This window comes from Paenarthrobacter sp. C1 (assembly GCF_049315185.1).
GTDB lineage: Bacteria > Actinomycetota > Actinomycetes > Actinomycetales > Micrococcaceae > Arthrobacter > Arthrobacter nicotinovorans.
In genome coordinates this window covers 2,575,973-2,688,580 of the sequence record NZ_CP186052.1, presented here as the reverse complement: position 1 = coordinate 2,688,580, position 112,608 = coordinate 2,575,973, and the positions used below count along the sequence as shown (strand labels likewise).

Below are 112,608 nucleotides of genomic sequence, written 5' to 3'. Positions count from 1 at the left end.
GTCCGGCAGCGCGTTCTCCGGGTCGGCCTTCGAGGCCCCCACATGAACGTGGACACCATCGACCGGGTGCAGCTCGAGCCGGTTCAGCGTCAGGGCCGCCGCCTCGCTCCTGCGCAGGGCCCCTGCGAACCCGAGCCACACCGCCAGGGCGTCCCTGGTGGCTGACACGCCTGCCGGATATGTGTCGTGCTCCATCACCGCGATGATCCGGACCACGTCGTCCAGAAGCAGAGGGCGCTTGCGCCGGGGCCTGGTGGCCCGCAGCTTGGCCAGCCCGCGCACGAGATCCACCACGCCGCGGTGGGCCGTGGGATCCAGAAGCCCGCCGCGGAGGTGCCTCTCGCCGATACCGGCCAGGCGCTGGCGGATCGTCGCGACGGAGAACCGGGGGAGCCCGTCGTCATCGAGCTGCGTGGACATCCAGGCGACGTACCAGCGCACGGTCTCCGGATGCGCAGGCAGCGCCTCCAGCCCGTGGCCGGTACAGAAGTCATCAAAGGCACGCCACGCCGTGGCATAGGCGCGCCGGGTGGCAGCAGACAGCGTGTGTCCTTCCAAAGACCGCGAAATTTCTTCGAGCTCGCGCAGCTCGTCGTCCACCTCCGGTTCAGGTGGGACGGTGGGAGCGCTGAGCGCTGCGAGCCTCACCTGTACTGCCATGACTCCAGTCTCGACTCACTGGCCGGAGAATCCAAGTCGCAATGGTCTGTCAGTGGCGATTCCCCATACCCGCGATCGACGGGGCGGCTTCGAACCGGGTCTCTGGTAAGTGCGCTTATCGGGGCATGGAGAAGGACTGCCTTCGCGTGACGCGGTGAGGGGAAATCAGCAGCGGCCAGGTCCCGGATAAGATCACGAGGGGCAGTGTGTCCCGCCCTGCCATGTAAGGAGTAGCAACGTGCGTGAACCATGGTCTTACGCAGACGGTAATTCAGTCGGAGTCGAGGACAGGCGCATGAGTACCAAGCGCCCAGCGACCATTGACGGTATTGCATGCGCACAAGGAATTCGTACGTGGCGAAGCTAAATCTGAAAGCCATCGAAGAGCGCGTCGCACCACTCGCCGGCCGTGAGACGTACGACCGCGAGTTCATCTTCGATCTCCTGCTCGCCTACGGAAAGCCTCAGAGCAGCGTCACTCGCCTGCGCAACGGCGATCTGAACGTCGCAGCTGACCAAGGGGGTGAGGTCGCGCAGAAGAAGGTTGTCTACTTCAAGGAGACATCTGGCGACACGCTGGAAGTGCTGGAAGAACTGAAGACGTCCCCGGACGTCGTGCGCTACAGCACGCGCTTCGTGATCGTCACCGACTACGTCGAGCTCGTCGCCACGGACACCCAGACCGGCGAGACGATCGGATTCCCGATCAGGGACATCGATCAGCACTTCACCTTCTTCCTGCCCTGGGCCGGAATGGAGAAGGCGCAGTACGTCGCCGAAACGCATGCAGACGTCAAGGCTGCCGAGCGCATGGGCAAGCTGTTTGATGAACTGCTCCGCGCGAACCCTGATCTTCTTAAGCAACCACGTGGACGCCACGCGCTTAACCTGTTCTTCACTCGTCTGCTGTTCTGCTACTTCGCCGAGGACACCGGGATCTTTGCCGAGAACCAGTTCACCAACGCCGTAGGGTCTCACACGCTGGACGACGGCTCGGACACCGCGGACTTCCTCACAGACCTGTTCACGGCGCTCGACACCGCAGAGGCGTCCGGCAGGCCCAAACACCTCGCGGCGTTCCCCTACGTCAACGGCCGGCTGTTCACGATGTCTGAGCACCACGTGGTGCCCATGTTCACCAAACAGGCGCGAGAAGAGCTCATCAATGCCGGCAAGCTCATCTGGCGCGAGATCAACCCGGACATCTTCGGCTCGATGTTCCAGGCGATCGTCACACCGGGCAAACGCAGCGACCTCGGTCAGCACTACACCTCGGTTCCGAACATCCTCAAGACGATCGAGCCGCTCTTTCTGAACGCGTTGAAAGACGATCTCGACGAGAGCTTCGACTCCGTCAAGAAGCTTGAAGCGCTGCTCGACCGGATCAGCGCCATCAAAGTCTTCGATCCCGCGTGTGGCTCCGGCAACTTCCTGATCATCGCCTATAAAGAGCTGCGAAAGCTCGAGCACGCTGTCCTCGAACGCCTTGCCGAGCTGGACGACAAGCACCAAGTGCTATTCGCCGAGTCCAGAATCAACATCGAGAACTTCTACGGGATCGAGATCGACGACTTCGCGGTTGAGGTCGCCATTCTTTCCCTGTGGATCGCCAAGCACCAGATGAACACGGAGTTCAAGGAGAAGTTCAACGTCTCGATCCCGCTGATCCCACTCAAGGAAACCGGCCAGATCAAGCAGGGCAATGCGACGCGCGTCGACTGGAACGCGATCTGCCCGAACGACGACGGTGAGATCTACCTGATCGGCAACCCACCATATGTTGGCTCAAGTATGCAATCGCCTGAACAAAAGGCAGATTTTTCATACGTTTTTGGAAGTCGACCATTCTCGAAAAACCTTGACTACATATCTCTCTGGTTCATGAAAGGCTCCGACTACATCAACAAAACTCGTGCTCAACTTGCATTCGTCACAACGAACTCAGTCGCGCAGGGCGAACACGTCAGCCTTTTATTTCCTACGATCTTCAATATGGGGATTGAGATAGGCTTCGCATACACCTCGTTCAAATGGGAGAACAATGCCAAACGGAACGCCGGTGTGACCGTCGCAGTGATCAGCTTGCGAAACGAGACATCAGCTCAGAAGTACATATTTGCAGACGATCTCCAGATCTCAGCCAAAAACATCAACGGCTACCTAGCTGACGCGCCAAGCGTCATCGTCGGACGTCGAACGAAGCCGATTTCAGGATCTCTTCCGCCGATGGTGTTTGGGTCGAAACCAACCGACGGCGGCCACCTCATCTTGAACCAGGCAGACCGTGGCAGGTTGCTCTCGATGGCCCCCGAAGCTGCAACTTTTGTTAAGAAGTACATAGGCGCTTCGGAATTCATCAACGGTGACGAGCGTTACTGCCTCTGGATCCGCGACGATGAAGTCCAAGAAGCGCATAACATTCAATATATTCACGAACGTATGGCACTCGTGCAAAAGGCACGGGAGGCAGAGAAGGCTAGCAGTATCTCCAAGAAGTTTGCAGCACAGCCGCACCGTTTTCTTCAACGCGCATACAAGCTCACCGATTCTATTGTCGTGCCGAGTGTTTCATCCGTGCGTCGAGCGTATGTTCCCATAGGCTACCTAGACAAAGACACAGTCGTTTCAAATCTTGCGTTCGCAGTTTACGACGCTGAACCATGGCTGTTTTCACTCTTGACATCGGCAATGCACATGTCGTGGACCCGGGCTGTCGGGGGCCGCATGAAGACTGACTATCGGTATTCAAACACCATCGTCTATAACAACTTCCCCATACCGCCACTGTCAGATGCGACAACGGAGAAACTCACCGCCGCTGCACTCCGGGTGCTCGACGTGAGGGAGTACCACTGTGAGCAGACTCTCGCGGAGCTCTACGACCCTGACAAAATGCCGGGTGACCTGCGACAAGCTCACGCCGAGGTGGACTCGCTGGTCGATTCGATCTACTCCAAGCGCGGATACGAGACCGATGAGCAAAGACTGTCTGACCTCTTTGCTATGTATGAGGAGATGACAAACGCCGAGGCCGCAAGGGCCCCAGTGAAGAAGACCCGGAGGACCGCGAAGTGAACGCGATCAAGAAGCCCATAAACATCGTTGACGTCACCTATGCACAAACGAAAGCTTCGGTGAACACGGACGTGCTGGGTATGCGCGACATGCAGCAGCGGGTCTTCGCGAAGCGTGACGCACAACACCTCCTCGTCAAGGCCCCGCCAGCGTCCGGGAAATCCCGTGCGCTGATGTTCGTTGCCCTCGACAAGCTGTACAACCAGGGACGTAAGAAGGTCATCGTGGCCGTCCCGGAGCGCTCAATTGGCGCGTCCTTCGCCTCGACGGAACTGTCCAAATTCGGCTTCTTCGCAGACTGGGAGATCAAGCCGGAGCACAACCTCTGTGATGCCGGCTCTTCAGCGGGCAAGGTCGACGCGTTCATCAGCTTCCTCGAAGGGCCCGATGCAACGCTCGTGTGCACCCACGCGACACTCCGCTTCGCGTTCGAGAGGCTGGCACCGGAGTCGTTCAACGGCACGGTTCTCGCGATCGACGAGTTCCACCACGTCTCTGCGGACATCGAGTCGAGCCGCCTCGGCGCGCTCCTGCGCGACGTGATGAACGGGAGTGACGTCCACATCGTCGCGATGACGGGCTCCTACTTCCGCGGGGACTCCGTCCCGGTGCTCTCGCCGGAGGACGAGGCCAAGTTCACGCCGGTCACCTTCAACTACTACGACCAGCTCAACGGATACGAGCACCTGCACTCGCTCGGCATCGGCCACCACTTCTACCAGGGCCGCTACACCGACGCGATCGGCGAAGTGCTCGACCTCGACAAGAAAACCATCGTGCACATCCCGAATGTCAACTCGGGTGAATCTACGAAGGACAAGCTCGAAGAGATCGGTCGCATTATCGATGTCATCGGGCACGTCGAGGAGACCGACCCTGACACCGGCATCATCAGCGTGCGCCGGCAGGACACTGGAATCATTGTCCGCGTCGCGGACCTCGTCGACGACACTGACCAAAAGAAACGCGGCGACACCCTCCACTACCTGGCTCATACAGCCTCCAAAAACCGCGACGCGGTCGACATCATCATTGCGCTGGGCATGGCCAAAGAAGGCTTTGACTGGCCGTTTGCCGAGCACGCCCTCACCGTCGGGTACCGGGCCTCTCTGACCGAGGTCATCCAGATCATCGGCCGGGTCACCCGCGACAGCCCAGGCAAATCCCACGCCCAGTTCACGAACCTCATCGCCGAGCCCGACGCCTCACAGGGCGAAGTGAAGGTCTCGGTCAACAACATGCTCAAGGCCATCACAGCATCGCTCCTCATGGAGCAGGTCCTCGCGCAGAACTTCACCTTCAAGACGAAGAAGTTCGACGGCGACGATTCCGCGGTGCCGGGGCAGCTGAAGATCAAGGGCTTCAAGGAGCCATCGAGCGCGCGCGTGAAGCAGATCGTGGAGACTGATCTGAACGACCTGAAGGCGACGATCCTCCAGGACGACACCTTCGCGCGGGCCGCCGCCGGCTCAGTGGACGCGGAGACGACCAACAAGGTGCTGATTCCGAAAATCATCCGCGAGAAGTACCCGGACCTCACAGAGGCGCAGGTGGAAGAGGTGCGGCAACAGGTCGTCGTGGACTCGGTGATCAAGAACGGCGAAGTGCGCACTGTAGGGGACAAGCGGTTCATCAAGATGGCGGAGAAGTTCGTCAACATCGACGAGCTAAACATCAACCTCATCGATTCGGTTAACCCGTTCCAGCGAGCGTTCGAGGTCATCTCGAGGTCGGTGACGACTTCGGTGCTGCGGATCATCCAGGACCAGATCACTGCCACCCGAGTCGAGTTCACCGAGGAAGAGGCGCTGGCCCTCGTTCCCCGGATCAAGAACTGGATTAAGGTCAACGATCGGAAACCGGACCCGAGGGCCGAGGACCCGACTGAGAAGCGGTATGCAGACGCACTGCTGTGGCTCCAGCGGGCCAAGCAGAAGCTTGAAGCACAGAAGCGCGCGACTGAGATGGTGGAGAGCGAATGAGCGATTACGACGACGTCCTCGAAGCAGCACCGTCCTCCCTGCAGGACCTCATCGACAACGACCTCGACGGGCTCCTCGACGCGCCCGAGAAACCCAAGAAGATCACCTCGTCCGACCGGCTCGAGCGGGCGTTTCTGGAAATTGTGGAGTTCCGCCGGACGCACGGGCGTCTGCCTAGCTCGGCGACCCGAGAGGTCGCCGAGCGGAAGCTTGGGGCCCGGCTCGAAGGTATCCTCGCCAACGACGAGAAGATCGCAGCGCTCAAACACCTCGACACGGAGTTCGAGCTGCTGGCAATAGAGGCAGCTCCTGAGTCGCTGGACGATCTTTTTGAGAGTGATGACCTGGACGATCTGCTCGGCGACGACTCCGGCATCCTCGACGTGTCGGATCTGCCCGTGATCAAGCGTCCCGAGGCTCCGGACTCGGTTGCCCAGCGGGTGAAGTCCGAGGACTTCGACCTGTTCGAGCCGCTGTTCAAAACGAAGCACGCCGAGCTGGCCCAGGGCACGTACAAGCTGATGCCCTTCACTGGCATGGATCTCATCCGCGAGGGTGTGTTCTTCGTGCTGAGCGGCGTCATGTGTTTTGTTGCAGAGGTCGGCGAGGACGTCGACCTGATCGTTGGTGGTAGGCCGAGGCAGAAGCAGCGCCTGCGCGTCGTCTTCGAGAACGGCACGGAGTCGGCGATGTACAGGCAGAGCCTCATGACCCGTATGTACGAGGCGCAGGGCCAGGTCCTGGCGCGGACCGGCCACGATGCGGACGAGGTCCTCGACGCGGACGTGGAGAGTGGTCATATCTACGTGCTGCAGTCGCTCAGCGACGACCCCCAGATCGCGGGAATGAAGGACCTTCACAAGATCGGTTTCTCCACCACCAAGGTCGAAACCCGCATCAAGAACGCGGCGCATTCGCCAACCTACCTGATGGCACCCGTGAAGGTGCTGGCGGACTACCAGCTCTTCAACGTGCGTGCATCGTGGCTGGAGCATCTCTTGCACCGAGTGTTTGCCGAGGTGCGTCTGGATCTGACGCAGGTCGACCGGAAGGGACGCGATTACGACCCCTCGGAGTGGTTCGTGGTGCCGCTGGAGATCATTAACAAGGCCGTTGCGATGATTATGTCCGGCGAGATCACCGACTATGTCTACGACGCCCAGCTCAAGGAACTCGTCGAACGACAAAAGGGAATGACCAATGGCGGTTGAGATGGGCTTGTGGCGGGCAGAGGGCGGCCAACTCAGCCGGATCGTGCCGGTATCAATCGGCTTGGAATCCCAGTTGGAGGGCTACATCGAGTCTGACCCGTCAGTGCTTGGCGAGCCGCTTCTCGTCATTGGCCGGCAGGTTCCGACGGCACATGGGGGATTCGTAGATCTGCTCGCGCTGGACGAAACGGCGTCGCTGCACGTAATCGAACTCAAACGCGACAAAACTCCACGCGATGTTGCCGCTCAAACCCTCGATTATGGCTCGTGGGCAGCAACCCTTGGCCGAAGCGATATCGACAATATCTTCGCCACCTACCGTCCAGGCCTTGCTCTTGAAGAAGCGTTTGCCGATCGTTTCGGCGACACTCTTCCGGAAGAGGTCAACACTGCACAAGAATTTACAATCGTTGCCGCCAGCGTTGACAACGCTACCGAGCGCATCGTGCGGTTCCTCAATGAAGACTTCGATGTTCCGATCAACGTCGTCTTCTTCAGACATTTTCAGGACAACGGATCTTCGTACCTTGCCCGCAGCTGGCTGGTCGATCAGAGCGAACAAGCCAAGTCGTCCATTTCCGCGATCTCGCGGAAGAATAAGACACGTGAGCCTTGGAACGGGTCTGACTGGTACGTCTCATTTGGTGAAGAGCCAACAGGCCGGCAATGGGTCGACGGCATGAAGTACGGTTTCGTCTCGGGCGGCGGCGGCAAGAGATACTCTCAGACGCTCAAGAATCTGCCGATTGGTGCCAGAGTCTTCGCCTACATTCCCAAGATTGGGTATGTAGGAGTTGGTACCGTCGCCGGCGAAGCCCAGCGATACGACCAAAGCACGCTTCTCGTGAACGGGGCCGATCGACAGCTGCATGAACTCGACCTCTCCGGGAATTATCGCCACGAGGGCGATGAGAACGACGACAATGCTGAATGGGTTGTTCCGGTCGAATGGATACGGGCCGTTCCACAAGCGCAGGCCGTGCGGAAAACGGGTCTTTTCGCCAACCAGAATACGGCTACAAGGCTGCGAAACCAGTTCACGATCGAGCACGTGACCGCTGCTTTCGGGCTTGATGGCTGAGCATCGGCGGATGGCCCATCGAGAGTTATGCGGACAAGAGCGGTCGCGAGTAGCAGGCCTAACCCTCGCCTGAGGCGACGCTCGTGTCGAACCAAGCCACGATGGGAGAATCGTGAGGATGACGACGGCGCTTCCCGATCTCTGGACCGACTGGTGCTCCGTCACGGGCGTGCCCACCCATAAGATCGACGAGGTATCGCTCTCGTGTTTCTCGCAGCAGGCGCAGCCGTCCCAGGCTGTGCTCGCGGCTCTGCGCCGGCGGCTGGCTCCCATAGATCCCGTCGCCCCGGCCTGGCCGCGCGGGCACCGGGACGACCCTGATTCCCTGCAGCGGTTGATCCGGCGCGCAACGGCGATCATCCAGCACCCGGACACCCACTGGGTTTTCCGGCTGCGGCTGCGGCGGATGCTGTTCGCGGCGGTGCTGCTGGCACGTCGCACCCACGGAGGCCTCGGACTGGACAGGTCAGCTGCGCTGGGACTGCGGCCGGACGGAATGCACCGGGTGCGCGGGCAGATCGGTGTCGCCCCGGAACCGGATGCCTGTCCGGCATGCGCCACCTGGTCGTGGCTCGATGTGATCGGCACCAACAGCGGGTGGTCGCACGGCTCCGTCCGCGCCCTGGGGAACCGCCGCGACGAAGACGGCCCCGCGCACCGGCACCTGCGGCCGGACCCCAATCCGGACTGGCACCTCTGCGTCGGCATGCTGCCAGCCGTGGACCGCTGGGGATGGATCGATGCCTACCGCTCCATGCACCCATCCTCGCTGTCGGCGGTCATCAGTGCCGCAGCCCTGCTGCTCGACAGTCCGGAGCCCGCACCTGCGCCGGTGCCTGCTGCAGCTGCGATGCCGGCCAGCCCCAGGCGGCAGATGTCGCGCGAGGAGGAAGAGCAGATCCTCAAGCGCGCCGATGAACTGACCGCGCGCGTCGAGGCGATCCTTCGCGAGTTCGACACCGGCCGATAAAGTCGTGTGTATGGGATTCAACTGGGAGCAGGTCCTCGGGACCAATGGTGCAGGCCTCTCCGATACCTACGACCAGAGCGCCTCGGACGAGTTGTACCAGGACCACCCGAGCGCGGCTCCGCCAGCAGGTCCGGAAGACCCGGGCGATGAGGTCGTCCGCCTGCCGTTCGACGAGAGCTGAGCGCAGACCGACGTGAGGCATGACTGGCTCCCGGACCGCCACCTCGGCGTTGCCGCCACACTGGCACATGCAGAGGAGCTGATCGGACAGGTTTCCGCACTGCTGTTCGCCTACCAGACGCAGCCCGAGGGCATCTTCGGGCTGGTCGAAGTGCCCACGACCGCCGCGTTCAGCTGCACAGTCGTTGGGCGCGTGGCTCCGATCCCACGGAAAGTGCCGCTCCTCGTAGCCGACGCGCTCGTGACGCTTCGGGCTGCGCTCGAACACACCCTTTTCGCAGAGGCCGAGTTCCTGGACGGTGCGCCCCTCGACGCGAAGGCGGCCAAACTGGTCGAAGTGCCTGCCTCGGACACCTGGGAGAAATTTGAGGACTGGAAGAAAAAGCGGGCCCGCAATGGGCCTCCGTCGCTGCGAGGGCGGGGAGAGCTCGCCCGACGGCTGGAGGCCCTGCAGCCGTTCCACCGTCGGATGGAGCCGCAGTCCCATCCTCTTGCCCGGCTTGTGCTGCACACCAATCATGCGAAGCACAGGATGCCGGCGATCACCGCGGTCCGCCTGGCTGCCATGTACGAGGACGACCGGATGCCCCGTTCAATCCGTGATCTTGCGCCTCGGCCCGAGGAACCGCTGCGTGTCGGCGAGGTCATCGCCCAGACACCCATCGGCACGAAGGTCCCCGTCACCCTGTTCCCGACAGTCGGGATCAATCGGCCGGGTACTGACCGGTGGCCGGTGCTAATCGAGGAGCTGGAGGAGATCGCCCACTGGGTACGCACGCAAGCCGTTCCGCGCCTGATCACAGGGACCGAGCCACCCGAGCCTGGGCTTCCGACGCGCTACGAGATCTCCGTCGGACATGAGGACGAGCGCCAGGCGATGTCGGCGGGGTCGACGACATCGGCCGGGGAACGCCACAAAAAGGCCTTGGTTGCAGCATCGGCGCGTGGCGATCTAGCCGAGATGATCAGCATGATAGATGGCTCCCCGAGCGAACCGCAGATCGCCAGGTGGCTGGCTCAGCTGAACGATGAGGAGGTGCTCGAACAGATGTCGCGGCTGCGGGTGGCATTCGACTACGACCCCGAGGTCGAGCGGCACAATCTCGAAGTCCTGAAGGGCTGTCGAGATGCGGCGCTCAGGTTCGGGGACAGCGACGGGCCCCACAAGAAGTAAGCTGGGTCCCCTCGACGGGATGCCCGTTTTGGGACATAACCGCAGGTCAGGGCGCATGCACGCTTAAGTGTGCACTCCTCCGGGAGCCGGAAAGACCATGTTGGCCGAGAGGTTGCCTGGTCTACTTCCGGATTTGGCGGAGACAGCAGCAATGGAAGTGACGGCCATCCATTCCTTGGCAGCCGTCCAGGCATCCGCCGTGCGGCTCATTCACAGGCCGCCTTTTGAGAATCCCCACCACAGCGCCACTGCCGCGGCGATCATCGGCGGCGGCTCGGGACTTCCCCGGCCGGGCGCGGCATCGCGGGCGCATCGGGGAGTGCTGTTCCTGGACGAGGCTCCCGAGTACGAGCGACGGGTCCTGGATGCCCTTCGCCAGCCCCTTGAGAGCGGTGAGCTTGTCATCCACCGGTCTGCCGGCACGGCGGCGTACCCCGCGCGCTTTCAACTCATTCTGGCGGCGAATCCCTGTCCCTGTGGCAAAGCAACCGGCAAAGGCCTGGACTGCACGTGCACGGCGATGATGCGGCGTCGCTACATCGGCAGAATGTCCGGCCCGTTGCTGGACCGCGTTGACATTCAACTGAACGTGGAACGGGTGTCCTTGGCGGATTTCGGCCATGCCGGGCAGGAGGAGGACACACGGACCGTAGCGGAACGGGTGCTGGCGGCCAGGGAGCGGCAGTTGCTGCGCCTGAAGAACACCGGGCTCGAAACCAACTCCCAAGTACCGGGAAGGATCCTGCGAGGACAGCTGCGGTTGCCTCCGGGAACCACGAGGATCCTGGACACCGCACTCGAGCGGGGAGTGCTGACCGCTCGCGGCTACGATCGCGTCCTTCGCCTCGCGTGGACACTCGCTGACTTGGACCGCAGCGAGCGACCGGATGCTGACCATATTGGGCAAGCGCTCGGCCTGAGGCAGGCCGCGGCGGCGACATGAGCGAACGACACGAACGCAATGAACGGAAAACGGCAGGAGTGGCAGGAATGAGCGTGCACGACAAAGAACGGGTAGCCCGGGCCGCGTTGGCCCGGCTGATGGAGCCGCAGGACTCAGTGGGACTGGCCCTGGTGCAGGTGGTCGGCGCTGTGGATGCGTTGAGGGTTGCCACGGGGGAGCTCGGGACCGGTCCTGGTATGGAGCAGGAGATTTCTGCGGTCCTCCGCGACGGGGGCGGACCCGCAACGTGGGCAGGTATGCAGGATAGCCTCAGGCGCTGGGCTCCGCGTGTTGCTGACCTGGCCCCTGACCGGGACCTGGAGACCATGCGGCGGTTGGGTGGCCGGTTGATTGTTCCCGGAGATGATTTGTGGCCGGCACAACTTTCGGATCTGGGCCTTCAGGAACCGCTGTGCCTGTGGTGGAGGGGGCACGAACAGGAGTTGCCGTCGGCAGGTCGGGCCATTGCACTTGTGGGTTCAAGGGACAGTACAAGCTACGGCGCGTCCGTCACGGGCGACTTCGCCTTCGGGCTTGCCCAGCGGGGCTTCAGTGTGGTCTCAGGCGGCGCCTACGGCATCGACGCGCACGCGCACCGCGGAGCACTCAATGGAGGCGTAGCCGGGCTGCCTACCATCGCCGTGATGGCAGGGGGAGTAGACCGCTTTTATCCCTCCGGCAACGAGGATCTCCTTCGGGCGGTGGCCGCGCAGGGAGCGGTGATCTCCGAAGTTCCTCCGGGGTCCGCGCCCACGCGTTACAGATTCCTGCAAAGAAACCGCCTCATTGCAGCCTTGTCCTCGGTCACTGTTGTGGTGGAGGCGCGTTGGCGCTCCGGCGCCCTGAATACCGCCCATCACGCCGAGTCGATAGGCCGGGTCGTGGCTGCGGTTCCAGGATCCGTTCACAGCGCCAATTCCGCCGGTTGCCACCGCCTGCTCAGGGACGGGGGAGCCGTTTGCGTCACGGATGTCGGTGAGGTCGCTGAGCTTGCGGGGGCCATCGGTGCATCCGGCGCCCAGGACGAGGGGAACCAGCAATACCAGGAACGCGGCGCAAACCAGGAATCCAGCGCCGCGGTGCACGATGGATTGTCCCTGGAGGATTTGATTCTCCTGGACGCATTGCCCCTTCGATCCACCAGCTCGGTGGAGAAGCTCACGGTGGTGGCAGGTTTGAGTCCGGAGTCCGTTCGCGCTGGACTCGGCCGGCTGGGGCTGTTGGGACTGGCAGTCTCGGACCGGGGCGCCTGGAAGCGTGGAAAGAATGCCTGACCCTCCCGCGAAAAGCATGTTGGTGCGGGCGCTGGGGGACGACTGCTGGCACAGTTGGAAAGATGGACGGACAATCACTACCTACAGCGCTGGCCGGCGCCGTCGAGGGCTTCCGGCGCTACTTGGAGGGGGAACGGGCGCGGTCCACCCATACCGTTCGTGCCTATATCGCGGACGTCGAGAGCCTGCTGGGTTTTGCTGTCCGGGAGGGGGTTGAAGAACTCCCGCAATTGGAGCTCGGATCGCTTCGGCGTTGGCTCGGCGCGCAGAGCGAAGCGGGGATGTCCCGGGCCACCTTGGCCAGACGCGCAGCAACTGCCCGGGCTTTCACCGGCTGGGCACTCCGGGAAGAACTGATCCCAACAGACCCGGCAATACGTCTGCAAGCTCCCAAACGCAGCAAGTCACTTCCCGGGGTCCTTCAGCAACAGCAGGTCACCCGCATGGTGGAGGACCTGAACATCGCTGCGGAGGATGGCGGCCCGATGGCTATCCGCAACCGGGCAATGGTTGAGCTTCTCTATGCCACAGGAGTCCGGGTCGGCGAGCTTGCCGGGCTGGACATCGATGACCTGGATCCGGACCGAAGGACCCTGCGCGTGTTGGGCAAGGGAAACAAAGAACGCACGGTGCCGTTCGGGGTCCCGGCTGCCGTGGCTGTGGACGACTGGCTCAGGCGTGGCCGCCCGGCCGTCGTGACCGCAGGCAGCGGCCCCGCCTTGTTTCTGGGTGTCAGGGGCAACCGCGTGGATCCGCGACAGATCCGCGCCGTGGTGAGCGATCTGCTGCATGCCTTGGGCGATACCTCAGCCACCGGACCACATGCGCTAAGGCACAGTGCGGCTACGCATCTGCTGGACGGCGGGGCAGACCTTCGCGCAGTCCAGGAGATCCTCGGTCACAGCAGCCTCGCCACTACCCAGATCTACACCCACGTTTCCGTTGACCGGCTCCGCAATAGCTATCAACAGGCGCACCCACGGGCTTGATCATGACCCTTACAACCCCCGCACTGGCGGAAACCGGCAGCGTACGGCAAAATGAAAGCACCATGGGGAAACCTTCAATGCAGGCTTGAGGGTTACTTCTGTGCCAAGATCGTCAAAAGGACCTACACAACTGAATAGCCTGTCAGGGCCATCATGAAATTCATGACATCCGGCAGCACAGGCAGACCATCCAAGCAGAGGTCGTTGGGGAAGACGTACCTACAGCTATGGAGGATGGAATGTCTGTTGCAACAACCCGCGGTGTCCTGTTCGTGCACTCGGCCCCTACGGCGCTTTGCCCGCACGTCGAGTGGGCCATTGGATCGGTCGTGGATAAGCGGACCGATCTTGAGTGGACCCCTCAACCCGCCGCGCCCGGAATGTTCAGGGCCGAGCTTTCGTGGACGGGCGCCCCTGGAACCGGTGCCCAGTTGGCGTCGGCCCTGAGGGGCTGGGCCCACTTGCGCTACGAAGTCACCGAAGAACCAAGCCAGGGGGTGGATGGCGCCCGTTGGTCCCATACCCCTGAACTCGGTATTTTCCACGCCGTCACGGACGTGCACGGAAACATCATGGTGACCGAGGACCGCATCCGCTATGCCTATGAGTCCGGCGCCGGGGATCCCTCAGCGGTCTACCACGAGCTGTCATTGGCCCTTGGCGAGGCGTGGGACGAAGAACTCGAGCCGTTCCGCCACGCCGCAGAAGGTGCTCCGGTGCGCTGGCTGCACCAGGTCGGCTGACAGCGACCCACGACAAATACCCCATAGCAATGAAGAGGGCCCCACCAACTGGTGGGGCCCTCTTCATGTCGCACGTTGCGGCAGCTGCAGATCCTGCTTAGACGTTGCGTACCGCGATGACTGCGTTGTGTCCGCCGAAACCGAAGGAGTTGCTCAGCGCGACGATATCGCCGGCGGGCAGGTCCCTGACGGAAGTTACGACGTCGAGCGGGATCTCCGGATCCTGGTTCTCGAGGTTGATGGTGACCGGTGCCTTGCGCTCGTAGACGGCCAGGACCGTCAGAACGGCTTCAACGGCGCCTGAAGCACCCAGGAGGTGTCCCATCTGGGACTTGGTGGCGGAGACCGCTACGTTGTCCACGTGGGTCCCCAGGGCGGCACGGAGGGCCGTGTACTCGGGCTTGTCACCAACGGGGGTGGACGTAGCGTGTGCGTTGACGTGCACCACGTCCTCAGCCTGGATCCGGCCGTCGAACATGGCAGCCTTCAGCGCCCTGGTGGCACCCAGGCCTTCGGGGTCCGGTGCTGTGATGTGGTAGGCATCCGCGGTCACCGACGTGCCGGCAAGCTCGGCGTAGATGCGCGCACCACGGGCGATCGCGTGCTCCTCGGCTTCAAGGACAAGGGCACCGGCGCCTTCACCCATGACAAAGCCGTCGCGGTCGATGTCGTACGGGCGGGATGCGCGTTCCGGCTCATCGTTGCGGCGGGAGAGGGCCTGCATCGAGGAGAACGCTGCCAGGGGCATCGGGTGGATTGCTGCTTCCGCGCCACCACACACCACAACGTCAGCCTTGCCGGACCGGATAAGGTCCAGTCCCAGGTGAAGTGCTTCGGTGCCGGACGCACAGGCAGAAACCGGCGTATGCGCTCCGGCACGTGCGCCGAGGTCGAGGCTGACCGCGGCAGCAACGCCATTGGGCATGAGCATGGGAACCGTCATGGGCAGGACCCTGCGGGGGCCTTTGTCCCTGAGGGTGTCCCACGCATCCAGGAGGGTCCAGACGCCGCCAATGCCGGTGGCGAAGGCCACAGCCAGCCGGTCGTGGTCGATGTCCTCAATCCCGGAGTCGGCCCAGGCCTCGCGGGCGGCGATGACGCCAAACTGCGTGGACGGGTCCATGCGCTTGGCCTCAACGCGGCTCAGTACCTCAAGTGCCGGGGTGGAGCACCGGGCAGCAAAGTGGACGGGGAGGTCGTACTTGGCCACCCACTCGTCGTCGAGCGTGTGGGCGCCGGAGACGCCTTTCAGCGCGTTCTGCCACATTGTGGGTACGTCGCCGCCGATGGGAGTGGTGGCCCCCAGACCGGTTATGACTACTTTGCGTGCCATGCGATCACTCTCTGTCGGATCAGCCATCCCGCCTGCAGGGTTCACAGGGGTAGGCAGGAAAATCTTTGGGCGTTATTGCGGCTGTGCCGGGCGCAGGGACTAGCGCCCTGGCCCGGCACAGCTGGTGTCAGGACTAGGCCTGTGCGTTGGCGATGAAGCTGACGGCGTCGCCGACGGTCTTGAGGTTCTTGACCTCTTCGTCGGGGATGCGGACGCCGAACTTCTCTTCAGCGTTGACAACGATGGTCATCATCGAGATGGAGTCGATGTCCAGGTCCTCGGTGAAGGACTTGTCGAGCTCTACGGCTTCGGTGGCGAGGCCCGTCTCTTCGTTGACGATTTCAGCCAGGCCGGCCAGGATCTCTTCGTTGCTAGCCATTGTTGGCTCCTTTTCTTGTTGTACCGGCTGCTGCCGGAAAGGGGGCAAACCGCGGTTACGGTTTGGGTTTTCAAGTCATATTCAGTTGGCTGGAGGCCACCGGGGCCGGTCCAGGTCTATGGCAGGACGACAACCTGGGCGCCGAAGACCAAGCCCGCGCCGAAGCCGATCTGCAGGGCAAGGCCGCCGCTCAGGCCAGGGTTCTCCTGGAGCAAGCGATGGGTTGCGAGAGGGATGGAAGCCGCAGACGTGTTTCCGGCCTGCGCAATATCGCGGCCGATCACAACAGACTCGGGAAGCTTCAGCTTCTTCACCATCTCGTCGATGATGCGCATGTTCGCCTGGTGGGGAACGAACGCAGCGAGGTCACTGGCTTCGATACCGGCAGCATCCAACGCCTGCTGGGCCACCTTGGCCATCTCCCAGACCGCCCAACGGAAGACGGTCTGGCCGTCCTGGCGCAGGGTCGGCCAAACATCCTGTGTTGCGGAAAGGATGGCGGGGTCGTCAATTTCGTCGGAATGCCTGGCGGATTCGCCAAGCTTCTTGACGTCTTCCAGCGAGTGGGTCATGCCGATTGCATCCCACTTGCTGCCGTCGGAGCCCCACACGGACGGGCCGATGCCCGGCGTGTCAGACGGACCCACCACGACTGCGCCGGCTCCATCGCCCAAGAGGAAGGAGATGGTGCGCTCGTGGTTGTCGATGACGTCCGAGAGCTTCTCAGCACCGACTACCAGGACGTACTCGGCCGCGCCGGAGCGGACCAGCGCATCAGCCTGGGCCACGCCGTAGCAGTACCCTGCGCAGGCGGCGGAGATGTCAAAGGCGGGTGCCGGCGTCGCGCCGAGGCGTTCGGTGAGTGCAGCGGCGGCGGATGGCGTCGCGTAGGGGTGCGTGACGGTGGAGACGATCACGGCACCCAGCTGGGACGGTTCGATGCCGGCCTGCTGGATGGCCTCCCTCGCCGCGCCTTCGGCCATGTCGATGACGCTCACATCGGCGGCTGCGCGGTGGCGGGTGATGATGCCGGTCCGCTGGCGGATCCATTCATCCGAGGAATCGATCCACTGGCAGACGTCCTCATTGGTGACGATGACGTCCGGGCGGTAGGCCCCGATGCCGAGAATGCGGGCATTCTCGTTGACGGTGGCTTTCTTCAGTACCGGCGTGCTCATGCCTGTCCCTCCAGTTCAGCAAAGAGTGCGAGTGCCGCAGACAGGTCATCCGGGGTTTTGACTGCAACAGTCTTCACGCCGGGCATGCCGCGTTTTGCCAGACCCGCAAGGGTTCCGGCGGGAGCAAGTTCGATGACGCCGGTGACGCCGCGCGCCACCAATGTCTCCATGCACAGGTCCCAACGGACGGGCCGGGAAACCTGGGCGATCAAGCTATCGACGGCGGCAGGGCCGTCGGTGACTTCCTGGCCGTCGTAGTTGGACAACAGCGGGACTGTCGGTTTTTGGGGCGACAGTGACGGCTTCAGCGCTTCCAGTGCGCTGACTGCAGGGGCCATATGCGAAGTGTGGAATGCGCCCGCAACCTTGAGCGGAATGACACGTGCCTTTGCCGGCGGGTTCTCTGCAAGGGCCTTGAGCTGTTCGAAGGTACCCGCGGCGACGGTCTGGCCGGCACCGTTGACGTTGGCCGGCGTTGCGCCGGCAGCTTCGATGGCTGCCAGGACCTCAGCTGGGTCGCCGCCAACCACGGCGCTCATTCCGGTGGGGGTGACGGCAGCCGCTGCTGCCATGCTGTTTGCACGCTCGCGTACGAAGGTCATGGCCTCGGACTCGGTGAGGACGCCGGCAAGGGCGGAGGCGGTGATCTCGCCGACGGAGTGGCCGGCGAGGATAACGGGAAGGGTGCTCAGCTCAACGTCGAACAGGGACTTCGCGGCCACAAGGCCGGCAGCAACAATGAGGGGCTGCGCAACCGCAGTGTCCTTGATGGTCTCTTCGTCCGAGGTGGTGCCGTGGGCCTTGAGGTCAATGCCTGCGATCTCGCTCAGGGCGGCCAGTTGGCCTTCGACGGAGGGGAGTTCCAGCCAGGGGGCCAAAAATCCGGGGGTCTGGGAGCCCTGTCCAGGGCAGACGATTGCAAGCACGTATCCAGCTTTCCAAATTGCCACGTGATCTACTGGTGTTTTGGTACACCAAGCTCACTGGGTCAGTTTGTAGGAAGTCTACAACGGTTCAGCTCTGCGAACGTGACGCATGACGTTCCGGAACGGCTTTCGGCGGAGCCGAAAGGCGGCCCACCACCAGGGCGGTTTGCAGAACAAACGCCTCCCGCGGAAGGAGGGGATCCCAGCCTGTCACGTCGCAGACACGCTTCAAACGGTAGCGCACCGTATTGGCATGGACGAACAGTTCCCGGGCCGTAGCCTCCAGTGAATGACCCAGTTCAAGGTAGGTGCCCAAGGTCTCCACGAGGCCGTTTGAGGCGGCCAGGAGCGGCCTGTAGATGTTCTTGATCAACGATCGCCTGGCTGCGTCATCGCCCGAGGCCACGCGCTCCGGTAGCAGATCGTCTGCTGCGACGGGGCGGGGCGCCGAGGGCCACGCACGGGCGGCCGTGAGGCCGGCGAAGGCGGCCTGGGCGGAACTGCTCGCTTCCAGCAAAGATCCGGCCTCCGGACCGTAAACCACGGCACCGGGGGCAAAGAGTTCACTGAGTTTGAGGTAAGCGGTGTCCCGGTCCTGGACGCCACCAAGGATCAGGATGAGCCGGTCGCCCTGGATTCCCACCAGCGCATCCTCGGCAAATCGCCCGGCAGTACGGCGCAGTTCGCTGACGTAGCTTGCACTGGGTTCCGACGGAGAGTTGCCCACCATCACGGTGAAGCGTTCCTGTGCTTTCCAGCCCAGCGCCGCGATCCGTGACCGCAAGGCATCTGTATTTTCCCCACGGAGGATGGCATCCACAATCAGCGCTTCCAGCCTGGTGTCCCACGACCCGCGGGACTCGGCGGCACGTGCGTAAACATCGGCAGCGGCAAATGCGACCTCGCGCGAATAGCGCAGGACGGCTTCGCGCAACGACGGCTGGTCGGACTCCGGGGCGATCACCGGTACCTGGTCCTCCACCACTTCCACCACGATGCGGATCAGCTGCAGGGCCTTTTGGAGGCTGATTGAGCGGGTGAGCTCGGTGGGGGCATTGCCGAAGACGTCCGTGAGGATCCAGGACGGTGAACTGGGGCGCTCATACCAGGTCACGAACGCCGCGATGCCGTTTTGTGCCACCAGGCCGAGCGCCGATCGTTCATCGGAGCTCAGGCGGCTGTACCAGGGGAGCGATTTCTCCAGTTGGCGCATGGTGCTGGTGGACAGTTGCCCTACGTTCGCGCGGAGCTGCCGGAGAGTTTCCGCCTTTTCCGGCGACAATGCCGGGGTTGCTGCCTTGCGCTTTGACGTTGTTTTGGTGGGCTCTGCCATGGAATGAGCATACGGCCCAGCCCGGTGAACCTCCATTTGTGCGAAGGCTACAACTAGCCTTGTTGCCCGTCACGTCCCGTCGAGCGCCTGCGTACAGCTTTAAACGCCCGACGGCGGCCCCCACCTTTTGGTGAGGACCGCCGTCGCGGATGGTGCTGGTGACGCGTGACGTCCCGGAAGAAGCCTAGGCGTCGCCGCCTGCTCCGCCGGTGGTGCCGGCGTTGACATCCAGGAGCCGGTACTTCTCGATCGCCTTTTCCAGTGCGCCTTCTTCAACCTCGCCCTTGGCGGCGAGGAGTTGGAGGGTTTTGGCGACGATGGAGTGGGTGTCGTTTTTGAAGTAGCGGCGTGCGGCTTGGCGGGTGTCGGAGAAGCCGAAGCCGTCTGCTCCGAGGGAGGCGAAGTCGTTGGGGATGAATTGTCGGATTTGGTCGGGGACGGCTTTCATGTAGTCGGAGACTGCGATGACTGGTCCGGTGTGGCCGTGGAGTTGTTCGGTGATGAAGGGTGTGCGGGTGGGTTGGCCGGGGTTGAGGAAGGCGTGTTCTTCGGCGTCGAGTCCGTCGCGTCGGAGTTCGTTCCAGGAGGTCACGGACCAGACGGTCGCGGCGACGCCCCAGTCGTCGTTGAGGATTTTTTGGGCTTCGAGGGCCCAGGGGACGGACACGCCGGAGGCGAGGATGTTCGCGGTGGGGCGGTTTCCGTTTCCGGTGGTGCTCTCGGGGGCGTCGGCGAGTTGGTAGATGCCTTTGAGGAGCCCGTTGGTGTCGAGGTTTTCGGGTTCGGCGGGTTGGGTGATGGGCTCGTTGTAGACGGTGAGGTAGTACATGACGTTTTTATCGTCACTGGCCTCGCCGTACATTTGTTCGAGGCCGTGGCGGATGATGTGGCCGATTTCGTAGCCGTAGGCGGGGTCGTAGGTGCGGACGGCGGGGTTGGTGGAGGCCAGGATGGGGGAGTGCCCGTCGGCGTGTTGGAGTCCTTCGCCGGTGAGGGTGGTTCGTCCTGCGGTCGCGCCGATGATGAAGCCGCGGGTCATTTGGTCCGCGGCGGCCCAGAAGGAATCTCCGGTGCGTTGGAAGCCGAACATGGAGTAGAACACGTAGATCGGGACCAGGGGTTCGCCGTGGGTGGCGTAGGCGGTGCCGGCGGCGGTGAATGCTGCGACGGCGCCGGCTTCGTTGATGCCGGGGTGGATCAGTTGGCCTGCGGGTGATTCTTTGTAGGCCAGGACGAGGTCGCGGTCCACGGAGAGGTAGTTCTGGCCTTTGGGGTTGTAGATTTTCGCGGTCGGGAAGAACGCGTCCATGCCGAAGGTGCGGGATTCGTCCGGGACCACGGGCACGAACCGGGCGCCGAAGTTTTTGTCGCGCATGAGGTCTTTGAGGAGCCGGACGAAGGCCATGGTGGTCGCGGCTTGTTGTTTGCCGGATCCGCGTTTGGCGACGTCGTAGGATTTGGCTTCGGGCAGGGTGACCGGGGTGTGGGTGCGGCGCCGTTCGGGCACGAACCCGCCGAGTTCGGCGCGGCGGTCCATGAGGTATTTGATTTCCGGGGCGTCCATGCCGGGGTGGTAGTACGGGGGCCGGTAAAGGTCGGCGTCGAGCTGGTCATCGCTGATCGGGATGCGCAGGTGGTCACGGAAGGCTTTGAGGTCTTCCATGGTGAGCTTCTTCATTTGGTGGGTCGCGTTGCGGCCCTCGAAGTGCGGGCCCAGGCCGTAGCCCTTGACCGTTTTGGCCAGGATCACGGTGGGTTTGCCCTTGAACTCGGTCGCTGCCTTGTACGCGGCGTAGACCTTGCGGTAGTCGTGACCGCCGCGTTTGAGGCCCCAGATCTGCTCATCGTCCAGGTCCGCGACCATGTCCTTGGTCTGCGGGGACTTACCGAAGAAGTGCTCACGGACGAACCCGCCGGACTCGGCCTTGTAGGTCTGGTAGTCACCATCGGGGGTTTCGTTCATGATTTTCACCAACGCCCCGTCCTTGTCCGCTTCCAGCAGGGAGTCCCATTCCCGGCCCCAGACGACCTTGATCACGTTCCAGCCCGCACCGCGGAAGAACGCTTCGAGTTCCTGCATGATCTTGCCGTTGCCACGCACCGGCCCGTCCAGGCGCTGAAGGTTGCAGTTGATCACGAAGTTCAGGTTGTCCAGGTTCTCGTTCGCTGCCAGCTGCAGCAGACCACGGGACTCGGGCTCGTCCATTTCCCCGTCACCAAGGAACGCCCAGACCTGCTGGTCCGAGGTGTCCTTGATCCCACGGTTCTGCAGGTACCGGTTGGACTGGGCCTGGTAAATCGCGTTCATCGGGCCGATACCCATCGACACGGTCGGGAATTCCCAGAAATCAGGCATCAACCGCGGGTGCGGGTACGAGGACAACGCGTGCCCGGCCTTGGACTTCTCCTGACGGAACCCGTCCAGGTCTTCTTCGCTCAACCGGCCTTCCATGAACGCCCTGGCGTACATCCCCGGAGACGCGTGACCCTGGAAAAACACCTGGTCCCCGCCACTGGGGTGGTCCTTGCCGCGGAAGAAATGGTTGAAGCCCACCTCATACAACGTCGCAGCACCGGCATAAGTGGAAATATGCCCACCCACACCAATATCGGAGCGCTGCGCACGATGGACCATCACCGCAGCGTTCCACCGCATATACGCCCGGTACCGGCGCTCGAACTCCTCGTTCCCCGGGAACGGCGCTTCCTGATCCACCGGGATCGTGTTCACATAATCAGTGGTCGTCACCATCGGCACACCCACCGACCGGGCACCAGCACGCTGCAACAACGAACGCATAATGTACTGAGCCCGCTCGGTACCCTGCTCAGCGATCAACGCATCAAGGGACTCAATCCACTCCGCGGTCTCTTCCGGATCACGATCAGGCAGCTGGGCAGTCAACCCGCTGAGGATGTGTGAGGTCTCTTCTCCTGCAGCCACGTCCAACCTTCCTTTAGGCGCATGCATCGGCGCCTCAGGTCTGGCAGGGTGACTGCCCGTCGTGAACGCGTCGTGTGCGACATCTCGGTTTCAACAGCCCGGTCGGATGCGCCGGGCAGGTCTTGTGAGCGCTTGGCTGCCCAGTAGAATTCTGCGGGGCGATCGCCCTGCAGCCAGAGCGCTCATGGCCACTCTAGCTTTCGCGGCGCTGCTATGCGTAGCCGCAGCCCCCGCAGGGCGTTGTATGTCACATCTGAACGGCTTCCGTGACGTAAAGCACGCATGTGCCACGGGCCCGAAACACCCCAGGTGGTGCGGAATGTGCCCCGGTGCAGGGAGAATGGCTTGAAGCAGGCGCCCAAAGGGTGTTGGCTGTTAGTAATGGAAGTCACTTCAAAAGGAGGAAACGTGAGCGAGGCCGACGCCGCCACATCGGTAAATGTGGCGGAACGAATGGGTTTCAAAGATGGGGATCTGATTCAGGAGCGCGGCTACGACGATGACGTCGACTTCGACTTGCGTGATGATATTGAAGATGTCACCGGCTCGGAATTGCTCGATGAAGACGATCATGACGTCGTTGATGCGGTCATCTTCTGGTGGCGCGACGGCGACGGTGACCTCGTTGACGGGCTCATGGATTCGCTCACTACGCTGAAGGAAGGCGGAGTTGTCTGGGTACTGACGCCCAAGTCAGGAAGGGATAACTACGTGTCTCCGGCCGATATCCAGGACGCAGCCCCTACTTCGGGACTTCACCTGACTACCTCCGCCGGGGTATCCAAAGACTGGAGCGCCACACGGCTGGTGCCCAAGAAGAACAAATGACGGAAGTCCAGCAGGCACCTGCTGCGGTCCAGGGCCCCCGTACAGGTGAGCCTGCACCTGATTTCGAACTTCTGAACCAATACGGTGAGCCTGTCCGGTTGTCGGACTATCGCGGCCGAAACGTCGTCGTTGTCTTTTTCCCTTTTGCCTTCTCAGGCATCTGCACCGGCGAGTTGTGTGAGATCCGCGACAACATTGCGCAGTTCAACGGCGCTGATGCAACAGTGCTGGCAATTTCCGTCGACAGCAAATTCGCTCAACGGGCCTACGCCGAACATGAGGGCTTCGAGTTCGATCTCCTGGCGGACTTCTGGCCGCATGGAGCTGTTGCCCGGGATTACGGAGTCTTCGATGAAGCCAGCGGAATGGCCCTGCGGGGAACCTTCATCATCGATGCGGCGGGCGTTATCCGTTACGTCGTGGTCAATCCGCGGGGCCAGGCGAGGGACTTCAACGAGTACCGGAGGGCCCTATCGGCCTTGGTGGAACAACAGCCATGAGCAACCGGGGGCCAGGCGTGGGGATGACGGGGTTCGCCAGCATGGCACCTGCGGCCGCAGTGCAGCTTGAACCCTCGGAGCTGGAAGCCTTGGATCCTGCGGTGCGCGTCCTGCAGGGCCAGCGCCTGGCTGTCCTCACGGGAGCCGGATTGAGTACCGACTCCGGGATACCGGATTACCGGGGACCGGGTTCTGCGCCACGAAACCCCATGACTTACCAGGAGTTTATTGGGAGCGAGGCGAACAGGAGGCGTTACTGGGCCCGCAACCACATCGGCTGGTCCCACCTCCGGCATGCCGACCCCAATGCCGGCCATGCCGCCGTCGCGCTGATGGAACGGCGAGGCCTCCTGACGGGGCTCATCACCCAGAACGTGGACAGGCTCCACGAGGATGCCGGAAGCGTCAACGTGGTGGATCTGCACGGGCGCTTCGACCAGGTGATCTGTCTTTCCCACGGACACACCTTCAGCAGGCAGCTGATCGCGGCCATCCTGGAAGAGATCAACCCAGGCTTCGTTGAAGCTGCCGTGGAGTCCGGCCTGGTGGAGATGGCGCCGGACGCCGATGCCACGGTGGAAGACCCCGAACTCATCACGTCGTTTGTCATGGCAGTGTGCCCGATCTGCGGCGGAATCCTGAAGCCTGATTTCGTGTACTTCGGGGAGAACGGCCCCAAGGACCGCGTAGCCCGTGCCTACGGCATGGTTGATGACGCGGAAGCTCTGTTGGTTGCAGGCTCGTCGCTGACGGTGCAGAGTGGCCTGAGGTTCGTCCGCCATGCGTCAAAAGCTGGCAAGCCTGTGGTCATCATCAACAGGGGGATCACCCGCGGGGACGAACTTGCTTCAGTGAAACTTGAGCTGGGCGTCAGCGGTGCATTGGACTACCTTGCGCGGGCTTTGCCTGATCTTCCGGCCGTTCCAGACTCGATTGGTGTTTCCGGCAGTTGATCATGTAGAGTCATTGTTCGTTGGTTGAAGCGCTGAGGAAGTCAGAGGCTGCTGAAACCGCAATATGGGTCTTTAGCTCAGCTGGTAGAGCGCCACGTTTACACCGTGGATGTCATCGGTTCGATCCCGGTAGGACCCACCAGGAAGCCCCGTCACTCACGGCCGCAAGGTTCGAGAGGGCGGGGCTTTTTCGTGCTCAATTCACGTTGTTGTTTCACGCCCGGAGCCTTTGTCCCCTCGGCGCCTTTATCCTCCCTGCGCCTTTGTCCCCTCGGTGCCGTCACTTGGAGTCTGGTGATCTGCCGTCAGTGCCTCCTTCCGCCGGTAGCGACCTCTCATTGTCGTAGCCTCCTCCTACGGTTAACTCCATGGAGCACGTTTACATCCGCACAACCGCCCAAGGCGAGCCGGCCGTCGTCGTGAGAGGAGGCCGGGAGTGGAAGATCGCAGTGGAGCCCGTCCGATGGTTCGAAAGGGTTGCCTGGTGGGAGGTATCGAAGCGGATGCCGCGCGGAACCGGCCGCGTGGATGTTGAGGTCCTGCAGGTCCAGGTGCGCTTGGGGAACAACGCCCGTTCCGCTCTCGCCACGTGGCAACTGGTGCGCGATGGATCAGGAGGGGGCTGGTGCCTTCGGGGTGAGGACGCCGCGGCAGCATAGGGAGCCTGTGCCGGCAATCAGCAGCAGACAGGAAATGGATGAGCTCTCCACCGCGACTATTGGGGGATGCCGCGGTGGAGAGCTCGAAAATGAATATACAGCCAACTTTTGGGTTTGGAAAGCCGGACAGGTCAGCGACACCTGGTTGCCACTATGATGGGTATTGTTCAGCAGATTGAACACTGAGTTGCAATGACGAAGGAGAATCATGGCCGATTCCCGCACCACCCGCTCCGAAGGGTTGGGCGCTTCGTCGCCGGCCCCCGCCGTCACGCGCGCCGCCGCCGTCCTGGAAGCCCTTGCTGATTCCCCTTCCGGCCGCTTGACCCTCAGCGATTTGTCCCGTGAGCTGGGCATACCGAAGTCATCAACATCGAACCTGCTGCTGGCGCTCGAGGAAGCGCGCCTCATCACCAGGCAGGGCGCAGATTTTGCGCTCGGGCGGAAGCTGGTGGAACTCGGAGCTGCGTACCTCAGCCGCCTCGACGAAGTGCAGGAGTTCTACAAGTACTGCGAGCAGGCTCCAACGCTCTCCGGCGAAACGGTCCGCATTGCGATGCTCGACGGCGACCACGTCATCTACCTGGCGCGTTACGAAGGGCATCCCGCCGTGCGGTTGACGTCCAATATCGGTGACAAGATGCCGGTCTCGCTGTGCAGTGTGGGCAAGGCGTTGCTGGCACAGCTGCATGACCACGACATCGAGGCCATGTTCCCGGACGGTATGGAATTGCCCACCATGACTGCCAACTCACTCCGGACGGCCGAGGAACTCAAGGCCCAGGTCACCACGATCCGCCAACAAGGCTTTGCTTTCGAGGATGAGGAGTCCACGGTAGGTGTCGTTTGCCTGGCCGTTCCTGTACCCACCCACGGCGCGCATGGGCCCAGCCTTGGTCTCTCCGTGACCGCATTGAAGGCCACATATTCGGAAGAGCAGGGAGCTCTCATGGTGAAAGAGCTCAAGGAGTTGGCGCGTTCGCTGGGCAACCCCATGGGCTGATTTTCATAAATCTGATTTTACCTTGGCATTGCGTTCAGCAAGCTGTACTCTGTTCATCATAGTGATCTTGGCGGTGATGCCATCACTATCTCACTGGGCCAACGGGGGCCCGGGGTGATTTTGAGGGAGTGCTTGTGACAACTCGTACTAAGACAAACTTCGCGGCGGAAGCTGACGAGGCCGTCGTTGAACCGGAGCAGCTCCGGCGGGCGACGCTGGCCAGTTCCGTGGGCTCCGCCCTGGAATACTACGATTTCTACATCTACGGCCTCGCTTCGGCGCTGATCTTCGGGCCACTGTTCTTCTCGCCGCTCGGTCCGGACGGGGCATTGATCGCCTCCTTTGCCACGTATGGTGTCGGATTTGCTGCCCGTCCCTTCGGCGGCTTGATCTTCGGCTACATCGGTGACCGGTTCGGCCGCAAGATGGTCCTGATCCTGACGATTGCCTTGATGGGCACGGCAAGCTTCGCCATTGGCCTCCTGCCGACTTTTGAGCAGGCCGGGATGCTGGGTGCGGTGCTGCTCGTGACCCTGCGTATCATTCAGGGGCTCGGTGCCGGCGCCGAGCAGGCCGGCGCAACCACGCTGATTTCCGAAGTCGCGCCGCGTCGTCGTCGTGGTTTCTTCGCTTCCCTGCCGTTCGTCGGCATTCAGCTCGGTACCCTGCTTGGCGCCGGCACGTTCGCTCTGATCACCATGGCGGACAAGTCGGTCCTGCAGGGCTGGTTGTGGCGGGTACCGTTCCTCGCCAGCTTCATCCTGATCGTGATTGCCATCTTCATCCGGCTCAAGCTCAAGGAAACTCCTGCCTTCCAGGAACTCGAAAAGCACAAGAACGTAGTCAAGAACCCTATTGGCGCTTTGTGGAAGCACTCCAAGAAGAATGTGTTGATCGGCATTGGCCTCCGCATGGGCGAAAACGGGAACTCGTCAATCTACTCTGCCCTGCTTGTCTCGTTCATGAGCATGCCCGCGGGAGTCTTCGCGGGCAACAACTCCATCGGTCCTGTCGGTCTGTTGATCGCCGCTGGATTCGCAGCAGTCATGGTGGTGACCTTCGGTGCGTTGTCCGACAGGTACGGTCGTGTTCCGGTTTACCGCTACGGCGCGTTGTTCCAGGCGATCATTGCCGTACCCGCCTTCTACCTGGTCACACTGGGCAATGTCACCTTGGTATGGGTAGTTATGGCCGTGGGAATCGCCATCGGCGTCCAGTCGATGCTTGGTCCGCAGTGCCCCCTGCTGCCTGAACTGTTCGGATCGCAGTACCGGTTCACCGGTGTGGCCATGAGCCGTGAAATTTCAGCCGTCCTCGCCGGTGGCCTTGCGCCGCTGCTCGGAGCGCTGATGCTGGCCGCCACCAACCACTCCTGGCTGGTACTCGCCATCTACTCCTTGGTCCTCGCGCTCATCTCCTTCGTGACCACCTTCTTCACCCCCGAGACGGCAGGCCGCGACCTCGTCAGCACGGAAGACGCCAAGTAGTCGCCGGAACCGCTGCTACAACACGCCTCAGGACGGCGTCCCTCCACCGGAGGGGCGCCGTCCTGTTTTCTTTGCGGCGTCCAACCCCGGAGTGCTGGAAATTCGCGGACCGCGGTGCAGAATTGGTGCAGCGATAGAGGAGCGTGTCCATGACGGCAACCAAGGGCGTGGCATCGCCGGAAAGCCCCGGCCAAATCCGGGGCTCCAGAGGCACCAGATTTCGGCCCGAGATCCAGGGGCTCCGTTCACTGGCCGTGCTCATGGTGGTGTCGTATCACATCTGGTTTGGCAGGGTTTCGGGAGGCGTGGACGTCTTCCTGCTGATTTCGGCTTTCCTGATGACCCTCCAGTTCGTCAGTCGGTATGAGGAGTCCCGGCCGGTGTCGCTGGTCCGGCACTGGCTGCACCTGTTCTGGCGGCTGCTTCCCGCCGTCGTCGTAGTGCTGACGGGTACATTGGCAGCAACGTTCGTTATCGTCCCCCGGACAAGGTGGACTGAGATCGTCAACCAGGCCTGGGCTTCCCTGTTCTACGTACAGAACTGGCTGCTGCAAAAGCAGGTGGTCAATTACTACGCCGCTGACCACAGCCTGGCGAGCCCCATGCAACACTTCTGGTCGTTGTCCATCCAGGGGCAGGTCTTCATCCTCTGGCCGGCGATCTTCGTCACTACCGCGTTGGTGTGCCGGAGGTTCGGCTTGCGATACCGGTCAATGTTGCTGGGAATCTTCGGGCTGATCTTCGTCGCGTCGCTGAGCTACTCGATCTACTTCACCAACGCCCACCAGGAACTGGCCTACTTCGACACTCTTGCCCGGCTGTGGGAGTTTGCGCTGGGTACCCTGGTTGCGCTGCTGCTTCCCTTCCTGCGCCCAGGGCGTGGCCTGGGTACCGTACTGGGTTGGGTGGGAGTTGCTGCGATGCTCAGTTGCGGTGTGCTCCTCCAGGTCCGCTCGGCGTTCCCGGGCTTCGTGGCGCTGTGGCCCACCCTCGCGGCTGTGGCTGTCATCGTGGCAGGACAGACGGGAAGCCGTTTCGGGGTGGACCGTATTCTTTCCTCCAGGTTGCTGGTGGGGCTCGGGTCTACCTCATATGCCCTGTACCTGTGGCACTGGCCGCTGTTGGTCATCACCCTTGTGTGGATCGGCGAAGACCACGCGGACGCACTGACGGGCGCGGCGATCGTGGGTGTTTCGTTGCTGCTGGCCTACCTCACCACCAGATTCGTGGAGCAGCCGCTGCGGTCATGGCGCTGGCCGGAGGCAAAGCGTCGCCGTCTGGCCGTAGCGGTATTGGTTTGCCTTGCTGTGGGAGCGACGCCGATGACGGTGTTCGGGTTCCAGCAGCAGCAAGAGAAGAACGCCATTGCCGGCCAGGACATGGATGACAACCCGGGTGCAAGGGCGTTGCTGCCAGGCTATGTCAACCGGGTGGGCAAGGACGCCAGGACGCTCCCGACGCCTGAGCAGCTTCCGGCGGACTGGGGCAAGCTTGACGGCCCCTGTACCGGGGAGCTGCGTCCCCAGGACCCGGTCCTGTTCGCGGAGTGCCAGCAGAACGACGTCGGCGCGGATGCCGCCAAGACCATCTTCGTTGTGGGGCAGTCACATTCCCTGCAGTGGCTCGGCGCCATCGGCCCCATGGCGAAAGAGCGCAACTGGCGGGTGCAGGCCATTACGTTTGGAGCCTGTCCATTCATGACTCAGACGGACGAGGTTGGCGACGAATGCAATGCCTTCAACCGGAATGTCCGCGAACACATTCGGCGTTACCGCCCGGATGCTGTTTTCCTTGTCGGGACCGCGGCTGTCCCGGATTCTCCGGATGAGGACCTTACGTGGGGACTTGATGAACTGGTGGGGGAGATCACCGATCAAGGTGTGGAGGTCATCGCCATGCGGGACAACCCACGGTTCTCCTTCAGCCCCAGCGAATGCGCCATGGCTTCGGGCGTCGACGATCCCCGTTGCCGTCCCGCCCTGTCCTCTGTGCTGGCCGCCGACAATCCGCTGGATCAGCTGGAAGGAACCTTCACCGGCCTGTCCATCCTGGATATGACCGACCTGATCTGTGATGGTGCCAGCTGTCCGGGGATCATTGGCAACGTCTACGTGTACCTGGACGACAACCACCTCTCGAGCACATACACCAGGAGCATGGCCGATGCATTGTCCGAGAGGTGGCTCAGCGCCACAGGTTGGTAGTCCGGTTTAGTAGAAGTGGACCGGGTCCACCAGGTGGGGGAGTTCGCCACCGTCCAGGAAAATGCGCAGGTTGTTGCGGAATCGTTCGGCGATGAGCCTGTTTTCCGCCGCGCTCAATGCCGAGGTGTGCGGCGACACCAGGACCTTGGGGTGGTTCCACAAAGGGCTGTCCTGAGGCAAGGGCTCCACTGCAAACACGTCCAGGCATGCGTATCCAACCTGTCCGTTGTCCAGTGCCGCGAGCAAGGCGTCCTCGTCCACTACCGTGCCGCGCCCCACGTTGACGAAAACTGTTCCTGGCCTCATGGCAGAGAAGATGTCCTTGTTGAACAGCTTTTCCGTGTACGGCGTGCCGGGCAGCGTGTTGACCACGGCGTCGGCGTCGGCGAGGAGGCCGGCCAAGCCGTCGTTGTTGGTGACTTCGTCGATTCCCTCAATGGCTTCGACGTTGCGTTTGGTTCCGCTGACCCTCATGCCCAGGGCGCGCGCGATGCGGGCCGTTTCCATGCCGATTTCACCGAGGCCCGCGATGACAACCTTGGAACCGTTGGCCAGCTTGGTGGGCGTCCGCAGTTCCGGCCAGAACCTGGCGGCCTGGTCCTGTGCCATCTCGGCGCTGCGCTTGAAGCCGTTGAGGATACCGAATGCCGAGAATTCCGCCAGCGGCAGGGCGTGGACGCCGGCAGAGGTGGTGACATGGAACTTCCGGAGCGTTTCGGTGTCCAGGCCTGAGGCCTTGACCGCTCCACCGGCGCCGGCTGCCATGGCGTGGATCCACTGCAGGTGCGGGTTGCTTTTTGCGATGCGCGCAAGGCCGGCGGGACTTTCGTTGGGGAAGCCATAGAGGACCTGGGCGCGGTTCAGCATGGCCCAATAGCGTTCTTCCTGTTCCGGCGACCTTTTGAACGCGGGGTCGCCCGCGTGGTCTGCCGGGAACCGTTCCGGAGGAAGCAGCTCCGGTTCGTAGAGAACTGTTACGGAGGGATCTACAGCGCGGATCTGCTCTACGTGCTCAGCTTCGAGCGGTACAGCGATGGCGATGGTAAGTTCATCAGTCGTCATGGTGTTCATCATACTGAATGGCGGCTAGGATATTGAACAGAATTTACGTAAATGACCACGACGAAGTGAGGTGTTACCTGCCATGACCACCAACCGCGTGGGTTTTGTCGGGCTGGGTCTGATGGGCGCGCCGATGGCCTCCAACCTGGCCGGCGCCGGATGGAACGTCACCGCCTGGAACCGCTCCGACGCCGCGTTCGAAGCTCTCCCCGGCATCAACCGGGCCGCCAGCGTGGCCGCGTTGCGTGACGAGGACGCCATCATCTTCATGCTTCCCGACCTTCCGTTCATCGAAGAAGCGGCAGCGGAGCTGCTCGAATCCTGGGGGAGTTCGGCGCCGCGCCCGGGGACCGCCGTCGTCGTCATGAGCAGTGTCTCCCCAACGGGTGTCCAGCGGTTCGGCGAACTGGTGCACCAAGCAAGCGGCGGCAACGCCGCCGTAGTGGACGCGCCGGTGAGCGGCGGAACTGCCGGTGCACAAAGCGGAACCCTTGCCATCATGGTGGGGGCCGATGAAGGAACCTTCGAGCAGCTTGGGCCGCTTTTCCAGGCCATGGGCACCACCGTGCGTCGGATGGGACCCCTGGGGTCGGGGTCGCTCGCCAAGGCATGCAACCAACTGATTGTCGGAACCACGACGGCGGCCCTCGCCGAAGCTGCGGAACTCGCCGAACGCTCCGGGATGGATGTAGGGGCTCTTTTCGAGGTGCTGTCCGGAGGACTGGCGGGAAGCCGGGTGCTGGACAACGTCGGTCCGCGCTTGGCAGCCAAGGACTACACACCAACTGGACCGGCAAAATTCATGCACAAAGACCTCGGGTTCGTGATCGCCAGCGCTGCGGCAGCCGGCTCCGCCACGCCGATCGCTTCGGCGGCACATGACCTGTACGCCGAACTTAAACGCCAAGGGCTCGGCGACCAGGACCTCGCCGTCGTCCGGCAGGCCATCGCAAACCTGGGCCGGACGCCTGTCCCCATCACGTCCAACAGCAACTGAACCGTCGCAACTGAAGAAGGAATGACGAACAAACCATGAGTGCACTTTTCGATCTGACCGGGCGGGTTGCCTTGGTCACTGGTTCAAGCCGGGGGATAGGCAACGCCCTTGCCCGCGGCCTCGCCGATGCCGGCGCCACGGTTGTGCTGAACGGCATCAACACTGAACGGCTTGAGGCATCACACCGGGCGATGGCCGCAGAGTATCCGGATGGGAGAGTCCACAGCCGGGCTTTCGACGTGACGGACGCCGACTCTGCCGCTGAAGGGGTCGCCTGGGTGGAGCAAAACGTTGGGCCTCTGGACATCCTGGTGAACAACGCCGGCATCCAGCACCGGGTGCCCATGCTGGACCTTGATGTCAAGGACTGGGACCGGGTCATCACCACGGACCTCACCAGCGCTTTCCTTGTGGGCCGGGAAGCCGCCCGGCACATGATCCCCAGGGGCCACGGCAAGATCATCAACATCTGTTCTGTCCAGACGGACCTGGCCCGTCCCACCATCGCGCCGTATGTTGCCGCGAAAGGCGGCTTGCGCAACCTCACCCGGGCCATGACCGCCGAGTGGGCCGCATCCGGCTTGCAGATCAACGGAATCGCCCCAGGCTACATCCACACCGAAATGACGCAGAACCTGGTCGATGACGCCGACTTCAACTCCTGGATCCTGGGCCGCACCCCGGCCAACAGGTGGGGAACCACTGCGGACCTTGCCGGCCCCACGGTATGGCTCGCATCGCAGGCATCGAACTTCGTGAACGGCCAGACGATTTTCGTCGACGGCGGAATGACGGTGGTGGTCTGATGAGCATCATCCTCCCTGCATCCGGTCCGGCAGTTGTAGCCCATGGCAAAGGCGATCTTCGCATCGAGGACATCCCCCTGCCAGCACCGCAACCCAACGAGTCCATCGTGGAGATTGCCTACGGCGGGATCTGTGGTTCGGACCTCCATTACTGGCTGCACGGCGCCGCGGGCGAGTCCATTCTCAAAGAACCGATGGTCCTCGGCCACGAGATCGTTGGTGTTGTCCTCCAGCAGGCAGCCGATGGTACGGGTCCTGCAGCGGGCACGCCTGTGGCTGTCCACCCTGCCACCCCGGCACCTGGCGACGTCCGGTACCCCGAGGACCGGCCAAATCTCTCGCCGGGGTGCACCTACCTTGGAAGCGCGGCACGCTATCCGCACACCGACGGCGCCTTCAGCCGCTACGCCAATCTGCCCGCCAGGAAGCTCCGTCCATTGCCGGAAAATCTGGACCTTCGCACGGCGGCGCTTGTGGAACCGGCCAGCGTCGCTTGGCACGCGGTCTCCCGCGCCGGCGACGTTCGGGGAAAAACGGCACTCGTGATCGGCAGCGGTCCGATCGGAGCCCTGGCGGTGGCCGTGCTGAAGCGCGCCGGCGCTGCCCGGATTGTCGCCGTCGACATGCATGACAAGCCGTTGGAGATCGCCCGGTCTGTCGGTGCCGACGCCGTCCTCAAGGGTGATGACGCGGACGCCATCGCGGCGGTGGACGCCGACGTCGTCATTGAATCCTCAGGGAGCCACTACGGATTGGCCTCGGCCATCAAGGGTGCCACCCGTGGCGGCAAGGTGGTGATGGTGGGTCTTTTGCCGTCGGGACCCCAACCGGTATTCATTTCCCTCGCCATAACCCGCGAGCTGGAGCTCCTGGGCTCATTCCGCTTCAACGACGAGATCGACGACGTCATCGCGGCCCTGGCTGACGGATCCCTGTTTGCCGACCCCGTTGTGACGCACGAATTCGATCTCGCCCACGGCCTGGAGGCTTTCGAAGTGGCGAAGAATTCGGCCGAGTCCGGCAAGGTTTTGCTGAACTTCCGGAACGGCTAATTCCTGGCCACAGGGACGAAGACGCGGGGCTGGTCGTCCCAGCTGGGTGCCAGCTCCGCGATCGTCTGGCGCATGATCCTGGCAGCGGCGTCGCGGGCTACCGCACCGTCGCCGGCGTCGATGGCGTGGGCCACGTCCATGTGCCATTGGAGGGCTTCCTTCTGGGGATGCTCGGGCATGAGGCCGTGGACGGTCCGGCCCGTGAGGGTTTCGGTGACCTGGCCAATGAGGTTGGCGAACATCTCGTTGCCCGATCCGGACAACACCAGGGCGTGGAAGCGGATGTCGAGGTCAAGGAATCTTGCCATGTCCCCGGCGTCTCCCGCTTCCTTCATGGCGAGGGAAATGCCCACCAGTTCCTGCCGCAGGCTCTCGGGTGCGTTGCCGGCGGCGAGTTCGGCGGCTACGGGTTCGACGGCGGAGCGCAGCTCGGCCAACGACCGCAACTGCGCGCCGCGGCCTTCGCCCGCGAGGCGCCACCGGATGACCAGGGGATCGAAGGGATTCCAGCGATGGGCAGGAAGTACACGGATGCCCACCCGCTTGATCGTTTCCACAAGCCCGAGTGATTGGAGGACACGCACGGCTTCACGCACCACGGAACGGGAGACGTTAAGTTCGTCTTCCAAATGCTCAGCCAACATCACGTGTCCCGTGGGAAGGGCGCCACCCACAATCCGGGTCCCCAAATGCTCAACGGCGCGGTGGTGAAGGCTGGTTGACATAGAGGTAAGCATAGTGGCGCGGGGCGACCGGGGATGCCGGTATCCGTGCCGGGAACGCATTCCGTGCCGCCTCAGCAGCCGCCGGGCATCATAGACTGTTTATGACGCGGCAGCTTCCACAACGTGGGCGCCGCTTTCCCGCCCAAGGTTTATATACGTATGGTTTATTACAGCCCCTGGTTTTGAAATCGCTTCCCGCGTGCCCCCATGGCTACGTCGGGACTGTTTGCACACGAACGAATTGGAGTTTTGATGTCAGCACACATCGGTGTCACCGGCCTTGCGGTGATGGGCGCCAACCTGGCCCGCAACCTCGCACGCAACGGCTTCACCGTGGCTCTCCACAACCGCTCCGTGGAAAAGACTGACGCCCTGCTGGAAAAGCACGGCACGGAAGGCGACTTCATCCGCACGGAAACGCTGCAGGAACTCGTCGACTCCCTCGAAAAGCCCCGCCGCGTCCTCATCATGGTCAAGGCAGGCGCGCCCGTCGACAACGTCATCGAGCAGCTGGAACCGCTGCTCGAGGCCGGCGACATCATCATCGACGCAGGCAACTCGCACTACGAGGACACCCGCCGCCGCGAAGCAGCGCTGGCCAAGAAGGACCTTCACTTCGTCGGTGTCGGTGTTTCCGGTGGTGAAGAAGGCGCGCTGAATGGCCCCTCCATCATGCCCGGCGGCTCCCGTGAGTCCTACGACGCGCTCGGCCCGCTCCTGGAAAAGATTTCCGCCAAGGTCGACGGCGAACCCTGCTGTGCTTGGATCGGCACCGATGGCGCCGGCCACTTCGTCAAGATGGTCCACAACGGCATCGAATACGCCGACATGCAGGTCATCGGCGAAGCATTCGACCTTCTCCGCTCCGGTGCAGGTATTGAGCCCGCCGAACAGTCCAAGATCTTCGCTGAGTGGAACAAGGGCGATCTGTCCTCGTTCCTGATCGAAATCTCCGCTGAGGTTCTCGGCCACGTCGATGCCAAGACCGGCAAGCCGTTCGTTGATGTCGTCGTTGACGCTGCAGGCCAGAAGGGCACCGGCCGCTGGACGGTCATCTCCGCCCTTGAACTCGGCTCACCGGTCTCCGGCATTGCAGAGTCCGTGTTTGCCCGCGCGCTGTCCTCCCAGACCGAGCAGCGCAAGCTCGGCCAGGAGCTGCTCGCCGGTGAAGAGGCTTCCGTGGAAATCCCGGAGACGTTCGTCGAGGACGTCCGCCAGGCACTCTACGCCTCCAAGCTCGTGTCCTACGCACAGGGCCTGGACATGCTGACCTCCGCAGCCAAGGAATACGGCTGGGACCTCAAGCTGGACGAGATCGCTTCCCTGTGGCGTGCAGGCTGCATCATCCGTGCAGAGCTGCTCAAGGACATCACTAAGGCCTACGCTGCCGATGAGAAGCCCGCGAACCTGCTGTTTGCACCGGCCTTCACGAAGGCCATCGCAGAGGCACTTCCGGCCTGGCGCCGCGTTGTGGCCACGGCCGTGCAGCTGGGCATTCCGGTACCGGTGTTCTCCTCCTCCCTGGCTTACTACGACGGCCTCCGCCGCAAGCGGGTCGCCGCCGCCCTGATCCAGGGACAGCGCGACCTCTTCGGTGCACACACCTACGGCCGAGTAGACACCGAGGGCACGTTCCACACCCTGTGGGGCGAAGACAAGTCCGAGATCTCGGCTGTCGACACCCACTAATAGCCACGTGGGTCACTAACACCACCGCGCAAAGGCCGGTTCCTTCCTATTACGCTGGAAGGAGCCGGCCTTTGCCGTAACGGAGCTCCCGTTCAGGTGCTGGGCCACCAGCAAAGGACAGACAATGCCAGCCAGCATCGCACTTGTTACAGGCGCCTCCACGGGTATCGGATTCGCGACGGCCCTTGCCCTGGCAGGGGCGGGCTTCACTGTCTACGCAGGTGCGCGTCGCGTCGACATGATGGAGCCCCTGAAGGACCACGGGATAACCGTACTGTCGCTCGACGTGACCTCCGAGGAATCGATGATGTCAGCGGTCGCGCAAGTGGAAGCCGCCCACGGACGCGTGGACGTGCTGGTCAACAACGCAGGCTATGGTTCCTACGGCTCCCTTGAAGAGGTCCCCCTGGCCGAGGGGAGGCGGCAATTCGACGTCAATGTCCTGGGCCTTGCAAGGATGACCCAGCTGGTTCTTCCGCAGATGCGGGCGGCAGGGAAAGGCAGGATCATCAATGTCACATCCATCGGGGGAAAGATCTACGAGCCCCTGGGCGCTTGGTACCACGGCACCAAGTTTGCCGTGGAGGGGATGAGCGACTCGCTGCGCCTGGAACTGAAGCCGCACGGCATCGACGTCGTCATCATCGAACCGTCAGGGACCGACACCGAATGGGGCACCATCGCCGGCGAGGGGCTGCTGGCCACGTCAGGCGATGGCCCGTACGCCGATCAAGCGCATATTGTTGCCGCAGCGCTGGCATCCACCTCGGGTGACGGCCACGTGCTTTCCACTCCGGCAACGGTGGTGGCAAAAGCCATCGTCCGGGCAGCAAAGGCAAAACGCCCCAGGACCCGCTACCCGGTAGGGCGGGGGGCCTGGAGCGTTCTGGCAATGCGAAGGATTCTTCCGGACAGGGCGTTCGACGCCGTGTTCCTGAACTTCTGCAAAGGACTGGCCGGCTAGATGCGGTATTCGATGTAGTACTCGGCCGGATCTACTGCAGGCTTCGTCTCGGACCTGGCGTCCCGGTGCCGCCAGGTCGCCGGAATTCCAGTGATGATCGACTCCGGTGGAGCGTCCTTCACTACTACGGCATTCGCACCAACAGCACTGTCTGCTCCGATGGTGATGGGGCCCAATACTTTCGCGCCGGCACCAATGGTCACCCTGTCACCGATGGTGGGGTGGCGCTTGACCTTGGCCAGGGAGCGGCCGCCGAGCGTGACACCGTGGTAGATCATCACGTCATCGCCGATTTCCGATGTCTCACCGATGACGACGCCCATGCCGTGGTCGATAAAGAACCTGCGGCCAATCGTGGCCCCGGGGTGGATCTCGATGCCCGTCAGGAACCTCGCGAGCTGCGAAATCAGGCGCGCCGGAAAACGGAGCGCCGGGTTTTGCCAGAGCTTGTGGGTCAGGCGGTGCGCCCAGATGGCATGCAATCCGGAGTATGCGAAAAAGTTCTCAAAAGAACCTCGCGCCGCCGGGTCGTGGGACCGGGCGGCGTCGAGGTCTTCCTTAAGTCTTGCGAAGAAGCTCACAAAGACCTTTCTACAGGAAATGAAGGTGTGCAGGCGTTGTGTTAGCCGCGGATGTCATCGAACAGCACGGTGGAGATGTAACGCTCCCCGAAGTCACAGACGACGGCCACGATCAGCTTGCCGGCATTCTCCGGACGCTTTGCGAGTTCGAGCGCGGCCCACACGATGGCACCGGAGGAGATGCCGCCGAGGATGCCTTCGCGGGCACCGAGGTCCCGGGCAACCCGCACGGAGTCCTCAAGGGTGGCGTCAAGGACTTCGTCGTAGACGTTGGTGTCCAGGATTTCGGGCACGAAGTTGGCGCCGATGCCCTGGATCTTGTGGGGACCGGGAGCGCCACCGTTGAGGATGGCCGAATCCTTGGGTTCGACGGCAACAATCTGGACTCCGGGCTTGCGTTCCTTGAGGACCTGGCCCACGCCGGTGATGGTGCCACCGGTTCCTACGCCTGCTACGAAGATGTCAACTTCGCCGTCGGTGTCGTTCCAGACTTCCTCGGCCGTGGTGGCGCGGTGGATCGCCGGGTTGGCCTCGTTGGCGAACTGCTGGGCCCAGATGGAGTTCTCCGTGTTGGCGACGATCTCCTGGGCCTTCTCGACGGCCCCACGCATGCCTTCGGAACCCGGGGTCAGGACGATTTCGGCACCGTAAGCGCGCAGCATGACACGGCGTTCGGTGGACATGGTTTCGGGCATGGTCAGGATGACCTTGTAGCCGCGTGCCGCGCCCACGAGTGCGAGGGCAATGCCCGTGTTGCCTGAGGTACCCTCGACGATCGTTCCGCCCGGCTTCAAGGCACCGGACTTTTCGGCGGCGTCAATGATGGCTACACCAATGCGGTCCTTGACGCTGTTGGCGGGGTTGTAGAACTCAAGCTTGACGGCAACCTGGGCGTCAAGGCCCTCGGTGAGCCGGTTCAATCGAACCAGCGGGGTGCGGCCGACCAGCTGAGTAACGTCGTCGTAGATCCTTGCCATGAAAATTTACGCCTATCTCTGAAGAGGGATTGCTGAGGTCAGCCTAACCAGCCGGATCGAAACCCTGCTAAGCAGTAAGCCATGCAGAGTAATATTTCCTGGCCTTTGCCAGCTTGGGGTTAATGATCACCTGGCAGTATCCCTGGTACGGAAACTTTGCATAGTAATTCTGGTGGACTTCCTCGGCCTCGTAGAAGTCCGGGAGCGGCACCACTTCAGTCACAATCGGGTCGGACCACAAGGCCTGGGCGCGTTCGATGGCTTCCTCGAACAAGACCTTCTCCTCGGTGGTGGTGTAGAACATCGAGGACCGGTACTGGGTCCCGACGTCGTAGCCCTGCCGGTTCAGGGTGGTGGGGTCGTGCAGGGCGAAGAACATGTCCAGGATGACTTCTTCCGGAACAACAGTTTCATCGAATGTCACCGCAACCACCTCCGCGTGACCGGTGGTCCCGGAGCACACTTCGTAGTAATCGGGATTGCGGACGTGGCCGCCGGTGTAGCCGGAGACAACCGAGCTGACCCCGCGGGTTTTCTGGTAAACGGCATCCAGGCACCAGAAGCAGCCGCCGCCAAGTACAAAAGTTTTCATGTTCTCTTCAATGGTTGGGATGGCCTGATGATTCCCGCTTCACCTTACGGGAGAATTACGGCACCGGGCAGCTGCACAAGTGACCGGGACTGCCTGAACCGGCCCGGTAGTGAAGAATAGGGATATGGAAGCAGTGAACACTGGCATTTCTGATGCGGATTCCGTCGAAGATGACGAAACAGAACACGAAGAAACAGTTGGGGCCAGCGGCGAACCTACCCTCGGCCAGGTGTTGTTGGCTGTTGAAGAACTCTGGCCCGAGTCCCTCGCCGAGGATTGGGACGAAGTCGGCCTGGTTGTCGGGCGCCCCACGGTCCCGGTGACCAAAGTCCTCTTTGCCGTGGATCCCACCCTGGCCGTTATCGATGAAGCCATCGAATGGGGTGCCGGGCTCCTTATTACCCACCACCCCCTGTTGCTCAAAGGGGTGAACTCCGTTGCCGCAACGTCGGCCAAGGGCCTCGCTGTCCACCGATTGATTGAAGCGGGCACTGGCCTGCTTACCGTGCACACGAATGGTGACTCAGCCGTTGGCGGAGTGTCGGACGTCCTGGCAGATGCCTTCGGGCTGGAGAACGTGGCGCCCCTGACCCAGGCATCCAACGGATTGCCGGAAGAAGGAATCGGCAGGGTGGGCGATCTTCCGGAGCTTGAAACCCTGGGCGACTTTGCGGCCCGTGTCTTTGAAATGCTGCCCGCCGTGGCGGGCGGGGTCCGGGTTGCCGGCGACAAAGACGGCCTGGTGCGGCGTGTTGCCGTCTGCGGCGGCGCCGGGGACAGTTTGTTCGACGCCGTCCGGGCCAACCATGCCGATGTGTACGTCACAGCGGACATGCGGCATCATCCGGCCTCCGAAGCGCGTGAGGGGGCCACCAACGGGCGGCCGTACCTGATTGACGTATCGCACTTTGCGAGCGAATGGCTGTGGCTTCCAGCCGCCGCAGAAGCGTTGGGCAACGTGCTCGCTGACCAGGGCTACGACGTCGATATCCGCGTCAGCAGTACCAACAGTGACCCTTGGGACTTCATACTGACTCCCGGCGGCGACTAGAGTCTAGGAAAGGGCCGGACCTGATCTCCAGGACCGGCGGCGACAAGCGGAGGTAAGCGTGGCGAAAGCAGCACCGGCAGAACAATTGAAATTGCTTGAACTGCAGGGGCTGGATGCCAAGCTCAAGTCGTTGGCCGGCCGCCGGAAGGTGCTGGAAAACGATCCCCGCATCACTGACCTGACGGACGCCCTCAGTGTGGCCAACGGTGAACTCGGGGCGGCCAAAATCGCTGTCCATGACGCCGAAGCCGAACTGCGCCGCGCGGAAGCCGACGTCGAACAGGTTGCGTCCCGCATCGAGCGCGATGAAACCCGGCTGAACAGCGGAACCGGGTTGTCCAAGGACCTGGTGGCGCTGCAGAACGACATCGCCTCGCTGAACAAGCGCCGTTCGGACCTCGAAGACGTTGAGCTTGAGATCCTGGAGCGCTTGGACACCCTGCGTGAACGCCAGGCTGCCCAGCAAGCCATTGTTGACGACATCCAGGGTTCGTTCGGCAGCATCCGCTCTGAACTGGACGAAGCAATCGCGGAGATCGCGGCCGAGGAGACAGTGGTTCGCGGGCAACGGGCTGTATTCGCCGAGGCGCTGGACCCGGGGATGCTCGCGGTGTACGAGAAGACCATCGCCAAGCGCGGAGTCGGTGCTGCCCGGCTGTTCCACGGAAAGTCCGAAGGCTCAGGGATGATGCTCAGCCCAGGTGACCTTGCCGAGGTCAAAGCCGCAGCGGAGGACGACATCGTTTTCTGCCCGGACTCCGGCGTCATCCTGGTCCGTTCAGCGGAGTGGAACTGACCTGACCCGGGCACGGCCTTAGCTGGACAGAATGATGTTCAGGGCGTGTGGCTTCCGGGCAGTGCCCTCAACCAGTTCGGCGGTCCGGATTTCGCTGGCGGCCTTCAGGAGCTGATCCGGAGTTTCCGGAGCCTTGCCGCGCCTGGTCAGCAGATGCCGTGCCAACTCACCCCTGGTGTGCTTGGCGAAGTGGCTCACCACGGTGCGCTTGCCGTTCGCCTCGTTGAACACATTGACGTTCACCGTCTGTGCGGCCGGGGGAGCCCACGCTGCGGCGTAGGTGCTGGAGCGGCAGTCCACCAGCAGTTCGCCGTCGACCCGCTGGGCGAGGGCGGCGTTCAGCTGCGGCTTCCAATAGGAGGCGAGGCGTCCGACGTCGGGCAGTGCGGTTCCCATCGACAGACGGTAGGCGGGCACGTGGTCACCAAAGCCAATAGCTCCCCACAAAGCGGAAACAACCAGGATGGACTCCGTCGCCTTGCGGCGCTGGGCCGGCGTCATGCTCTTGAAGCCGAGGGCGTCGTACAAGACCCCTGAGTAGACCTGGTGCGCGGGAGCCGCCGGTTCGGCGTGCAGCCGGGTATTACGTTCGACGTCGTCCCGCAGCGAGGCGCCGACGCCCAGTAACGCCAGGGCGTCCTCGTGCGCGCTCACTGTCCCCAGAGCTTCAAGGACCTTGGCCCGGTACGGGTTCAGTTCCGGGAAGCTCAGCGACTCCCATTCGATGGCAGGTCCTTTGAGGGCGGGGGTTTTGCCTTCTGAGGGCGGCAGGAGAATCAGCACCAGTCGATATTACCGGTGACTTGGGCCGTCCTGGACGCCGGTAGACTGTACGGCGGATGGGTTGACCAGGCGGCCGCGCGTCACGAAAGTGGCTCGAGGAACGTCCGGGCTCCACAGAGCAGGGTGGTGGGTAACGCCCACTCGGGGTAACCCGCAGGCCAGTGCCACAGAGAACAGACCGCCTGCGTCCCGGTATTGCACCGGGGCAGCAGGTAAGGGTGAAACGGTGGTGTAAGAGACCACCAGCTCCCTGGGTGACCGGGGAGGCTAGGTAAACCCCACCCGGAGCAAGGCCAGACAGGACACGTTCGAGGGCTGCTCGCCCGAGTGTCCGGGTAGGCTGCTGGAGGGCGTCGGCAACGGCGTTCGTAGATGGATGGCCGCCTCTCTCTTTCCGGTAACGGAAGGGGATGACAGAACCCGGCGTATCGGTCAACCCATCCATTTATGACTCCCTGAATGACGGGCGTGTGAGTGATTTCACGCCTCCGGGACGACCATGCCCCGGCCTTCCCGCCTAGAATGGTTACTGAACGTAGATGTTCTGCCGCCGGGACTGCGTTCGCAGCCGGCGGATTTTCTTTGCTCTCGTTCAAGGCGCTGTGGGTGGACCGAAGCCCGCCGGCGCATGTGCCGCAGGACTACTCCGGGCGGCCGCCGCCATCCGCATACGAGGACGTATGTGGTTGACCCAAGGAAGGTAGTTCTGTGAGCCAGACGTCAGATTCTTGTCTTGATAAGTGGATGGGCCGGGAGGCTCTCGCCGAGGCCATGATTCCGGTGATCGGCCGGTTGTACCGGGAAAACAACGTGGTCACCAGCATCCACGGCCGGAGCTTGATCAACAAGTCCACCATGAACATCCTCAAGGCCCACCGCTTTGCACGCCGGATGAGCAACCACGAGCTCCTGCTCGAGGAGACGGCACCCCTGCTGAACGCCCTTTCCGAGCTGGAGCTCGGCGCAGCAGCCATTGATATTGCACGTTTGACGGAAAAGTACCGGGCAGAAGGCAATGGCGCCTCCCTGGATGAGTACTTGCGCTCCGAGCTCGCCGAGATCGTTGGCAAGCGCGGCGCTGACGACCGCACCAGCACCGACGTCGTTCTTTACGGTTTCGGGCGTATCGGCCGTCTGCTGGCCCGCATCCTGATCGAAAAGGCCGGTGGCGGCCACGGCCTGCGCTTGCGCGCCATCGTGGTCCGCAAGGGCGCCGACAACGACCTCGTGAAGCGCGCGAGCCTGCTGCGTCGCGACTCCGTTCACGGTTCCTTCGAAGGCACCATCCGCGTGGATGAGGAAGCCAACACCATCACCGCCAACGGCGTCCAGGTCCAGGTCATCTACTCGGACAACCCCGCAACTGTTGATTACACCGAGTACGGAATCAAGGACGCCCTGGTGGTCGACAACACCGGACGCTGGCGCGACGCCGATGGCCTCTCCCAGCACCTGCAGAGCAAGGGCGTTGCCCGCGTCCTGCTGACGGCGCCGGGCAAAGGTGACCTCAAGAACATTGTTCACGGCATCAACCACCGCGACATCAGTGACGACGACAAGATCGTCACCGCCGCATCCTGCACCACGAACGCCATCACTCCGGTGCTGAAGGCCATCAACGACAAGTTCGGCATCATTCACGGCCACGTCGAGACGGTTCACTCGTTCACCAACGACCAGAACCTGATCGACAACTTCCACAAGGGTGACCGCCGCGGACGCTCCGCTGCGCTGAACATGGTGATCACGGAGACCGGTGCCGCCAAGGCAGTGGCCAAGGCCCTTCCCGAACTGCAGGGAAAGCTGACAGGCAACGCCATCCGTGTACCCACCCCGGACGTCTCCATGGCCATCCTGAACCTCAACCTGGAGAAGGGCACCACGCGCGACGAGGTCAACGACTTCCTGCGTGAAATGTCGCTGCATTCCGATCTCCGCAAGCAGATCGATTACATCGATTCTCCCGATGTAGTCTCGACGGACTTCGTCGGCTCCCGTCGGGCCGGCATCGTCGATGGCCTCGCCACGATCTCCAACGACAAGAACCTCGTGCTGTACGTCTGGTACGACAACGAGTTCGGCTACTCCTGCCAGGTTGTCCGTGTGATGGAAGAAATGGCCGGCGTGAACCCGCCGTCGTTCCCGGCCCGGGATGTCATCGCTCCCATTGCCGTACTCGAAACGGCCGGCGCCTAGGTCCGCAGCAGTTAACACGGGTTTCCCGGCCGGGTCACTGGAAACGGCCGGGAAACCTGACCAGAATGGGTCTCATGGAAAACGAATCAACGATGGAACATGAGACCACGCTGGAGCACGCCCTGGACGTCGCCAAGGCCAACCATAAGCAAGCCCAGAAGCTTCTGGACCAAGCTGTTGCGGCCAATGCTGCCGGGGACGTCACCGACGAGCGCGTGGAACAACTGCGGGGCCTGCTGGCTCTTGCCGCCGAGGACCTCCAACGCGTGACGCGCGAGCAATAACCTGCTCTTTCACCCTCTGTGTAGTGTGACTTCTCCTACACATTGTGGATACCGACTCTGACTGTCGGGGCCGTGTCCTACGCTCGTAAGACACTGCCTGCCCCGTTGGATGGAGTCCCTTGAGCATCACCTGGTCCGCCTATAAACGCGCCCGCCGCCGTTCCCGTCAAGCGTGGGCGGTTCTGGCACTGGCTGCCGCTACCATTGTCGCCGGGCTGTCCTGGTTCTTCACCGTGGGCCAGTTTGAAGCAGCTCAACCTCCGCAGTCCGGCCCCAGCGAAGCCCCGGTTTACAACCCCGAATGGATGAAGCCTGTGCGCGGCGCGGCGGCGGTCATGCCCGAAAAGGCCTCCGAGGCCCTGGACCAGTTGCCGGTCAAAGGGCGGGCGCCGAAAACGGACTATGACAGGGCCGCCTTTGGACAAGCGTGGGCCGATGCGGACCGGAACGGTTGCGACACCCGCAACGACATCCTCCGGCGCGACCTGAGTGCAGTCAAGTTCATGGACGGCTCCTCCTGCAAGGTGGCCTCCGGAACGTTGAACGAACCCTACACGGGAAGGCAAATATCCTTCACTAGGGGCCAGGACACCAGCTCCGCCGTGCAAATCGACCATGTGGTGGCGCTGGCCGACGCGTGGCAAAAAGGCGCCCAGCAGCTGACCATCCAGCAGAGGCAGACCCTCGCCAACGACCCGCTGAATTTGATTGCTGCGGATGGTCCGGCAAACGTCAAGAAAGGGGCCGGCGACGCCGCGACGTGGCTGCCGGCCAACAAGAACTTCCGCTGCCACTACGTTGCCCGGCAGATCTCGGTGAAGACGGCCTACCGGTTGTGGGTCACCCAAGCGGAGAAAGACGCCATGAAGAGCGTTCTATCTTCCTGCCCGGATCAGCAGACGATCTACAACGCCAGGTGACCATGCCCGAGTTGCCAAGTGCCGCCGTCGTCGATTCTCTCCAGAACTACGCGCTGAAGTGACGTTTCCCGCGGGAGCTTCTCCAGGTCGTGCATGCCGCGCTGCCGGAAGGTGAAGTACACGGCATCCGTGGCTGCGTCCGTGCAGCGGTCCACGGTAAAGCGGCGGGCAAATGAGGCGATATTGCTCTCTGGCAGCCGCTTTGCCAGATAGGGATCGAGCATCCACGAGTCACAGGTGGCCACTGCCACCGGCTTGTCAGGAAAGTGGCGTGCGAAGAAATCCCGGGCCACTGCGAAACTCTCGTCCACCAAAGCGGGGGAGAGCCCGCCGTCTTCGGGGATATGCACACCCAGCACCCAGCCCGAGGCGTAACCCTCATCAGGCACCAGATGGAACTGCAGCCTGCCGAGCCTGAAAAGATTGCCGGCCATGTGCAGCGTCAGCCAGGACCAGGTGTCGAGCCCGAAACGCCCATGGACCCGGCGGTTGATCCGCATTTGCAGTCCGACGTCTGCCAGGGACGCAGCGGAGACCTCCACGCCGATTCCCAGGCCGGCATGATAGTCGTGGACCGACGGGGCGAAGCGAAGCAGTGCTTCTATCCAGGTCGCTTCCGATACACCCTCTGCCGTGATGCTGTGCAGCGGAAAAGCTCCCAGCCTGCCCTGCAAGGCGTCCAACGCGCGGACGACGTCCGCGGCCGGGGGAGTGGCCAACAGACGGGCGCACTCCGGAGCGTCCTCGGCGCTGATGTCCAGGAGCTTGAACAGCTCGGCGTGCGTGCTGGTGTCCATGCCCTAGTGTCCGAAGGGATCGGGATCGACGCCGGGCATCCAGGTCAGGCCGGGCTTGCCCCAGCCGTTCTTCTTGGCCTGCTTCATCGCTTTCCTGGCATAGCGGTCCACCAGGCGGTTGACGTAGAGCTTGCCGTCCAAGTGATCGTATTCATGTTGAAGAATCCGGGCGAACCAACCGGTCGCTTCAAATTCCACGGGGTTGCCGTCGCCATCAAATCCCTGGACCCGGGTCCAATCAGCACGTTGCAAAGGGTAGTACTCGCCAGGGAAGGACAAGCAGCCTTCAACGTCCTCGTCAGGATCCGGAAGGGCACCGGAAACTTTGGAAAGCGTAAGGACCGGGTTCACTACGACGCCTTGGGGCGGGACGTCGTCGTCGTTCTCGTACTTGTAGACGAAAATGCGTTTGCCAACGCCGATCTGGGGGGCGGCGAGGCCTACACCGTTGGCGGCATCGTTGGTCTCGAACATGTCAGCGATCAGGGTGCGCAGTTCGTCGTCGAAGACTTCGACTTCGCTGGCCCGGCGGTGCAAAACAGGTTCGCCCCAGATAGTGACTGGCAGGACGGTCATGTCAGTTCTTCCTTAGTGATCGCTATGGTCCGGGGCGCACCGGATCGGGTTAAAAGCAAAGGCCGCACCGGGTTACCGGTGCGGCCTTTGTGGAAACCGGCTCTGCAGCCAATCTCGGTGGGGTGAGCTACGGGGGTTGAACCCGCGACCTCCTGGACCACAACCAGGCGCTCTGCCAACTGAGCTAAGCCCACCATGTGCCTTTTCGGGCTAGTCCGTTGGACCGGCTTTCCTCGAAGGCAACGACAAATAGCTTACCTGCTGTTTTGGGGTGCAAAGTCCACTTTTGCCGGTTTTGGCGAAAAAACCTTCAAAAATGGCGCAGATCACACCGGATTGCTGGATCCCAGGGTTTCGGCGCTGGCCATGATGTCCTTGGAAATGCGCTGCGCCGTGGCGGTATCGGGCCCCGGAGCGGCGACGAACACTGCCTCGCGGTAGTAGCGGAGTTCGTCGATGGAGTCCTTGATGTCACCCAACGCGCGGTGCCCACCGTGTTTTGCGGGCGACTGGAAGTAGGCGCGCGGGAACCAACGCCGGGAGAGTTCCTTGATGGTGCTGACATCAATAACGCGGTAGTGGAGGTGCTCAACAATGTTCGGCATGTCCCGGGCCAGGAACATCCGGTCCGTTCCCACGGAGTTTCCACCCAAGGGGGCTTTGCGGGGATCCGGGACCCACTTCTCGATGTACTCCAGAACCTGGGCTTCGGCCTCAGCCATGGTCTTTCCGTGCGGGAGCTCATCAAGGAGCTTGGAGCGGGTATGCATGTCCCGCACAAAGTCATTCATTTGTTCCAGTGCGGCATCATCCGGCTTGATCACGACGTCCACGCCGTCGCCAAGGATGTTGAGCTCGGAATCCGTCACCAGGGCGGCAACCTCGATCAGGGCGTCGTTCTTGAGGTCCAGGCCGGTCATTTCGCAGTCGATCCAGACGATGCGTTCATTAGTAATAGGCACGCGCCTAGCCTATCCTTCAGCCGGTTCCAAGTGCTCCGATGGTACGATTTTTGAGCGCAGCAGTGTCGTTTCTTCCTGCTGTGGAAGCCCCGAAGACGCAGAATTTTTGTCCCGAATTTACCGGGCGAACGATTGGATGACGACTACATGACGGTGCCCGTACCCGCCGCCCAGAAGGCAGGGACAGCAGCGCCGACGGCGGATGCTGCAGCCAACGAGGTAGATAACGCACGTTCGCCGCTGATTGCCGGCTTCATCGGCTCGATGTTCATGGTGTTCGGTTCCTTGGGCGTTGGTTGGCTGGCTCCGGTATCCGAACTCAGGCGGCTGCCGCTTTTTATTTGGATGCGTACCGAAGGCGCGGGCGTCGCTCTCTCCATCGTTCTGCTCGCCATTGGTGGAATGCTGCTGGTCCGGGCCTGGCTGCGTCTGGGCCAACGGGTCCGGGTGTGGGGGATGGAAGCGCGCAAGGCCACGCTCCAGGCCGTTGGGGCGTGGGGACTGCCCATGATGTTCACGGTTCCGCTTTTCAGCAGGGACGTGTACGCATACATCGGCCAGGGGCGTCTGATGGTGGAAGGCATGAATCCGTACAAGAACGGGATCTCGGCCCTCCCTAATTATTTCCAACTGGGTGCCGACAAGATGTGGACGGAAGCGCCGGTCCCTTATGGGCAGCTGTTCTTGTGGATCGAACAGTTCGTGGTGTGGGTGACCAATGTCCAGCCCGAAGCCAGCATCATGCTTTTCCGGATGGTGGCTTTGGTGGGCATCGTGCTCTGCATCATCTACGTACCCAAGCTGGCTGAACTCCACGGTGTTAATCCGCATCGGGCACTGTGGCTGACAGCGGCGAATCCGCTCTTCCTGACCAACTTCATTGCCAGCGTCCACAACGACGCCCTGATGATCGGTCTCGCGCTGGCAGGTCTCTACTACTGCGCTACGCGTCGTGTGATTCTTGGCATCGTGCTGGTCACGCTCTCGATTTCGGTCAAACCGATAACCATTGTATTCCTGCCGTTTATTGGACTCTTGTGGGCCGGCAAGGGCGCCTCCTGGCCGCGGAAATTCCTGTACTGGTTCCTGACGGCCGGCATCAGCTTCGGGCTGCTGTACGCCCTGAGCCTGGTCAACGGTTTCGGATTCGGCTGGATCAACGGTCTTTCCGCTCCTGGCAGCATCTGGATCTGGTACGCCCCAGTGGGGCTGATCGGCTTGGTTGTGGCCTCGATTTTCAATGTCTTCGGCCTGGACGGTTGGGGCATGGCGAAATGGGTTTACGACGCCGGCAAGGTCCTGATGGTTGGAGCCGTCGCCTGGCAGATCTTCCGCGGCGACTACGACCGCTTGATGCGTCGACTCACGCTGGCGTTTGCGGCCATCGTTATCCTGGCACCCATGATCCAGTCCTGGTACGTGGTGTGGTTGATACCGCTCTTTGCAGTTACGGGTATCCGCAACGACTGGCAGGTCAAGGCCGTCTACTTTATCGTGTCGTTCTTCATGGTCTACGCCATCTCCGACCAATTGGACGTCTTCCCCTACCTGCAAAGCGAAGACCTGGGCCTGGCGCTCACGCTGGCCAGGAATGCGGCGGCCATCATTGCGCTCCTCTTTGCCGTCTACCTGATCTTTGTTGACCCGAAGACCAAGAGCCTGTTCCGCAAGCGCGACGAGCCGGGGCTGCGCCCCATCATTTGAGCAGCCGAGTGGCCTCCCGGGCGGACAAGGGGCTCAGGGCTTGCGCGTTCTCCTGGACGAATCCACGGACCCAGTCCGCGTCGGTCTTGCTGAACTCCCGTAGTGCCCAGCCGATGGCCTTGCGAACGAAGAATTCTTTGTCCGCCAGGTTTGCCGTAACGGCTTCAGCCAGCAGGACCCGGTCAGTAGCTGATTTCGCACCGAGCTGGGAAGTGATGGCTGCTCTGCGGATCCACATGTCTCCGTCTTCGGCCCACCGAAGCAGCACCGGGGTCATGGTGTCCCGATGGGCCAACAGCAGGGCGCAGATCCGGTGCGATACGCCATCAACGAGGTCCCACCAGGCGCCCGTCCGGATGATTTCTTCGTACACGGGCAGCATGAGCAGATCTTCCTTGACCATCCGCAAGCCGGTGAGGTCAATGGCCGCGTAGCGCTCCTCACGTGCCTCTGCCTCCCGCCACAGTGTCAGGGCGGCACTGCGCAATTCTTCCGGTGACGTCGGTGGGAATGCCTTGGCAGCCGCTTTTACGATTCTGCGCACCCCAGGCACTGTGACGCCGTATGAGGGCATTTCTGACTTCATGTACGCCTGTGCGCCACGTGCGCGCTCCGGGTCGGCCTCGGAACGCAGCTTTAAGCGAATGGACTCAACGAGTTCAGTAGTGGACATGCCCCAACTTTAGGGTCGTTGGCGGCGGCAAGGGCGAACCTTTGGTACCAACCCCGCAGGTCCAGTACAACCAGTACCACCACGACCGGTACCGGCACAGTCGGGGGCCGCCCTTGTCCGGAGCACTTGGCCGGCATCCGCCTGGACGGCCGGATGCCGGGCGGACATTTCAAGCGCCGGCACCCACCAGTTCGCCGGTTGTTGTGTTGACCAACAGGGAACTGTCGCCACCTGTACTGTGAAGCCCTGCGGGTACAGTTTCTTCCTCCGGGGGAGACTGCTCCTCGTCTTCGCCCTCCCAGTCGCTGCGATTCGCGGGATTGCCGGAGTCATCCACGGAGGGGCCCGAATCTACAGGTGCCGAGGCTCCGTTCATCCGGGTGAAGTTGGCAGAGCCCCACATGAGGTCGTGGCCAACAGATTCGGCATCGATCTCGGCCACATGGTAGACGCGGCCCTCGTGCTCCCATTGCCGTAGCCGCAGCTTGCCGACGACCAAGACCCGCTGGCCTTTCTTGATGCTGCAGCCCACGTGGCCGGCAAGGTAACGGAACGACTGCACTGTGTACCAGTTGGTGTTGCCGTCCACCCAGGTGTTGCTCGCGCGGTCGTATCGGCGCTCAGTGGTTCCGAGGCGGAACGACGCAGTAGCGGTACCACGGGTAGTCGTGGAACTTTTCACGTCCGAGGCCACAAAGCCCCTGACGGTGATCATGTCATTCATTGGTGGTCCTTCACGATGTAGGGAAGTGCCTGTCCGGCATCTATAGCCTTGTCCAGCGACGTTCCGGATGGGAGTGCGGTCCTGCGCTATGTGAATAACTTCGGGCCCAGGCCCGTTGTTGAGGAATGGAGGCAGCCAGCGTGGAGATGGCGGGTGACCCAGCGATCGCATGTAAACTCTTTGTGGCGCGAGCGGCCCGGGTGGTCATCGAGCCAGTGCGCCCCAGTAGCTCAGGGGATAGAGCAGCGGCCTTCTAATCCGCCGGTCGGGGGTTCGATTCCCTCCTGGGGCACCATTCACCCTCCTTGGATACTTCCAGGGAGGGTGTTTTTCCAGGGAGGGTGTTTTTTCAGGGGGTGGACTCCAGGAACTCCTTGAGGTTTCCCAGCACCAGTTGCCAGGTGGCGGTGGAAGACGCCACTTCTTCTTCGCTTGAGTTGTTCCCCTGGGTGATGGTCACGGTGGTTCCATCCGGTGTTCCCGCCAGGAGGTACTCAACGGTGTGGTGGTTTTCCGGTATATCGGCAAGTCCGGGGGCGGGACTGAAGTGCGTAGTCTTGAGCCTGACAGGAGGGTCGAAGACCAGGATGGTTCCTTTGTCTTCGTAGGTCTTGCCGTTGTACTCGCCTTCGTAGGTAATCGGCTCGCCCACGCGCCAGGACGTAGTGACGTTGGTCCCCAGGAAGTACTGCCTGATGAGGGCCGGATCAGTCAGGGTGTCCCACACCTTTTCAAGCGGCGCGTCGATCGTGGCCGACGCAACGGCCTCTGAAGCTTGTCCGCTCATAATGTGCACTCCATTTCCGCGTCCCGCCGTCGGGAACCCTTCCGGTGCACACGGTACGCCCGTCGAAGTCGTCTGTGAATGGCACAATGACTAGGTGATAAGCAGGGGAAGCACTTCGAAGTATCGCGGGCCGGCGCCGGCGTCCACCACCAAGGTCCGTCTGGCGGGGTGGTCAATGCTGGTCGCCGCTCTTGTCCTGGTTACAGGCTGCACGGCCACACCCGGGCCTCCAACCACCCCGGTGGGGTCCACCGCTCCGGGCGCCAGCAGTGGCGCAAGCTCGCCCGTCAGCCCTGGAGCCAGCGCGTCCGCCAGCGCCGCGGAGGGCCCTTCCAACACTGCGGATCCAGCTGTGGCTGCAACGACATCAACCGTCGAGTCCACGCTTAAGAACCTTGTGGCCGGCAATCCCAAACCGGACAGGGAGGCGCTGCGTGCCGCATTGGTATCTGCAGGAATTCCCCAGGAGAATATCGAGGTATCAGTCAGCCGCACACCCACCGGCCTTGACGTTGACGCCATGGAAGCGGCCACCCTGGCCGGGAAATCCTGCGTTATGGGGCAGATACGCGATGGCGGCGTTGTGGTCACGGTGTTGCCCGTGCTCTCAACCGGAAAATGCTTCGTAGGAGACGCCCGCTAGCCCGGCCTCAGGCAGCGAATGTGAGTTATGTACGCCTACCCATTAGATTTAAGGGCATGGCGGAATTCATTTACACGATGACCAAGGCTCGCAAGGCCGTTGGCGACAAACTTATTCTGGACGACGTCAGCATGTCGTTCTACCCTGGCGCGAAGATCGGCGTCGTGGGCCCGAACGGTGCTGGCAAGTCCACCATCCTGAAGATCATGGCCGGTTTGGACACCCCTTCCAACGGCGAGGCCCGCCTGAGCCCCGGTTACACCGTGGGCATCCTCCTGCAGGAACCGCCGCTGAACGAGGAGAAGACCGTCCTGGGCAACGTCCAGGAAGGCGTTGGCGAGATCTACGGCAAGATCCAGCGCTTCAACGAAATCTCGGAAGAGATGGCCAACCCGGACGCGGACTACGACACGCTGCTTGATGAAATGGGCAAGCTCCAGGAAGCCATTGACGCTGCTGACGCCTGGGATATCGATTCCCAGCTTGAGCAGGCCATGGACGCCTTGCGTTGCCCGCCTGCAGACGCCGACGTCACCGTCCTTTCCGGTGGTGAGCGCCGCCGCGTAGCACTGTGCAAGCTCCTGTTGCAGAAGCCGGACCTCCTGCTCCTTGACGAGCCCACCAACCACCTAGACGCCGAGAGTGTGCTGTGGTTGGAGCAGCACCTTTCCCAGTACCCCGGCGCAGTACTTGCCGTCACCCACGACCGGTACTTCCTTGACCACGTGGCTGAATGGATCGCGGAAGTGGACCGTGGCCACCTTTACCCCTACGAGGGCAACTACTCCACCTACCTGGAGAAGAAAAAGGCCCGCCTCGAGGTCCAGGGCAAGAAGGACGCGAAGCTCTCCAAGCGTCTTAGCGAAGAACTTGAGTGGGTGCGCTCCAACGCCAAGGGCCGCCAGACCAAGTCCAAGGCCCGTCTTGCACGTTACGAGGAAATGGCCGCAGAAGCGGAGCGGACCCGCAAGCTGGACTTCGAAGAGATCCAAATTCCGCCGGGACCGCGCCTGGGCTCTTTGGTCATCGAGGCCAAGGACCTGAAGAAGGGCTTCGACGACCGTGTCCTGATCGAAGACCTCTCCTTCTCCCTTCCGCGCAACGGCATCGTCGGCGTGATCGGTCCCAACGGTGTGGGCAAGTCCACGCTCTTCAAGACGATCGTCGGCATGGAACCCCTGGACGGCGGTGAGCTCAAGATCGGCGAGTCCGTGAAGATCTCCTACGTTGACCAGTCCCGTGGCGGCATCGATCCCAACAAGTCACTGTGGGAAGTAGTCTCCGAAGGCCACGACTTCATCCAAGTCGGCCAGGTGGAAATGCCCTCACGCGCCTACGTTTCGGCGTTTGGTTTCAAGGGCCCGGACCAGCAGAAGAAGGCCGGTGTCCTCTCCGGTGGTGAGCGCAACCGCCTCAATCTGGCACTGACGCTCAAGCAGGGTGGCAACCTCCTGCTCCTTGACGAACCCACTAACGACCTCGACGTCGAAACCCTCAGCAGCCTGGAAAACGCGCTTCTCGAATTCCCGGGCTGCGCCGTGGTGGTCTCGCACGACCGCTGGTTCCTGGACAGGGTGGCAACGCACATCCTCGCCTACGAAGGTGACGATGAGAACCCGTCCAAGTGGTACTGGTTCGAGGGCAACTTCGACTCTTACGAGGAGAACAAGGTGGAGCGCCTGGGCCCGGATGCCGCCAAGCCGCACCGCGTGACGCACCGCCGCCTGACCCGCGACTAACCACCGCCGCTGGCAGTACAGAGCAGCTGGCAGTACAGAACACAGGAAGGCCGGTCCCACGGGACCGGCCTTCCTGCGTGTGATTCCGAACTGCGTGAGCGTCTGAACGCTATGGAATCCGCACCATACCCTCCTGCGCCACGGTGGCAACATGCACGCCGTCGCGGTTGAAGATCCTGCCCGTGGCCAAACCCCGGGCACCCTGGGCGCTGGGGGACTCCTGCACGTAAAGCATCCATTCGTCCACCTTGACCGGCCGGTGCCACCACATGGCGTGGTCCAGGCTGGCTACGCTCATGCCCGGCGTCATCCAGGACAGACCGTGTTTGCGGAGGATGGGCTCCAACAGTGTGTAGTCGCTGGCGTAGGCCAGGGCTGCGATGTGCAGTTTGGGGTCGTCAGGGAGCGGACCCATGGTCTTCATCCACACCGCATTGGTGGCCACATGCTCGCTTGGCGGGGATACGTAAAGCGCGGGGTCGATGTGGCGGACGTCGAAGGGCCGCTCGGAGGACATGTGCCGGGCCAGCGGGTGGTCGAAGTGGGACAAGAGCTCGGCTGTGCTTGGGAGGGTTTCCGGATCCGGGATGCCTTCGGGCATGGTTGCCTGATGGTCGAGGCCGTTGTCCTCCACCTGGAACGAGGCGATCATCGAAAGGATCGGGACGCCGTCCTGGTAGGCGTGCACGCGGCGGGCGGAGAAGGAACGGCCATCACGCAGCCGTTCAACGCCGAAGGTGATGGGCTTGTTGGCATCCCCGGGACGCAGGAAGTAGCCGTGCATGGAGTGCGCCACCCTGTCCGGCTCCACGGTGCGCATGCCGGCCATCATCGACTGCGCCAGCACCTGGCCCCCAAAAACACGGTGCCGGGGCTGCTTTTGGGACGGACCAAGGAAGATGTCCTCATTGGTCCGGGCTCCGTCGAAGTCACCGAGGTCCAGCAGGCCGATAAGCACTTCCATGGGGTCTTCTGCGGGTGCTGCCACCTGGAGGCCAGTGTTCGTCTCAGTCATGGTTCGACTTTAGACGCCACCCCGACCCCTCTCAACCGGGGACATGCCGGTAGAGTCGATCATGTGACAGACGTCTTGACCCAGTCCTTCCGCTTCGCCGATCCCCGCGACCTCGCCGATTTGCGGACCTTCGCCACCCGGGCAAAAAGCATCGACGACGGCGCTATCCGCCTCCAGGCGGCAGGCAACGTCCTCGCTGCCTATGTATGCGTCTTGCGGCCGCGCATCCTGGGTGAATCCACGCCGACGATCCTTGGCTTGAGGACAATGGCGCTGGCTGAACCGGCTCACGCGGATGTCACCGTAACGCTCGCGTCCGTCATGGACCGTTTGGCCCGCTCCGGTGCCGATGATGTGGAACTTCCCATCCCGCCGTCGACCGTTTCGGAGTCATGGGCCGGAGTTGGTGCGCCACGCAGCGGCTGGGAGGCGCTGGGGACATTGTCCGACGCCGACCTCAAGTCAGCCGCGGAAGCAGGCATCGCGGAGGTGGCCGGCGTCATTCCGACCGCGGCAGGTGCTGCGGTGGTCAATACTGCAAGGGCTGCTGTCTGGGGCCGTGAGCTTCCCGACGGCGGGGGCCTGCCTGCCGGGTCCGCGTTTGCGGCCTTCGCCCTTGGATTCCTGGGCGATGGTGCGCAGCAGGTCTTCATGAATGGTCGGTGGTACCGGCTCAGCGGACCCCGCGGCCATGTGCTGGTACGCACAGGCGCGGGGCTCGGCCTCGGTTTTCCGGGCTAGTTCCGGGGAACTGCCGAAGGGCTGTTGACCATGGTCAGTGCGGCCCGTTCCATGTAGTCCCACAGGGTTCCCTCATGAAGGGGCGACAGGTCCAGAGCGTCCACGGCCGTCCGCATGTGGAACAGCCAACGGTCCTTGGCTTCGGGAGTCACTTGGAAGGGCATGTGGCGCATGCGAAGACGCGGGTGGCCGCGCTCCTCGCCGTACGTGGTGGGCCCACCCCAGTACTGTTCGAGAAACATCAGGAAGCGGCGCTTCGCCGGCCCAAGATCCTCTTCCGGGTACATGGGGCGCAGGAGCGGATCAGTGGCCACACCGTCGTAGAACACGTCGATGAGCTTCACGAACGTTTCATGGCCGCCGACGGCGGCATAGAAACTGTCCGTGTACGCAGGCTGGCTGAAAGGGTCGTTTTGCATCAGCTGGCGTCGGGGACCCGCCTGCGCCGGCTGGGGCTCCCCGCCTGCAGTGTTACTCATTGGACTTCTCCTCGGCTTTGGTGACGCGCGATGCGCCAGCTGTGACGGGCGCTGCTGAGGCGCCTGATTCGTCGCTGTTGTCGGGTGACTCCAGCGGCACGTAGTCCCCTTGGGAACGGTTTCCGACCCTCAGGATCTCACCGTTCCGCAGGTACCAGATGGCTCCGTCTTCCGCGCGGACGCGGGTGATCCTCAGTCCAACCGACTCAACGGTACCAACCACTTCGCTGGTGACGATCACGTCGCCGATCCCGTACTGGTCCTCGATGGTGATGAAGATGCCGGCGAGGAAGTCGCGGATGAGCTGTTGGGCGCCGAAGCCGATGGCGACACCCAGGATCCCCACGCTGGTCAGCAGGGGCGCGACGTCCACATTCATGAACTTGAGGACGTAGATGATGACGATCACCACCACCACGACGCTTACCAGGCTGGTGAGCAGCGAGCCGATGGTTTCGGCGCGCTGGGAACGCCGCTCATGGTCCAGGGCGCGGATGGCGGGCTGGACCCATTTGAAATGCGGCTTCTTGAAGAAGGAACTGCCGGCAGATACGCGCCGCGTGATGCGCAGGATGATGAAGCGCGCCACGATCCACACCAGCAGGCCGATGCCTACGGTAATGAGGATCGAAACGAGGTCGATCTTTTCGGGTTCGATGTTGATGGCTTCCGCAAGGGGGATAAAGGTCAAAGTGGAATAACTCCTTGTGGTCGGCCCGTGTTCGCCGGGCGCGGAACACTCTGTCCACGTTTAACCCTAGCGCCGTAGCGTGACGGTATGCGCATCCTGGTCCTGGGCGGCACCGCCTTCCTGTCAGCAGAAATCGCCCGGCAGGCAGTTGCCGCCGGTCATGACGTCACCTGTTTTGCCCGGGGTACTTCATCCAACCCGCCCGACGGCGCCACGTGGGTGCGAGGGGAGCGCACCTTGGGTGCCGCGGCCTATGCGGAGGTGGCAGACAGCTGGGACGCGGTGGTGGACGTTTCCAGGGTCCGGTCCAGGCACGCGAGGCCTTGGAGGTGCTGGGACCTGTCGCGGAACACTGGACGTTCGTCTCCAGCTGTTCGGTGTATGCGGACCACTCAGTACCTGGCGCGGATGAAAGCGCGGCCCTGCTGGAGCCGCTGCCAGAGGGGCATACGGCCGGCCCGGAAAGCTATGGCGAGTCCAAATCAGCCATCGAGCACCTGACACTGGGCCTGGTGGGGGAGAAGGCGCACATCGTACGGTCCGGACTCATCGGCGGCCCAGGGGACGGTACGGACAGATATGGCTACTGGCCGGCCAGGTTCGCTGCGGACAGTGACACGGTGTTGGTTCCGGACATTCCCACCGCCGCAACCCAGATCATTGACGTCCGGGATCTAGCAACCTGGATCCTGCGTTCGGCCGAAGGCGGGCTGACGGGAACGTACAACGCCTTGGGCGATGTTGTTCGCTTCGGTGACTACATCACCGAATCCCAACGGATTGCCGGGGCCGAAGAGAGTGATGTTATCCGTCCCTCCGAGCACTGGCTCGTTGAGCAGGGCGTGGACTACTGGGCGGGACCGGACTCACTGCCCTTGTGGCTTCCCCCGGGGCACGATGGCTTCCAAGCCCGCTCCAACCGTGCGGCACGGGATGCGGGAATGACCTTGCGCCCATGGCAGGAAACCCTGGCTGCCACGCTTGACGACGAGCGGATGCGGGGACTGGACAGAGAGCGAAAAGCAGGCCTTGGCCGCGGGACCGAACAAAGGCTCGTGGCGCTCTGGCGGGAGCTGCAGCGTTAGGCCGCGGCCGCCGTCGTGATCGGTTCATGGAGGACCGGGAAGTTGACGCTTCGCGCAATGAAGCAGACCTGGTTGGCCTCATGGTGAAGCTGCGGCATCAAAGCAGCGTGCGCGGCGTCCACGATGGTGACATGGGGCCGGAGCGTCACATTCTCGAATTGCCCGCTGCCGTCACGGTTGAGTTTCATGAGCCCTTCGGCGTTGTCCTCATAGCCGGTAACCACCACTCCGTGCTTGACGGCCACGTGCAGGAAGGACAGCATGTGGCACTGCGAGAGCGCAGCAAGCAGCAGTTGCTCCGGGTTGTAGCGCGTCCGGTCGCCATGGAACGTGGGATCGGCCGACCCCTTGAGTGTGGGAAGTCCGCTGATCTCGACGTCGTGGTCCCGTGAATATGCGCGGTAGCCCGCTGTGCCCTCTCCGAGGTTCCCGGTCCAGCGGACAGTCAGCGCGTAGTGGTGTTCGTTCAGGCCCATGCGGACAGTCTAGTCAGGCACAACCGACTGTCCGCATGGACCCCGCGGGCTGGTCCTAGACGTCGGCCGCCCTGGCGCGAAGGGCGCGGGCCACTCCGTCACGGTTTTCCAGCATCATGCGGCGCAGGGCTGCGTTTTCTTCGGGAAGTCCGGCCAGGAACGCGTCGGTGCGGTCCACCGTAGCCTGCGTGGTGAGCTGGGCCGGGTAAAGCCCCACCACGATCTGCTGGGCCAGTGCGTGGGTGCGTTCCTTGACGATCCCGGGCACGGCCTGGAAGTACTTCTCCGCGTAGGGTTCCAGCAGGGAAGTGTCCGGGACGCGCATGAAGCCCGCCACCGCTGACGACTGAAGTGCGTTGGACAGTTCTCCCTTGACCACGATCGACTCCCAGGCCGCTGCCTTGGCTTCCGGGGTGGGAATGGCCGCCTTGGCCTGCGCGGCAGCGTTCTGGCCGTTGGAGGTGTTGTCGCGGGCGAGTTCTTCGTCGATGCGTTCCTGGCCTTGGCGTCCGCCAGCCACCAGCGCGGTCAGGAGCTCCCAGCGCATGTCCTGGTCCACGGTGAGCCCTTCCAAGGTTTCGATCCCGTCCAGGAGGGCTTGGAGACGGTCCAGTTGTGCCTCGCTGCGTGCCAACTGGGCGTAGGACTTGGCGAATTGCAGCTGGGCGTCGGAGCCGGCTTCCACGCTCGAAGCAAGTTCCCAGAGCCTGTCCGCTGCTGCGATGGTGGTCGCGGCTTTATGTTCTGCGGCGACGTAGTAGGTCAGGGTGGTGGCGAGCTGGCGGAGCTGGACCAGGATGACCGAAGAGTCGGTCTCGTGGGCAATATTGGCCAGGATCAGGTCCACATAGCCGCGGGCCGGGGTCTCACCGTCGCGGGCTGCATCCCAGGCTGAGCCCCACACCAGGGTGCGGGGCAGGCTGGCTGCGAAGTCCTTCAGGTGTTCCTTGGCTGTGGCGAGGGAGTGCTGGTCCAGGCGCACCTTTGCATAGGCGAGATCGTCGTCGTTGAGCAGGATCAGGTCCGGGCGAGCTTTGCCCACCAGTGCGGGCACGTCGGTCCTGGGGCCGTCGACGTCGAGTTCTTCGCGATGGGTGCGTTCCAGCTTCCCTTCGCCGGAGAGCGTGTAGAAGCCGACGGCGAGGCGGTGCGGACGCAGGGTAGGTTGCTCATCGATGGCGGTCTGCTGGATTGAGAAGGCAGTGATGGTGCCTTCAGCGTCGACGGTTACCTCGGGTGCGAGGGTGTTCACGCCTGCCGTTTCGAGCCAGAGCTTGCCCCATTGGTCGAGGTCACGGCCCGAAGCGGCTTCCAGTTCGACCATGAGGTCTGCGAGCTCGGTGTTTTTCCAGGCGTGCTTGGCGAAGTAGGTCCGGACACCGGCCATGAACTGTTCCGGGCCTACCCAGGCCACCAGCTGGCGAAGTACAGATGCGCCCTTGGCGTAGGTGATGCCGTCAAAGTTGACCTCGACGTCTTCGAGGTTGTTGATCTCGGCGAAGATCGGGTGCGTGGTGGGCAGCTGGTCCTGCTTGTAGGCCCAGGACTTCTCCACCGAAGCGAACGTGGTCCAGGCCCGGTCGAATTCGGTGTTCTCCACGGCAGCTAGGTGCGACATGTATTCGGCGAAGGACTCGTTGAGCCAGAGGTCGTTCCACCAGCGCATGGTCACCAGGTCACCGAACCACATGTGGGCCAGTTCGTGCAGGACCGTAATGGCGCGCCGTTCGATCTGCGCGCCGGTGACCTTCCCGCGGAAGACGTAGCCTTCGAGGATGGTGACGGCACCGGCGTTTTCCATGGCGCCGGCGTTGAATTCCGGCACAAACAACTGATCGTACTTCTCGAACGGGTAGGGGCAGCCGAACTGGGCCTCGAAGAACTCGAAACCCTGGCGGGTCAGTTCAAAGATGTTGTCGGCATCGAGGTACTGCATCAGGGATTTGCGGGCGAACACTCCCAGGGGAACGACCCGGCCGTCGGAGCTGGTGACCTCTGAACGGACCGACTGGTAAGGCCCTGCGATCAAGGCAGTGACGTAGGAGGAGAGCCGGGGAGTCGGCGCGAATTTCCATACGGAGCGCGCGCTGCCATCTTCCGCGGCAGGAGCCTCAACGGGAACAGGAGTGGGGGAGTTGGAAACAACGTCCCAGTGCGACGGCGCCGTGACCGTGAACGTGAAAGCCGCTTTCAGATCGGGCTGCTCAAAGACGGCGAACATGCGCCGGGAATCCGGAACCTCGAACTGCGTGTAGAGGTACGCTTCCCCATCCACGGGATCCACGAAGCGGTGGAGGCCCTCGCCGGTGTTCATGTAGGGCGCATCTGCCACAATCGTCAGTTCATTCTCAGCAGCAAGCCCCGGCAGCTGGATGCGGACGCCGTCGGAGACCTCCGCTGGGTCCAGGTCAGTGCCGTTCAACGTCACGCTGTGGACGGTGTGCGTGATGGCATCGATGAACGTCGAGGATCCCGCCTCGGCAGAAAACCTGACCACGGTGGTGGAGCCGAAAACCTCCGGGCCGCGGGCCAGGTCCAAGGTGACGTCGTAGGAGTCGACAGTGAGCAGTTCGGCGCGGTTCGCGGCTTCATCGCGCGTGAGGTTCAGGCCTGGCAAAGTAGTGCCTCCGGAGATCGGGATGACCGGCCGGTCCGCCGGCCGCTGGTATGAAGTTATTCTTTCACTCCCACGACGGAAGGCAAGGAGTGGACACCACAGTGTCGCTCCCACGGAGTAGCGTTGGAATATGGGATCGATCCGGGAAAACCTCGACGTCCGCGCCTTAAGGTTCGCGGTGGCCTTTCCTCTGCTGCTTGCCATCGGCTTCGTGGTGTGCGCCCAAATGCTCCGCAATGATCTCCCCAACCCCGTGGCGGTCATGTGGAGTGCCGACGGCGGCACGTCCTTCGCGCCGTTCGGCGCCTATGTGGCAGTCGGCGCGGCGCTCATCACCTTGTGCGGTTGGGCAGTGTTCCTGCAGGCTGTCCCGATTTCCCGGCCCGTGATCATGCGGCGCGTCATGATGGGTATCGGCCTGATGGTCAGCCTGTTCATCACCACAGTCCTGGCGGCCGGCCTGGTGGGCCAAAGCGGGGCTGCCGACGCCCGCGAGTCCCATGTCGACCCGATCGTGCTGGCTATGGGCAGCGGAGCCGCGTTGGCCCTTGGAGTCGTCATGATGTTCGCTTTCAAACCGGACCCCCGGTGGACGCGGGAAGACGACGTGGCCCTCCAGAAAGAGCTGCGCCTCCTGGCGGATCCGGAGCTGGCCCACGACAGCCTCAGGATGTGGGTCCACGCCCGAAGTTCGGTGTTCGTCATGATCATCGTTTCGGCAGTGTTCCCTGCTGCTTTGATTGCGGTCGCAGTGCCATGGCTCGGCGCCCTCGTGGCCGCGGCGGCGCTGGTTGGTGCCTGTTTCCTGTTTGCCAGGGTGCGGGCGGACAGGGGAGGCCTGCAGGTCTTCGCAGGAGGCATCGTACGGGTCCTGACCGTTCCCGCCGTCGAGATCGCTGCGGCTGCTGCCGCGGAGGTCAAAGCCGCCGACTACGGCGGCTGGGGCTGGCGGCATCATGACGACGCCACCGCCATGCTGGTGGGAAGCGGCCCGGCCGTGGTGGTAAAGAAACTTAACGGTGGCCGCGTCGCTTTAAGCGCAGGTACGCGTGCCTCAGCCGACAAACTTGCCGGAATTCTCAACAGGGCTGCCCGTCGGGCCCACGATGACGGGCAGGCCCAACAACCGCGGTAGCGGTAACCTAGGTAGCGCATCCCTCAACGCCGCGCCCCGGCATGTGCTGTGCCGCTGCCCAGTGCCGAACCGGCGCGCCAGATAAGAATGGACTTCCCGTGACAACACCCCGCGTCCACATCGCTACGGACCACGCTGGAATGGAACTGAGCGCCCACTTGGTCAACCACCTCACTGCGAAGGGCTACGAAGTAGTGGATCACGGGCCCAAGGAATACGACGCACTGGATGACTACCCGTCGTTCTGCATCAACGCCGCCCTTGCGGTCGTCGCTGACCAGGAGGCCGGGGTTCACGCGCTTGGCATTGTCCTGGGTGGTTCGGGAAATGGTGAGCAGATTGCCGCCAACAAAGTGAAGGGTGTCCGCGCAGCCTTGGCCTGGAACCTCTCCACCGCAAAACTGGCCCGGGAACACAACGACGCCAACGTCGTGGCCGTCGGCGGCCGCCAGCACACTGTGGAAGAAGCCACGGAGCTTATTGAAGCCTTCCTGCAGGAACCGTTCAGCAACGACGAGCGCCATGTCCGCCGCATCGGCAAGATCGCCGTGTACGAAACCACCGGCGAAATCGTCCAGTAGTGCCGGAAGGACATTCGGTCCATCGGCTGGCCCGCCAATTCCAGGATGTTTTTGGCGGGCAGCGCCTGGAAGTCTCCAGTCCCCAAGGACGTTTCGTGGCCGGCGCAAGCCTGTTGACGGGACACACCTTGGAGGAAGCTACGGCCCACGGGAAGCAGTTCTTCCTCCGCTTCGATCACGGCCTGTTCCTCCACGTGCACCTGGGCCTGTACGGAGCCTGGAGTTTTGGCGGAGACAGCACATTCACTGGTTCCTCAAGCATTGGAGCTCCGCGCCGCATCGGGGAGCGGGAGAGCGGTTCAGGCGCGGACGGTGGTGACTACGCCGGTCCGCCGGAGCCCGTGGGTGCCGTCCGCGTCAGGCTTGTCTCAAAACACGGCTGGGCTGATCTTCGTGGTGCCACCACATGCGCGGCGATCACTGCTGCCGAGGCGGAAGCCGTGCTGGACCGCCTGGGGCCCGACCCCCTCCAAAACCGGCCCGGGGACCGCGAGGAGTTCATCGCGCGCCTGCGCCGGCGCAAGACCGCTGTAGCACTGCTGCTGATGGACCAGTCCGTGTTGGCCGGGGTCGGGAACATCTACCGCGCCGAAGTGCTGTTCCGGCAGGCGGTGGACCCATGGACGCCCGGAACAGGTATTGACGTCGAGACCGCAGGCCGGCTGTGGGACGACACAGTGGCAACCATGTCCGATGGCGTCCGCGATGGCCGGATTGTTACGACACCCCCGTCACTCTGGAGCGGCGGCGGCGTCTTGGCGCCCGACGCCGATGCCCACTTCGTCTATAAGCGCGAGGGAATGCCCTGCCGCGCTTGCGGGACGCTGGTGGGTGTGACGGAAATCGGTGCCCGCAAACTCTATTGGTGCCCCGGCTGCCAGGTCTAGGTTTCTGCCGGATCTGAACAGAAAAAAGCGCCCCCGATCCGTGGATCGGGGGCGCTTTGCCTGGAGGGGACGACGGGAATCGAACCCGCGTAATCAGTTTGGAAGACTGAGGCTTTACCATTAAGCTACGTCCCCAGGAGGAATATCCTGCTTGAGGACAACTTCCCGGCGGCTATTGAAGCCGGGTACAACTAAACCTAATTCCGGCGGCGGTGTCAAATGTGCATTCCCGGCCCGCTTGCCCGTAGACTGTCCTGTGCGTTCGGGGTGTAGCTCAGCTTGGCTAGAGCGCCTGCTTTGGGAGCAGGAAGTCGCAGGTTCAAATCCTGTCACCCCGACTCTGTGTTTTGTGTCCGATTCCGGGACACGACAGAACCCCATACCCACAAAATCAGGAGTACTTAGACTGTGAAGAGCGCTGTCGAGAACCTCACCGCAACGCGGGTCAAGCTCAACGTTGAGGTTCCCTTTGAGGAACTGAAGCCGAGCATCGATGCCGCGTACAAGACCGTTGCTTCGCAGATCCAGGTTCCCGGATTCCGCAAGGGCAAAGTTCCCTCCAAGCTCATCGACCAGCGTGTCGGCCGAGGCTACGTCCTGGAGACGGCCATCAACGATGGCCTCAACGGCTGGTACCAGGCTGCAGTCCAGGAAACCGGCGTCCGCCCGCTGAGCCGTCCTGAGGTTGAAATCACCGAGGTTCCGGATCCGTCCGCAACCGACGGCGAGCTCAAGTTCCAGGTGGAGATCGATGTCCGCCCCGAGATCGAACTGCCGGACTACGCCGGCATCAAGGTTGAGGTTGCTGCTGCTGAGTCCTCCGACGCCGACGTTGACAAGTCCCTCGACGAACTGCGCGGCCGCTTCGGCACGCTGAAGACCGTTGAGCGCCCTGCCAAGAACGACGACTTCCTCACCATCGACATCACCGCCACCATTGACGGCGAAGAGATCGATTCCGCTGCCGGGCTGTCCTACCAGGTAGGCGCCGGCACCATGCTCGAAGGCCTGGACGAAGCCGTTACCGGTCTGTCCGCCGACGAAGAAGCCATCTTCGACACCACGCTCGTTGGCGGCGACCACGCCGGCGAAGCTGCCCAGGTGAAGGTTGTTGTCAAGGCCGTCAAGGAGCGCGAGCTTCCCGAGGCCGACGACGACTTTGCCCAGCTCGCTTCCGAGTTCGACACCCTTGCAGAGCTCCGCGAGGACCTCGCCAAGCAGGCAGCCGACTCCAAGGTTGTGGAGCAGGGCGTCGAGGCCCGCGACAAGGTCCTGGACAAGCTCGTTGAGCTCGTTGAGGTTCCGGTTCCGGACTCTGTCGTCGAAGAGCAGATCGAGGCCCACTTCAACCCGGAGAACGCCCACGGCGAAGGTGACCACGACACCGAGGAGCACCGCGCCGAGGTCAAGGCCAACACCGAGCGCGCCTTCCAGAACGAAATCATCCTCGACGCCATTGCCGACAAGGAAGAAGTTGAAGTCAGCCAGAACGAGCTGATCGACTACATCGTCACCACGGCAAGCCAGTACGGCATGGACCCCAACCAGTTCGCCCAGATCATTGATCAGAGCGGCCAGGTCCCCATGATGGTTTCCGAGGTTCGCCGCCGCAAGGCCCTGGCCGTTGTACTGGGCCAGGCCGAGGTAGTCGACACCGAGGGCAACAAGGTTGACCTGACGGACTTCGTCCGCCCCGCCGGAGAAGCCGCAGCCGAAGAAGCTGCAGCTGTTGAAGCTTCGGAAGAAGCAGACGCTCCTGCCAGCGACGACCCCGCAGCAGTGAAGTTCTAATTCACGACGCAGGCCGACCCCGGATCAGTTGATCCGGGGTCGGTTTTCTTTAAGGCCGAACAGTGGCGCAGAAAGCAAACGTGCGCCGTCAGCGAACAGCGCGATTCCGGCGAACAAATCACCCCGGAAAACGGTTAGTGTCCAAGTAGTGAAGTTCAGTGAGGTCACTGGCACCAGCGAGAGGTAAGTACTTATGTCACAGCAATCAGAGGCTCCCCGGATGGCAACTGTCGATCCCGCAGCCCAGGACAACTACATCTACAACCGCCTGCTGAAAGAGCGCATTATCTGGCTCGGCTCTGAAGTGCGTGACGAGAACGCCAACGCCATTTGCTCCCAGCTGCTCCTTCTCTCGGCCGAAGACCCGGAGAAGGACATCTACCTGTACATCAACTCGCCGGGTGGTTCCGTGACGGCCGGTATGGCCATCTACGACACCATGCAGTTCATTCCGAACGATGTTGTCACCGTGGCCACCGGCCTGGCAGCTTCCATGGGCCAGTTCCTCCTTTCCTCCGGAACCAAGGGCAAGCGTTACGCAACCCCCAACGCCCGCATCCTGATGCACCAGCCTTCCGGCGGCATCGGCGGAACGGCCTCGGACATCAAGATCCAGGCGGAACTGATCCTGCACATGAAGAAGGTCATGGCGGAGCTTACGGCGGAGCAGACCGGACAGACCGTGGAGACCATCCTCAAGGACAACGACCGCGACAAGTGGTTTACGGCCGCCGAGGCATTGGAATACGGCTTCTTCGACAAGATCTCGGCGCACGCCGGTTCTGTGGCCGGTGGCGGCGGTACGGCCAACCAGTCGAACTCCGAAAACTAATCCGGCACCAAAGAATCACTGAAACCCCAGGAGTAAGAACATGAACTACAACTTCGGATGGTCTGCCGGTAACCTCCCGTCCAGCCGCTACGTCCTGCCCCAGTTCGAAGAGCGCACGCCCTACGGCTTCAAGCGCCAGGATCCGTACACCAAGCTGTTCGAGGACCGCATCATCTTCCTCGGCGTGCAGGTTGACGACGCATCTGCCGACGACATCATGGCCCAGCTGCTGGTCCTTGAGTCGACGGATCCGGACCGCGATATCACCTTGTACATCAACTCGCCGGGCGGCTCCTTCACGGCCATGACGGCCATCTACGACACCATGCAATACATCCGTCCGGAGATCCAGACGGTCTGCCTGGGCCAGGCAGCCAGCGCCGCCGCGGTCCTGCTCGCGGCCGGAACTCCCGGCAAGCGTCTTGCTCTGCCGAACGCCCGGGTCCTGATCCACCAGCCTGCCCTCTCCGGCGGCCAGGGCGGCCAGGCCTCGGACCTCGAGATCCAGGCTGCGGAGGTCATGCGCATGAGGACCTGGCTTGAAGACACGCTGGCCCACCACTCGGGCCGCACCTCCGAGCAGGTCAATAACGACATCGAGCGTGACAAGATCCTGACGGCGGCCGAAGCCATGAACTACGGCCTGATCGACCAGGTTCTTGACTCCAGGAAGATCAAGCCGCAGGCAATCGCCCGGTAGCACACGGAATACGACGCCGGTGCGGTTCGCGAAATATGGACCGCACCGGCGTTCTGTTTCCACGCAAGCAGCCCATTGTGACCTAGAGTGGATGGTGTCACGGTGGTGCCAACCGCGGCTTGGCCGCACACTTGAGTACGGCGCGGAGCCGCATCACCCGCATGCAACGAAGGGATTCCCACATGGCTCGGATTGGTGAGAGCACGGATCTGCTGAAGTGTTCTTTCTGCGGAAAGAGCCAGAAGCAGGTGCGGAAGCTGATTGCCGGGCCCGGTGTGTACATCTGCGACGAATGCATCGAGCTGTGCAACGAAATCATCGAAGAGGAACTGGCCGAGGTCTCCGATCTCGGAAGCTTCGAGTTGCCCAAGCCCCGCGAAATCTTTGATTTCCTGCAGGAATATGTCATCGGCCAGGAACCCGCCAAACGGTCGCTCGCGGTAGCGGTATACAACCACTACAAGCGCATCCAGGCCGGGCATGCACCCAAGACCGGCAGCTTGGGCGAAGGGCCCCATCACGAGGATGTGGAGATCGCCAAATCCAACATTCTGCTGATCGGCCCCACCGGCTGCGGTAAAACCTATTTGGCCCAAACCCTGGCCCGCCGGCTGAACGTCCCGTTCGCTGTCGCAGACGCCACGGCCTTGACCGAAGCAGGCTACGTCGGCGAGGACGTTGAAAACATCCTGCTCAAGCTCATCCAGGCCGCCGACTACGACGTCAAGAAGGCCGAGCAGGGCATTATTTACATCGACGAGATCGACAAGATCTCGCGAAAGAGCGAGAACCCTTCGATCACCCGGGATGTGTCCGGTGAGGGTGTGCAGCAGGCCCTCCTGAAAATCCTGGAAGGCACTGTGGCCTCTGTACCTCCCCAGGGTGGCCGAAAACACCCGCATCAGGAGTTCATCCAGATCGACACAACCAATGTTCTCTTCATTGTGGCGGGCGCCTTTGCCGGCCTGGAGGACATTATCGGCTCCCGGTCCGGCCGGAAGGGCATTGGCTTCGGTGCACCACTGAACGAAGCCAGGGACAATGTGGACACCTACGGGGAAGTCATGCCCGAGGACTTGCTGAAGTTTGGACTTATTCCGGAATTCATTGGCCGGTTGCCTGTCATCACCACCGTGTCGAGCCTTGATCGTCCGGCGCTGATCCAGATCCTTTCCACGCCCAAAAACGCGCTCGTGAAGCAATACCAGAAAATGTTCCAGCTGGACGGCGTGGAGTTGCAGTTCGACCAGGACGCCCTGGATGCCATAGCGGACCAGGCACTCGAACGGGGCACCGGCGCCCGTGGTTTGCGGGCCATCATGGAAGAAGTGCTTCTCCCGGTCATGTTCGATCTTCCCAGCCGGGACGACATCGCGACGGTGGTCATCACAGCGGATGCCGTATCCAAGAAAGCCCAGCCCACCATGATCGCCCATGACGTGGTGGCAAAGCGGCGGAATAAGTCTGCCTAAACTGCCGTTGGCAAAAAGGAGCGGCTTGGTTGCGAGCCGCCTTGAAAAAGCCACGTTTCCACTCTTCCGAGGAGTTCCCCTGTGTCCGAACAGCTTGTGTCTGAAGTGACCGCGTCCGACAACACCGTCAACAAGGCAGATTTCTGGTTCGACCCGGTCTGCCCGTTCGCGTGGATTACGTCGCGCTGGATCGGGGAAGTCGAACAGGTGCGCGGTATCGAGACCGAATGGCACGTAATGAGCCTTTCCGTCCTGAACGAAGGCCGCGATCTACCTGCCGACTACAGGGCCATGATGGACGACAGCTGGGGACCGGTCCGCGTGATCATTGCTGCGCAGGAGCTTCATGGCAGCAGCTACGTCAAGCCCCTCTACGACGCCATGGGGGAGCAGATCCACCATGAGGGCAATAAGGACCGCGCATCCGTGATCCAGAAAGCCCTGGCCGACACCGGGCTTCCCGCGGACCTGGCACGTTTTGCCACTTCCGATGAATACGATTCCAAGCTGCGGGCCAGCCACGAGTCCGGAATCTCGTTGGTAGGGCAGGACGTCGGAACCCCCGTGGTCGCTGTCAACGGCACTGCGTTCTTCGGCCCCGTACTCACCCGCATTCCGCGTGGCGAGGAAGCCGGGAAGATCTGGGATGCAACCGTGACCCTGGCCGGCTACCCGCACTTCTTCGAGTTGAAGCGCAGCCGCACCGAAAGCCCTGAATTCAACTAACCGCTTGTTGCCCTCCAGAGGACACGGCCGGGCTACTTGAGGAATCGTGAGGTCCGGCGGTCGGCCAGGATCTTGCCGTTGGTCTGGCAGTGGGGGCAGTATTGGAGGGAGGTGTCCGCGAAGGACACCTCCCTTACTGTTTCTCCGCACACAGGACACGGCAGGCCCGTCCGGGCGTGTACGCGGAAGTTGCTGCGCTTGGTGTCCTTGAGTTCGCTGGATGGCTTCCCGGCTGCCGCGTTGACGGCGCCGACCAGGACCTCCTGCAGTGACTGATACAGCCGCGCCACGGTCTCTTGGTCCAGCGACTTTGCTATGGCGAAAGGGGAGATCCTGGCGGCGTGGAGGATCTCGTCACTGTAGGCGTTGCCGATTCCGGCTATGACACTTTGGCTGCGCAACAGGCCTTTGATCTGCTGTGGACTGGACTTCAGAATCGCGGCGAATGCAGCCTCATCGAAGTCCGGGCTCAGCGGCTCGGGACCGAGTGTTGCGATGCCTGGAACTTCCTGTGGGTCCCTGACCACATAGATGGCCAGGCTTTTCTTCGTCCCGGCTTCGGTGAGGTCCATTCCGATGTGGGCGTCGTCGCTGGCGCGGTGGAACAGCAACCTTGCCGAAATGTTGCTCTTGCCCATCCGTAACCCTGCCGAAGACGGGTGCTCCGTGTAGCGGACCCAGCCCGCCTTGGCCAGGTGGAACACGAAAAACAGTCCGTCCAGGTCAACGCAAACGAACTTTCCGATCCGTTGCACCCCCTGGACTGTCCTGCCTTCGAGGGCGGTGTAGGGCGGGTCGGCGGTCTTGAGTGCCGAGAAGGAGTTGATGCGGACCTCAGTCAGCGTGGCTCCGTGGAGTTGGGCGTCCAGGTACATGCACAGGCCGTGCACTTCGGGCAGTTCCGGCATGGACATTACTTTGCCACAGGTGGTTCCGGATCGGCAGGATAACTACAGGATTGTAGTTATCCCGGAGCCCTTGCGTGTTGTCTTTTGCGGTACAACAATGGTTCTTACCCACTTCGAAAGAAGAGGGACACGGAAACCAAAGATTCAGTGATATGCAACCAACGCAGCCTTTGGCACAGTTGGAAGCAAGCTACCAGTGACGAGGTAGGAAGACCTGAAATTCCAAGGATTCCGCCAGACTGTCAAGTCGTCACCAGACAGCCGAAAAGTCGAAGCCCCACCAACGGCAAAACGCTGATGGGGCTTCCCCTTTGCCCGGATACTGCCGGGCTCACCTTGGCCTTAAGAGGCTGGAGTCTCCTCGGCAGGTGCCAGGACAACGTCGCTGACTGTCAGTTCACCTTCGCCGGACTGCAGCGTGATTTCCTGCGCGTTAGCGGCCGCCTTCAAGTCGCCCAGACCCGCCTTCAGCTGCGAGACCAGAATCTCCGAAGCTGTAATGGATGCTGAGAGAACCTCGGTGCGCTGCTTGACCTTGGCCTCGGACTTTGCCTTGCGGATGCCGCTCAAAGCGATTCCGACCGTGCCCAGCATGGTGGTGTCGCCGTCGGTGATTTCCAGGGCGGCGGGCCATTCGGCGCGGTGGACCGACCCTGTCCGCCACCAACCCCACACTTCTTCAGTGGCGAAGGGCAGGAAGGGGGCGAAGAGACGAAGCAGGGAGTCCAGGGCCGTTGCCAGCGCGGCCAGTACGGAAGCCTGCTCGGACTCGCCGGCCGCCCCGTAGGCGCGGTCCTTGATCAGTTCGACGTAGTCGTCCGTGAACTGCCAGAAGAACGATTCCGTGATCTGGAGCGCCCGGGCGTAGTCGTAGTTGTCGAACGCCTTGGTGGACTGCGCGACGACGTCGGACAGCTGCGCCAGCAGCGCACGGTCCAGGGGGTTCGTCAGCACCGCGAGGTCGGTGGTCACCACGGAGTTCTCGGTGGCCCCGAGGTTCAGCACGAACTTGGAGGCGTTCAGCAGCTTGATGGCCAGACGGCGACCGATCTTCATCTGGGCAATCTCGTATGCCGTGTCGGCGCCGAGCTTTGCCGAAGCGGCCCAGTAACGCACAGCATCCGAACCGTACTCGTTCAGCACGTCCGTGGGGACAACGACGTTGCCCTTGGACTTGGACATCTTCTTCCGGTCCGGATCCAGGATCCAGCCGGAGATCGCTGCGTGCTTCCACGGTGCGCTCTTCTGCAGGGCGTCAGCACGCACTGCTGAGGAGAACAGCCAGGTACGGATGATGTCGTGGCCCTGGGGGCGCAGGTCGAAGGGGTAGACCTTGGAGAACAGTTCCTCGTCACGGCTCCAGCCGCCCACGATCTGCGGTGTCAGCGATGACGTTGCCCAGGTGTCCAGGACGTCCGCATCGCCGGTAAAGCCGTTGGCCTGGTCGCGCTGCGACTCGTCGAAACCGGGTGCGGCGTCGGCTGCCGGATCCACGGGGAGCATCTCGTCCGAGGGCAGGATCGGGTGGTCGTAGTCCGGGTTGCCTTGCGCGTCCAGCGGGTACCAGACGGGGATGGGCACACCGAAGAAGCGCTGGCGCGATACGAGCCAGTCGCCGTTCAGGCCGGCGATCCAGTTTTCGTAGCGGGAGCGCATGAAGGACGGGTGGAAGTTGATTTCCTGGCCGCGTGCGATCAGGCGCTCACGGCGTTCCTCGTCGCGGCCACCGTTGCGGATGTACCACTGGCGGGAGGTGACAACTTCGAGTGGCTTGTCGCCCTTTTCGAAGAAGTTCACCGGGTGGGTGATCTTCTTCGGTTCGCCATCGAGCAGGGCTGCTGCCTTGAGCAGTTCCACTACGGCTTCCTTGGCGGAGAAGGCCGTCTTGCCCGCGATCGCGGCATACGCTTCCTTGCCGGCGTCGGTAGTGATCCATTCCGGGGTGTCGGCGATGATGCGGCCGTCGCGGCCCATGATGGCGCGTGTGGGCAGCTGGAGTTCGCGCCACCAGGTGACGTCGGTCAGGTCACCGAACGTACACACCATGGCGATGCCGGAACCCTTGTCCGCCTTGGCGAGCGGGTGGGCCTTGACCTCGAGTTCCACGTCGAAGAGCGGGGACTTCACGGTCTTGCCGAAGAGCGGCTGGTACCGCTCGTCGTCGGGGTTGGCCACCAACGCGGCGCAGGCAGCCAGCAGTTCCGGACGGGTGGTCTCGATGAAGATCTTTTCGCCGTCTTCGGTGAAGAACGGGTAGCGGTAGTAGGCGCCGGCGACTTCGCGGTCCTCGAGCTCGGCCTGCGCCACAGCGGTACGGAAGGTCACGTCCCACAGGGTGGGTGCCTCGGCCATGTAGGCGTCGCCCGCAGCTAGGTTGGCCAGGAAGGCGCGCTGGGACACGGCACGGGAGGTGTCGTCAATGGTGCGGTAGGTCAGGTCCCAGTCCACGGACAAGCCGAGGGTCTGGAACAGGTTCTCGAAGACCTTCTCGTCCTCAACGGCGAGTTCCTCGCACAGTTCGATGAAGTTCTGGCGCGAAACGACGTCGAAATCGCGCTGGTTCTTGGCCGGCTGAGCCGGGGGAGTGTAGTCCGCCTTGTAAGGGATGGCGGGATCGCAGCGCACACCGTAGTAGTTCTGGACGCGGCGCTCGGTCGGCAGCCCGTTGTCATCCCAGCCCATGGGGTAGAAGACGTTCTTGCCCGTCATCCGCATGTAACGGGCCTGGACGTCGGTCTGGGTGAAGGAGAACATGTGGCCCACGTGGAGCGAGCCTGAAGCCGTCGGCGGGGGAGTGTCGATCGAGTAGACCTGCTCCCGGGTGGTGTCCGGATTGAACTTGTAGGTTCCCTCTTCAAGCCAGCGCTGCGTCAAGGCAGCCTCAAGGCCTTCAAGGGCCGGCTTGTCGGGAACGTTAATGGGGGCGGTGGCGGGCGTGTCTGTACCCTGCGTTGATTCAGCCATGGACCAATTGTTTCATGGCCTGGCGTTACAACCCGCCGCCCCGGAACCTTGCACCCCCGATAGGGTAGTGCCATGACTTTGGCAGCGCACAATATCCCCGCAGGACAGAACAAGACGGCCGTGGTAACCGGAGCCAGCACCGGCATCGGCGAGGCCACCGTGAGGGCCCTGGCCGCCACGGGATGGAAGGTCTTCGCCGTAGCGCGCAGGGCTGACCGGCTTGGTGCCCTGGGTGCCGAAACCGGCGCCGTGCCGTTCCCGGCAGACATCACCGACGACGACGACGTCGCCGCCTTGCTTGCGGCTGTCACGAAAGCCGGGGGTGCTGACACGCTCATCAATATCGCCGGCGGTGCGAGGGGCTCTGACACCATTGCGAATGCCGATACCGAAGACTGGGAGTGGATGTACCAGGTGAACGTCCTGGGCACCATGAAAATCACCCGCGCCTTCCTGCCGATGCTGCGCGGAAACGGCCAAGGGACGGTCCTCAATCTCACCTCGACGGCCGGGCTGTCCGCCTATGAAGGCGGCGGAGGGTACAACGCGGCGAAGTTCGCCCAGCACGCCATGACCAATGCGCTCCGCCTTGAAGAGGTGGGCAATAACGTCCGTGTCATCGAAGTGGCTCCCGGCCTGGTGTACACAGAGGAATTCGCACTGAACAGGCTTGGAGACAAAGAGGCGGCAGCCAAGGTCTACGCCGGCGTGGAGAAGCCCCTGACAGCCGACGACGTTGCGGACGTCGTCAAATACGCAGTCTCACTGCCGCACCACATCAACCTGGACCAAATCGTGGTTCGTCCGGTGGCCCAGGCAGCCAACCACAAACTGGTCCGCAAGCAGGACTAGCCCGCAGGGACCTCCAACGTGGCGAGCACAGCTGCGTGGTCCGAACCGGGAACTTTGCGAACCAGGTAGCCGCTGCTGCCGATCCGTGGTGATGTGACCACATGGTCCAACACCGTTCCCGGGAGCTGCGGCCCTTCCATAGGCCAGGTGGGGGATAACCGCCCCGCCGCTGCCGTTCCCACGTCCACCAGCTTCGCTCCGTCCCTTCCGGAATCCAGCATCGCCCGGAACTCCGGGTGGTCGTAGGAGGAATTGAAGTCGCCCATCAGCAGATGGTTTCCTGGAGTCGAGGCCTGACGGCCGATCTTCCCAAGATCGCTCCGCCATTGTTCGATCCTTTCGTCCACCGGGGGCAGCGCATGGACGTTAGTGAGGTTCAAAGCCGACCTGGCACCGGAGGCCTGGTCCGACACGAGGACCCTCGTGACGGCCATGCGGAACGGGGTATCCGGCAGGAGACCATCGGGTTCAAGCGGGAACACGGAGTAGACGGCGCCGCCCGACGCGTCGTCGCTGGGCTCGCTGACACGGTGTTGAAGGATCGCCTCCAAGCCTTCCGCGCGGAGGCGGTCCTCCAAACCCTGGGTATGTTCCTGCAACGCCAGGATCTGGATGCCGTTCTCACGGACCAACTGCACAATGGTCGGTGCATCGGCCTCGCCATACTCGGTGTTCAGGCTCATGACCTTCACCGGAACTGTGACCGTTCCCGCGGGCAGTTCCATGGGCTTCCCGGCGTCCAGCGGAAAAAGCCAGAACAGCTGGACCGCCAGCAGGGCCGTCGTCGTGATGATGACCCAAATCCGCCGCCCCACCACAGCGAAGAGCAGCGCCACGGCAGCCGGGATGACAAGCCATGGAGTGAAAGACAACAGCTGGACCACCGGCAGGGGCCACTCGGCAGGAATCGCGCGGAACAGTGAGATGCCTGCCGTTGGTACCGCGAAGAGAAGTGCGAATACGGTCCATGCAAGGGAAGGCCGACGATGTGCTTTGCTGGCAGCCGGGACGGCAGGAGCGGGGTTCGACATGGACCCGAGTCTATGCAGCCCTCCCGCCCGGGACCGTCCTCCCCAGGGATGACTCTGCGAGTGGAGCAGGAGCCCCGGCTGCCGCTAGACTGTATGGACCAGCATTGACCCGGCCATCACCGGTGAGCTTCCGGAAGAAAAGCACCGAATGCCCTCAACGGCAAACAGTGCCCAGTAGAACCGGGCGGGTAAGCCCGTCACAGCAGTAATGAGAGGCCGGAACATCACGTTCCGGTAAGTGAGGTGGTACCGCGGTACCTGCGCAGCCGACAGGCAGCACAGAAGCCGTCCTCGCATCCTGACAGTCAACCAGCTATCACAGGATATGAGATGACCCACTACCCCAAGGCCTCAGCGTCTTCGTCCGGCACGCATGGCGTGTCCGCTTCCGTGAAGTTCCCGGAAATCGAAGAGCGCATCCTCAAATACTGGGATGAAGACGGCACCTTCCAAGCCAGCATCGACCAACGGGATGCGGGCAAGGACGGCAGCAACGAGTTCGTCTTCTACGACGGCCCTCCCTTCGCCAACGGACTGCCGCACTACGGCCACCTGCTGACCGGCTACGCCAAGGACCTCGTCGGCCGCTACCAGACCCAGCGCGGCAAGCGCGTGGAGCGCCGCTTCGGTTGGGACACGCACGGCCTGCCGGCTGAACTCGAAGCCATGAAGCAACTGGGAATGACCGACAAAACCCAGATCGAAGCCATGGGCATCGACAAGTTCAACGACGCCTGCCGTGCCTCCGTCATGAAGTACGCCAACGAGTGGAAGGCCTACGTAACCCGCCAGGCCCGCTGGGTGGACTTCGAAAACGACTACAAGACGCTCAACGTCGAGTACATGGAGTCGGTCCTCTGGGCCTTCAAGCAGCTGCATGAAAAAGGCCTGACCTACAACGGCTACCGCGTGCTCCCGTACTGCTGGAAGGACGAGACGCCGCTGTCCAACCACGAACTCCGCATGGACGACGACGTCTACAAGAACCGCCAGGACCAGACCGTCACAGTCACCTTCCCCATCAAGGCCGGCGCCTCCGAACTCTCCAAGGAGCTCGAAGGCGTCCAGGCGCTCGCCTGGACCACCACACCCTGGACGCTGCCCACCAACCTGGCGCTCGCCGTAGGGCCGGAGATCTCCTACGCCGTCCTGCCAGCTGGACCCAACGGCGTGAAGGCCGCTTCCGCGGAAGCTCCGGTGACGGGCAGCTTCCTGCTGGCAGCAGACCTTCTGGGTTCGTACGCCAAGGACCTGGGATACGACGACGCCGCTGCCGCGACTGCCGCGGTGGTGTCCACCCACAGCGGTGCCGAGCTGGAAGGCCTCGAGTACCAGCCTCTGTGGAACGACTTTGCCGATGCTGAGAAGTATGGGACGCAGAACGCCTGGCGTTTCCTGGTAGCCGATTACGTGACCACCACCGACGGCACGGGCATCGTCCACCAGGCTCCTGCCTACGGTGAAGATGACCAGAAGGTCTGTGAAGAGGCCGGCATCCCGGTGGTCCTGTCCGTGGACGAGGGGGCCAAGTTCCTGCCGCTGTTCGCCCATGGCGAGCTGGCATCCATCGTCGGCCTGCAGGTCTTCGATGCCAACAAGCCCATCACGCAGGTTCTGCGCGCCGACGGCCGCCTTGTCCGCCAAGCCAGTTACGAACACAGCTACCCGCACTGCTGGCGCTGCCGTAACCCGCTGATCTACCGCGCGGTCTCCTCCTGGTACGTCGAGGTCACCAAGTTCAAGGACCGCATGTCCGAGCTGAACCAGGAGATCAACTGGATCCCGGGCAACGTCAAGGACGGCCAGTTCGGTAAGTGGCTGGACAACGCCCGCGACTGGTCCATCAGCCGCAACCGTTACTGGGGCTCACCCATCCCGGTGTGGCAGTCGGACGACCCCGAGTACCCGCGCACCGACGTTTACGGTTCGCTGGCCGACCTCGAAGCCGATTTCGGCCGCCTGCCTGTCAACAACGAAGGACAGGTGGACCTGCACAGGCCCTTCATCGATGAACTGACCCGTCCCAACCCGGACGATCCCACGGGCAAGTCCACCATGCGCCGCGTCGAAGACGTGTTGGATGTCTGGTTCGACTCCGGTTCCATGCCGTACGGGCAGGTGCACTATCCGTTCCAAAACCAGGAATGGTTCGACACCCACAACCCCGCCGACTTCATCGTGGAGTACATCGGCCAGACGCGTGGCTGGTTCTACATGCTCCACATCCTGTCCACGGCCCTGTTCGACCGCCCGGCGTTCCGCAATGTCATCAGCCACGGCATCGTCCTGGGCTCCGACGGACAGAAGATGTCCAAGAGCCTGCGCAATTACCCGGACGTCTCCGAAGTCCTGGACCGCGACGGTTCTGACGCCATGCGCTGGTTCCTCATGTCCAGCCCCATCCTCCGTGGCGGGAACCTGATCGTCACCGAACAGGGCATCCGCGACGGCGTCCGCCAGGTCATCCTGCCGCTGTGGAATGTGTACAGCTTCTTCACGCTGTACACCAATGCCGCCAACGGAGGGGAGGGATACGAGGCCAAGCTGCGCTATGACGGTTACGCCGACACCCTTGACCAGTACCTGATGGCGAACACGGGTGACCTGGTCCGCAAGGTCACCGCCAGCCTGGACAGCTACGACATCTCCGGTGCCTGCGACGAGCTGCGCAGCTACCTGGACATGCTCACCAACTGGTATGTCAGGCGCAGCCGCCAGCGCTTCTTTGACGAGAACGTCGACGCCTTCGATGCGTTGTACACCGCCCTCGAAGCCGTGTGCCGCGTGTCGGCATCGTTACTGCCGCTGGTGACCGAAGAGATCTGGCGCGGCCTGACCGGTGGCCGTTCCGTGCACCTGGCCGACTGGCCTGAGGCTTCGCTGTTCCCGTCCAACCCCGGCCTGGTCGAGTCCATGGACCGCGTGCAGCAGATCTGCTCGACCGGTTCCAGCCTCCGCAAGGCAGCGAACCTGCGTGTCCGCCTGCCCTTGCAGGAGCTGACTGTCGTGGCACCCGGCGCGGACGCGCTGGAAGGATTTGCCGCCGTCGTCGCTGATGAACTGAACCTGCGGTCGGTGCGGCTGCTGGATGCCGCCACGGCTTCGCCCGAGGAGTTCGGCATCGAGCAGAAGCTCGTGGTCAACGCCCGGGCCGCCGGCCCGCGGCTCGGCAAGAATGTCCAGCAGGCCATCAAGGGTTCCAAATCGGGGGATTGGTCGGTCAACGACGGCGTCGTTGTGGCCGGTGGCTTGGAACTTGAGCCGCAGGAATACACGCTGGAAACCGTGGTTTCGGAATCGGCCGACGGCGGTTCAGCATCGGTTGCAGTGCTGCCGGGCGGCGGATTCGTGGTCCTGAACACCGAAGTGACTCCCGAGCTGGCCGCCGAAGGACTGGCCCGCGACATGGTCCGCGCCATCCAGCAGGCCCGCAAGGATGCCGGATTCAACGTCAGTGACCGCATCCGGACCACTGTGTCAGCTGCCCAGGATGTCGTGGACGCGCTGGAAGCCAACGCTGAATTGGTGAAGACCGAAACACTCACCCTGGAACTGGAGGTTCTTCCGGCCAGCGTCGATGAACCGCAGGTTACCGTTGCAAAGGCAGGGGCCTGAACCATGACTGACGAATTTTCCGTTGAGAGCGTCTACGCCGAACTCCTTGGCAGGGCGCCGGAAAACAAGATGGAACCGCGCCTTGCGCCGCTTTTCCGTGCCATGGACGTGCTGGGGGAGCCGAACAAGGCTTTCCCGATCATCCACATCACGGGCACCAACGGCAAGACTTCCACTGCCCGCATGATCGAAGCCGGTTTGCGCGCCCACGGACTCAGCACGGGCCGCTACACCAGCCCGCACCTGTCAAAGGTCACTGAGCGCATCAGTATTGATGGCGAGCCGGTACCGGACGCGACGTTCGTACGCATCTGGGATGAGATCCGCCCGTACCTGGAAATCGTTGACAACGAGCTCGTTGCGGAGAACCAGCCGCGCCTGACGTACTTCGAATGCCTGACCATTCTTGGCTTCGCGGTGTTCGCGGACCAGCCGGTGGATGTCGCAGTGATTGAAGTCGGCCTGGGAGGCATCACCGATGCCACCAACGTCGGAGACGGCCAGGTCTCGGTCATCACGCCGATCTCGCTGGACCACACGGACCTCCTGGGCGACACTACCGAGGACATTGCCTACGAGAAGGCCGGAATCATCAAAGCCGGGGGCTTCCTGGTAAGTGCGGCCCAGCCGGTGGACGCGGCCCAGGTCCTGCTGGAAAAGGCCCGTGAAGTGGACGTGCCTTTCCGCTTCGAGGGCGTCGAGTTCGGCGTCGAGTCCCGCAGTGTGGCCGTGGGTGGCCAGGTCCTGACCATCCAGGGACTCGCCGGGCGCTACGAGGATCTTCTGCTGCCGTTGCACGGTGCCCACCAGGCCGAGAACGCCGCTGTGGCCGTGGCCGCCCTTGAGGCATTCTTCGGCGGGGGAGAGAAGGAACTGGACGCCGAGGTGCTGAAGGAAGCATTCGGCACCGTGACATCTCCCGGCCGGTTGGAAGTCGTGAGGACCGCACCCACGGTAGTGGTTGACGCAGCCCACAACCCGGACGGCATTCGTGTCACGGCAGAAGCAATCCAGGAGGCATTCACCTTCAGCAAACTGGTGGTGGTGGTTGGGGTCCTGCGCGAGAAGGACGCGGAGGAAATCCTGAAGACCCTCAAGGAATCCCTCGGCGGACTCGCCGAGGAGTTCTGTTTCACGCAGTCCAACTCGGCGCGCGCCGTCCCGGCAGCGGAACTGGCTGAACTCGCCATCGATCTTGGCTTTGGCGAGGACAACGTGCATATCGCCGAGAAGCTCGACGACGCCATTGAGTGGGCTGTCGAACGTGCCGAATCCAACGATGACCTGGCGGGCGGTGTCCTGGTGACGGGTTCCATCACGGTGGTGGCCGAGGCTCGGATCCTGCTGGGAAAGGCGAGTGCCTAGCATGGCGAAAATGACCAAAGCGCAGCGCGAATGGCGTCCCGGCATGCCGAAGAAGCGCCGGTCCACCAAAGTGATGTTTGCGTCCACGGTGTTGCTGCTCGAAGCCTTCGTGGCTTTCTTCGGCACCTTGGCTGTGTTCGGCCTGAAGCGCGGCGAAGTCGATCCGGGCATCATCCTGGGCGTCGGAATTGCCCTGAGCGTGGTGCTGGTCCTTGCCTGTGCCGTGCTGTCCAGGCCGTGGGGCATCGGACTGGGATGGGTGCTGCAGGTAGTGCTGATCCTGACGGGATTGGCCGAGCCCATGATGTTCATTGTCGGCATCCTCTTTGCCATCTGCTGGTGGTACGGGATCCGTGCCGGCATGAGGATCGACCGTGAGGTGGCCCAGCGCGACCGTGAACAGGCGGAATGGGACGCTGCCCACGGTGAAGAAGCCGGCCCGCAAACACCGTAAACTGGCTGGGAAAACCACCGAACGTAAGTCACTGAACACATCACATTGGAGCAACTGTGAGCATTGAACGGACCCTCGTCCTGGTCAAGCCCGACGGCGTCGCCCGCAACCTGGGCGGGAGCATCCTCGCCCGCATTGAGGCCAAGGGCTACACCCTGGCCGAACTGAAGAAGGTCAACGCCACCCGTGAGCTGCTGGAGCAGCACTACGAGGAACACGTGGGCAAGCCCTTCTACGAGCCGCTGGTTGAGTTCATGCTGAGCGGACCGGTCATCGCTGCCGTCTTCGAGGGCCACCGCGTCATCGAAGGCTTCCGCTCACTGGCCGGAACGACGGATCCGACGACGGCGGCTCCGGGCACCATCCGTGGCGACTTCGGCCGCGACTGGGGCCTGGCGGTCCAGCAGAACCTCGTCCACGGCTCCGACTCCGTTGAATCGGCTGAGCGAGAGATCAAGATCTGGTTCGCCGGCTAACCACGCCGCACCGACCTGACAGCTAAGGCCAATGTTCGAGTCGAACATTGGCCTTAGCTGTCACCCCGCGGAGGGGTTTAGTAGCCGGACGTCCCAGCGAAAACGTGGATGAAGGCGAAGAAGATCGTGGCGATGACCGCGACATACAGCAGGGCCACAATGATCCACCCGGAATCGCCCAGCAACTTGGTCAAGCCCGGCGGTGCCTTGATGACGCCGTGGGAGATGTTCCGGATGGTCACCCAGACAAAGAGGGGGATCATGACGGCCCACACCACCATGCAGAACGGGCACAGTACATTGATGACGTACAGGGCCTGGGACCACAGCCAGACAACGAACACGAAACCGAGGGTCACGCCCGCCTGCAGTCCAAGCCAGTAGCCGCGCGAGAACCTGGCGCCGGCGAGAAGGCCCATGGCCGTGGTGATGATGACGGCAAAGGCCACAATGCCGATGAACATGTTGGGGAATCCGAACACGGAGCTCTGTGGTGTTTGCATCACGGCGCCGCAGGAAATCCACGGGTTCACATCGCAGACCGTTACATGGTTGGGGTCCTTGAGGACTTCCAGTTTCTCCAGGACCAACGCCCCGGACGCCAGCCAACCGATGACGCCGGTGACCAGGAGGAGCCAGGCGAAGGGCTTGTCGCGGACAGTCCTCGGCAACTTCTCCTGTTGAGCGGACGACTCTCCCGCAGCGGTGGAGGTATTGATGGCCAGGTTTTCCCTGGCGGTGCTCGGCATCGCGGATCGGATCCTTTTCGACGTTGTGCCCCGGCGGGCCGGGAAGGGTTCTTGGGAGGATTCTAACGCCGCTGGCTGTGGGCGGCGCCCAGATTGTGCCGATCCGGACGACACAGCGTCCTAACGGGCGATGTCGCGCGGGTGTGAGAGAATGAACATGGCTGGAAGCCGACCCACATTCGGATTCCGGTCCGGTGACTTGTTCCCAAGACCGCCAGTATGAGCTGGGCATGCCCGGATCACGTCGATCCTCGGTAGGCCCGCCATAACAATGGACGGCACCTGGTTGTGGCAGCAGAACAACGGGTTTCAGAACTAAGCCGCCGGCCTTCCAGGGCTGCCGCACCCCAATGATGGTGCGAACCGGAAGGCATACTACCGACTTCTGTCAACGCCTGCGGGTTTTGACAATATTTGCCCCTCTGGGCGCCGGATGTGGCGGTGTCGCTGGGGCAGGAGTGTTGCCACATATGGATAATGACCAGGTTGTAGCCGTTAATGATGAGGCAGCTCCCGCGGAAACTGCGGAAGCGCCCAAGAAAACCACCCGGACCCGGCGCAAGGCTGCGCCCAAGGCAGTTGCTGAGGTAGAGGCAACCGAGGCCCCTGCCACTGGGACGCCCGCAGTTGCGGAAACTCCCGAGGCTGACGCCAAGCCCGTACGCCGCACCCGGTCCCGCAAAAAGGTTGAGCCAACCGAGCCCTTGCCCGGCCTCGGCGATGAAACCGCCGCAGGCCAGGAGCCTGCTGCCGAAACCCAGCCCGAAGCCGTCCCTGAAGCTGCCCCCGAAAAGCCGGTCCGCCGTCGTCGTGCTGCCAAGCCCAAGGTGGAGGCAGAAGAGACGCCCGCAGCTGCTGAAGTTGTTGAAGAAACCACGACGCCGGAGGCCGGCACCCAGCCGGAAGAACCTGCCGCTGAGGAAGAGGCTCCGGCCGAGGAAGCTGCTCCTGCCGCTGCCACCTCGCTGTTCATGGAGCCGGTTTCCATCACGTCGATGATCTTCCAGGCCCCTGACCTCACCACTGTCCCGCGCGTTGCGGCCGTGGAAGAGACGGACGACGAGCCGGAAGACGACGCTGAAGCAGCCGCAGACGGTGAGCTGGACGAGGGTGGCAGTCGTCGCCGTCGCCGGAGCCGTGGCCGCCGCGGGCGCCGTGGCACTGAACGCGACGAGAACGACACCGAAGACAGCAATGACTCCGGCGACGAAGAAGCTCCCGCAGCTGAAGCCCTCGAGGAAGGCGTCACGTCGCGTCGCCGTCGTCGTCGGCGTCGTGGAGACCAGGACCTTGAACTGACGGGCGGCTCGGATGACGACCCGCCCAACACGGTAACCCGCGTTCGCGCCCCCCGGCCCATCACGGAAACGGCTCCTTCCAACCGGGTCGCCAGCGTCAAGGGCTCCACCCGGCTCGAGGCCAAGAAGCAGCGTCGCCGCGAGTCCCGCGAGACCGGACGTCGCCGCCAGGTGATTACCGAAGCCGAGTTCCTGGCACGCCGCGAATCCGTGGACCGGCAAATGATCGTCCGCCAGCGCGACGACAGAATCCAGATCGCAGTCCTTGAAGATGGCGTCCTGGCCGAGCACTTCGTGTCCAAGACGCAGCAGGACTCCCTGATCGGCAACGTCTATCTCGGCAAGGTCCAGAACGTCCTGCCATCCATGGAAGCTGCATTCGTTGATATCGGACGCGGCCGCAATGCGGTGTTGTACGCCGGTGAAGTCAACTGGGATGCAGTGAACCTGGAGGGCCAGCCGCGCCGGATCGAGAATGCGCTGAAGTCCGGCGACTCCGTCCTGGTCCAGGTGACCAAGGATCCGGTGGGTCACAAGGGTGCCCGCCTCACAAGCCAGATCTCACTTCCGGGCCGCTACCTTGTGTACGTGCCGGGTGGATCCATGACCGGCATCTCGCGCAAGCTGCCCGACGTCGAACGCAACCGCCTCAAGCGGATCCTGAAGGACCGCCTGCCGGAAAACGCCGGAGTTATCGTCCGTACGGCCGCTGAAGGTGCCTCGGAAGAAGAACTGACCCACGACATCAACCGTCTGCGCGCGCAGTGGGAAGGTATCGAAGGGCAAGCTTCCTCCACCAAGGTGCTGGCACCGGAACTGCTTTACGGCGAACCGGACCTCACCATCAAGGTTGTCCGTGACGTCTTCAACGAGGACTTCTCCAAGCTGATCGTCTCCGGTGACGACGCCTGGGACACCATCGAGGCTTATGTAACCTATGTTGCCCCCGACCTCGTGGGCCGCCTTGAAAAATGGACCAAGGATCAAGACATCTTCGCTGCCTGGCGCATCGATGAGCAGATCCACAAGGCTCTGGAACGCAAGGTCTTCCTGCCGTCCGGTGGCTCGCTGGTCATTGACCGCACCGAAGCCATGACGGTGGTGGACGTCAACACAGGTAAGTTCACCGGCAGTGGTGGAAACCTGGAAGAGACAGTTACCAAGAACAACCTTGAAGCTGCCGAGGAAGTCGTTCGCCAGCTTCGCCTGCGTGACATCGGCGGCATCATCGTCATCGACTTCATCGACATGGTCCTGGAATCCAACCGCGACCTCGTTCTCCGCCGCATGGTGGAGTGCCTGGGCCGCGACCGTACCAAGCACCAGGTTGCTGAAGTAACGTCACTGGGCCTTGTCCAGATGACCCGCAAGCGCATGGGCACCGGTCTCCTTGAAGTCTTCGGTGAGCAGTGCGAGCACTGCGCAGGCCGCGGTGTCGTGACGCATGACGAGCCCGTGGAGCACCGCCGCGCCAACACCGTGGCAGCCGAGCAGCACCGTCCGCACACCGAGGCACAGCAGTCCACGGCCCGCACCGAGCGCAAGCGTCGCCGCGGCAAGGGCGGCGCCCAGGGAACGGTCGAAGCACCGGCCCAGGTCCATTCGACGCCGTCCGCCCCTGTTGCGGCACCGGCAGCACACCCGGAAGCCCAGGACCCTGCCCGTCAGGCAAAGGCCGAAGCAACCCGGGCTGCACTGGCGACGATTGCAGCGGCCGCGCATGCCGCCCACCTTCACGATGACGAGCTCCACAAGGCAGAGGAGCAAACCCGGGCGGCCGGGGAGCATGGTCCCGACGCCGGTTCAGTCTCCGCTGCCCCGACGGCCCAGGAAGCCGCGGCACACGACGCCGCTGTCCGCGAAGGCCGGGCCACTCCAGTGCTGCGTTTTGGCGGCGAAGAGGTTGCCTTGCCTTTCGTTGAACACCACGATGAGCCGCAGGCAGCCCGGCCGGCCATGAGCCTGGACCGCCTGGCCGAAGCTTTCTCGCACCTTGGCGCGGCACCGTCGCCTGAGGACCAGAAAGCCAAGGAAGCTGTCGAAGCCCCGAAGGCTGCGAACACCCCGACGACTGAAGCTCCGGCTCCGGCCGCCGACGAAGCCCCCTCAGCATCGCGGGGTCGTCGTAGCCGCCGGAACCGCAGTGCAAGCAGGGCCCAAGGCGCGGCCAACGAGACCAGTGTTGAGCACCACGACGTGACCGCTACGGCCGCGAAGGGATCGGCGCACGAGTCCAAGGCGCCTGCGGAGCCGGTCAGGAAAGCGGCCCCGGACGAACCCATCATCCTGGGCGTCGGCGTACCGGCCTCCGAACTCTAACCGTTTGTGACCGCACCAAGGCCCCGCAGTTCCGCTACCAGCGGCAATTGCGGGGCCTTTTGCTGTCTGCCGGTGCGCTAGGCTGGGGGACTGACACGGGGTGCCAGGCGATGGGCCAGGCTGAGATCCAAACCCGTTGAACCTGTCCGGTTAGCACCGGCGAAGGGATGTCCTCATGGCCGCATTGTCATCTTCCGCTGTTTATCCGCTGGCGGAGGACCGCAGACGAACCCCCCGGGTACTTAGCATCGCGGGCTCCGACCCGTCCGGAGGAGCCGGAATCCAGGCTGATTTGAAGAGCATCGCCGCCCACGGTGGATATGGCATGGCTGCCATTACGGCTTTGACGGCCCAGAACACCCTGGGTGTCAGCGGTGTGCACGTACCACCCGTGGAGTTCCTGCGCCAGCAACTGGACGCCGTCAGTACCGATATCGTCATCGACGCGGTGAAGATCGGGATGCTCGGCGACGCGGCTGTTATTGACGAGGTGCGCAGTTGGCTCGAATCGGTGCGCCCCGCCGTCGTGGTTCTTGATCCCGTGATGGTGGCCACCAGCGGTGACCGCCTGCTGACCGAATCCGCAGGGGAGGCCCTTCGTTCCCTGCTTCCATTGGCGGACCTGATCACGCCGAACCTGCCCGAGCTTGCCATTTTGCTGGGGGAAACCGAGGCTGCTGATTGGGCATCGGCATTGGAGCAGGGCAAGCGACTGGCAGCTGAGTGCGGAAACACGGTCTTGGTCAAGGGCGGTCATCTGGCCGGCTCGGAATGCCCCGATGCCTTGATCAACACCAGCGGGCTGTTGCGGCAGGACGTCATCGAAGTGGCAGGTCCAAGGATTGCGACCCGGAACAGCCATGGCACTGGATGCTCGTTGTCGTCCGCCTTGGCTACCGTCCAGGCGCGCACGGGCGACTGGGAGGCCTCACTGCGCGAAGCGAAACCGTGGCTGCTCCAGGCCCTGAGGAGCGCAGGGGAGCTGGAAGTGGGCCGGGGCAACGGGCCTGTGGACCACTTCCACCACCAGCGCGTCCTCCAGCCTGGCGGATTTGCTGCCACTTTGTGGAAGGAAGCCATCCCGGAGCTTGAAAAAATCCACGGCCTCAACTTCATCCAGGAACTGCAGTCGGGGCATTTGCCGGAGCCGGCGTTCAGCTACTACCTTGCGCAGGACGCCATCTATCTCAATGGCTATTCCAGGGTCCTTGCCCGTGCAGGTGCGTTGGCGCCCACCGAGGAAGAACAGCTGTTCTGGGCCAAGAGCTCACGGCAGTGCCTGGAAGTTGAATCGGAACTGCACAGGAACTGGTTGAGCTCCCGTGAGGCTTCGGGCGTCACTGGACCGGTCACCAAAGCCTATGTGGACCATCTGCTGGCAACGTCGGCATCCGGCAGCTATGCGGTGGTCCTCGCGGCGATCCTGCCCTGCTACTGGTTGTATGCGGAAGTGGGTCAAAAGCTCCACGCCGCGTTCGTCGATGCCGGGGCCTCCGGCGGGCATCCCTATGCGGACTGGCTGCGGACGTACGCCGACGAGGACTTTGCCTCCGCCACAAGGATGGCGATCAACTTCACAGACGCGGCGGCCGTTGCCGCTTCCGGGCGTGAACGTGCGGAGATGCTTGAGGCTTTCAGGCAGTCCTGCCGCTACGAGACGGCGTTCTTTGATGCTCCGCGGCTCTACGCCCAGGGTGGCCCGGCCTGTTGAATCGGGACTGAACCGGGATGAAAAGCATGGCTTGTCCCGCGCGTCGCGGGCGTGATCACGTTAATCGCCGCCAAACCCTGTAGGCTGTATGGGCACGGTGCCGGGAGAGTCCGTTACACCTCGTGATGCAAGTCACGGGGTAGCCTCCGGTCCCGGCCTCATTTGCAGCTGAGGGTCAAACTAGCGTAATCTTGATCTTCGGTGCTTACGCCAACACTTGGGTTATGCCCCTTGGAATTGTTCATGGGATGACTCGCGGACTTCGAACAGAAGTCCACGGCGTTGAGGCACAGCGCGAACCAAGCCTGATTCCGGTGACAGGTTCCGCACGCAAATTTAGTTATAAACGTCGAGAGAAGTGAGTACCCAAGTGGTGTACGCGATTGTCCGCGCAGGCGGCCGCCAAGAAAAAGTTTCCGTTGGAGACTACGTAACGCTTAACCGCGTCCCCGGTGGAGCCGGTAGCACGCTTGAGCTGCCCGCCTTGCTCCTGGTTGACGGCGACAAGGTCACCTCCGCAGCAGCGGAACTGGCCAACGTCAAGGTTACGGCTGAGATCCTCGAAGACCTCCGTGGTCCGAAGATCGTCATCCAGAAGTTCAAGAACAAGACCGGCTACCGGAAGCGTCAGGGTCACCGTCAGGAACTGACCAAGATCAAGATCACCAGCATCGCGTAACTTTCGTTACCCGCTGTTCAGGTTTTTCAGTTTCCCCAGAAATTTAGAGGCAGGCATTTCACATGGCACACAAAAAAGGCGCGAGTTCCACTCGCAACGGTCGTGACTCCAACGCACAGTACCTGGGCGTCAAGCGCTTCGGTGGTCAGGTAGTCTCCGCCGGCGAAATCATCGTTCGCCAGCGCGGCACCCACTTCCACCCGGGTGCAGGCGTCGGTCGCGGTGGCGACGACACCCTGTTCGCCCTGCAGGCCGGTGCGGTTGAGTTTGGTACTCGCCGCGGCCGTCGCGTAGTGAACATCGTTGCTGCTGCAGCTGCAGAGTAACAACAAGTTCTGAACCGGTGGAGCGGGCCAAGCGGCCCGCTCCACCGTTCTTTTAACCGCATTACAATCGACTAGGGCGCCCTCAGGCGCGCTGGTTTTTGCAACAGCGCTGGCAACAGCAATAGAGGAGATCCACGTGGCGAGCTTTGTAGACCGGGTAGTCCTGCACGTATCCGGCGGAACCGGCGGCCACGGCTGTGTCTCCGTTAAGCGGGAAAAGTTCAAGCCGCTCGGCGGTCCCGACGGCGGCAACGGCGGCAACGGCGGCGACGTCATCCTCCGCGTGTCAGCCCAGACCACCACTTTGCTTGATTACCACCACGCACCCCACAGGCACGCCACCAATGGTGGCCCCGGCATGGGCGACTGGCGTGGAGGCAAGAACGGCGAGACCCTGATTCTTCCGGTCCCTGACGGCACCGTGGTCAAGACCAAGGACGGCGAAGTCCTGGCAGACCTGGTGGGCGAGGGTACTGAATACATTGCGGCCGCCGGCGGCCAGGGCGGCCTCGGCAACGCTTCCCTTTCTTCGCAAAAGCGACGCGCCCCGGGCTTTGCGCTCCTCGGCATCGAAGGCGAATCCAGTGACATCGTCCTGGAACTGAAGTCCATTGCCGATATTGCCTTGGTCGGCTTCCCCTCCGCGGGCAAGTCCAGCTTGATTGCTGCCATGTCCGCTGCCCGGCCGAAGATCGCCGACTACCCGTTCACCACCCTCATCCCCAACCTGGGCGTGGTCCAGGCCGGAGACGTCCGCTTCACCATTGCCGACGTTCCGGGCCTCATCGAAGGCGCCAGCGAGGGCAAGGGCCTTGGTCATAACTTCCTCCGCCACGTGGAGCGCTGTGCTGCCCTGGTCCACGTGCTTGACTGCGGAACCCTGGAATCGGACCGCGATCCGCTCTCCGACCTCGCCATCATTGAGGCCGAACTGGAGAAGTACGCCGTCGATATGAGCTACGCCGGCGTTGACGGTGAAGTTGTCCCGTTGAACGAGCGACCCAAGCTGGTAGTCCTGAACAAGGTCGACCTCCCCGACGGCAAGGATATGGCCGAGTTCGTACGTCCGGACCTGGAGGCGCGGGGCTACCGTGTCTTCGAAGTGTCGGCAACCAGCCACGAAGGCTTGCGCCAGCTCGGCTTTGCCATGGCAGAAATCGTCAAGGCTGCACGCGACGCCGTCCAGGCTGCACCCCCCAAGGTGGCTCCGCCGGTCCTTCGCCCGCGCGCCGTCAACGAGTCCGGTTTCAAGATCCGTCGTGAAGAGAAGAACCTCGAGCCGCTGTTCCGCGTACTGGGAGAAAAGCCCGTGCGCTGGGTCAAGCAGACCGACTTCACGAACGAGGAAGCCATCGGCTACCTTGCAGACCGCCTCGCCAAGCTTGGTGTTGAGACGGAGCTGTTCAAGGTTGGCGCCAAGCCCGGCGATACCGTCGTCATTGGCGAGGATGACGGCGTCGTCTTCGACTGGGAGCCCACCATGATGGCCGGTGCCGAACTTTTGGCCACTCCGCGAGGCACCGATATCCGTGTTGCTGACATCGGTGACCGTCCCACGCGTTCGCAGAAGCGCGAAGAGCAGATCGAGCGCCGCGAGGCCAAGGCTGCTGCGCGCGCCGAACTCGAAGCCGAGCGCAAGGCGGGCATCTGGACAGAGTCCGTCAGCGGGCGCCGTGCCCAGACGGTGAGGGAAAGCACCCTGGATTCCGGTGATGACGACTAGGACCATTGACGTTTCCGAGGACGCTGCCGGGCTGGAACGCCAGGGGATAGCCACCGCCAAACGGATCGTGGTCAAGGTGGGTTCATCCTCCTTGACCAGCATCAAGGGTGGCATCTCCGAGAAGTCCTTGACGCAACTCGTCAACGCACTCGCCGGAAAGCGAAATGCCGGAACCGAGATTATCCTCGTTTCTTCGGGCGCCATTGCGGCCGGGCTGGCACCGTTGGGCCTGGCAAAGCGGCCCAAGGATCTTGCCACCCAGCAGGCGGCAGCAAGTGTTGGCCAGGGTCTCCTGATGGCCCGCTACACGCAGGCGTTCAATGCACACGGGGTAACTGTGAGCCAGGTCCTACTGACCGCCGATGACCTCATGCGCCGGACCCAGCACACCAATGCCTTCCGGGCCTTGGACCGGCTGCTGAATCTTGGCGTGGTGCCTGTGGTCAATGAGAACGACACCGTGGCAACCCATGAAATCCGTTTTGGCGACAACGACCGCTTGGCTGCCTTGGTGGCGCACTTGGTCCGCGCCGATGCGCTGGTGCTGCTGTCCGACGTCGACGCCGTTTATGACGGTCCGCCGTCCCAAGGCGCCCGGCGCATCCCGCTGGTGCGCGGACCCCAGGACCTGGAGGACGTCACCATCGGCAAGGCCGGCAAGGCCGGTGTCGGAACGGGCGGCATGATGACCAAGGTCGAGGCCGCGTCGATTGCCGCAAGTTCCGGGATACATGCTTTGGTCACCTCCACGGCCAATGCCGCAGCGGCACTGGCGGGGGAGGACGTGGGAACCTGGTTCGCCGTGAACGGCAACCGCAAACCCGTCCGCCTCTTGTGGCTCGCGCACCTGGCGACGGTGCAGGGACGTTTGGTGCTCGACGACGGCGCCGTCAAGGCTGTGCGCGACAGGCACCGCTCATTGCTTCCCGCCGGCATCTCGGAGGTCGGGGGCGAATTCGAAGCTGGTGATCCGGTGGAGATGGTGGCATTGGACGGAAGCATCGTGGCCCGTGGCTTGGTGAACTACTCGTCGGAGGAACTTCCCCGCATGCTGGGCCGCACTACCCAGGAGCTTGGTCAGTCGCTGGGACGGGGCTATGACCGCGAAGTTGTTCATGTTGACGATCTGGTGCTTCTGCGCGGGCCGCGCTCATCTAAACTGGGTGCATGACTGAAGCGCTGACCCCTGACGCCCCTGTGATTTCCGACGCTACCGGCACTGCCGGCACCGCGCCGGAGAACCCTGCGGCAGGACGCGTTCCATTGACTCCGGAGGAACTCGAAGCTGCTGTCCACGCCATTGCCGACCGTTCCCGGAAAGCAGCACGCCGTCTGGGACAGGCCAACCGTGCGTGGAAAGACCGTGCGCTTCGTGCAATCGGGGCAGCTTTGCTTGAGAACCGGAAGCATGTCCTTGAAGCCAATGCCAAGGATGTTGCCGTAGGCCGCGCCAACGGCACGTCTGCAGCTCTCCTGGACCGGCTCACTCTTACTCCGGAGCGCATCGACGGCCTGGTGGCCGCATTGGAGAACCTGGCCGGCTTGCCGGACCCCGTGGGCAACGTGGTCCGTGGGCAGACACTGCCTAACGGTCTGCGCCTGCGCCAGGTCAATGTGCCGATGGGTGTTGTTGCCGCCATCTACGAAGCGCGCCCCAACGTCACTGTGGATATTGCCGGCCTCGCCCTCAAGAGTGGCAACGCCGTGATCCTCCGCGGCGGTTCCGCTGCCGCGAACACCAACGAGGCCTTGGTCCGGATCCTGCGCGACGCCTTGGACTCGGTGGGACTTCCTGCTGATGCCGTGCAGACAGTTGACCAGTATGGCCGCGAAGGTGCCAATGTCCTGATGCGTGCCCGCGGGCGGGTGGACGTGCTCATTCCCCGGGGCGGACGCGAGCTTATCCAGACTGTCGTGACCAACTCCTCGGTGCCGGTTATCGAAACAGGTGAGGGCAATGTCCATATCTTCATTGATGAGTCGGCGGGTGAAGAGATGGCCGTGGAGATCCTCCTCAATGCCAAGACCCAACGTCCGAGTGTCTGCAATACCGTGGAGACACTCCTGGTGCATTCAGGGTCGACGGCCCTGCCCGCAGTAGCGGCCGCACTGCGCAAGGCAGGCGTGACACTTCACGTCGATGACAGGATCGCGGCTGCCCTGGGCAGCGCAGTTGAGACTGTTCCCGCGGACGACGACGACTGGGCCACTGAGTACATGGACCTCGACCTGGCTGTGGCCATGGTGGACAGCCTGGATGACGCGGTGAAGCACATCCGTAAGTGGACCACCGGGCACACAGAAGCCATCCTGACGAACAACCTCGCCAACGCGGAGAGGTTCATCGCCGAGATAGACTCTGCGGCTGTGATTGTCAACGCTTCAACACGGTTCACCGACGGCGGTGAGCTTGGGCTTGGTGCCGAGGTTGGTATCTCCACCCAGAAGCTCCACGCCCGAGGTCCCATGGGCCTCACCGAACTGACCACTACAAAGTGGATCGTGCAGGGTGAAGGCCAAGTCCGCAGCTAGCAACGCGGTAACATAGAACAGAAGTCCGGAACGGCGGGGAGTCCCGCCGTCGAAATCCTTTGAGAACCAACTAGGGGAGAAGATGCTGTTTCAGCAGATCGCCACGTCCATTGCCGCCGAGACAGAAGGCGGCCACGAGGAACTCGCCCCGCTGTGGGCCGAGCCGTGGGTCTTCGGCGTCTCGATGTTTGCCCTGCTGCTGGTTCTCATGTTCGTAACCCTGTCCTACACCAACCTGGGTAACCGCCACGAGGCAGTGGAGGAGCACGCTGACCCGCACCGCCAGCACCCGAACAAGCACACCCACGGCCAGGGCCACTAACATTATTGCCGCAACACCTCGCGGGGAGTCGGAGCGCAGGCTTCGGCTGGGCGTGATGGGTGGAACCTTCGACCCCATCCATCACGGCCACCTTGTGGCTGCAAGCGAAGTCGCAGCCAAGTTCGACCTCGACGAAGTTGTTTTCGTGCCCACCGGTCAACCGTGGCAGAAGTCGCACAAGCTGGTCAGTGAACCCGAACACAGGTACCTGATGACCGTTATCGCGACGGCATCAAACCCACGGTTTACTGTCAGCCGCGTTGACGTGGACCGGCCCGGCCCGACTTTCACCATCGATACTCTTCGGGATCTTCGGGCCCAGCGCCCCGACGCCGACCTCTTCTTCATCACCGGCGCGGATGCCCTGGCCCAGATCCTGTCCTGGAAAGACGTGGACGAGCTCTGGTCCTTGGCCCACTTTGTTGGGGTGACCCGCCCCGGACACGAGCTGAACGACCTCGGCCGGACTGACGACGTAAGCTTGCTCGAAGTCCCGGCCATGGCCATATCCTCCACGGATTGCCGTATCCGCGTGGGTGCAGGCAACCCGGTGTGGTACCTGGTCCCTGACGGTGTGGTGCAGTACATCGCAAAGTATGGACTGTATGCACCTGACGCTGTACCAGGAGAACTGTCGCCGGCACTATCCGGATCAGACGACCAAGCACGTACTGAATGAGTTTGTAAAATGAGCAGCCAGGAACAGCGACCCATCCGCAGCAGGCGTGAGCTTCGCCGTGCCCGGGAACAGAACCCGGAAGTCCAGGCGGAGCCAACGGCCCCGCAGGAGACAGAGCCTGCTGACGGTGCAGAGCGCTCCAACGGACGCAACCGTCGCGCGGCGGATGCGCCTGTGGATGCGGTGGGTGCTGCGGCCCAGGAACGCTCGTCCCAGATCCGGGCGCGTGACCGCGCCGCACTGCGCACCATCAAGGAGCTCGCCGATAAGGAAGAGCAACTCTCAGGTGGCGGTCCGCCCACCCGGCGCCAGCTTCGGCTTCAGCAGCTTCAGGCAGAAGTTGCCACGTCCATGAACCCGGTTGTTCCCATGCCCGGCGCCAAGCCGAAGGCTGCGGACAAAGACGGGGAAAATCCGCCGACGCGGGATGAGCCACAAGCGTCCCCACAGTCGAAAACACCGGCAGCCACCGGGTCTGGCGGTGTACCAGCGGCCGAATCAGAGATGTCCGTGGAACAGGCCCTTGCTGTTCGCGAACTGATTGCCGCGCAGGTCCAAAACCAGACTTCCAAGCTCGAACACATTGCCGAGCAGGATCCGCTTGCCGTTGATCCCGAGGTCCTGGCCCAGCAGATCGCCCTGGCCGAACGCGCCGCGGTGCTGAACAAGCGCGCTGCTGCCAAGCAAAAGCTGGCAGAGCAGAATCAGGCCGAACGGAACCAACCCGGGCAGAGCGGGCCTGGCCAGAACCAGCCCGGGCTGAACCATCCCGGGCAGGGCAAGGAGCCTTCTACATCGGCCGGTCCTTCGACGGCGAACAACCTCGCCATGGTGACTCCGTTGGAGTTCGTCAAGGTTCCCGGCGTCGAACGCCCGGTGATGAAGCGTCCCAGCACTACCTTTGTCCCGTTGGTCACCTCGTCCGGCCCCAAGCTTGATCCGGTACAGGCACCGGCGAAGGAACGTGCTCCGCGTGGGCGTGCGGGGGTTCTTGCCCGCGCCGAGGCGGTTGCCCGGTCATCCAGGAACAAAGCCACCTCCACGGCAGAAACAAGCGAAGAAACACAGCGGCCTCCTGTGTCTGCCAGTACCGCCTATGGACTGGATCCGCTGGATGCCAGTACTGCCGGCCTGGCCAGGGCCCAACGGAGCCGCTTGCTGCAATACGGCGTCCTGGCATTGGGCCTGGTTGCCCTGATCGTCGGCATCATCATGATTACCAGCGGATAGTTCCGCCCCAACGGCTCACGCCATTTCCCGGCCACGCGCCATAACTAGGAGTTCCCTTTGTCTGCACATGAACAATCCATCACCCTCGCCCGTCACGCTGCCCGTGCCGCGGCGGACAAGCTCGCAGAAGACATCGTCGCGCTGGATGTCAGCGAGCGTTTAGCGCTGACCGACGTCTTCCTGATCGCATCAGCTCCCACTGAGCGCCAGGTCAACGCAATCGTGGACGGGATCGAAGAGGAACTGCTAAAGCAGGACCTTCGGCCCGTGCGCCGCGAAGGCCGCTCCGAAGGCCGCTGGGTCCTCCTGGATTACGCCGACATTGTCATCCACGTCCAGCACGCGGAAGACCGCGTCTTCTATGCATTGGAGCGCCTCTGGAAGGACTGCCCCGTGGTAGATCTTGAACTCGGTGATGACGCTTCCGCCAAGGCTGCAACCTCGGAGGATTCCGAGGCCTAGGACGCTGCGGCAAGCGAATATGCCCGATTTGGAATTATCGGAAATGCTGTTCTAAGATATTTGAGTTGCTTCGGCGCGGATGGCTTCCAAAGCCAAGCGTGAAGCAGCAAGAATATGGGGCTGTGGCGCAGCTGGTAGCGCACCTGCATGGCATGCAGGGGGTCAGGGGTTCGAGTCCCCTCAGCTCCACCCTATGAGGCTCCGCTTCTCTTCCTGGATCATCCGGTGAGGGAGGCGGGGCCTTTTTCGTGCCCGGATTCCCGGCACGAAGCTGCCGACCCTGGGGTGGGCTGAAAGACCCGCCCGGTGCCGGGCTAGTCCGGTGAGCCCGGTCGGACGGGAGACAGGGCCGGCAGCATGAATTCCCACATTTGCTCTATGCGCTGCAGCACGTCGTCGCGTCCGGTCAGTACGTCGGAAACCAATTGGACGCCGGTGAAGGAGGCCACCAGGTACCGGCCGAAGGCGGCGGCATCCAGGTCCGCGCGGACCGCGCCCTCAACCTTGGCCTGTCCCAGGAGGCCCTCTACCGTGGCGATCCAGTCCTCGTAAGGCCCGGACACGTCTGCCTCGAACGCTGAAGCTTCAAAGGTAAGGCGTATACCGGCCCGGACGATCGGTTCGTCCAGGAGTTGCCGGCCAAACATCCTGCAGAGCGCGATGATCTTGTCCAACGCAGGTGCGCTGGTGCCCAGGATGTCGGAACCTGCTGCCAGGACCTTGGAATGTTGTTCTTCGATCACTGCAAGCGCCAGGTCCCGCTTGGACGTGAAGTGAAAGTACAGTGCCCCCTTTGTCACCTCGGCGTGCGCGATGATGTCAGCCAGGCTCGCCTTCGCATAACCGATCCCGGCGAAGACCGATGCCGCCCCTTCAATGACGGCCAGCCGGGTTTCCTGCGCGCGTTGCTGCATCCGTTGTGAGGACCTCTCATGGTGGGCTGGCGGCGGAAGTAGCCGCCGTCGGGATTTCACAACGCTATCACCGCGCAAGTGCGGAATGGCAGGGAAACCGACTGGACGGTTTTGTTTTCCGGCGCGGGGATCCTAGACTCCTTGGAGCACGTCATTTTGGGAGACTCCGCACGGCCCGTTTTTGGGGGGAGGTGCAGTGGTTCGTTCCACGCACCTCGGTCGTGCGGGTCTCCCGGAGGACGGGCGCCCGGCGTGATGCACCTCACCTTCCGGCGATTTCTCTTCCGCTGGGATTGTGGTTAGTATTGACGAGTTGCTTCGACGGGAAGAGAAATACTTCCTGATGAAGTCAGCAAATCCGGGGCTGTGGCGCAGCTGGTAGCGCACCTGCATGGCATGCAGGGGGTCAGGGGTTCGAGTCCCCTCAGCTCCACTCCGGTAGAAAGACCCCGCTCAATCGAGCGGGGTCTTTTGCTTTCGGTCTGAACCGCAGCTCCAGCCCGGACGCCTACTTGAGGGCTTCGGCAAATTCGGCTCCGCTGACGAACTCGATGCCCTGGAATGGCTGATCTCCTACCACCCGGGCATTGTGTCCAGGAGGGATGGAGTAGGAGGACCCCGGGGAAATGCTGATCTTGCCGCCGTCGTTTGTTTCGACTTCCAAGGAACCGGAAACGCAGAACCCGACGTGGCTTAACTGGCACGAATCGGTGCCGGCGGCAGGCTTGATGCAGTCTGCCCACGTCCAGCCTGGTTCAAACGTCATACGGGCGATGGTGTAATCTCCCACAGTGACCAGGTCCACTACGGTTTTGTCCGCACGCCGGGTTTCGTCGGGAGAGTTGTGGGACTTTGCGTCCAGGTTCGTGACAACATTGACACTCATGGCTTCTCGCAAGGGAAAGTGGAGCCCAGTGACGGGTGGTCCCGGCGCCTGGCTCCTGGGGTCGCCGTGACGAATGCCGGCCACCTTCGGGGTCTTCTCACCGCGCGGAGGAGGACAGGTGTTTGCGTAGTGCCAGCTTAAGCTTCCTCCGAAGCACCCATAAAGTCGAGACGCCGGCAGCGGCCGGTTATTGAAGCAAAGAAAGCGGGAACCTCCTAGTGGCGGTATTGGATCTTGGGGCGCTCTTTGACTCATTGAGGAGGTTGCCGGACGTAGAGGCCGACAACTTGCAGGCCTACGACGCCACGGACAAGCTGCTCTTGGAAACCGCCGTCGAATTCAGCTCTCCCGATACCAGGATTGCCGTCATCGGCGACCGGTATGGTGCGTTGACCCTCGGCGCTTTGGCGGGGCTCGGCGTCGAACATGTCCGCGTCCACCAGGACCTTTTCTCCGGGAGGCTGGCCCTAAGGCGCAATGCGCAGGGGGCCGGTGCCGAGGGGAAATTCAGCCCGCTGGAGCTCGGCAGGGAACTGCTTGAGGATGCGGAGCTGGTGCTGCTGCAGTTGCCTAAAGCCCTGGCGGAGTTGGAGGAAATCGCCGACGCCGTTGCACGGTTTGCTGCCCCGGGTGCTGTTTTGCTCGCCGGTGGTCGCGTAAAGCACATGACAATCGGCATGAACAGTGTGCTGGAAAAGTACTTTGGCTCCGTCCAGCCACAGTTGGCCCGCCAAAAGTCCCGGGTCCTGGTGGCGCGGGACGCCAGGCCGGTCAATGCTGCCCCGCCCTTTCCTGTGGTTGAGCCCTTGCCCGAACTGGGAATCACCGTCAGTGCCCAAGGTGCAGTCTTTGCGGGGGCACGCCTTGATATTGGGACGCGCTATCTCCTGACATTCCTTGACCGCATGCCCCAGGCGCGGTGTGTGGTGGACCTGGGGTGCGGGACGGGTATCCTCGCCACCATGGTTGCCTCGCAGCAAAAGAAAGCACGGGTTATCGCCACCGACCAATCTTCCGCGGCCGCTGCCTCGGCAAGGGGCACCGCTATGGCAAACGGACTGGGGGAGCGGATCACCGTACTCCACGACGACGCCATGTCGTCGCTCCCCCCGGCCAGCGCCGATCTCATCTTGCTGAATCCTCCCTTCCACTTGGGCGCCAGCGTGCATGCCGGTGCCGCGATGCGGATGTTTGAAGCAGCCGCCCGCGTCCTGGCGCCGGGCGGGGAGTTGTGGACGGTGTACAACAGTCACCTGCGCTACCGGCCCACGCTTGAACGGCTGATCGGTCCCACCGTGGAAGAAGGCCGTAATCCAAAGTTCACGGTGACGCGCAGCAGGAAGCCTTGAGGGCTGTTCGTGACGTGTCAATGAACTGTGCTCGCATACAATGCAGTGTCATCGTTACCAACCCCTGACTTCCGAGCCAGCGTGTGCTCGTATCCGTGGGAGCAGTGGTGTCGTACGATGCACACAGAGACCAAATTCGACGAAGATTTTCCGAATGACTAGGGGCATCAGTGACTGAGATCCGGCAGCCGACACCGAGGCGCGGAACCAACCTACCCCGCATGGGGGACTTCAACCTGACCGTCATTCTGGAGGCGATCCGGCGGTCTTCGGGCGGACTCAGCCGTGTGGAACTGGCGCAGATCGTGGGGCTGTCGCCGCAAACGATTTCGAATATCTCCCGACGACTCCTTGACCAGCAGCTCATCGTCGAGGCAGGCAAAGAAGGGTCCGGTCCGGGAAAGCCGCGCACCATCCTGCGCCTCAACCCTGCGGGAATGTACGCCGTGGGAGTGCACCTGGACCCTGCAGTCATCACTTTCGTCGTTCTGGACCTGCTGGGCGATGTCGTCAAGCACTCCCGGATGGCTACTCCCGGTGGCGACCCCGCAGGGGTGATCACCAGCATCGCCGAACAGATCCAGTCACTCATCGAGGAGTCGGGTGTCGATGCGTCAAAGATTGCCGGGCTGGGTGTTGCAGTTCCGGGTCCGATCGACCTCGACGAAGGTTCCGTGGTGGAGCCGCCACTGCTGACGCGTTGGAACAGGGTGCGGATCCGGGAGGCACTGGCAGATGCAACGGGCCTGGAAACGCTGGTGGACAAGGACGTCACCAGTGCGGCGGTGGCCGAGACCTGGGCCGGCGGCGCGAGCGGCGCGGGAAGCTTCGTTTTCATGTACATGGGAACCGGCATAGGTTGCGGCATCGTCCTCAACGATGAGGTAGTGCGCGGGACCTCCGGCAACGCCGGCGAAATAGGCCACATCGTCGTTGACCCGGGAGGGCCGCAATGTGATTGCGGGCTTCAGGGTTGCGTCAAGTCATCCTGTATTCCGCAGGTGTTGGTGGCCGAAGCCGAAGCGGCAGGCGTCCTGGACGGGAACCGCCACGGGGCGGACGGTCCTGAAGTGCAGGAACGTTACGCGGAGTTGTGCGACAAGGCCGACGCCGGCGATGAACGCGCCATAGCGATTTTGGATAAGTCGGCAACGCTCGTGGCGCGGGCGGTCTCCGTGGTGACCAACACCCTGGACGTGGAGCGTGTGGTCTTCGGGGGCCCGTTCTGGGGCCGCATGTCACCTTATTTCCTGGATCGCGTTCCCAGCCTCCTGGACAAAAACAACGCCGCCCGCATGATCCACGGGCTCGAAGTCGTGGGTACCGGCGTAGGCGAAGACGTTGGTGCCATCGGTGCTGCTTGCCTGGTCCTGGAGCACATGCTTGCCCCCCGCGCCCAACGGCTTCTGCTGGAGGGCTGACCCAGCAGCGCACGTTTGACTGATTGGAGCACCATGCGCCCAGTGAAGACCATGCGATCCATGAAGATGGTTGCCGCAATTGCCGTAGCTGCCATTCTTGCCGGGGTGACGTCGTGTTCGTCCACGCCGGACGCAGCCGGGAAAACGACCCTGAAGATCGTGTACCAAAAAACCGATGCCTTCACAGCGCTCGATGCCGTGATGCAGGATGCCAAGAAGGAATTCGAGGCGGCCAATTCCGGCGTGACGGTTGACCTCCAGCCCATCCAGGCCAACGATGACGACTACGGGACGAAACTCGCCCTGGCGCAGCGGTCCCCGGACACAGCACCTGATGTCTTCTACGAAGACACCTTCAAAGTACGCTCCGACGTCGACGCCGGCTACTTGCTCAAGTTGGACAGTTACCTTGGGAAATGGGAAGACTGGGCGAAATTCAGCGAAGCCGCGAAGGCGGCCGGCCGTGCAGACGACGGAGGAATCTACGCGGTGCCGCTGGGCACGGATACGCGTGCGATCTGGTACAACAAAGCCGTGCTGCAGAAGGCCGGGATTGCTGTTCCGTGGCAACCGGAAAGCTGGGACGACATTCTGGCGATGGCCCGGAAGGTCAAAGCCGCCGATTCCACAGTGATTCCCTTCACCATGTACGCCGGCAAGGGTACGGGCGAAGGCACAGTGATGCAGAGCTTCTATGAGCTCCTCTACGGGACCGGCAGCACCCTCTACGACGAGGACCAAAGAAAGTGGGTGGTCGGTTCCCAGGGTTTCACTGACTCCCTGGCGTTCCTGAAGACCCTCTATGACGAGAAACTCGCCGTCAGTCCTGCGGAAGCGCTGGATGCCAATGTCTGGAAGAAAGTCTTCGGAGAGTGGTTCCCGCAGGGCAAACTGGCGGCCACCGTGGAAGGTTCCTACGCGCCGTCGTTCTGGGAAAAAGGCGGCGCATACGAGTGGGCCGGCTATGAACAGGACATGGCTGTGGCCGCCTTCCCCACCCAGAAGGGCCAGGAACCAGGCAGCGTCAGCATGTCGGGCGGTTGGACCTTGGCTGTGGGTGCTGGGACCAAGAGCCCCGATCTTTCCTTCCAGTTCCTCGCCACCGCGCTGAACAAGAAAAACGCCTTGGCGTACGACATCAATAACTCGCAGATCGCCGTTCGAACAGACGTGGCCGCTGAGGCGGGTTATCTTGCAGCGAATCCTTTCGTCAAGGACGTGTCCGCCTTGGTGGACGTGACGCGCTACAGGCCGGCGACTGCTGACTATCCGCGGATTTCCACCGCTGTCCAGGTCGCCACGGAATCGGTCATCACAGGCAGGCAGAGCCCCCAGGAGGCCGCCGCGGAGTACGATGCCACTGTCCGCAAACTGGTAGGTGAGGACAAGGTCCTGCAGCGATGAAGATTCGCCGCCTCTCGCGGCTCCTGCCAGTAGCCCCGGCCATTCTGCTCCTCCTGGTTTTCCTGCTCGCTCCCGTGGCCTGGTCGTTCTACGCCTCCTTCACGGACGCGGCCCTGACCGGAAAAGCGGCAAGGGAGCCGCAATGGGTGGGCGCGGAGAACTACGTCCGGATGTTTACCGACGACGCCTTTCCCATGGCTACGTGGCTCACCGTCGTTTTCGTTGCTGCTTCGGCCGTGCTGGGCCAGAATCTCCTCGGCCTGCTGATCGCCCTGCTCATGACACGCTCACGCAAAACCGTGTCGGACTGGGTGGGCACAGCCGTGGTGGCTGCCTGGGTTCTCCCTGAAATCGTGGCTGCGTTCGCGGCATACGCGTACTTCAACCGCGACGGCACTTTGAACCAGATACTGGCTGCACTGGGAACCCACGGCTTGGATTGGCTGTATTCGTTCCCGCTGGTGGCCATCATCCTGGCCAACACCTGGCGCGGTACGGCCTTCTCCATGCTCGTGTACCGTGCAGCGCTGGGGAATGTTCCCCGGGATGTCTCCGAGGCCGCGCTCATGGATGGTGCCCGGGGATGGCAGCGGCTCACGTTCATCACCCTGCCGCTGATCAGGAACAGCATCGCCACCAATCTGATGTTGATCACCCTGCAGACACTGGCCGTGTTTACCCTCATCTGGGTAATGACAGCGGGGGGACCCGCCAATGCCAGCACAACCTTGCCTGTTCTCGCCTACCAGGAAGCATTCAAGTTCGGGGACATCGGTTACGGCACAGCGGTAGCATCGGTCCTCATCCTGCTGGGAATGGTCTTTGGTGCGGTGTACGTGTGGCTGCTGCGTGAGCGGCGCGCATGAAGGGCTCCAGGGCCAGGCTTGGTGCCGACGTCGCTTTGCTGGTGATCGGCCTGTGCTTTGCGGCGCCGCTGCTGTGGCTGGTGCTGGCCGCCGTCGACCCTCAAGCGGGGTACCAGACCAAGGTGCCATCGGCGCCGTCGATGATTAACTTCAGCGCCGTCCTGACACCGGAGCTCTTGGGCCGTCCGCTGCTCAACAGCTTCGTCTTATCGGCCGGTACTGCCCTGGTGAACGTACTTGCAGCCGTCTTGGCCGCCTACCCGCTGTCCAGATACCAGTCCCGGTTCAACAAGCCCTTCATGTACACGGTGCTGTTCGGCACTTCACTGCCAGTGACCGCCATCATGGTCCCGGTCTACGGCTTGTTCGTTCAATTGCAGCTCCTGGACTCCATGGCTGCGACCATCTTCTTCATGGCCACCACCACGTTGCCCATGGCGATCTGGATGGCCAAGAACTTCATGGACTCGGTTCCCCTGGAATTGGAAGAGGCGGCGTGGATGGACGGGGCATCGAACCTGACGACGATGCGGACCATCGTTCTGCCGCTCATGGGACAGGGTCTTGGAGTAGTGTTCATCTTTGTGTTCATCCAGGCGTGGGGGAACTTCTTCGTCCCGTTCATCCTGCTGCTGTCCACGGGAAAGCAACCGGCGGCCGTGTCCATCTTCAGCTTCTTCGGCCAGCATGGCGCCATCGCCTACGGCCAGCTGGCTGCGTTCTCCATCCTCTATTCCGTCCCGGTGCTGGTTCTTTACGCGGTGGTATCACGGGGCATGGGGAACTCGTTTGCGATGTCCGGGGCCATGAAGGGCTGACCCGCGGGTAACTGCGACGGTTCAGTCGATGTCTTCGATGATCTCGCCGAAGGGAATTGACTCGTCCACGTGAGCCTGGTGCCCGGTAGGTCCCCGGTTGAAGGTGATGCGGACACCGTGCCGCTGGTCGGCTGCTGACTGGAGGAGAACGGGACGTACGGCATCGATGACGTGCTGGTCCTGCGATGCCAGATAATTCTGATAGGCGGCTGGTAGCTGATGCATGGCAAAAGGATAGACCTCCGGCGCCCCCATGGGGAGGGGTACCCATTGCGGCCTCGACCGGGGGCCGTTTGGATAGAGTGGCCGATGCAGGCGGAAACACAAAGCCCACCGCTTGCGGCACGACTCATAACGCCAGCGAGGGGACCCCAGTGCACCAGACCACAGCCACGGCCGGAATCGATGCACCGGACATGGCACGCGCCCAGCAACTAGTGGGCAGTATAGTCCGGAGCTTCGAAAACAAGGTAGTGGGCCAAACCCGGCTGCGGGAGTCCTTGGTGATCGGCTTGCTCACCGGCGGGCATGTGCTGTTGGAGAGCGTTCCCGGACTGGCCAAGACCACGGCAGCCCAGGCCATCGCGGAATCGGTCAGTGCCGACTTCCGCCGGATCCAGTGCACGCCGGACCTGCTTCCCAGCGACATCGCGGGAACCCAGATCTTCGACGCCGCCAAGGGCACCTTCGTCACGCAGCTGGGGCCGGTCCACGCCAACATCGTCCTGCTGGATGAGATCAACCGATCCAGCGCGAAAACCCAAAGTGCCATGCTCGAGGCCATGCAGGAACGGCAGACCTCGATCGGCGGGGAATCCTATCCGCTGCCGCAGCCATTCCTGGTGCTCGCTACGCAAAACCCGATTGAGCAGGAGGGCACCTACCGCCTTCCCGAAGCGCAGATGGACAGGTTCATGCTCAAGGATGTCCTGGACTATCCCAGCCCTGCCGAAGAAGCCGAGGTCATCCGCCGGATCGACGCCGGCGTGTTCAGTGCCGGGCAGAAACCGCCGGCGGCCGCGTCCCTCGATGCGGTGGTTCAGGTCCAGGAACTCGTGCGTCGGGTCTACATCGACCCGGCCATCGTCCGGTACATCGTTGGTCTGGCCTATGTCACCCGCAACGCGTCACAGTACCTGGAACCCCACCTTGCCAACCTCGTGGAGTTCGGGGCCAGCCCGCGGGCCAGTATCGCCTTCAGCCAGGCGGCACGGGCCTTGGCCCTGCTCAACGGACGCGACCACGTCATCCCCGAGGACGTGAAGAACCTCGCCCACCGCGTCCTGCGCCACCGCATCATCCTCGGCTTCGACGCCGTCGTGGAGGGCGTTGCCGTGGAGACCGTCATCGATGCCGTCCTGGCGTCCGTGCAGACGCCGTAACGGGGCGGCAGGTGCCCAGCCTCATCAGACGCGTTAAGTCGAAGATGTTCATCTTCGCCCACCGCAGGACCCTCACCCTGCTCGACGGCGAGTACGGTTCGGTTTTCAAAGGCCGAAGCCTGGATTTCGATGAGCTGCGCACCTACGTCCCCGGCGACGAAGTCAGGGACATTGACTGGAAAGCCACAGCACGGCATGGCTCGCCCCTCGTCAAGCGCTACGTGGCCATTCGACGCCACTCAGTGCTGTTGCTGGTGGACACCGGCAGGAACATGGCAGCAGAAGCTCTTTCCGGGGAAAACAAAAAGGACATCGCTGTTCATGCGGCGGGAGTCATTGGGTACCTCGCCTGCCGTCACGGCGACGACGTAGGCCTCGTGCACGGAAATGCGGGCGGCTCCCGGTACAGGCCTCCCAAAAGCGGCGAGGAACACCTGGAGAGGCTGCTGCGGGAGATCGACTCAAGCATCAGTCCGGACGCCCGTCCCAGTGACATAGCAGAGCAGTTGGACTACGTCCTGCGGTTCATCAAAGGACGGATGCTGGTGGTGGTTGTTGCCGACGAGGTTCTGCCTGATGCCCGTACCGCGGACCTGATGCGCAGGCTACGGGCACGGCATGAACTTCTTTGGCTCACGGTCCGCGACGCCGACCTCGCACCAGGGCCGGACGCACCTGGTCAAGAGGACAGCATGGACATCGGTACCGGCTCCGGCATACCGCTCCCGCTTGCCGCAGACCGGGCAGTACGGGCCGCTTACAAGCGGGCGATGACCCAGCGTGCGGACCAGCGCAGGGACCTTTTCCGCCGCTTGGGTATCGCCGAACAACAAACCACCGGCAGCGATGACGTCGTCACGACGGTCTTCGCCCTCCTGGAAAAGCACCGCCAGGGAGCACTCGCTTCCCGGGGCGGGCCGAAAAGGGGTCAGGGTGCCGGCTGAAACCACGTTCTACGCACCACTTCAATACCAAGCCCAGTGGATGTGGCTGGGGATCCTCCTCCTTGTGCTGGTCGCAGGATGGTACGGATGGCTTTTCCGGCCACGACGGGCACCCGGGCCCGCCGGGCAGACGGGTGGACAACCGGACCTGGAAGCACTGCGGTCATCCTGCCTGGACGCGATAGAGGCAACCGCAAGGGATGCCGACGCCAGGCGGGTGCCGGAGCGCGACGCCCACCAGAGGCTCAGCTTCCTCGTGAGGGAGTTCGCGGGAGCTGCCACAGCACTGCCCGTCACCTCAATGACCCTGGCTGAGCTGCGCCGTCAGGGCTTCCATGGCCTGGCCGAAGGGATCGCGGAAATCTATCCCAGTGAATTTTCGGCCCAGCCGATTCAATCAGTAAGCCACTCTGCCGATATTGCCCGCCAGGTGGTTCAGGCATGGAACTGACCTACTGGTGGATCCTGCCGCTGGCAGCCGCAGCGGTGGCGGTCAGTACCCTGCTGTACCTCCGGCGCCGGCGGCCAGTGCTGACCCGGGCTATTGCCCATGGCGACCGGCTCACCGGCCTGCCCGAATACCGGCATGCCCTCCGCCGCTACCGGGTCCGGCTGGTCCTCGCCGCACTGTTGGCAGGCCTGTTCCTGGCAGCAGCGGCGATCACTGCCGCCCGCCCGGCCCAGCGCTCCACCGAACAACCGGAGATCCGCAACAGGGACATCGTCCTGTGTCTGGATGTCTCCGGATCAATGACCAGCACCGATGCGGCCTTGGCAGCTGTGTTCAAGGACCTCGCCAAGGAGTTCGACGGGGAGAGGATCGGCATGGTCATCTTCGACAGCAGCAGTGTCCAGCTGTTTCCCCTCACCGATGATTACGACTATGCCGAGGAGCAGCTCACCCAAGCCGAAAAAGCCTTGGCGGACGGTGCGGGCTCGTTCTTCGACGGCACCTGGAACGGGGAAGGCTCATCACTCATCGGTGATGGACTCGCCTCCTGTGTCCAGAGCTTCCCGGACACAGCCGGCAATGGCGTCACCGCGGAGGACACCAAGCGCTCGCGGTCCGTGGTGCTAGCCACCGATAACTTTGTTTCCGGTGCGTCGATCTTCTCCCTGTCCGAAGCGGGCGCCTTGGCCGCCGGCAAGAACGTGAAGGTTCACGCCCTCAATCCCAGCGACATGGACTACGGGGATGATTCCGGACAACCTGGTGCGCAGCTCAAGGCGACCGCGGAGGCGACAGGCGGCACCTATTCCACCCTGGACAGCCCAGATGCCGTGCCGCGTATCGTCCGCCAGGTCCAGGAGACCGAGGCCACCGCCTACTTGTCGGCCCCGCGCTCCGTTGTTGCCGATGCACCCGCCTGGCCCCTGGGCGTCGCGCTGTTGGCCGGGCTGGGAATGCTGGTACTGGGAAGGAGGCTCGATCGATGATGAACAACGCCCTGACCTTGGCCCCGATCCTGCCCTGGCCTGTCCTCGCAGCCCTGGGCCTGGGCGCCATCGCGTTCACTGTCTGGACGGCCTTCCCCCATATCAGGCACAACGGCGGCAGCCCGGTGCAAAGCCGGTCACGGCGCGCCGTGCGCCAGGCGGTGATCCGGTGCGTCGTCGTCGTGCTCCTCCTGCTTGCCGCCCTGCGGCCGGGCTGGGCCGGCGGGCAGGCCAACACCACGTCCGCGGACCTGGACGTCTTCTTTGTCGTGGACAGCAGCACCAGCATGGCAGCCGAAGACTACAACGGAACCGGCACCCGGCTGGCGGGAGTCCGCCAGGACGTCATGGCGATCGCAGAGGAGCTCGCCGGAGCCAAATTCTCCCTGATCACCTTCGATGACAAAGCCACCGTCCGCATGCCGTTGTCCCAGGATGCCAGTGCACTGCAAACCAGCATGGCTACGCTCCAGCCCCAGAATCCCCGCTACGCCAAGGGCAGCAGCGTGAGCGGAGCCGGTCAACTCCTCAAGGAAAGGCTCGCCGCCGCGCAGGAACAGCACCCGGGGCGGCCAGCCCTGGTCTTCTATGCAGGCGACGGCGAGAACACCAGTAATACGGCTCCGTCGCCCATGGATGGAGCCAACGTGGCCGGGGGAGCAGTCCTTGGATACGGGACTGCCGCTGGAGGGCGCATGAAGGACTCCTCAAAGAGCGCCCCCACCTACGTGAAGGATCGAAGCTCCGGCGGAGGCCAGGACGCGATCTCGACGATCGACGAAACGCAACTGCGCACCATCGCAGGTCAACTGAATGTCCCCTACACCCACCGGACCGGCACCGGACCCGTATCCGACATGCTCGAAAAAGCGCAGCCCGGAGCTGTCTCCGCGGGTGACGCGGATGTGCCGGGCAGGATCGAGCTCTACTGGTTGCTCGCACTGGCGGCTTTCGTCCTGGCCCTCCCGGAACCATTCAGGCACCTGGGCGCGCTTCGGGCGGCCCGGAGTCCGCAGTCGAAAGAGCAAAGCTGATGACCGCCATGAATCCACGACGCCGAAACCGTCGCCTCGCGCTCTGGTCGGCTCCTGTTGCCCTCCTGGCGCTCGCAGCCGCTGCGAAACTCCTGAGCGTGGGCATATTGGGTGGCGCGGCGGAAAGCTCCTTCACGGCAGGAAAGCAGGGCGGGGTGGCGCAGGCGGCATCGTGGCTTGGGGTGGCCAACGTGCTTGAATCCCATAAGGCCCCGTTCGCTGCCGGAGATGCAAAGGTCCTGGCCGGCGACTTTGCTGCTGCACGGGCGGACTTCGAGGCTGCGTTGAGGGCCGGCGGCGGAGTGGACGAGTGCAGGATCCGCGTGAACCTCGTGCTGAGTGTGGAGAAGCTCGCGGATTCGGCACCTGATCCGCAGGCCAAGGACAGGCTTGTCCGCGAGGCCTTGGCGGTGATCGACGCAGCGCCCGCCCAATGCCAGCAGCCCGGACCTGCGAATGCGGCGGGGGAGGGGGACGCCCTTGCGGCAGCCAAGGACCGGCTTAACGGACAGAAGGACCGAGGCGACGAGTCGAAGGACAACGCACCGCAACAGTCCACGCCGCCGCAGGACAAGCAACTCCAGCAGCTCGAAGAGAGTGCCCGGAAGGCCCAACTCGAGCGGGGAGAGGGCCAGGAGCGTGACGAGTATCTGCGCGGACCCGACGACAGTACCGGTGTGGAGAAGCCCTGGTGACCGATCCGGCGTCGAGGATTCACCATCCGCAGGACCGGTGTCGTTAAACTGCCATCGGCTCCTACCCGCCGTCGGGCGTCAAACGCCTTGTGCTACTCCCACAAAATCTCGTCATCCACCACGCCGTCTTCGTCCGCGGCGGCCACCAGCAGTTCGTCCGTGAAATGCGAGCCGAGGGTGAAATCGAGGACGAAATAGCGCTCGGGCTGTCCAGGATAGATGGCTACATGGCCGAGCTTGAGGGCTTTAAGGAAGACATCGTTGGTGAGCTGGTCCTTTTCCCGGACACCAAAGACTGACTCGAGCTGTTCCTCTTTGAGCTGGGAACAGTGGAAATGGAGGAATTGCTGGGGGTTGGTACCGTCCTGGTCAAGTTCGTCGGCGATCATCTCGCGCACCTGGTCCACCAGTTCGGGCAGGAAACGCAAACGGTAGTCCACCTTGCGCAGGGCCGCCTCGTCGAAGTGGTCATGCGCGGTGACATTCAGGTCCAGTTCCAGCTGGTTGCCGCCGAGCTCATGTCTGGCGACGAAGCAATGGTCGCGCCCGTGATTGAGCTCTATCTCCCCAAAATGTTTGCTCGCTACCTTGCCCATGTGATCAATCTAACCCCTACATCCAGTGCGTTCCAGCACTTGGGGATATTTCACGTGCGCCGTTGCGGACCCTTGACAGGAGTGGTTTTCAGGGGGTGGAGACCGCTCTTGCCCGCCGTGCCACGGAGGGTATCTGCCAGTAGCTGGGTGAAGAGTTGCACCTGGGCAGTCCGCTTTTCGTTGATCAACAAGGCGAAGACGTTTCGTGCCAGCCGGATGTCCGGAACATCAAGAACCACGACGCCGGCCGGCCGGTTCCGCAGTGCCAGTTCCGGTACCAGCGAGGCACCAAGCCCCGCCGCGGTCATTTCAAGGCTCGCGTGGAAGTCGTCGCTGTAGGCCACCACCCGGGGATGCAGGTTGCAGCTCGCGAACAGGCGCTCAATGACCAATGCATCGCTGGTGCCGGGGTGGTGGACGATCCACGGCATGTCGGAAAGGTGGGCGGCTTCGATCTCGGCATCCTCGCGGATTTTCCAGGAGGCGGGCAGGACCACGCGGAAGTCGTCGTCGCCGATCCACTGCCGTTCGAGCGAATGCGGCCACGCCAAACCGGACTGTCCCACCTGGTACACGAGGGCCACGTCGAGCTCGCCACCGCTCCGGAGTCCCTGGATGGTTTGCGCCGGTTCGGCTACGGACACTTTGAGTTCGATGCCCAGCCCGTTCCATCTTTCATTCCTGAGGATGTCCGGCAAGACATAGGTTGCCAGGCTGGGGAAGATGCCCAGGCGCAGTTCCTGGGCGGGGGAGTCGTTGGTCCGGGACGCTGCAGCCATGAGGGCTTCCACGTCTGTCAGCACCTTCGAGGCGTGCCGCGTCATGGTCACTGCGGCTTCCGTCGGCACCACGCTTCGTGCTGAGCGCTGGAAGAGCTCGACGCCGGTATCGCGTTCCAGCGCGGCCATCTGTTGGGAGACTGCCGAGGCTGTGTAGCCCAGTTGGGCGGCGGCGGCTGCGAAGGAACCCAGCCGGGTTACCTCCATCAGCGTCCGGAGGTGGAGAAGGTTGACCATCAGCAGATTTTAGCTGTTCGCCACGCCACATTTTCAAAGTGTCACGACACGCCGGACGGGGGCGACACGCTGAAGATTAAATGTGGCTAAGTAGTCCACAGGGTGTGGATGACATCTCTCAGTTTGGCGGAATTGCGGACATTTTGAACCCCTCGCCCTGTGGACGAGCGGTGGATTGAATGACATACTTGTAATACATCATCTTGGGGTTCCGGCGAGGCGCTTGCACTACATGTAGTATCGATTTACGGATTGAGCGGGAAACCAGCACAAGACTAAATAAGAGCGTGTTGGCTGTCACGGCAGCCTGCGGGCCGGTATCGGATTCAGTAGTTAGTTCCGGTTGAGCCCGCCAGATACGAAGAGAATCAGACTTCAACTTAGGGGACAGGGATCATGACCGTAACGGTTTACACGAAGCCGGCCTGTGTTCAGTGCAACGCAACCTACCGGGCACTCGACAAGAAGGGCATCGCCTACCAGAGTGTCGATATCTCCCAGGACGCCGAGGCCCTTGAACGCCTCAAGGCACTGGGTTACATGCAGGCCCCGGTTGTCGTAACCGAGCAGGACCACTGGTCCGGATTCCGCCCGGACAAGATCGAGGAACTGGCCCAAGCCGTTTCCTCCGTGGCCTAAGTTTCCATTCAAACTTCGCCACCACGCCACACCAAGAATTCCTATGTAGTTGAGGTGACTCCCATGGCACCGCTGGCCGCGGCTACCGCACGCAGAGCTGTGGAAGCTGTCACCACGAGGAGTCACCTCATCTACTTTTCCTCAACCTCCGAGAACACCAAACGATTCGTCCAAAAACTGGGCAGGGACGCAGCCCGCATCCCGCTTTATGCCCAGGACGCTCCGCTTCAGGCGCTGGAGCCCTTCGTCCTGGTACTTCCGACGTATGGAGGTACCAACGGTGAAGGTTCCGTACCGAAGCAGGTCATCAGGTTTCTGAACGATCCCCGGAACAGGGAACTGATCCGCGGTGTTATCGGAGCAGGGAACACCAATTTCGCGGACAACTACTGCGCAGCCGGAGACATCATCTCCGTGAAATGCAAAGTGCCGCATCTTTACAAATTTGAACTCATGGGGACGCCGGAAGACGTCCAACGGGTCAACGAAGGGCTGGAAAAGTTTTGGACACAACTGTCGCAGAAACAGAAGTAACCGGGGGCGCTGTGGACACGGCCAAGAAGCCGCTGCCTGAGGCCTATAAGGGCCTGGGCTATCACGAGCTCAACGCCATGCTCAATCTGTATGGTCCGAACGGTGAGATCCAGTTCGAAGCCGACCGCGAAGCTGCGCACCAGTACTTCCTGCAGCACGTGAACAACAACACCGTGTTCTTCCACGATCTCGAAGAGAAGCTCGACTACCTGGTCAAGAACCAGTACTACGAGCGCGAGACCCTCGACCAGTACACGATGAACTTCATCCGCGAGCTCTTCAACCGCGCCTACAAGAAGAAGTTCCGCTTCGAGACCTTCCTTGGCGCGTTCAAGTTCTACACGTCCTACACGCTGAAGACTTTTGACGGCAAGCGTTTCCTGGAGCGCTACGAGGACCGTGTCTGCATGGTTGCCCTGCACCTTGCCCGCGGCAATGAAGAGCTGGCCAACCGCCTCGTCGACGAAATCATCGACGGCCGCTTCCAGCCTGCTACCCCGACGTTCCTGAACGCCGGCAAGGCCCAGCGTGGCGAGCTCGTCTCCTGCTTCCTGCTCCGCATCGAAGACAACATGGAGTCGATCGCCCGCGCCATCAACTCCGCCCTTCAGCTGTCCAAGCGTGGCGGCGGTGTAGCACTCTCGCTCACCAACATCCGTGAGCATGGTGCCCCGATCAAGCAGATCGAAAACCAGTCCTCCGGTGTCATCCCCGTCATGAAGCTCCTCGAAGACAGCTTCTCCTACGCCAACCAGCTCGGTGCCCGCCAGGGTGCAGGCGCCGTGTACCTGCACGCGCACCACCCGGACATCCACCGCTTCCTGGACACCAAGCGCGAGAACGCTGACGAGAAGATCCGCATCAAGACGCTCTCCTTGGGCGTCGTCGTTCCGGATATCACGTTCGAGCTCGCAAAGAAGAACGAGGACATGTACCTCTTCTCGCCGTACGACGTCGAGAAGGTTTACGGTGTTCCGTTCTCCGACATCTCGGTAACCGAGAAGTACTACGAGATGGTCGACGATTCCCGGATCAAGAAGACCAAGATCAGCGCCCGCGAGTTCTTCCAGACCCTCGCGGAGATCCAGTTCGAGTCCGGCTACCCGTACATCATGTTCGAGGACACCGTGAATCGGGCCAACCCGATCGACGGCAAGATCACCATGAGCAACCTGTGCTCGGAGATCCTGCAGGTTTCCTCGCCGTCCATCTACGCCGAGGACCTCAGCTACGAGACCGTGGGCAAGGACATCTCCTGCAACCTGGGCTCGATGAACATTGCCAAGACCATGGATTCGCCGGACTTCGGGCTTTCCATCGAGACATCCATCCGCGCCCTCAGCGCTGTCTCGGACATGTCGTACATCAACTCGGTGCCTTCGATCGCCCAGGGCAACGCCCAGAGCCACGCGATTGGCCTCGGCCAGATGAACCTCCACGGCTACCTTGCCCGTGAGCACGTCCACTACGGTTCCGAAGAGGGCCTGGACTTCACCAACATCTACTTCTACACGGTGCTGTTCCACGCCCTGCGCGCGTCCAACCGCCTGGCCATCGAGACCGGCCAGAAGTTCGGCGGTTTCGAGAAGTCCACCTACGCAAGCGGCGAGTTCTTCGACAAGTACACCGAGCAGGAATGGGTTCCGGCAACGGAGCGTGTC

General features: G+C 62.6%; 103 protein-coding genes, 7 tRNA genes, 1 other RNA gene, 2 pseudogenes and 1 riboswitch (2 of these 114 only partly in view). Of the genes and pseudogenes, 77 read left to right on the top strand and 36 right to left on the bottom strand.

Going from position 1 to position 112,608, the window contains the following annotated elements:
• Positions 1-660, bottom strand: partial view of a hypothetical protein gene (locus tag ACNAOU_RS12575; protein ID WP_056387362.1) — the 5' portion only. 513 nt of this gene lie to the left of the window's left edge; the window shows 660 of its 1,173 coding nt (coding positions 1-660); it begins with the start codon at positions 658-660; its stop codon lies off the left edge, out of view.
• A gap of 354 nt (positions 661-1,014) precedes the next feature.
• On the opposite strand from ACNAOU_RS12575, the gene ACNAOU_RS12570 reads away from it, so the two are divergent.
• The 11 genes and pseudogenes from ACNAOU_RS12570 (at position 1,015) to ACNAOU_RS12520 (ending at position 14,282) form a co-directional block, all read left to right on the top strand.
• A complete protein-coding gene (locus tag ACNAOU_RS12570) occupies positions 1,015-3,735 on the top strand; it encodes a DNA methyltransferase (RefSeq protein ID WP_208294358.1) in 2,721 nt (906 codons plus the stop codon).
• The gene (locus tag ACNAOU_RS12565; protein ID WP_284975293.1) at positions 3,732-5,717 is read left to right on the top strand and encodes a DEAD/DEAH box helicase; all 1,986 of its coding nucleotides are present in this window, start codon (positions 3,732-3,734) and stop codon (positions 5,715-5,717) included. The genes ACNAOU_RS12570 and ACNAOU_RS12565 overlap by 4 nt, the downstream gene beginning before the upstream one ends.
• Positions 5,714-6,928 carry a GIY-YIG nuclease family protein gene (locus tag ACNAOU_RS12560; RefSeq protein WP_133830688.1) on the top strand — a complete coding sequence of 405 codons (1,215 nt, stop codon included), beginning with the start codon at positions 5,714-5,716 and terminating at the stop codon, positions 6,926-6,928. The genes ACNAOU_RS12565 and ACNAOU_RS12560 overlap by 4 nt, the downstream gene beginning before the upstream one ends.
• The gene (locus ACNAOU_RS12555; RefSeq protein ID WP_133830687.1) at positions 6,918-8,009 is read left to right on the top strand and encodes an endonuclease NucS; all 1,092 of its coding nucleotides are present in this window, start codon (positions 6,918-6,920) and stop codon (positions 8,007-8,009) included. Before ACNAOU_RS12560 ends, ACNAOU_RS12555 begins: the two co-directional genes overlap by 11 nt.
• 112 nt (positions 8,010-8,121) lie before the next feature.
• Positions 8,122-8,979 (top strand): hypothetical protein, encoded by an 858-nt coding sequence (locus tag ACNAOU_RS12550; RefSeq protein WP_422757054.1) that lies wholly within the window; start codon positions 8,122-8,124, stop codon positions 8,977-8,979.
• 10 nt (positions 8,980-8,989) lie between these two features.
• The gene (locus ACNAOU_RS12545; protein WP_166651669.1) at positions 8,990-9,160 is read left to right on the top strand and encodes a hypothetical protein; all 171 of its coding nucleotides are present in this window, start codon (positions 8,990-8,992) and stop codon (positions 9,158-9,160) included.
• 12 nt (positions 9,161-9,172) lie between these two features.
• Entirely contained in the window at positions 9,173-10,333 is a 1,161-nt protein-coding gene (locus ACNAOU_RS12540) for a hypothetical protein (protein WP_284975294.1), read from the top strand.
• A 76-nt stretch (positions 10,334-10,409) separates the two neighbouring features.
• A pseudogene (locus ACNAOU_RS12535) lies at positions 10,410-11,276 on the top strand (YifB family Mg chelatase-like AAA ATPase); the annotation flags it as partial.
• A 47-nt stretch (positions 11,277-11,323) separates the two neighbouring features.
• Complete coding sequence (gene dprA, locus ACNAOU_RS12530; protein ID WP_422757053.1) at positions 11,324-12,550, top strand: DNA-processing protein DprA; 1,227 nt, start codon at positions 11,324-11,326, stop codon at positions 12,548-12,550.
• A 62-nt stretch (positions 12,551-12,612) separates the two neighbouring features.
• Entirely contained in the window at positions 12,613-13,539 is a 927-nt protein-coding gene (locus ACNAOU_RS12525; RefSeq protein WP_018776198.1) for a tyrosine recombinase XerC, read from the top strand.
• A gap of 239 nt (positions 13,540-13,778) precedes the next feature.
• Complete coding sequence (locus ACNAOU_RS12520; protein ID WP_018776197.1) at positions 13,779-14,282, top strand: DUF3145 domain-containing protein; 504 nt, start codon at positions 13,779-13,781, stop codon at positions 14,280-14,282.
• Positions 14,283-14,379: 97 nt separating this feature from the next.
• Here the strand turns inward: ACNAOU_RS12520 and ACNAOU_RS12515 are convergent, their stop codons facing one another.
• The 6 genes from ACNAOU_RS12515 to aceE all read right to left on the bottom strand — a co-directional run bounded on the left by ACNAOU_RS12515 (position 14,380) and on the right by aceE (position 22,402).
• A complete protein-coding gene (locus tag ACNAOU_RS12515) occupies positions 14,380-15,615 on the bottom strand; it encodes a beta-ketoacyl-[acyl-carrier-protein] synthase family protein (RefSeq protein WP_018776196.1) in 1,236 nt (411 codons plus the stop codon).
• A 133-nt stretch (positions 15,616-15,748) separates the two neighbouring features.
• Positions 15,749-15,994, bottom strand: coding sequence for an acyl carrier protein (locus ACNAOU_RS12510; RefSeq protein ID WP_011692310.1), 246 nt, complete (start codon positions 15,992-15,994; stop codon positions 15,749-15,751).
• A gap of 116 nt (positions 15,995-16,110) precedes the next feature.
• Complete coding sequence (locus ACNAOU_RS12505; RefSeq protein ID WP_018776195.1) at positions 16,111-17,172, bottom strand: beta-ketoacyl-ACP synthase III; 1,062 nt, start codon at positions 17,170-17,172, stop codon at positions 16,111-16,113.
• The gene (locus ACNAOU_RS12500; protein WP_018776194.1) at positions 17,169-18,098 is read right to left on the bottom strand and encodes an ACP S-malonyltransferase; all 930 of its coding nucleotides are present in this window, start codon (positions 18,096-18,098) and stop codon (positions 17,169-17,171) included. Before ACNAOU_RS12500 ends, ACNAOU_RS12505 begins: the two co-directional genes overlap by 4 nt.
• A gap of 88 nt (positions 18,099-18,186) precedes the next feature.
• The gene (locus ACNAOU_RS12495; RefSeq protein ID WP_413306088.1) at positions 18,187-19,431 is read right to left on the bottom strand and encodes a PucR family transcriptional regulator; all 1,245 of its coding nucleotides are present in this window, start codon (positions 19,429-19,431) and stop codon (positions 18,187-18,189) included.
• 184 nt (positions 19,432-19,615) lie between these two features.
• Positions 19,616-22,402 carry a pyruvate dehydrogenase (acetyl-transferring), homodimeric type gene (gene aceE, locus ACNAOU_RS12490; RefSeq protein WP_422757052.1) on the bottom strand — a complete coding sequence of 929 codons (2,787 nt, stop codon included), beginning with the start codon at positions 22,400-22,402 and terminating at the stop codon, positions 19,616-19,618.
• A gap of 381 nt (positions 22,403-22,783) precedes the next feature.
• On the opposite strand from aceE, the gene ACNAOU_RS12485 reads away from it, so the two are divergent.
• The 8 genes from ACNAOU_RS12485 to ACNAOU_RS12450 all read left to right on the top strand — a co-directional run bounded on the left by ACNAOU_RS12485 (position 22,784) and on the right by ACNAOU_RS12450 (position 30,009).
• Positions 22,784-23,203, top strand: a complete 420-nt coding sequence (locus ACNAOU_RS12485) for a DUF3052 domain-containing protein (RefSeq protein ID WP_018777877.1) — start codon at positions 22,784-22,786, stop codon at positions 23,201-23,203.
• Complete coding sequence (locus ACNAOU_RS12480) at positions 23,200-23,703, top strand: peroxiredoxin (protein WP_422757051.1); 504 nt, start codon at positions 23,200-23,202, stop codon at positions 23,701-23,703. Before ACNAOU_RS12485 ends, ACNAOU_RS12480 begins: the two co-directional genes overlap by 4 nt.
• On the top strand, positions 23,700-24,656 hold the full coding sequence (locus tag ACNAOU_RS12475) for an NAD-dependent protein deacetylase (RefSeq protein ID WP_422757050.1): 957 nt from the start codon (positions 23,700-23,702) through the stop codon (positions 24,654-24,656). Before ACNAOU_RS12480 ends, ACNAOU_RS12475 begins: the two co-directional genes overlap by 4 nt.
• 66 nt (positions 24,657-24,722) lie before the next feature.
• Positions 24,723-24,798, top strand: a tRNA-Val gene (locus ACNAOU_RS12470).
• 226 nt (positions 24,799-25,024) lie between these two features.
• Positions 25,025-25,315, top strand: coding sequence for a hypothetical protein (locus ACNAOU_RS12465; RefSeq protein WP_018777874.1), 291 nt, complete (start codon positions 25,025-25,027; stop codon positions 25,313-25,315).
• Positions 25,316-25,523: 208 nt separating this feature from the next.
• Positions 25,524-26,318, top strand: coding sequence for an IclR family transcriptional regulator (locus ACNAOU_RS12460; protein ID WP_275779764.1), 795 nt, complete (start codon positions 25,524-25,526; stop codon positions 26,316-26,318).
• Between the two features lie 134 nt (positions 26,319-26,452).
• Complete coding sequence (locus ACNAOU_RS12455; RefSeq protein ID WP_110506028.1) at positions 26,453-27,805, top strand: MFS transporter; 1,353 nt, start codon at positions 26,453-26,455, stop codon at positions 27,803-27,805.
• Between the two features lie 149 nt (positions 27,806-27,954).
• Positions 27,955-30,009, top strand: a complete 2,055-nt coding sequence (locus tag ACNAOU_RS12450) for an acyltransferase family protein (RefSeq protein WP_422757049.1) — start codon at positions 27,955-27,957, stop codon at positions 30,007-30,009.
• A 6-nt stretch (positions 30,010-30,015) separates the two neighbouring features.
• Here the strand turns inward: ACNAOU_RS12450 and ACNAOU_RS12445 are convergent, their stop codons facing one another.
• Positions 30,016-31,083 carry a D-2-hydroxyacid dehydrogenase gene (locus ACNAOU_RS12445; RefSeq protein WP_026267184.1) on the bottom strand — a complete coding sequence of 356 codons (1,068 nt, stop codon included), beginning with the start codon at positions 31,081-31,083 and terminating at the stop codon, positions 30,016-30,018.
• Positions 31,084-31,153: 70 nt separating this feature from the next.
• Here ACNAOU_RS12445 and ACNAOU_RS12440 point away from each other — a divergent pair, with 70 nt between their 5' ends.
• Genes ACNAOU_RS12440 through ACNAOU_RS12430 form a run of 3 tightly spaced genes read left to right on the top strand, consistent with a single transcriptional unit; the run spans position 31,154 to position 33,926 of the window.
• On the top strand, positions 31,154-32,068 hold the full coding sequence (locus tag ACNAOU_RS12440) for an NAD(P)-dependent oxidoreductase (protein ID WP_422757048.1): 915 nt from the start codon (positions 31,154-31,156) through the stop codon (positions 32,066-32,068).
• Positions 32,069-32,103: 35 nt separating this feature from the next.
• The gene (locus tag ACNAOU_RS12435; RefSeq protein ID WP_193590635.1) at positions 32,104-32,874 is read left to right on the top strand and encodes an SDR family oxidoreductase; all 771 of its coding nucleotides are present in this window, start codon (positions 32,104-32,106) and stop codon (positions 32,872-32,874) included.
• The gene (locus ACNAOU_RS12430) at positions 32,874-33,926 is read left to right on the top strand and encodes an L-idonate 5-dehydrogenase (RefSeq protein WP_422757045.1); all 1,053 of its coding nucleotides are present in this window, start codon (positions 32,874-32,876) and stop codon (positions 33,924-33,926) included. The genes ACNAOU_RS12435 and ACNAOU_RS12430 overlap by 1 nt, the downstream gene beginning before the upstream one ends.
• Here the strand turns inward: ACNAOU_RS12430 and ACNAOU_RS12425 are convergent.
• On the bottom strand, positions 33,923-34,651 hold the full coding sequence (locus ACNAOU_RS12425; RefSeq protein WP_026267183.1) for a FadR/GntR family transcriptional regulator: 729 nt from the start codon (positions 34,649-34,651) through the stop codon (positions 33,923-33,925). The two genes, ACNAOU_RS12430 and ACNAOU_RS12425, sit on opposite strands and share 4 nt — an antisense overlap.
• Before the next feature lie 252 nt (positions 34,652-34,903).
• Here ACNAOU_RS12425 and gndA point away from each other — a divergent pair, with 252 nt between their 5' ends.
• A complete protein-coding gene (gndA, locus tag ACNAOU_RS12420; protein WP_018777865.1) occupies positions 34,904-36,340 on the top strand; it encodes an NADP-dependent phosphogluconate dehydrogenase in 1,437 nt (478 codons plus the stop codon).
• A 124-nt stretch (positions 36,341-36,464) separates the two neighbouring features.
• Positions 36,465-37,304, top strand: a complete 840-nt coding sequence (locus tag ACNAOU_RS12415) for an oxidoreductase (protein WP_422757044.1) — start codon at positions 36,465-36,467, stop codon at positions 37,302-37,304.
• Here the strand turns inward: ACNAOU_RS12415 and epsC are convergent.
• The 3 genes from epsC to msrA form a co-directional block, all read right to left on the bottom strand.
• Positions 37,301-37,885 (bottom strand): serine O-acetyltransferase EpsC, encoded by a 585-nt coding sequence (epsC, locus tag ACNAOU_RS12410; protein WP_018777863.1) that lies wholly within the window; start codon positions 37,883-37,885, stop codon positions 37,301-37,303. The two genes, ACNAOU_RS12415 and epsC, sit on opposite strands and share 4 nt — an antisense overlap.
• Before the next feature lie 41 nt (positions 37,886-37,926).
• On the bottom strand, positions 37,927-38,862 hold the full coding sequence (gene cysK, locus ACNAOU_RS12405) for a cysteine synthase A (protein WP_018777862.1): 936 nt from the start codon (positions 38,860-38,862) through the stop codon (positions 37,927-37,929).
• Positions 38,863-38,929: 67 nt separating this feature from the next.
• Positions 38,930-39,454, bottom strand: a complete 525-nt coding sequence (msrA, locus tag ACNAOU_RS12400; protein WP_018777861.1) for a peptide-methionine (S)-S-oxide reductase MsrA — start codon at positions 39,452-39,454, stop codon at positions 38,930-38,932.
• A gap of 124 nt (positions 39,455-39,578) precedes the next feature.
• Here msrA and ACNAOU_RS12395 point away from each other — a divergent pair, with 124 nt between their 5' ends.
• Both ACNAOU_RS12395 and ACNAOU_RS12390 read left to right on the top strand, forming a co-directional pair.
• Positions 39,579-40,505, top strand: a complete 927-nt coding sequence (locus ACNAOU_RS12395; protein WP_064722268.1) for a Nif3-like dinuclear metal center hexameric protein — start codon at positions 39,579-39,581, stop codon at positions 40,503-40,505.
• A 58-nt stretch (positions 40,506-40,563) separates the two neighbouring features.
• Positions 40,564-41,301, top strand: a complete 738-nt coding sequence (locus tag ACNAOU_RS12390; protein ID WP_018777859.1) for a zinc ribbon domain-containing protein — start codon at positions 40,564-40,566, stop codon at positions 41,299-41,301.
• Positions 41,302-41,319: 18 nt separating this feature from the next.
• Here ACNAOU_RS12390 and ACNAOU_RS12385 read toward each other — a convergent pair whose 3' ends face one another.
• Positions 41,320-42,084 (bottom strand): YaaA family protein, encoded by a 765-nt coding sequence (locus ACNAOU_RS12385; RefSeq protein WP_018777858.1) that lies wholly within the window; start codon positions 42,082-42,084, stop codon positions 41,320-41,322.
• A 57-nt stretch (positions 42,085-42,141) separates the two neighbouring features.
• On the opposite strand from ACNAOU_RS12385, the gene rnpB reads away from it, so the two are divergent.
• The 4 genes from rnpB (at position 42,142) to ACNAOU_RS12365 (ending at position 45,484) form a co-directional block, all read left to right on the top strand.
• Positions 42,142-42,528: RNase P RNA component class A (rnpB, locus tag ACNAOU_RS12380), an RNA gene on the top strand.
• 300 nt (positions 42,529-42,828) lie between these two features.
• Positions 42,829-44,280: a glyceraldehyde-3-phosphate dehydrogenase gene (locus ACNAOU_RS12375; protein WP_018777857.1), complete on the top strand. Its 1,452-nt coding sequence runs from the start codon at positions 42,829-42,831 to the stop codon at positions 44,278-44,280.
• A gap of 74 nt (positions 44,281-44,354) precedes the next feature.
• The gene (locus ACNAOU_RS12370) at positions 44,355-44,564 is read left to right on the top strand and encodes a hypothetical protein (RefSeq protein WP_026267182.1); all 210 of its coding nucleotides are present in this window, start codon (positions 44,355-44,357) and stop codon (positions 44,562-44,564) included.
• A 119-nt stretch (positions 44,565-44,683) separates the two neighbouring features.
• The gene (locus tag ACNAOU_RS12365) at positions 44,684-45,484 is read left to right on the top strand and encodes an HNH endonuclease family protein (RefSeq protein WP_189075466.1); all 801 of its coding nucleotides are present in this window, start codon (positions 44,684-44,686) and stop codon (positions 45,482-45,484) included.
• On the opposite strand, the gene ACNAOU_RS12360 is transcribed toward ACNAOU_RS12365, so the two are convergent.
• The 4 genes from ACNAOU_RS12360 to orn all read right to left on the bottom strand — a co-directional run bounded on the left by ACNAOU_RS12360 (position 45,469) and on the right by orn (position 47,777).
• A complete protein-coding gene (locus tag ACNAOU_RS12360; protein WP_422757043.1) occupies positions 45,469-46,281 on the bottom strand; it encodes an acyltransferase domain-containing protein in 813 nt (270 codons plus the stop codon). The genes ACNAOU_RS12365 and ACNAOU_RS12360 overlap by 16 nt on opposite strands.
• A 3-nt stretch (positions 46,282-46,284) precedes the next feature.
• Entirely contained in the window at positions 46,285-46,857 is a 573-nt protein-coding gene (gene def / locus ACNAOU_RS12355) for a peptide deformylase (RefSeq protein ID WP_422757042.1), read from the bottom strand.
• 118 nt (positions 46,858-46,975) lie between these two features.
• Positions 46,976-47,051 (bottom strand) — tRNA-His (locus tag ACNAOU_RS12350).
• A 132-nt stretch (positions 47,052-47,183) separates the two neighbouring features.
• Positions 47,184-47,777, bottom strand: a complete 594-nt coding sequence (gene orn / locus ACNAOU_RS12345; protein WP_018777852.1) for an oligoribonuclease — start codon at positions 47,775-47,777, stop codon at positions 47,184-47,186.
• 189 nt (positions 47,778-47,966) lie between these two features.
• Between orn and mptB the strand changes: the two genes are divergently transcribed.
• The gene (gene mptB, locus ACNAOU_RS12340) at positions 47,967-49,523 is read left to right on the top strand and encodes a polyprenol phosphomannose-dependent alpha 1,6 mannosyltransferase MptB (protein ID WP_422757041.1); all 1,557 of its coding nucleotides are present in this window, start codon (positions 47,967-47,969) and stop codon (positions 49,521-49,523) included.
• Here mptB and ACNAOU_RS12335 read toward each other — a convergent pair.
• Together ACNAOU_RS12335 and ACNAOU_RS12330 are read right to left on the bottom strand one after the other, a co-directional pair.
• A complete protein-coding gene (locus ACNAOU_RS12335) occupies positions 49,516-50,196 on the bottom strand; it encodes a DNA alkylation repair protein (RefSeq protein ID WP_422757040.1) in 681 nt (226 codons plus the stop codon). The two genes, mptB and ACNAOU_RS12335, sit on opposite strands and share 8 nt — an antisense overlap.
• Positions 50,197-50,365: 169 nt before the next feature.
• The gene (locus tag ACNAOU_RS12330) at positions 50,366-50,920 is read right to left on the bottom strand and encodes a single-stranded DNA-binding protein (RefSeq protein WP_079582150.1); all 555 of its coding nucleotides are present in this window, start codon (positions 50,918-50,920) and stop codon (positions 50,366-50,368) included.
• A 219-nt stretch (positions 50,921-51,139) separates the two neighbouring features.
• On the opposite strand from ACNAOU_RS12330, the gene ACNAOU_RS12325 reads away from it, so the two are divergent.
• Positions 51,140-51,215, top strand: a tRNA-Arg gene (locus ACNAOU_RS12325).
• Positions 51,216-51,269: 54 nt separating this feature from the next.
• Here ACNAOU_RS12325 and ACNAOU_RS12320 read toward each other — a convergent pair.
• A complete protein-coding gene (locus ACNAOU_RS12320) occupies positions 51,270-51,707 on the bottom strand; it encodes an SRPBCC family protein (protein WP_422757039.1) in 438 nt (145 codons plus the stop codon).
• A gap of 90 nt (positions 51,708-51,797) precedes the next feature.
• Complete coding sequence (locus ACNAOU_RS12315) at positions 51,798-52,046, bottom strand: hypothetical protein (RefSeq protein WP_064722246.1); 249 nt, start codon at positions 52,044-52,046, stop codon at positions 51,798-51,800.
• Positions 52,047-52,059: 13 nt separating this feature from the next.
• Here ACNAOU_RS12315 and ACNAOU_RS12310 point away from each other — a divergent pair, with 13 nt between their 5' ends.
• Together ACNAOU_RS12310 and ettA are read left to right on the top strand one after the other, a co-directional pair.
• A complete protein-coding gene (locus tag ACNAOU_RS12310) occupies positions 52,060-52,350 on the top strand; it encodes a DUF6993 domain-containing protein (protein WP_227453651.1) in 291 nt (96 codons plus the stop codon).
• 56 nt (positions 52,351-52,406) lie between these two features.
• Positions 52,407-54,089 (top strand): energy-dependent translational throttle protein EttA, encoded by a 1,683-nt coding sequence (ettA, locus tag ACNAOU_RS12305; RefSeq protein ID WP_018777845.1) that lies wholly within the window; start codon positions 52,407-52,409, stop codon positions 54,087-54,089.
• Between the two features lie 109 nt (positions 54,090-54,198).
• Here ettA and ACNAOU_RS12300 read toward each other — a convergent pair whose 3' ends face one another.
• Positions 54,199-55,104 carry an acyl-CoA thioesterase gene (locus ACNAOU_RS12300; RefSeq protein ID WP_018777844.1) on the bottom strand — a complete coding sequence of 302 codons (906 nt, stop codon included), beginning with the start codon at positions 55,102-55,104 and terminating at the stop codon, positions 54,199-54,201.
• A 63-nt stretch (positions 55,105-55,167) separates the two neighbouring features.
• Here ACNAOU_RS12300 and ACNAOU_RS12295 point away from each other — a divergent pair, with 63 nt between their 5' ends.
• Entirely contained in the window at positions 55,168-55,845 is a 678-nt protein-coding gene (locus ACNAOU_RS12295) for a hypothetical protein (RefSeq protein ID WP_189075471.1), read from the top strand.
• Here ACNAOU_RS12295 and ACNAOU_RS12290 read toward each other — a convergent pair.
• A complete protein-coding gene (locus tag ACNAOU_RS12290; protein WP_272932205.1) occupies positions 55,842-56,324 on the bottom strand; it encodes a globin in 483 nt (160 codons plus the stop codon). The two genes, ACNAOU_RS12295 and ACNAOU_RS12290, sit on opposite strands and share 4 nt — an antisense overlap.
• On the bottom strand, positions 56,317-57,015 hold the full coding sequence (locus ACNAOU_RS12285; protein WP_422757038.1) for a mechanosensitive ion channel family protein: 699 nt from the start codon (positions 57,013-57,015) through the stop codon (positions 56,317-56,319). Before ACNAOU_RS12285 ends, ACNAOU_RS12290 begins: the two co-directional genes overlap by 8 nt.
• An 87-nt stretch (positions 57,016-57,102) precedes the next feature.
• Between ACNAOU_RS12285 and ACNAOU_RS12280 the strand changes: the two are divergent.
• Positions 57,103-58,100 (top strand): annotated as a pseudogene (locus ACNAOU_RS12280) (NAD-dependent epimerase/dehydratase family protein).
• Here ACNAOU_RS12280 and ACNAOU_RS12275 read toward each other — a convergent pair.
• Both ACNAOU_RS12275 and pepN read right to left on the bottom strand, forming a co-directional pair.
• Positions 58,097-58,576: an OsmC family protein gene (locus ACNAOU_RS12275; protein WP_422757037.1), complete on the bottom strand. Its 480-nt coding sequence runs from the start codon at positions 58,574-58,576 to the stop codon at positions 58,097-58,099. The pseudogene ACNAOU_RS12280 and the gene ACNAOU_RS12275 sit on opposite strands and share 4 nt — an antisense overlap.
• A gap of 55 nt (positions 58,577-58,631) precedes the next feature.
• Positions 58,632-61,193, bottom strand: a complete 2,562-nt coding sequence (pepN, locus tag ACNAOU_RS12270; RefSeq protein ID WP_422757036.1) for an aminopeptidase N — start codon at positions 61,191-61,193, stop codon at positions 58,632-58,634.
• 130 nt (positions 61,194-61,323) lie between these two features.
• Here pepN and ACNAOU_RS12265 point away from each other — a divergent pair, with 130 nt between their 5' ends.
• From ACNAOU_RS12265 to ACNAOU_RS12255, 3 genes are all read left to right on the top strand, one after another.
• Positions 61,324-62,328 carry a hypothetical protein gene (locus ACNAOU_RS12265; protein ID WP_039241778.1) on the top strand — a complete coding sequence of 335 codons (1,005 nt, stop codon included), beginning with the start codon at positions 61,324-61,326 and terminating at the stop codon, positions 62,326-62,328.
• A gap of 140 nt (positions 62,329-62,468) precedes the next feature.
• The gene (locus ACNAOU_RS12260; RefSeq protein ID WP_018777836.1) at positions 62,469-62,909 is read left to right on the top strand and encodes a ribose-5-phosphate isomerase; all 441 of its coding nucleotides are present in this window, start codon (positions 62,469-62,471) and stop codon (positions 62,907-62,909) included.
• A complete protein-coding gene (locus ACNAOU_RS12255; protein WP_422757035.1) occupies positions 62,909-63,796 on the top strand; it encodes an Fpg/Nei family DNA glycosylase in 888 nt (295 codons plus the stop codon). The genes ACNAOU_RS12260 and ACNAOU_RS12255 overlap by 1 nt, the downstream gene beginning before the upstream one ends.
• Positions 63,797-63,857: 61 nt before the next feature.
• On the opposite strand, the gene ACNAOU_RS12250 is transcribed toward ACNAOU_RS12255, so the two are convergent.
• Positions 63,858-63,931, bottom strand: a tRNA-Gly gene (locus tag ACNAOU_RS12250).
• A 128-nt stretch (positions 63,932-64,059) separates the two neighbouring features.
• Here ACNAOU_RS12250 and ACNAOU_RS12245 point away from each other — a divergent pair.
• The 6 genes from ACNAOU_RS12245 (at position 64,060) to ACNAOU_RS12220 (ending at position 69,317) form a co-directional block, all read left to right on the top strand.
• Positions 64,060-64,134 (top strand) — tRNA-Pro (locus ACNAOU_RS12245).
• Positions 64,135-64,204: 70 nt separating this feature from the next.
• Positions 64,205-65,587: a trigger factor gene (gene tig / locus ACNAOU_RS12240; RefSeq protein WP_018777834.1), complete on the top strand. Its 1,383-nt coding sequence runs from the start codon at positions 64,205-64,207 to the stop codon at positions 65,585-65,587.
• 220 nt (positions 65,588-65,807) lie between these two features.
• Positions 65,808-66,419: an ATP-dependent Clp protease proteolytic subunit gene (locus ACNAOU_RS12235; RefSeq protein WP_018777833.1), complete on the top strand. Its 612-nt coding sequence runs from the start codon at positions 65,808-65,810 to the stop codon at positions 66,417-66,419.
• A gap of 40 nt (positions 66,420-66,459) precedes the next feature.
• Positions 66,460-67,119, top strand: coding sequence for an ATP-dependent Clp protease proteolytic subunit (locus ACNAOU_RS12230; RefSeq protein WP_018777832.1), 660 nt, complete (start codon positions 66,460-66,462; stop codon positions 67,117-67,119).
• A 182-nt stretch (positions 67,120-67,301) separates the two neighbouring features.
• On the top strand, positions 67,302-68,591 hold the full coding sequence (gene clpX / locus ACNAOU_RS12225) for an ATP-dependent Clp protease ATP-binding subunit ClpX (protein WP_018777831.1): 1,290 nt from the start codon (positions 67,302-67,304) through the stop codon (positions 68,589-68,591).
• 81 nt (positions 68,592-68,672) lie between these two features.
• On the top strand, positions 68,673-69,317 hold the full coding sequence (locus ACNAOU_RS12220; RefSeq protein WP_018777830.1) for a DsbA family protein: 645 nt from the start codon (positions 68,673-68,675) through the stop codon (positions 69,315-69,317).
• A gap of 32 nt (positions 69,318-69,349) precedes the next feature.
• Here the strand turns inward: ACNAOU_RS12220 and ACNAOU_RS12215 are convergent, their stop codons facing one another.
• A complete protein-coding gene (locus ACNAOU_RS12215; protein ID WP_422757034.1) occupies positions 69,350-70,225 on the bottom strand; it encodes an Fpg/Nei family DNA glycosylase in 876 nt (291 codons plus the stop codon).
• Between the two features lie 342 nt (positions 70,226-70,567).
• Complete coding sequence (gene valS / locus ACNAOU_RS12210; protein ID WP_422757033.1) at positions 70,568-73,189, bottom strand: valine--tRNA ligase; 2,622 nt, start codon at positions 73,187-73,189, stop codon at positions 70,568-70,570.
• 72 nt (positions 73,190-73,261) lie between these two features.
• On the opposite strand from valS, the gene ACNAOU_RS12205 reads away from it, so the two are divergent.
• Complete coding sequence (locus tag ACNAOU_RS12205) at positions 73,262-74,041, top strand: SDR family oxidoreductase (protein ID WP_422757032.1); 780 nt, start codon at positions 73,262-73,264, stop codon at positions 74,039-74,041.
• Here the strand turns inward: ACNAOU_RS12205 and ACNAOU_RS12200 are convergent.
• Positions 74,038-75,072, bottom strand: a complete 1,035-nt coding sequence (locus ACNAOU_RS12200) for an endonuclease/exonuclease/phosphatase family protein (RefSeq protein ID WP_422757031.1) — start codon at positions 75,070-75,072, stop codon at positions 74,038-74,040. The two genes, ACNAOU_RS12205 and ACNAOU_RS12200, sit on opposite strands and share 4 nt — an antisense overlap.
• A 330-nt stretch (positions 75,073-75,402) precedes the next feature.
• Here ACNAOU_RS12200 and ileS point away from each other — a divergent pair, with 330 nt between their 5' ends.
• From ileS to ndk, 4 genes are read left to right on the top strand one after another with little or no spacing between them, the layout of a single operon-like run.
• Positions 75,403-78,687 carry an isoleucine--tRNA ligase gene (gene ileS, locus ACNAOU_RS12195; protein ID WP_422757030.1) on the top strand — a complete coding sequence of 1,095 codons (3,285 nt, stop codon included), beginning with the start codon at positions 75,403-75,405 and terminating at the stop codon, positions 78,685-78,687.
• A 3-nt stretch (positions 78,688-78,690) separates the two neighbouring features.
• The gene (locus ACNAOU_RS12190; protein ID WP_064722241.1) at positions 78,691-80,052 is read left to right on the top strand and encodes a bifunctional folylpolyglutamate synthase/dihydrofolate synthase; all 1,362 of its coding nucleotides are present in this window, start codon (positions 78,691-78,693) and stop codon (positions 80,050-80,052) included.
• A gap of 1 nt (position 80,053) precedes the next feature.
• A complete protein-coding gene (locus ACNAOU_RS12185) occupies positions 80,054-80,506 on the top strand; it encodes a DUF4233 domain-containing protein (RefSeq protein ID WP_039241765.1) in 453 nt (150 codons plus the stop codon).
• 56 nt (positions 80,507-80,562) lie between these two features.
• On the top strand, positions 80,563-80,982 hold the full coding sequence (gene ndk, locus ACNAOU_RS12180) for a nucleoside-diphosphate kinase (RefSeq protein WP_018777822.1): 420 nt from the start codon (positions 80,563-80,565) through the stop codon (positions 80,980-80,982).
• Positions 80,983-81,059: 77 nt separating this feature from the next.
• On the opposite strand, the gene ACNAOU_RS12175 is transcribed toward ndk, so the two are convergent.
• Positions 81,060-81,731: a vitamin K epoxide reductase family protein gene (locus tag ACNAOU_RS12175; RefSeq protein ID WP_422757029.1), complete on the bottom strand. Its 672-nt coding sequence runs from the start codon at positions 81,729-81,731 to the stop codon at positions 81,060-81,062.
• Between the two features lie 470 nt (positions 81,732-82,201).
• Between ACNAOU_RS12175 and ACNAOU_RS12170 the strand changes: the two genes are divergently transcribed.
• From ACNAOU_RS12170 to ACNAOU_RS12115, 12 genes are all read left to right on the top strand, one after another.
• Complete coding sequence (locus ACNAOU_RS12170; protein WP_422757028.1) at positions 82,202-85,348, top strand: Rne/Rng family ribonuclease; 3,147 nt, start codon at positions 82,202-82,204, stop codon at positions 85,346-85,348.
• A gap of 86 nt (positions 85,349-85,434) precedes the next feature.
• A riboswitch (TPP riboswitch) is annotated at positions 85,435-85,533 on the top strand.
• On the top strand, positions 85,524-87,059 hold the full coding sequence (gene thiD, locus ACNAOU_RS12165) for a bifunctional hydroxymethylpyrimidine kinase/phosphomethylpyrimidine kinase (protein ID WP_422757027.1): 1,536 nt from the start codon (positions 85,524-85,526) through the stop codon (positions 87,057-87,059). (Overlaps the previous riboswitch by 10 nt.)
• A gap of 370 nt (positions 87,060-87,429) precedes the next feature.
• The gene (gene rplU / locus ACNAOU_RS12160) at positions 87,430-87,738 is read left to right on the top strand and encodes a 50S ribosomal protein L21 (protein WP_018777818.1); all 309 of its coding nucleotides are present in this window, start codon (positions 87,430-87,432) and stop codon (positions 87,736-87,738) included.
• A 62-nt stretch (positions 87,739-87,800) separates the two neighbouring features.
• On the top strand, positions 87,801-88,064 hold the full coding sequence (gene rpmA / locus ACNAOU_RS12155; protein WP_003803426.1) for a 50S ribosomal protein L27: 264 nt from the start codon (positions 87,801-87,803) through the stop codon (positions 88,062-88,064).
• A 136-nt stretch (positions 88,065-88,200) separates the two neighbouring features.
• Positions 88,201-89,787 carry a GTPase ObgE gene (gene obgE / locus ACNAOU_RS12150; RefSeq protein ID WP_018777817.1) on the top strand — a complete coding sequence of 529 codons (1,587 nt, stop codon included), beginning with the start codon at positions 88,201-88,203 and terminating at the stop codon, positions 89,785-89,787.
• A complete protein-coding gene (gene proB / locus ACNAOU_RS12145; RefSeq protein ID WP_018777816.1) occupies positions 89,777-90,958 on the top strand; it encodes a glutamate 5-kinase in 1,182 nt (393 codons plus the stop codon). The genes obgE and proB overlap by 11 nt, the downstream gene beginning before the upstream one ends.
• Complete coding sequence (locus ACNAOU_RS12140) at positions 90,955-92,319, top strand: glutamate-5-semialdehyde dehydrogenase (protein WP_055976052.1); 1,365 nt, start codon at positions 90,955-90,957, stop codon at positions 92,317-92,319. The genes proB and ACNAOU_RS12140 overlap by 4 nt, the downstream gene beginning before the upstream one ends.
• An 82-nt stretch (positions 92,320-92,401) precedes the next feature.
• Positions 92,402-92,641 (top strand): hypothetical protein, encoded by a 240-nt coding sequence (locus ACNAOU_RS12135; RefSeq protein ID WP_018777814.1) that lies wholly within the window; start codon positions 92,402-92,404, stop codon positions 92,639-92,641.
• A gap of 55 nt (positions 92,642-92,696) precedes the next feature.
• A complete protein-coding gene (nadD, locus tag ACNAOU_RS12130; RefSeq protein ID WP_018777813.1) occupies positions 92,697-93,320 on the top strand; it encodes a nicotinate-nucleotide adenylyltransferase in 624 nt (207 codons plus the stop codon).
• A gap of 9 nt (positions 93,321-93,329) precedes the next feature.
• Entirely contained in the window at positions 93,330-94,550 is a 1,221-nt protein-coding gene (locus ACNAOU_RS12125; RefSeq protein ID WP_422757026.1) for a hypothetical protein, read from the top strand.
• Between the two features lie 57 nt (positions 94,551-94,607).
• Complete coding sequence (rsfS, locus tag ACNAOU_RS12120) at positions 94,608-95,012, top strand: ribosome silencing factor (protein WP_018777811.1); 405 nt, start codon at positions 94,608-94,610, stop codon at positions 95,010-95,012.
• Between the two features lie 116 nt (positions 95,013-95,128).
• Positions 95,129-95,201 (top strand) — tRNA-Ala (locus ACNAOU_RS12115).
• Positions 95,202-95,326: 125 nt separating this feature from the next.
• Here ACNAOU_RS12115 and ACNAOU_RS12110 read toward each other — a convergent pair.
• Positions 95,327-95,926, bottom strand: coding sequence for a ScbR family autoregulator-binding transcription factor (locus ACNAOU_RS12110; RefSeq protein WP_018777810.1), 600 nt, complete (start codon positions 95,924-95,926; stop codon positions 95,327-95,329).
• Positions 95,927-96,286: 360 nt separating this feature from the next.
• Between ACNAOU_RS12110 and ACNAOU_RS12105 the strand changes: the two genes are divergently transcribed.
• Positions 96,287-96,359: transfer RNA gene (locus tag ACNAOU_RS12105), tRNA-Ala, on the top strand.
• A gap of 75 nt (positions 96,360-96,434) precedes the next feature.
• Here ACNAOU_RS12105 and ACNAOU_RS12100 read toward each other — a convergent pair.
• Positions 96,435-96,812 (bottom strand): cupin domain-containing protein, encoded by a 378-nt coding sequence (locus ACNAOU_RS12100; protein WP_018777809.1) that lies wholly within the window; start codon positions 96,810-96,812, stop codon positions 96,435-96,437.
• 263 nt (positions 96,813-97,075) lie between these two features.
• Here ACNAOU_RS12100 and ACNAOU_RS12095 point away from each other — a divergent pair, with 263 nt between their 5' ends.
• From ACNAOU_RS12095 to ACNAOU_RS12075, 5 genes are all read left to right on the top strand, one after another.
• Complete coding sequence (locus ACNAOU_RS12095; RefSeq protein ID WP_422757024.1) at positions 97,076-98,161, top strand: class I SAM-dependent methyltransferase; 1,086 nt, start codon at positions 97,076-97,078, stop codon at positions 98,159-98,161.
• Positions 98,162-98,382: 221 nt separating this feature from the next.
• Positions 98,383-99,582 (top strand): ROK family transcriptional regulator, encoded by a 1,200-nt coding sequence (locus ACNAOU_RS12090; protein WP_018777807.1) that lies wholly within the window; start codon positions 98,383-98,385, stop codon positions 99,580-99,582.
• 33 nt (positions 99,583-99,615) lie between these two features.
• On the top strand, positions 99,616-100,986 hold the full coding sequence (locus ACNAOU_RS12085; RefSeq protein WP_422757023.1) for an extracellular solute-binding protein: 1,371 nt from the start codon (positions 99,616-99,618) through the stop codon (positions 100,984-100,986).
• Entirely contained in the window at positions 100,983-101,852 is an 870-nt protein-coding gene (locus ACNAOU_RS12080) for a carbohydrate ABC transporter permease (RefSeq protein ID WP_079582184.1), read from the top strand. Before ACNAOU_RS12085 ends, ACNAOU_RS12080 begins: the two co-directional genes overlap by 4 nt.
• Positions 101,849-102,670 carry a carbohydrate ABC transporter permease gene (locus tag ACNAOU_RS12075; RefSeq protein WP_422757022.1) on the top strand — a complete coding sequence of 274 codons (822 nt, stop codon included), beginning with the start codon at positions 101,849-101,851 and terminating at the stop codon, positions 102,668-102,670. The genes ACNAOU_RS12080 and ACNAOU_RS12075 overlap by 4 nt, the downstream gene beginning before the upstream one ends.
• A gap of 21 nt (positions 102,671-102,691) precedes the next feature.
• Here the strand turns inward: ACNAOU_RS12075 and ACNAOU_RS12070 are convergent, their stop codons facing one another.
• A complete protein-coding gene (locus ACNAOU_RS12070) occupies positions 102,692-102,895 on the bottom strand; it encodes a hypothetical protein (protein WP_227453649.1) in 204 nt (67 codons plus the stop codon).
• Positions 102,896-103,044: 149 nt separating this feature from the next.
• Here ACNAOU_RS12070 and ACNAOU_RS12065 point away from each other — a divergent pair, with 149 nt between their 5' ends.
• Genes ACNAOU_RS12065 through ACNAOU_RS12040 form a run of 6 tightly spaced genes read left to right on the top strand, consistent with a single transcriptional unit; the run spans position 103,045 to position 108,162 of the window.
• Positions 103,045-104,052: an AAA family ATPase gene (locus tag ACNAOU_RS12065; RefSeq protein WP_422757021.1), complete on the top strand. Its 1,008-nt coding sequence runs from the start codon at positions 103,045-103,047 to the stop codon at positions 104,050-104,052.
• An 11-nt stretch (positions 104,053-104,063) separates the two neighbouring features.
• Positions 104,064-104,996, top strand: a complete 933-nt coding sequence (locus ACNAOU_RS12060) for a DUF58 domain-containing protein (RefSeq protein WP_026267173.1) — start codon at positions 104,064-104,066, stop codon at positions 104,994-104,996.
• Entirely contained in the window at positions 104,986-105,447 is a 462-nt protein-coding gene (locus ACNAOU_RS12055; RefSeq protein WP_422757020.1) for a hypothetical protein, read from the top strand. The genes ACNAOU_RS12060 and ACNAOU_RS12055 overlap by 11 nt, the downstream gene beginning before the upstream one ends.
• Entirely contained in the window at positions 105,438-106,433 is a 996-nt protein-coding gene (locus tag ACNAOU_RS12050; RefSeq protein WP_422757019.1) for a vWA domain-containing protein, read from the top strand. Before ACNAOU_RS12055 ends, ACNAOU_RS12050 begins: the two co-directional genes overlap by 10 nt.
• Positions 106,430-107,467 carry a VWA domain-containing protein gene (locus ACNAOU_RS12045; RefSeq protein WP_422757018.1) on the top strand — a complete coding sequence of 346 codons (1,038 nt, stop codon included), beginning with the start codon at positions 106,430-106,432 and terminating at the stop codon, positions 107,465-107,467. Before ACNAOU_RS12050 ends, ACNAOU_RS12045 begins: the two co-directional genes overlap by 4 nt.
• Positions 107,467-108,162 (top strand): hypothetical protein, encoded by a 696-nt coding sequence (locus tag ACNAOU_RS12040; RefSeq protein ID WP_422757017.1) that lies wholly within the window; start codon positions 107,467-107,469, stop codon positions 108,160-108,162. Before ACNAOU_RS12045 ends, ACNAOU_RS12040 begins: the two co-directional genes overlap by 1 nt.
• A 92-nt stretch (positions 108,163-108,254) precedes the next feature.
• Here the strand turns inward: ACNAOU_RS12040 and ACNAOU_RS12035 are convergent, their stop codons facing one another.
• Positions 108,255-108,758 (bottom strand): DUF2004 domain-containing protein, encoded by a 504-nt coding sequence (locus ACNAOU_RS12035; protein WP_018777796.1) that lies wholly within the window; start codon positions 108,756-108,758, stop codon positions 108,255-108,257.
• Positions 108,759-108,808: 50 nt separating this feature from the next.
• Positions 108,809-109,774 carry a LysR family transcriptional regulator gene (locus tag ACNAOU_RS12030; RefSeq protein WP_018777795.1) on the bottom strand — a complete coding sequence of 322 codons (966 nt, stop codon included), beginning with the start codon at positions 109,772-109,774 and terminating at the stop codon, positions 108,809-108,811.
• Positions 109,775-110,170: 396 nt separating this feature from the next.
• Here ACNAOU_RS12030 and nrdH point away from each other — a divergent pair, with 396 nt between their 5' ends.
• The 3 genes from nrdH to nrdE all read left to right on the top strand — a co-directional run.
• Entirely contained in the window at positions 110,171-110,413 is a 243-nt protein-coding gene (gene nrdH, locus ACNAOU_RS12025) for a glutaredoxin-like protein NrdH (protein WP_011775022.1), read from the top strand.
• Positions 110,414-110,476: 63 nt separating this feature from the next.
• Entirely contained in the window at positions 110,477-110,947 is a 471-nt protein-coding gene (gene nrdI, locus ACNAOU_RS12020) for a class Ib ribonucleoside-diphosphate reductase assembly flavoprotein NrdI (protein WP_018777794.1), read from the top strand.
• A 32-nt stretch (positions 110,948-110,979) separates the two neighbouring features.
• Positions 110,980-112,608: the 5' portion of a class 1b ribonucleoside-diphosphate reductase subunit alpha gene (nrdE, locus tag ACNAOU_RS12015; protein ID WP_026267172.1), read on the top strand. Its footprint extends 492 nt past the window's final position; the window shows 1,629 of its 2,121 coding nt (coding positions 1-1,629); it begins with the start codon at positions 110,980-110,982; its stop codon lies beyond the right edge, outside the window.

What these genes read in the sequence shown, in the direction of transcription:
- ACNAOU_RS12375 (WP_018777857.1), top strand. Translation starts at nt 42,829, where the DNA reads ATGGGCCGGGAGGCTCTCGCCGAGGCCATGATTCCGGTGATCGGCCGG.
- ACNAOU_RS12235 (WP_018777833.1), top strand. Translation starts at nt 65,808, where the DNA reads ATGGCAACTGTCGATCCCGCAGCCCAGGACAACTACATCTACAACCGC.
- ACNAOU_RS12030 (WP_018777795.1), bottom strand. Translation starts at nt 109,774, where the DNA reads ATGGTCAACCTTCTCCACCTCCGGACGCTGATGGAGGTAACCCGGCTG.
- ACNAOU_RS12545 (WP_166651669.1), top strand. Translation starts at nt 8,990, where the DNA reads ATGGGATTCAACTGGGAGCAGGTCCTCGGGACCAATGGTGCAGGCCTC.
- ACNAOU_RS12460 (WP_275779764.1), top strand. Translation starts at nt 25,524, where the DNA reads ATGGCCGATTCCCGCACCACCCGCTCCGAAGGGTTGGGCGCTTCGTCG.
- ACNAOU_RS12215 (WP_422757034.1), bottom strand. Translation starts at nt 70,225, where the DNA reads ATGCCGGAACTGCCCGAAGTGCACGGCCTGTGCATGTACCTGGACGCC.
- nrdI (WP_018777794.1), top strand. Translation starts at nt 110,477, where the DNA reads ATGGCACCGCTGGCCGCGGCTACCGCACGCAGAGCTGTGGAAGCTGTC.
- nadD (WP_018777813.1), top strand. Translation starts at nt 92,697, where the DNA reads ATGGGTGGAACCTTCGACCCCATCCATCACGGCCACCTTGTGGCTGCA.
- ACNAOU_RS12475 (WP_422757050.1), top strand. Translation starts at nt 23,700, where the DNA reads ATGAGCAACCGGGGGCCAGGCGTGGGGATGACGGGGTTCGCCAGCATG.
- ACNAOU_RS12450 (WP_422757049.1), top strand. Translation starts at nt 27,955, where the DNA reads ATGACGGCAACCAAGGGCGTGGCATCGCCGGAAAGCCCCGGCCAAATC.
- ACNAOU_RS12075 (WP_422757022.1), top strand. Translation starts at nt 101,849, where the DNA reads ATGAAGGGCTCCAGGGCCAGGCTTGGTGCCGACGTCGCTTTGCTGGTG.
- ACNAOU_RS12135 (WP_018777814.1), top strand. Translation starts at nt 92,402, where the DNA reads ATGCTGTTTCAGCAGATCGCCACGTCCATTGCCGCCGAGACAGAAGGC.
- ACNAOU_RS12200 (WP_422757031.1), bottom strand. Translation starts at nt 75,072, where the DNA reads ATGTCGAACCCCGCTCCTGCCGTCCCGGCTGCCAGCAAAGCACATCGT.
- nrdH (WP_011775022.1), top strand. Translation starts at nt 110,171, where the DNA reads ATGACCGTAACGGTTTACACGAAGCCGGCCTGTGTTCAGTGCAACGCA.
- proB (WP_018777816.1), top strand. Translation starts at nt 89,777, where the DNA reads ATGACGACTAGGACCATTGACGTTTCCGAGGACGCTGCCGGGCTGGAA.
- cysK (WP_018777862.1), bottom strand. Translation starts at nt 38,862, where the DNA reads ATGGCAAGGATCTACGACGACGTTACTCAGCTGGTCGGCCGCACCCCG.
- ACNAOU_RS12260 (WP_018777836.1), top strand. Translation starts at nt 62,469, where the DNA reads ATGGAACTGAGCGCCCACTTGGTCAACCACCTCACTGCGAAGGGCTAC.
- thiD (WP_422757027.1), top strand. Translation starts at nt 85,524, where the DNA reads ATGGCCGCATTGTCATCTTCCGCTGTTTATCCGCTGGCGGAGGACCGC.
- ACNAOU_RS12505 (WP_018776195.1), bottom strand. Translation starts at nt 17,172, where the DNA reads ATGAGCACGCCGGTACTGAAGAAAGCCACCGTCAACGAGAATGCCCGC.
- ACNAOU_RS12360 (WP_422757043.1), bottom strand. Translation starts at nt 46,281, where the DNA reads ATGGACACCAGCACGCACGCCGAGCTGTTCAAGCTCCTGGACATCAGC.
- ACNAOU_RS12140 (WP_055976052.1), top strand. Translation starts at nt 90,955, where the DNA reads ATGACTGAAGCGCTGACCCCTGACGCCCCTGTGATTTCCGACGCTACC.
- clpX (WP_018777831.1), top strand. Translation starts at nt 67,302, where the DNA reads ATGGCTCGGATTGGTGAGAGCACGGATCTGCTGAAGTGTTCTTTCTGC.
- msrA (WP_018777861.1), bottom strand. Translation starts at nt 39,454, where the DNA reads ATGAAAACTTTTGTACTTGGCGGCGGCTGCTTCTGGTGCCTGGATGCC.
- ACNAOU_RS12320 (WP_422757039.1), bottom strand. Translation starts at nt 51,707, where the DNA reads ATGAGCGGACAAGCTTCAGAGGCCGTTGCGTCGGCCACGATCGACGCG.
- ACNAOU_RS12435 (WP_193590635.1), top strand. Translation starts at nt 32,104, where the DNA reads ATGAGTGCACTTTTCGATCTGACCGGGCGGGTTGCCTTGGTCACTGGT.
- ACNAOU_RS12560 (WP_133830688.1), top strand. Translation starts at nt 5,714, where the DNA reads ATGAGCGATTACGACGACGTCCTCGAAGCAGCACCGTCCTCCCTGCAG.
- ACNAOU_RS12175 (WP_422757029.1), bottom strand. Translation starts at nt 81,731, where the DNA reads ATGCCGAGCACCGCCAGGGAAAACCTGGCCATCAATACCTCCACCGCT.
- ACNAOU_RS12395 (WP_064722268.1), top strand. Translation starts at nt 39,579, where the DNA reads ATGGAAGCAGTGAACACTGGCATTTCTGATGCGGATTCCGTCGAAGAT.
- ACNAOU_RS12265 (WP_039241778.1), top strand. Translation starts at nt 61,324, where the DNA reads ATGGGATCGATCCGGGAAAACCTCGACGTCCGCGCCTTAAGGTTCGCG.
- ACNAOU_RS12185 (WP_039241765.1), top strand. Translation starts at nt 80,054, where the DNA reads ATGGCGAAAATGACCAAAGCGCAGCGCGAATGGCGTCCCGGCATGCCG.
- ACNAOU_RS12085 (WP_422757023.1), top strand. Translation starts at nt 99,616, where the DNA reads ATGCGCCCAGTGAAGACCATGCGATCCATGAAGATGGTTGCCGCAATT.
- valS (WP_422757033.1), bottom strand. Translation starts at nt 73,189, where the DNA reads ATGGCTGAATCAACGCAGGGTACAGACACGCCCGCCACCGCCCCCATT.
- ACNAOU_RS12510 (WP_011692310.1), bottom strand. Translation starts at nt 15,994, where the DNA reads ATGGCTAGCAACGAAGAGATCCTGGCCGGCCTGGCTGAAATCGTCAAC.
- ACNAOU_RS12480 (WP_422757051.1), top strand. Translation starts at nt 23,200, where the DNA reads ATGACGGAAGTCCAGCAGGCACCTGCTGCGGTCCAGGGCCCCCGTACA.
- ACNAOU_RS12035 (WP_018777796.1), bottom strand. Translation starts at nt 108,758, where the DNA reads ATGGGCAAGGTAGCGAGCAAACATTTTGGGGAGATAGAGCTCAATCAC.
- ACNAOU_RS12495 (WP_413306088.1), bottom strand. Translation starts at nt 19,431, where the DNA reads ATGGCAGAGCCCACCAAAACAACGTCAAAGCGCAAGGCAGCAACCCCG.
- ACNAOU_RS12290 (WP_272932205.1), bottom strand. Translation starts at nt 56,324, where the DNA reads ATGAGTAACACTGCAGGCGGGGAGCCCCAGCCGGCGCAGGCGGGTCCC.
- ACNAOU_RS12370 (WP_026267182.1), top strand. Translation starts at nt 44,355, where the DNA reads ATGGAAAACGAATCAACGATGGAACATGAGACCACGCTGGAGCACGCC.
- ACNAOU_RS12330 (WP_079582150.1), bottom strand. Translation starts at nt 50,920, where the DNA reads ATGAATGACATGATCACCGTCAGGGGCTTTGTGGCCTCGGACGTGAAA.
- ACNAOU_RS12125 (WP_422757026.1), top strand. Translation starts at nt 93,330, where the DNA reads ATGAGCAGCCAGGAACAGCGACCCATCCGCAGCAGGCGTGAGCTTCGC.
- rpmA (WP_003803426.1), top strand. Translation starts at nt 87,801, where the DNA reads ATGGCACACAAAAAAGGCGCGAGTTCCACTCGCAACGGTCGTGACTCC.
- ACNAOU_RS12070 (WP_227453649.1), bottom strand. Translation starts at nt 102,895, where the DNA reads ATGCATCAGCTACCAGCCGCCTATCAGAATTATCTGGCATCGCAGGAC.
- ACNAOU_RS12080 (WP_079582184.1), top strand. Translation starts at nt 100,983, where the DNA reads ATGAAGATTCGCCGCCTCTCGCGGCTCCTGCCAGTAGCCCCGGCCATT.
- dprA (WP_422757053.1), top strand. Translation starts at nt 11,324, where the DNA reads ATGAGCGTGCACGACAAAGAACGGGTAGCCCGGGCCGCGTTGGCCCGG.
- ACNAOU_RS12515 (WP_018776196.1), bottom strand. Translation starts at nt 15,615, where the DNA reads ATGGCACGCAAAGTAGTCATAACCGGTCTGGGGGCCACCACTCCCATC.
- ACNAOU_RS12170 (WP_422757028.1), top strand. Translation starts at nt 82,202, where the DNA reads ATGGATAATGACCAGGTTGTAGCCGTTAATGATGAGGCAGCTCCCGCG.
- ACNAOU_RS12205 (WP_422757032.1), top strand. Translation starts at nt 73,262, where the DNA reads ATGACTTTGGCAGCGCACAATATCCCCGCAGGACAGAACAAGACGGCC.
- ACNAOU_RS12230 (WP_018777832.1), top strand. Translation starts at nt 66,460, where the DNA reads ATGAACTACAACTTCGGATGGTCTGCCGGTAACCTCCCGTCCAGCCGC.
- ACNAOU_RS12440 (WP_422757048.1), top strand. Translation starts at nt 31,154, where the DNA reads ATGACCACCAACCGCGTGGGTTTTGTCGGGCTGGGTCTGATGGGCGCG.
- ettA (WP_018777845.1), top strand. Translation starts at nt 52,407, where the DNA reads ATGGCGGAATTCATTTACACGATGACCAAGGCTCGCAAGGCCGTTGGC.
- ACNAOU_RS12275 (WP_422757037.1), bottom strand. Translation starts at nt 58,576, where the DNA reads ATGGGCCTGAACGAACACCACTACGCGCTGACTGTCCGCTGGACCGGG.
- ACNAOU_RS12040 (WP_422757017.1), top strand. Translation starts at nt 107,467, where the DNA reads ATGACCGCCATGAATCCACGACGCCGAAACCGTCGCCTCGCGCTCTGG.
- ACNAOU_RS12520 (WP_018776197.1), top strand. Translation starts at nt 13,779, where the DNA reads ATGTCTGTTGCAACAACCCGCGGTGTCCTGTTCGTGCACTCGGCCCCT.
- mptB (WP_422757041.1), top strand. Translation starts at nt 47,967, where the DNA reads ATGACGGTGCCCGTACCCGCCGCCCAGAAGGCAGGGACAGCAGCGCCG.
- ACNAOU_RS12445 (WP_026267184.1), bottom strand. Translation starts at nt 31,083, where the DNA reads ATGATGAACACCATGACGACTGATGAACTTACCATCGCCATCGCTGTA.
- ACNAOU_RS12050 (WP_422757019.1), top strand. Translation starts at nt 105,438, where the DNA reads ATGGAACTGACCTACTGGTGGATCCTGCCGCTGGCAGCCGCAGCGGTG.
- ACNAOU_RS12100 (WP_018777809.1), bottom strand. Translation starts at nt 96,812, where the DNA reads ATGAGTGTCAATGTTGTCACGAACCTGGACGCAAAGTCCCACAACTCT.
- gndA (WP_018777865.1), top strand. Translation starts at nt 34,904, where the DNA reads ATGTCAGCACACATCGGTGTCACCGGCCTTGCGGTGATGGGCGCCAAC.
- ileS (WP_422757030.1), top strand. Translation starts at nt 75,403, where the DNA reads ATGACCCACTACCCCAAGGCCTCAGCGTCTTCGTCCGGCACGCATGGC.
- ACNAOU_RS12110 (WP_018777810.1), bottom strand. Translation starts at nt 95,926, where the DNA reads ATGCAGCAACGCGCGCAGGAAACCCGGCTGGCCGTCATTGAAGGGGCG.
- ACNAOU_RS12425 (WP_026267183.1), bottom strand. Translation starts at nt 34,651, where the DNA reads ATGTCAACCAGCCTTCACCACCGCGCCGTTGAGCATTTGGGGACCCGG.
- ACNAOU_RS12045 (WP_422757018.1), top strand. Translation starts at nt 106,430, where the DNA reads ATGATGAACAACGCCCTGACCTTGGCCCCGATCCTGCCCTGGCCTGTC.
- orn (WP_018777852.1), bottom strand. Translation starts at nt 47,777, where the DNA reads ATGACCGGCCTGGACCTCAAGAACGACGCCCTGATCGAGGTTGCCGCC.
- ACNAOU_RS12525 (WP_018776198.1), top strand. Translation starts at nt 12,613, where the DNA reads ATGGACGGACAATCACTACCTACAGCGCTGGCCGGCGCCGTCGAGGGC.
- ACNAOU_RS12090 (WP_018777807.1), top strand. Translation starts at nt 98,383, where the DNA reads ATGGGGGACTTCAACCTGACCGTCATTCTGGAGGCGATCCGGCGGTCT.
- ACNAOU_RS12190 (WP_064722241.1), top strand. Translation starts at nt 78,691, where the DNA reads ATGACTGACGAATTTTCCGTTGAGAGCGTCTACGCCGAACTCCTTGGC.
- ACNAOU_RS12300 (WP_018777844.1), bottom strand. Translation starts at nt 55,104, where the DNA reads ATGACTGAGACGAACACTGGCCTCCAGGTGGCAGCACCCGCAGAAGAC.
- ACNAOU_RS12555 (WP_133830687.1), top strand. Translation starts at nt 6,918, where the DNA reads ATGGCGGTTGAGATGGGCTTGTGGCGGGCAGAGGGCGGCCAACTCAGC.
- aceE (WP_422757052.1), bottom strand. Translation starts at nt 22,402, where the DNA reads ATGCATGCGCCTAAAGGAAGGTTGGACGTGGCTGCAGGAGAAGAGACC.
- ACNAOU_RS12415 (WP_422757044.1), top strand. Translation starts at nt 36,465, where the DNA reads ATGCCAGCCAGCATCGCACTTGTTACAGGCGCCTCCACGGGTATCGGA.
- ACNAOU_RS12335 (WP_422757040.1), bottom strand. Translation starts at nt 50,196, where the DNA reads ATGTCCACTACTGAACTCGTTGAGTCCATTCGCTTAAAGCTGCGTTCC.
- ACNAOU_RS12430 (WP_422757045.1), top strand. Translation starts at nt 32,874, where the DNA reads ATGAGCATCATCCTCCCTGCATCCGGTCCGGCAGTTGTAGCCCATGGC.
- def (WP_422757042.1), bottom strand. Translation starts at nt 46,857, where the DNA reads ATGACCGTCCTGCCAGTCACTATCTGGGGCGAACCTGTTTTGCACCGC.
- ACNAOU_RS12465 (WP_018777874.1), top strand. Translation starts at nt 25,025, where the DNA reads ATGGAGCACGTTTACATCCGCACAACCGCCCAAGGCGAGCCGGCCGTC.